The organism is Microbulbifer thermotolerans, from assembly GCF_001617625.1.
Classification (GTDB): Bacteria; Pseudomonadota; Gammaproteobacteria; order Pseudomonadales; family Cellvibrionaceae; genus Microbulbifer; species Microbulbifer thermotolerans.
The window spans coordinates 2,761,201-2,876,543 of the sequence record NZ_CP014864.1 but is presented as its reverse complement, the minus strand read 5'-3'; the positions used below and the strand labels follow the sequence as shown (position 1 = coordinate 2,876,543).

Below are 115,343 nucleotides of genomic sequence, written 5' to 3'. Positions count from 1 at the left end.
TGGCCGTCACCCGAGCAATCCCCCCGATGCCCAATGGCCGACGAGACGGAAGACCAGGAAAAAACAGAAGCGGCCACGCCCCGACGCCTGCAAAAAGCCCGCGAGGAAGGGCAGGTGGCCCGCTCGCGTGAATTGGCCACGGTGATGCTGCTGGGCGCCGGTGTCGGGGGACTCTGGGCCCTTGGGCCTCACCTGTTTAGCCGGGTGGGCCTGGTTATGGAACAGTCGTTTCTATTCGAGCGCCGGGAAGCTTTCGACAGTACCGCTATGATCGCCAGCGCCGCCGATTTGGGGGCGCGCATGCTCACCGGACTGTTGCCCTTGTTCGTGTTGCTGGCTGCCGTCGCCTTGGCGGCTCCCAACCTGCTGGGTGGATTTCTCATTTCCGCAAAATCCCTAAAGCCGCAGTTTTCGAAACTGAATCCGATCAAAGGTCTCAAGCGGCAGTTCTCCTCCCAGGCGCTGGCGGAACTGGCCAAGGCAATCGCCAAGTCGCTCTTGGTGGGCAGTGTGGTCGCCGCCTTTCTGATGACCCGCCGCGGCGAGTTTATGGCGCTTATGGACATGCCGAGGGAGCAGGCCTTGGCTGCCGCGCTGCGGCTTGCGGCCCAGGCCTGCGGCCTGATGGTGTTGTCGCTGATCGTGGTGATACTGATCGACGTGCCCTACCAACTGTGGAGCCACGCCAAAAAACTGCGTATGAGCAAGGAGGAAATCCGCCGGGAGCACAAGGAAACCGAGGGGGACCCGCAGCTCAAGGCCCGCATCCGCCAGCAACAGCAGGCCATGGCCCGCAGCCGAATGATGAGCAAGGTGCCGGAAGCGGATGTGATTGTCACCAACCCGACCCACTACGCCGTCGCGCTGCGTTACGACGAAACCCGCATGGCGGCACCGCGGGTGGTGGCCAAGGGGGTGGACGCGGTGGCCGCGCGCATTCGCGAACTGGGGGCGGAACACGACGTGCCCTTGCTCGAGGCTCCGCCACTGGCGCGTGCCCTTTACCGCCATGTGGACCTGGACCGGGAAATTCCCGGTCAGCTCTATACCGCTGTCGCGGAAGTATTGGTGTGGGCTATACGCCTGCGCCGCGCCCGCAACGGTGATGGTGAATTCCCCGAGACGCCGGCCGATTTGCCGGTTCCTGAAGAGATGGAGGTTACCCCGTGAATCCGATGAGCCGGTATCTGGGTATGGAGGGGCTCGGCAGCCCCGGCGGCAAACTGCTGGCGGGGCCGGTGCTGATCCTGTTGATCATGGCAATGCTGATACTGCCGTTGCCACCCTTTGCCCTGGACCTGTTCTTCACTTTCAATATCGCGCTGTCACTGATGGTGCTGCTGGTGAGCATGTTTACACTGCGGGCGCTGGACTTTGCCGCCTTCCCGGCAGTGCTGCTGTTTACCACCCTGTTGCGTCTGGCCCTGAACGTCGCCTCCACCCGTGTCGTTTTGATGGAAGGACACCAGGGGGGCGCCGCTGCGGGCAAGGTGATCGAAGCCTTCGGCCAGTTCCTTGTGGGGGGCAACTTCGCCGTGGGGCTGGTGGTCTTCCTGATTCTGGTGGTCATCAATTTCATGGTGATTACCAAGGGGGCCGGCCGCATCGCCGAGGTGGGGGCGCGCTTTATGCTCGACGCCATGCCCGGTAAGCAGATGGCGATAGACGCCGACCTCAACGCGGGTCTGATCGGTGAGGAAGAAGCCCGCGCGCGCCGCGCCGAGGTGGCGCGGGAAGCGGATTTCTACGGTTCCATGGACGGCGCCAGTAAATTCGTGCGCGGCGACGCTGTCGCGGGTCTGGTGATCATGGCCGTGAACATTATCGGTGGCTTGCTGATCGGCACCATGCAGCACGATATGTCCTTTGCCGATGCCGCGCGCACCTATACCCTGCTGACGATCGGCGACGGTCTGGTGGCACAGATTCCGGCCCTGGTGATCTCCACCGCCGCTGGTGTCACCGTGTCCCGCGTCAATACCGACCAGGACGTGGGGCAGCAGATGATCGACCAGCTGCTCACCAATCCCAAAGTACTTTTTCTTGCCGCTGGCGTCATGGGGCTGTTGGGGCTGGTGCCGGGCATGCCGAATTTTGTTTTCCTGCTGTTCACCGTCTTGCTTGCCGGCATGGCATGGATGATTGGCCGCAGGCGGGACGACCGCCTGGCGGAAGAGCAGATGCAGGCGGAAGCGCCGCAGCAGCAGGAGCCTCCCGAGGCGAGCTGGGACGACGTGGAACTGATCGATACCCTGGGCCTGGAAGTGGGGCACCGCCTGATTCCCCTGGTGGACCAGCGCCAGAAAGGCGAGCTGCTGGGACGGATTAAAAGCGTGCGCAAGAAATTCGCCCGCGAGGTGGGCTTCCTGCCGCCGGTTGTGCATATCCGCGACAACCTGGAACTGGGACCCAACACCTATGTGGTTACCCTCAAGGGGGCCGAAGTGGGCCGCGGGGAGTCTTTCCCCGGGAAGTGGCTAGCCATCAACCCCGGCCAGGTTACCGGCGAGCTGGCGGGCACCCCTACCGAAGACCCGGCGTTTGGCCTGCCGGCGGTGTGGATCGACGACGATCAGCGCGAGCACGCCCAGGTATATGGCTACACAGTGGTGGACGCCGGCACCGTGGTGGCGACCCATTTCAATCACTTGCTGCACCGCCACGCTGCCGAGATGCTCGGCCGACAGGAGGTGCAGCAACTGCTCGACAAGCTCGCGGGCGAAAACAAGAGTCTGGTGGAGGAAGTGGTGCCCAAGGTGGTGTCCCTGACAGTTCTGCAGCGCATCTTGCAGAACTTGTTGGACGAGGATGTCCCCATCCGCGATCTGCGCAGCATCCTCGATACCTTGGCGGATTGCGAGGGGCAGCAGCAGGACCCCATGGGTCTCACCGCACGGGTCCGCCTGGCCTTGGGGCGGGCCATTATCCACCACTGGTTCCCGGGGCGGGATGAGCTGCGGGTGATCGGCCTGGACAGTCGCCTGGAGCAGGTACTGACCCAGGCACTAGAAGGAGGCGGTGCCCTGGAACCGGGACTGGCGGATACCCTGATGGCACAGGCCGCGGCGGCGCTGGAGCGCCAGGAGACCGCCGGCGAGCCGCCGGTGTTGGTGGTGCCCCACGGGCTGCGCCCGCTGCTGGCGCATTTCCTGCGCCGGCGCCTGCGCCACCTGACGGTGATATCCCAGGCGGAGATCCCCGACGACCGCCACCTGCGCGTGACCAACCTGATTGGCGGCGCGGCCTAAGATGCCGCGCCCTCCCGCGCTTCGCCCCGCGGCAAGGTTGAGATCTCCACTGTGGGCGAGAGTGACCGCCAGCGGGTGAACTTTCAAATAGCCAGCAACAATTCCCTCTATTCCCCGCATAGAAATTGTCACCGACTGCAAATAATGGTTCCTCTCCCGCCTGTTTCAGCCGGGCGCAGAGGCAGTTAGAGGAGACAGTAGCACAAGCCGGGGAATCGCATGTATACGGCACAGGGAAAAATAAAACGAGACACATTGCTGGAAGAACACCTGCCCATGATCCGGCGCCAGGCGTTGGCTTTGCAGGTAAAACTGCCCTCGGGGATAGATCTGGATGACCTGATCCAGGCTGGTACCCTGGGCTTGCTCGACGCGCTGCAGCGTTTCGATCCCAGTGCCGGGGCCAGCTTCTCCACTTTCGCCAGCCAGCGCGTCCGCGGCGCGATGATCGACGAACTCCGTACCCGAGACTGGTTGCCGCGCAGTGTGCGCCGCAATGCTCGGGCAGTCGAGCAACAGTTGTACAAACTCGAGCAGCGTCTTGGCCGCCCCGCCAGCGAGCGGGAGATTGCCGCGGAAATGGGTATGAGCCTGCAGGAGTATCGCCAGTTGCTCAGCGATACCAACAACGGTCATTTGCTCCCCTATGAGGAGTTGGTGGCGGAGAATGGTGAACCGGAAGCCGGTCCGGAAGGGCCCATGTCTCCCTTTGCCGCTCTGCTGGACAGGGAGCAGCGCGAGCTTCTGATAACTGCGATAGATGCGCTGCCTGAGCGGGAAAAGCTGCTGATGGCCCTCTACTACCAGGAAGAATTGAATTTGAAGGAAATTGGCGCCATTCTCGGTGTCACTGAATCCCGTGTCTGCCAGTTGCACAGTCAGGCAATCAAACGTTTGCGCGCTCGGCTGGCAGCCTTGTAGGGCGGTGACGGGCGGTCTGCCCGTCCCGGCTAGATCCTCTCACAGGATGGAAGGAGGAAGGACGGCCGCTGCGCGGGTCATGCTCTACCGCGCAGCGACCGCTCCAATCCCCTGTTTTTGATTACAGATCCACCCCGAACTCCAGTGCCGCACCCAGGGTATCGTCCGAAGACTTGATTGCGGCCAGATGCAGATGTAGCACGTCGAAGGGGGAAAAGCCGATGCCGGCGCTGATGGTATCGTCGACTGTACCCTCCAGGTCGTGGCGATAGCCCAGGCGCAGTTGCGCCCAGTCCGCCATATCCAGTTCGACCCCCGCTCGAGCGAACCGGGCCTCCTCGCCTCCGGGCAGTCGGCTGGCGGTGAAGTCCAGATCAAACAGAGCGGTCAGGATGTCGCCGTTGTAACCGATGCCGCCGCTGACCAGGGTTTCCAGCGGGACAGGATTGCCGCCGACAGTTTCGTAGTCCTTCTCCACCAGATTGCGCGCTGAGAGGCCGAAGCGTGTTTTGTGCCAGGTCAGGGTAGCGCCCAGGTCCAGGTTTAAGTCACTGTCCTCGGTGGTATAGGTGTCCGCATCCAGCTCATCGATATCGTAGTCCGCGGCCGTGGCCGTGTACTCGATAGTCTCTATTGTCTGGTGCTTGGGGGTTATTCCCAGGGACAACTGCCAGTCGGGGTTGCCGATGGGAATGGTGCGCGCCAGGACAAGCCCCAGTTCGCGAACCGCATAGCCGCTGGCGGTGGCGGATGATGTCAGGTTGTCCTCCAGAAAGGGCTCAAGCTGCAGGTTATCCAGGTAATTGCGGTCCTCGTCGCTGTAGTCAAAAGTGGCGGAGAGCAGCAGGTTCTGCCGCGCGTAGAGCACGGCGCTGACCAGCTCGTTGGGGATCGCCACACTGAATTGCGCGCCGAATTCGCCGCTGAGCGCGCCTTCTGACAATTCGGAGAGCAGCGCTGAAACACCCTGTGCGTCTTCGACAGTCACCAAAGCGCCATCCAACTGATCGAGACGCTCCTGCAGTTCATCGCCCACATCCAGAAAGTCATTGCGCTCGTCGGCGATGGCGCCAAAGTTCAGAAAAGTGCCGAAGTCGTCGCCGTCGCGGAAATGGATCGCGTTGGCCGGATTGAGGATAGCGCTGGTAGTGTAGTCACCCCCAGCTACGCCGGCACCACCCATGGCGCTGGCGCGGCCGCTGAAGATCTCGGCACTGGCGGTGCCCGATACAAGAAACAGGGCACCGGACAGTGTGGCCAGTTTTTTTGTCATCATTTCCTCGCTCCGATCAGCTGGAAAGTTTGAAGTTGATGGGTACGACAAACTCATAGCTGTCGATTCCCAGCTCAGCCGGGATGGCAGGGTAAGGGTTGGCGCTCTCAACACTGCGCAAGGCCGCCCGGTTCAGGCTGGAGTAGTTGGATTCTTTTAGTACCTGGATGTTTTGCACCTGACCTTGGGCGTCGATAGTGACCTGCAGCTGTACCACGCCCTCCCATTTGCGCTCCTGCGCGCGCCGGGGATAACGGACGTGCTGGGCGGTGTGCTTCTTCAATTGGGTTGCGTATTGGTTGAGCGCGTCGTTGGCGCTTGCAGTGTTCGATGCCGCGGCGGTTACTGCCAGGACAAATAGGAGTTTGAGCAGTTTCATGGCTTGATTCCCCGGTGAAAGTGTTTCGGACTTGAGTCTTAGGAGATGTGAAATTGCGGCGCCAAGCGACGCCGGTGGGCCGAAACGGTCCACACTTTCACTATCGGCGGAATAAAAGCGGGCTTTAGTAGAGAATTGGGGCGCAGCCGATAATTCGCTTAGGGAACCTCTGATTAATTCGCGCGAACACTATGGTAGCTTCCGGGGCGCTCAGGCAATAGGATAGCCATTTCGAGAACGCATGAGTACTTTCCTGAGGCTCCGACGGATACATCCCTGTATCCGACGGTTTCGAAATGGCCAGCCTACACCTGAGCTTCTCTTCTGGCTTCAAAGAGTTTTTACCGTCAGGAAGTGAATTAATCAGAGGTTCTTTAGGGAAGTCAAAACACTGCGCCCTGAACCTGTCTGGAACCGTCAGAGCGCTCGTGGGCTCCGCAGTGGCTGCTCACCGGGGCGGAGCCGGGAGGCTATGTGTCAGTCCGCGGAGCTCATCGCTTTCTGAACCTGTTGCGCCCAGCCAATGGCGTGGCGGTAGGCGGCCTCGTAGAACCGGGTATCTTTCAGCAGGGTGAGTTCATCGAAGAGGCCCTGCTCGTAGCGTTCCACCTCACCGAGGACTTCACCCAAGCTGCCGCCGCGCGCCAACAGGGCGCTTTTGACTTCTTTGCTCAGGGGTACCTGCTCCATCAGTTCCGGCATGGAAATATCCATCAGTGCATCCAGCTGCGACAGCAGGCCGACAATAAAATAGTTAACAGTGTCGCTGTGCCCGGCAATTTCCGCCAGAACCTCGCACATGCGGCCGCGCACCAGCATACTGCGGGTGAGTGCTTCCGGCTTGTTGTGCTCACCGGATACCAGGAATAAGTTGGCCCAGCGCTTGATCTCTTCAAGGCCTACAAGTGCGATGGCATGGGATAAGGAGCGTACTTCACGGCGCAGACCCATGGCGGCGGAGTTGACGACCTTCAATATGCGGTAGGTGAGGTTGGCGTCCTTGAGCGCAATTTGCTCCAGACGCATTGGCGATGCTTCCGGGCTGTGTAGCTCTGACAACAGTTGCAGTAGCAGTACCTTGTTACCGCTGATCTTCTTGCCCTTGATTGGGGTGGGGGCGCTGAGAAAATTGCCTTGGTAGTAGTCGAACCCCAGATCCGCACAGCGCTCGAACTGCTCGCGGTTGTCGACCTTGTCCGCCAGAATCTTTACGCCATTTGCCCGCAGTTTGCGTACCGCCCGGTCGAGGGCAGCGTCGTTTAATTGCCGGGTGTCCACCTTGACGATATGCACTAGCTCCACCAGTACATCCAGTTCGACGTCGTCGGGGTCGTAACCCGCCATTGCGAGGCGGTAACCGCGCTGAGCCAGGAGTTTAAGCTGTTCTACACGCTCGGAAGTGAGCAGCATACCTTCCGGCACTTCCAGAATATATTGATCCTTGGGCAGGTCCGGAAGCTCGGGGGCCAGGATCACTTCATCGGTGACTTTGAGGAAGCCGGGTACCCGTTGCATGCGGCCGTCCTGGAACAGCTGGGTATAGGTGCCGAGAATGACTGCACTGCTGGCTTCTATATCCGATAGCGTCGCCCCGAGGGATGGCTGCTCTCCCTGCACCAGCAGGTCAAGGGCGACAACCTCCTGGCCGCGGTTATACACGGGCCGGCAGGCCAGACTCACTTCCAGCAGATCATCATCAATAACATCTGGTAATCGTGTCACGCTGTCGACTCTCCTGGCGCTGACATAAAGAGTAAATCGGGGAAGGGGGCCAAGCCGGCCTTATGCCCGCGAGTTGATGCGCCCGGATTGGGCCTGGGCCCGGCCGTCCGGGCCGTAGAGATCTTTACCCGCTGCTGCCTGAAGGAAATCCAGCAGGCGGCGGTTGTGTTCCGCTCGAAGATCGATCAGGGCGCCGTTGCCCCGGTTGAGTTCCGCCACCTCGGCGGCGCATTCGCAAATGGCGCGCCATAGCGGCAGGCAGCCGGCGTCGTTGGCGGCGCGCTCGTCCCCCTCGCGATTGTCGCTGTAACCCAGGCGGAGCAGAGCCTGGCGGCGATGGCGTTCAAAATCTTCCACTGCCCCGAGCTGCGCCTGCTTTCGCTCCGCCAGCTGTGACAGCCTAGTGCCGTCCACTCGGCCTTCCAGCAGCACGCCGCGCTCTTCCCGCAACAGTTCCAACAGCTGTTGCAAGCGGGTCATCTGTTGTTCCAGGTGGTCCGCCAGTGCCATGGCGTCACGTTTCCACCAGTTCGCGAAGGCTTTGAATCAGGCCGTCGGCAATCTTGTCCGCGCGGATTTCCAGGCGTCCTTCGGCAATGGCCTGGCGCAACTCTTCCACCCGCACGGTGTCGATATCTTGACTGTTGTCGGCGCTCGCCTGACGCAGGCGGCTGACATCGGCGGAGGCTTCCGCCGCTTCGGTTTTGGGCGCCGGTGCTGTTTCGTTGCGTCCGCCCTCGTGCGGAGCCTTGGCGGCGGTCAACTGGGCGATATTGTCGATTTTCAAGGGGGAATCTCCATCATGTTTCGTTGGCTATATCGGCCCGTTTTAACGCTTCTTTAACTGACAGCTGTGGCGTTTGTCGCAAATCCGGCGTGATCTGGCGCTAAAAATTGACCTGTGCCTGCCCCGGGCCACTTACCACTGCAAATATTTGTCTTCTGTCCGCCAGACGCACCCGTATTTTTTCACCGAGTGCACCCTCCTCCAGGGCGATCCCTTCGCGGGCGATGCGGAATCCCTGGCCGCGCGCCTCGACGGTTACCGGTTGGCGCCGCAGCACCAGGGGAACAGGCTTTAGCTGCTGTTCTTGCAGCACCGTACCGGCATTCAATGGACGGCTCGCGATTTGCCCGACTATCTGCTCCCGCTCCAGCACTGCGCCCCGGGGCAGGTTGCTCAGATCACCTCTGGTTCTGCGCAGCATGTCCGCGTCGATCCGGGTGCCGGCCTCTATCCGCCGGGCGCTCACCCAGTAGTCACCGATGATCGATATCTTTGCCTGCAGGTAGCGGACTCTGCCGTCGGCGCCGCAGCGCACGCCGACGGTGACCAGGCCGCGTAGCTGTTGCCCCTTGCCAGGCAGGAAAGGCCTTGGATTTTCACAGTGCGGCAGTCGCGCGGGTGCCGGTTGTACTTCAATCTGCACTTCCCGGCCCGGTTGTGTGGCCTGCCGGCTGAGAAATTTGCGCACGGCATCTGTCGCCGGGTCCGTTGTCGCGGCGGCACAGAGGGACTGCGCGAACAATAGCAGTGCGATCAGCGGACCGCGGAGTTCGTTCATCTAATTGGCTGCTTATCAGTTTGGGCAGATTGTAAGTGGCGGAGGCTGGGATGAAGAGCGGAAATGGGGGCAAAACCCCGGCTTGTTTTTCCCTTTGGCTTTGCTTTCTCGGCGGTAGCCTCGAATGTGACCAAGTAAGACTCTGGGAGTTACGGCATGATCGATCGACTCGCCGCCACCCTGAATTTCGATCGGGAGGCGCTCAATCTGCGCCACGAGCGCCAGAAGGTGCTGGCCGGCAATATCGCCAATGCGGATACGCCCACCTACAAGGCCCGGGATTTTGATTTTTCCCGGGAGCTGGCGCGCGCTGTAGAGCGGGGAGGCGCGGAAGGGGGCCTGACGGCGCGTACCACCTCGCCGCGACATCTGTCCGCAAGCTCATCATCGACGACATCCCTGGATTTGCTGTACCGGGTTCCCGATCAACCGAGCCTCGATGGCAACACGGTCAATATGGATGTGGAGCGGAGCTACTTTGCGGACAACTCGGTCCGTTATCAGGCCGCGCTGACCATCCTCAACGGCCGTATCCAGGGGCTGAAGTCCGCCATGCAGTCGGAATAAAAGGGGTAGGAGAGGCCAATGTCAATGTTTTCGATTTTTGAGATTTCCGGTTCGGCCATGACCGCCCAGGCCCAACGCATGAATGTGACCGCCAGTAACCTGGCCAATGCGGACAGCGTGGCCGGTCCGGATGGCCAGCCCTACCGCGCCAAACAATTGATATTTGAAGCGCGCGGCCGCGAAGGTATGGGTGGCGTGTCGGTGCGTGGCCTGGTTGAGGATCCGTCGCCGCTGCGGCTCGAATACCGCCCGGATCACCCGTTGGCAGACGACGATGGCTATGTGCAGATGCCGAATGTGGATCCGGTTGGCGAGATGGTCAACATGATTTCCGCTTCCCGTTCATACCAGGCCAATGTGGAGGTAATGAACACCAGTAAGCAATTGATGCTGAAAACCCTGACCCTGGGAGAAAACTGATGGCTGTCACTAATGTGATCGACAGCGCGGTGCGCGACGCGCTCAACACCACCGCAGGCGCTTCGACCCAAAACGCCGGGCTGGAGCTGCAGGAGAGTTTTATGACGTTGCTGGTGGCCCAGCTGCAAAACCAGGATCCGATGAATCCGATGGAAAACGCGGAGATGACCTCCCAGCTGGCACAGATCAATACCGTCACTGGTATCCAGAATTTGAACGACACGCTGGAGGGCATCACCGGGCAGCTGGATGCCAGCCAGTTGATGCAGGCCACCAGCCTGATCGGCAAAGGCGTACTGGTACCCGGTGACCGGGTGTTGGTGGGAGAGGAGGGTGTTACCACGCCCTTCGGTATAGAGCTGCCGGCAGGCGCCGATGATGTGCGTATCACCATCCGCGACGGCAACGGGGAGGTGGTGCGCAGTTTCGAACCCTTCTCCCTTTCTGCCGGTACCGAATCCTTTACCTGGGATGGTACTACCGATGAGGGCACCCTTGTCGCGGAGGGCGCCTATACGGTTTCCGTGCAAGCCTACGCCAATGGTGAGCCGGTGGATGCAACTGTACTCAACTATGCCCTGGTCAATGGCGTCAGCCTGGACGACCAGGGCGCGCCGCTGCTGGATCTGGGCGGTGTTTCCGAACCTGTCGATCTGAGCGACATACGTCAAATTCTCTGATAAACATTTCAAGGAGCAAACCATGGGATTTTCGCAGGCGCTGAGCGGCCTTAACGCCGCCGCCACCAACCTGGATGTGGTGGGAAACAATATCGCCAACTCGGCAACGGTCGGCTTTAAGAGCTCCAGTGTGCAATTCGCCGATGTCTACACCGGCGCCCTTGCCGGGCAGGGCACCCGGGTTTCCGCGGTGTTGCAGGACTTCTCTAACGGCACCTTGGAATCCACGGGTCGTAACCTGGATCTGGGGATCAACGGTAGTGGCTTCTTCCGCTTCACTCAGGGTGGAGAGGTGCTCTATTCGCGCAACGGCCAGCTGATTCTGACCAGCGACGGTTATCTGGAAAATGCCCAGGGGGCGCGCCTGACCGGCTTCCCCGCAGGCGTTGGCACTGGCGGCCAGCCGGAAGAGCTGCAAGTCCCCGCGGGGGCAATGCCGGCTTCAGCCACAACGGAGGTGGAGGCATCGTTTAACCTCGACGCGACCGTCAGCATTATCGATCGCGCAATCACCCCATTTAGTGTGGCGGACGCTGACAGTTACTCCTACGCCAACACCGGGACCGCCTATGACTCACTGGGTGTGCAACACACCATGACAACCTATTTCACCAAGACGGCGGACAATACCTGGGAAGTGCGCGTGGCGGTGGACGGTGTCGATGATACCGTCAACGTGGGGCAGCTGATTTTCACCAGTAACGGTACCCTGGATGTCGCTTCGAGCACCTTCCCCACATACAGCTTCACCCCGGCTGGTGGCGCTGATCCACTTAATTTCACCATCGCCTTCGATGGCACCACGCAGTTTGGCAACGATTTCTCCCTGGATTCCCTGAGTCAGAACGGCTACACGTCCGGCGCTCTGGTGGGCATCAGCTTCGATGAAGACGGCAATATCATCGGTAACTACGCCAACGAGCAGAGTCAGGTGCTGGGTACCGTGGCGCTGGCCAATTTCCGCAACGAAGAGGGGTTGACCCCGGCAGGCGACAACGTCTGGGTGGAATCCGGCAGCTCCGGTCAGCCGCTCTTGGGGCTGGCCGGAACCGGGCAGTTCGGCACCCTGGAGCCGGGAACGGTGGAAGTGTCCAACGTGGACCTCACCCGGGAGTTGGTGGACCTGATCGTGGCCCAGCGCAATTACCAGGCCAATACCCAGACCATCAAGATACAGGACGAGGTGCTGCAGAGCGCGGTGAACCTGCGCTAACGGCAGTTCGTTCTGGTGCCCGGGCCGATGCAGTAACGCGAATCGGCCCGGGCGCAATTGCCTGAAAGAACGAGAGCACAGTTATGGATCGCATTCTCTACACCGCCATGAGCGGCGCCCGTCAGAGCATGGAACAACAGGCGGTGGTCAGCAACAACCTGGCCAATGTTTCCACCTCGGGCTTTCGCGCCCAGCTGCACGCGCTGCGCGCCGTACCGGTGCAGGGGGATGGCCAACTGCCCACGCGAGTTTCGGTTATGGCCTCCACTCCCGGCGCCGACTTCAGCGCCGGACCGGTGAACGCCACTGGCCGCGACCTGGACGTTGCCCTGCAGGGCAATGCCTGGCTGGCGGTGCAGGCTGCCGACGGCAGTGAGGCCTATACCCGCCGCGGCGACCTGCAAGTGGACGCCAACGGCATGCTCACCACTGCCGGCCGCCCGGTGATCGGGCAGGGCGGGCCCATCGTAGTGCCCTTGGGTGCGTCTCTGTCCATGGGTGCGGACGGCACCCTGAGCGCGATTGGCGCCGGTGAGGACCCCGAGGCTCTGGCGCAAGTGGGCCGCCTCAAGTTGGTCGATCCGGGCGAGACGCGCCTAGTGCGCGGCGAGGACGGCCTCTTCCGCGCTCCCCCGGATGCCGCCGGCAACAGTGCTCCGCTGCCCGCGGATGAAAACGCGCGCCTGATCAGCGGCGCGCTCGAGGGCAGTAACGTCAACGCGGTGGAATCTATGGTCGCCATGATCGACAACGCCCGGCGCTACGAAATGCAAATCAAAGTGATCGAGAGCGCTGACGAAAATGCCCGGCGGGCGGACAACCTTTTATCCATTGAATAAACAACCAAGGGGAAGGCTGCCCGGCCAAAGCCTGTGGCCGCCTGCTGCCGGTGGGTGCCTTGCGGACACGCCGTGAATATGTCCATGTCGGCTTGCCTGCGAGCCCCCTCTCGCAGACAGTCCCGCAAGGCAACCACCGGCAGCATTCTTCGCATCGTTTTGTGGCGCCAACCCGCCCTGAGAGGAAAAGAAAATGATCAAATCACTGTGGACAGCCAAGACCGGCCTCGAGTCACAGCAAGTAAAAATGGATGTGATTGCCAACAACCTGGCCAACGTCAGCACCAACGGCTTCAAGAAATCCCGCGCTGTATTCGAGGACCTTCTTTACCAGAACCTGCGCCAGCCCGGTGCGCAAAACGATATGCAGAACACCCTGCCATCGGGCATGCAGGTGGGCAGTGGTGTGCGCCCGGTGGCCACCGAGCGGCTCCACACCCAGGGCGGCCTGGAGCAAACCGGCAACTCCCGCGACCTGGCCATCAACGGCAAGGGATTCTTTCAGGTACTTCTGCCTGACGGCACCACCGCCTATACCCGTGACGGCAGCTTCCAGCTGGACGAGAACGGCCAGATGGTGACTTCCAGCGGTTACCCCCTGGAACCGGCGGTGATTATTCCGGAAAACGCCCTGTCAGTGACCATCGGCAAGGATGGCGTGGTATCGGTAACCGAGCCGGGTTCCAGTGAGAGTGTGGAAGTGGGCCAGATTACTCTATCCACTTTCGTCAATCCGGGGGGCCTGCAAAGCATCGGTGAAAACCTCTACCTGGAAACTTCCGCCTCCGGTATGCGCACCGAAAGCATGCCCGGCTTGAACGGCGCTGGCAGCCTCTACCAGTCCTACGTGGAGACCTCCAACGTCAACGTGGTGGAAGAGATGGTCAGTATGATCCAGACCCAGCGCGCCTACGAGATCAACAGCAAGGCGGTGCAGGCATCCGATGAAATGCTCTCCCGCCTGGCCCAGTTATAAGCGGATCGGGACCATGCTGTCTGTAGTTAAGAAGATCACCGTCGCGGCCCTGATCATGCTCAACGCTGGTTGTGCGTATCTGCCGCGTTCCTCGGTGGTGAGTCAGGAAGAGTGGGTGTCGGTGCCCGTGCCGCCACCGGCGAAACCCAACGGTGCGATTTATCAGGCGGACCGGGGCTACCGGCCGCTGTTCGAGGACCGCCGCCCGCGCATGGCGGGAGACCTGCTTACCGTGGTGTTCAACGAACAAGTGAGTGCCTCCAAGAGCGCGGAGAGCAACGCCAACCGGTCCGGCACTGGATCGCTCACTTCGACGGTGGTTCCGGATGGCCTCGAAAGCCTGACGGATTACGGCTTTGATATCGAGGGCAGCAACGACTTTGAAGGCGGTGGTGGCGCAAGCGCGGAAAACACCTTCACCGGCACCATGGCGGTGACCGTGCTGGAGGTGCTTCCCAACGGCAACCTGCGCGTACGCGGTGAAAAGCAGATAGTGATCAACCAGGGCACTGAGTACATCCGGTTTTCCGGCATTATCGATCCGCGTGAGATTTCCAGCGCCAACACCGTGCTCTCCACCCAGGTGGCCGAAGCGCGCATTGAATACGTCGGCGACGGCTATATCGACGAAGCGCAGCACATGGGCTGGCTGCAGCGTCTGTTCCTGAACCTCTCCCCCTTCTGACGGCAGCGACGATGAGATTCCCATTCCCGAACTGGATACTGTTGTCACTGGCGCTCGCCGCTGTCGCGGCGCGCGCTGAACCTTTGCGTGAACTGGCGGATTTCGCCGGTGTGCGCGACAACCACTTGGTGGGCTACGGCCTGGTAGTGGGGCTGGACGGCACCGGCGACCAGACGATGCAGACGCCCTTTACCACACAGAGCCTGATCAACATGTTCTCGCAGCTGGGAATTACCATTCCCGAGGGCACCAATATGCAGTTGCGCAATGTGGCCGGGGTGATGGTCACCGCGGAGCTGCCGCCATTCGCGCGGCCCGGCCAGCGCGTCGATGTGGTGGTGTCATCCATCGGTAATGCCCGCAGCCTACGCGGGGGAACGCTGCTGATGACCCCTCTGAAGGGGGTGGACGGCCTCACCTATGCCGTTGCCCAGGGCAACCTTCTGGTGGGCGGGGCCGGTGCCGAGTCCGGTGGTTCCAGCGTACAGATCAACCAGCAGGCGGGCGGCCGTATCGCAGGTGGTGCCCTGGTGGAGCGCGAAGTGTCCCTGGATCTGGGGGCCAGCGCGTTGGAGCTGCATCTGCGCGAGGCGGACTTCGGCACGGCGCAGCGCGCGGTGCGCGCCATCAACGCCGAATTCGGTCGCCCGGTGGCGGAGGCGGTGGATGCCCGCGTTATCCGCCTGCAAGGCCCCGGGCGCCCCAATGAGCGGGTCAACTTTATGGCGCGGGTAGAAAGTGTCCAAGTTATGCCGGTGGAGCCGCCAGCGCGGGTGGTGCTCAATGCCCGCAGTGGCTCGGTGGTATTGAACGGCCGCGTCACCCTGGGCCCCGCCGCCGTGGCCCACGGCAACCTGTCGGTGGTAATCAACACCGATTTCGGCGTCAGTCAGCCAGCGCCCTTCGGAGAGGGGCAGACGACGGTCGTGCCGAGCAGCGATATCACTGTCCGCCAGCAGATGGGCTCCCTGCAGTTTGTCGAGGGCGCGGATCTGATGGAAGTGGTGGATGCGCTCAATGCCCTCGGCGCCACGCCCCAGGATCTGATGTCGATTTTGGAAGCCCTCAAGGCGGCGGGTTCGCTGCGCGCGGAACTGGAGATTATCTGATGGATAACGCGTTGGTGAGCGGACACTTCGCTCTGGATGTACAGGGGCTGGAACGGCTGAAAAACGAAGCGGCGGAGGACCCGCAGAAAAACCTGCGGGCGGCCGCGGAACAGTTCGAGGCGCTCTTCCTGCAGCAGTTGATGAAGAGCATGCGCGAGGCCACCCCCCGCTCCGGGCTGATCGACAACACCGGCATCCGGTTTTACGAATCCCTGTACGACCAGCAGCTGTCCCAGCACTTGGCCGGACGGGGCCTTGGATTGGCCGAGCAGCTGGTCGAGCAGTTGTCCAGCCGCACAGGCAGCGGTGGCAAATAAAAGTAGTGGCCAAGACTCAAGCCGGGGCGCTTACCGGCCGATAACTGATATAGGTCTTGTGATTATTAAAGCCGGCACGGGCGTATGCCCCAGCTGCTGCTTTCCCCTCTCCGCGGCAGCTGTGCCTTCGCGGAGCAGCTGAAAAGGAAAGACTAACAATGAGTATGTTTTCGATTGGCTTGAGCGGCCTCAACGCCGCCCAGATCGCACTCAACACCACCAGCAACAACATCAGCAATGTCTATACCGAGGGCTACAACCGGGAACTCACTCTGCTCGGCGAGCGCAGTGGCGGCCTCGGTGTGCAGGTCAACGACGTGCAGCGCCAGTTCGACGACTTCGTGGCCAACCAGCTCAATGGAGTTAGCAGTACGGCAAGTGCGCTGGCCAGTTACGAAGTGCAAGTGTCCCAGATCGACGATCTACTCGCCGATAGCGATGCGGGCCTGGCCCCTCTGATACAGAATTTCTTCTCCTCAATCGAAGATCTTACAGCCGCCCCCTCCGACCCGGCTGCACGCCAGGGAGTAATCGGAGCGGCGGATACGCTGAGCGCCCAGTTCCGCGCCTTTGACGACTACCTGCAGGATATGCGCGAGGGCGTCAACGATCAGATTGCCGATGAGATCACCCAGATCAACAACACTGCCGAGCAGATTGCCAGCCTCAACCGCGAGATAGCTCTGGCCAAGGCCAAACACGGAGAGGCGCCCAACAGCCTGCTCAACCAGCGCGATCAGCTGGTGGCGGATCTTAGCGAACGCATTGATGTGCAGCTGACGGTGCAGGAAAGCGGCACCTACAACCTGTCCATCGGCAATGGGCAGCCCATAGTGGCGGGGTCCCAGACCTTTAGCCTGGAGGCGATAGACTCCGCCGCTGACCCCAGCCGTACAGTGGTCGGCTACCACGACTCCGCCGGCAACCTGATCGAACTCAAGGAAGGCATGATTTCCGGCGGTTCCCTGGGCGGATTGTTGACCTTCCGCAGCGAAACGCTGGACAAAACCCAGAATCAGCTCGGTCAGCTGGCTGTCTCCCTCGCACTGGGCGTGAACCAGCAACACAACGCTGGGGTGGACCAGTACGGCAATCCGGGCACGGATATGTTCGCTATCGGCCAGCCGCGCACTTTCAGCAATGCGGACAACAGCGGCACCGCCACGATCAGTGCGGTTTTTGACGATATTACACAGCTCACCGCCAGCGATTTTGAACTCACGGTGACCGATGCCGCCACCGGTCAGTTCGAGATCACCCGCCTGGATACTGGTGACACCTTCACCGCCACCCTCGATGCCAGCGACCAGCTGACCTTCGGTGGCGTAGTCGTCACTGTCACTGGCGCAGCGAGCCTGGTGGACGGCGACAGTTTCCAATTACAGCCGGTGCGCAATGTCGCCAGCGGTATGGAAAATCTGATCCAGGACGGGGCGGAAATTGCCGCGGGGCTCGGCGGCGGCAGTGGTGACAACGAAAACGCACTCGCACTACAACAGCTGCAGAACGCACAGTTGGTTGGCGGCTCGGCCACCCTGAACGGCGCTTATGCGGCCATGGTCAGTGATGTGGGTAACCGCACCAATATCGTCCAGGTAAACCTGGAGGCACAGGAGGGGCTCACTGAGCAGTTGCGCGCGCTGCAGTTATCGGACTCCGGCGTGAATCTGGATGAAGAGGCCGCCAACCTGATTCGTTATCAGCAGTATTACCAGGCCAATGCCCAAGTGATCCAGACGGCTGCGACCGTGATGGACGCCATCCTGGGCCTGAGATAAGGAGATTCGGACGCCATGCGTATCAGCACTGTTACCGTTTATGAACAGAGTATGAGCTCCATGAACCGCCAGCAGGGCGAGTTCCTCAAGGTGGGGCAGCAGATCGCCTCGGGCCGCCGTGTGGTCAACCCTTCCGACGACCCCCAGGCCGCCTCGCAAGCCGTACAGGTGTCCCAGTCCCTGGCGATCACCGAGCAGTACACCGACGCCCGTGTCAGCGCCCGCAATGCACTTTCCCAGGAAGAGAGCATTCTCAATGGCGTCAGCGATGCCATCGCCAGTGCCAAGACCCTGATCGTGCAGGCGGCCAGCGACACTTTGAGTGACGAGGACCGCGTTTCGGTAGCGAGCGAACTGCGGGGTATCTACGAGACACTGATCGGCCAGGCCAACGCCACCGACGGCAATGGCCGCTACCTTTTTGGCGGCTATCAGGATGACAGCGCGCCTTTTGTCCGCAGTGGCACGGGGAACGTAATTTACGTCGCCGATAACAATAGCCGCGAAGTACGCATCGACGCCTCCCGTTTAATGCCGGTGGCGGACAATGGTATCGAGGTATTCCAAAGTGTAACCGCCAGCGCCGGCTATGTGGCCGAGGCGGATTCCGCCAATACCGGCAGTGTCACCTTCAAAGGGCCCAATGTGGTGGACGAGACGGACCCCGGCTACGGCGGTGCCTTCGATATCACCTTCTCTGTGGTGTCCGGAACCGCTACCTACTCCATTAACGGCGGTGCGCCGCAACCCTACGCGTCGGGGCAGGCACTCAGCTTTGGCGGCCTGACCATGATTCTTGAAGGCGAGCCCGCCGACGGTGACCGAATTACTGTCGACCTGGCGCAAAACATGAACACGGATCTGTTCGCCACTTTCGAAAAGGCTCTGTCAATTCTGGAACAGCCGGCCAGCACAGACAGCGAAAAGGCCGCGCGCGCGAATACCTTGAACACCGTGATGCGGGAGTTCGACAACAGCCTCGATAATGTGCTCACCGTCCGCGCCTCTGTTGGGGCCCGCTTGAATGAGCTGGATGTAGTGGACTCGGTGGCAGCAAACCGGACCCTCAACTACCAGCAGGAATTGTCGGATCTGGTGGACCTGGACTACGTGGAGGCCATTGCTGAATACAGTCTGCGCCAGGTCGGCCTGCAGGCAGCACAACAGGCTTTTGTCGATATCAAAAGTTTGAGCCTGTTCGACCGTCTCTGATTGCCTTCCGCTCGCTGGGCGGCGGGAAGCCGCCCAGATCAACCTCGCCACCTCCTTAACAAACCACCTGGGAATTGACTTCTGGACTGTGAAAAGACTCTGGAAGCCAGGCCCGCTACAGCGGTGCCAGCGTCTCCACCAGCTGCTGCAGAAAAAGCAGTCCGCCACCAAACAACTGTTGTAGAAAGCGGCCGAAGTCGGTCATCAATACGGTCAGTAACAAGAGTCCCAGTGTCAGAGAGGTGGGGAAACCCACGGAAAAGACCGTCAGCTGTGGCGCCGAGCGGTTGAGAATACCGAGGGACAGGTTAATGATCAGCAGCGCGGCCACTAGGGGCAGTGCCAGCAGCAGGCCAGAGGCAAAGATAGTGCCGCCGTAGCGCACCAGAAGTTCCATACCGCCGGGATTGAGGCCGGTATAGCCGATGGGCAGGGTGTGGAAGCTGGAGGCGAGGATGTCGATAACAATCAGGTGGCCGTTTACCGCCAAAAACATCATCAAGGTGATGGTGTTGAAAATGCGCGACAGCACCACTGTGTTGACCCCATCTGGAGTGAGGAAGGTGGCGAACGCCAACCCCATCTGCAGGCCGATATATTCCCCCGCCGCTTGCACCACGCTGAACATGACCCGCAGTGCGAGTCCCATGGCCGCGCCTATCAGCGTTTGTTCAACAATGATGCCGAGCCCCGCCCAGGACCACACCGGCGCCTCGGGCATGGGGGGGAGACCGGGTGCCACGGCCGCGGCGAGCAAGGCCGACAACCCAACTTTCACCCGCGCAGGCACCGCCGAGTGGCCGAGCAGCGGCGCGGCCATCAGGAATGCGGAAATACGCATAAATGGCCACAGAAAGGCCACCAGCCAGGCGTGCAGTTGCGCGTAGGTGAGCTCAACCACTCAGGAGACCAGAAAAGGGATACTTTGGAAAAGTGTGCGGGTGTAGTCGGTAATCAACGAGAGCAGCCAGGGGCCGGCGATTACCAGCACCGCGAACACCGCCAGAATTTTTGGAATGAATGACAGGGTCATTTCGTTAATCTGAGTCGCCGCCTGGAAAAGGCTGACCAGCAGCCCCACTAGCAGGGCGGTAAGCAGCATGGGCGCGCCCATATAGAGCGTGGTCATCATCGCCTTGTAGGCGATGCTCATAACAGTTTCCGGACTCATACGAAGAAGCTCTGCGCCAGTGAGCCAATCAATAGTTGCCAGCCGTCCACCAATACAAACAGCATCAGCTTGAAGGGTAGGGAGATGGTGGCGGGGGGCACCATCATCATCCCCAGGGACATCAGCACGCTGGCCACCACCAGGTCGATAATCAAAAAGGGAATAAATATCGTAAAGCCGATTTGGAAGGCGGTTTTCAGTTCGCTGGTGACAAACGCCGGGAGCAGTACCCGCAGTGGGGTATCTTCCGGGCTCTGCAGCGGCCCGGCTTCGGCCAGGCGCGCGAACAGGGCGATATCCGGTTCGCGGGTCTGGGCCAGCATAAACTGTCGCAGTGGCTGAATGCCGCGCTCCAGTGCCTGTTCGAAACTGATTTCATCGGCGCTGAGCGGCTGCCAGGCCACGGTGTAGATTTCCTGCAGCACCGGCGACATCACGAAGAAAGTCAGAAAGAGCGCCAGACCCAGAAGCACCTGGTTGGGCGGAGTTGCCTGGGTACCCATGGCGGTACGCAACAGTCCCAGCACGATGATGATGCGGGTAAAGCAGGTCATCATCAGCAACACCGCCGGGATAAAGGCCAGACTGGTGAGCAGCAGCAGTGTTTGCAGTTTGATGGACCACTGCTGACCGCCGTCCGCTGTGGGTTGACTGGTAATGCCGGGCAGGCCGGTCTGCGCCCAGGCGCCGTCGGCGAAGGCGAGACTGGCCAGCAATGGCAGCGCCAGCAAAAACACTTTCAGTACCGGCTTCACGGTTTGCTCCTCCGCCCGTTGAGGTTTTGGCCCAGGGCACGGGCGAAGCGCTGGGCAAAGCCCTCGCCGTCTTCCTGTGTGCCCCGAGGGACTTGCGGCGGTGCCGGTAGCTGGTGCAGTTTGCTGACGCTGCCGCCACCGACGCCCAGTACGAGCCAGGTGTCCTCTATTTCCACTACTACAACCCGCTCGCGCGGGCCTACCGGGCGGCTGGCGATAATGTTAAGGGCTGGATTGGCGCCGCTTTGGCCTGTGGTTCCGAGTCGTCGCAACAGCCAGCCGCACAGAACGATCAGACCGATCAGCGCGACCAGCACCAGGGCGGTTTTGCCCAAGAGGGCCATACCGCTGACGGCCTCGCTGGCGTTGGCGCTCGCGGGGTTCATCGGTTCAGTTTCTGCACGCGTTCCTGTGGGGTAATGATCTCGGTGATTCGGATACCGTATTTGTCATCCACTACCACCACTTCGCCCTGGGCGATCAGGTAGCCATTGATCAGTATGTCCATGGGTTCGCCCGCCAGGCCGTCTAACTCGATGACCGAACCCTGGGCCAGTTCCAGCAGTTGTTTGATGGTGATGCGGGTGCGGCCCAGTTCCACGCTGAGTTTCACCGGTATGTCCATCACCATTTCCAGATCGCGGGCAGCGGTGCTGCCATCGCCCTGTTCCAGCGGCTTGAAAATCTGCTCGCCCACACTGCGCGCGGCGGTGTCGGCGCTCGCTGCGGAGGCCCCCTGTTCGGCCAGGGCTTCAGACCAGGGGTCGGCATCGCTCAGCTGTTCAGTCATGGCTGCAGCCCAGCTGTCTTCGGTGGTGTTTTCTTTTACGGTTATTTCTTCAGCGTTGTTCTCTGCGGTTTTTTCGGCGTCGCTCATTGCTCGCTCTCCTCGCTCTTGGGCATTGCCCCTTCAATGAAATTGCCGGCACCGAGCAGCGTTCGTCCGCCGCTGCGCTCTATCAGCCGGGTGACGCGCAGGGCACGCTGGCCGTTACGGCAGCCGTATTCACATTCCAGTACAGGTACACCGTCCACCCGCGCGGTCACGGTTTCCGGCAGCTCCAGTGGCAGGATGTCACCCTGCTGCAGTTTCATCACCGCGCCGATACGGCTCGGCAGGCTGGCGAATTCCGCCACCAGTTCAATTTTTGACTGGCGTATTTCACCTGCCATGCGCTGGTTCCAGCTTTTATCGCGCGCGCTGCGCGCATCCAAAACGGGATTAGTCAGCAGATCGCGCAGTGGCTCGATCATCGAATAGGGCATACAGATCTGGAAACGGTCGGACAGATTGCCCACATCCAGATTAAAGGTGGTGTTGACGATGACTTCGTTGGGTGAATTGGTGATATTGGCGAAGCGCGCCTGCAACTCCGAACGCAGGTAGCTGATATCCAGTTCGTACACGGACTGCCAGGAGTCTTGATAGGCGCCGATGGCAAGGCGCAGTATGCGCTGGATTACCCGCTGTTCCGTATTGGTGAATTCGCGACCCTCCAGGCGGGTTAGGAAACGTCCGTCACCACCGAACAGACTGTCCACCACCATAAACACCATGCTGGGCGGAAAGACCATCAGGCCGGTGCCGCGCAGGGGCTTCATGGAAATCAGGTTCAGATTGGTGGGCACCGGCAGGTTGCGGGCGAAGTCCTTGAAGCTCTGGTAACGGACCGATTCCACGGTGATATCGGCGCTGCGCCGTATCAGGTTAAACAGGCTGACGCGGAAATGCCGCGCGAAGCGCTCATTGATGATGTCCATCCCGTGCAGCCGCTCCCGGATCACCCGCTGCTGGGTGGCGGGATCGTAGGGTCGCATATGGGGGACATCGCTGTTGCTGTCGGCACTGTCGGTATCGCCGGGGCCGTGCAGCAGGGCGTCGATTTCTTCCTGGGAGAGTAGGTCGTCCTGAGCCATGGTCCGACCTCCGTTATTGCACGATGAATTCGGTGAAAAGTACGTCGTCGATGTGCAGCTGCGGCTGGGACTCGGCCATAGGCTCGGCCAGCGCGGCGAGAATAGCGGCGGTTAATTCGCGCTTGCCCTCGGCCGTGGCCAGTTTCTGTGGGTTCTGGGCTGAATGCAAAACCAGCAGGCGGCTGCGCACCTGGGGCATGTGTTTGAGGAGGAACTCCTCGGTATCTTTATCAGCCACTTGCAATGACAGGCCCACATACAGCAGGCGACCGTAGAAATCGTCCTGCAGGTTTACAGTGAAGGGGTCTATTTTGACGAAAATCGGGTCGGATGGACGCTTGGCTTTCGTAAGCGTTACAGCGGAGGTGGGTTTGCCGCCGCTCTCGATTTTCATCAGCAGTACCACGTTTATCGCTACTACCGCGGCGAGCAGTACTGCTGCTATTACCGCCAGCCACACCAAACCGCGGGATTTGCCAGATGTATCAGCCATTCACTTGCGCCTTATAACGAAAACTTCCCAATGGATGCCAAAGGAGTATGCCGGTGGCACAGATTTGGGAATTTGAAGAAAAGGGCGGCGTATTGGGCTTATCTCGGCGTTTAGGGAATTTCTGATTCATTCACTGCCTGCCCGTGCGGATACTGCGCGCCCAGGTAATGGAATTGATATATCGACACCGCCGGACACAGGGAGGTAACCGGCGGGACGAAAGGGAAAGTTTTTGCGTCTGCGAAGGGGCGCTCCCATTATCTGCGGGCCCTGAGGTCACGCATATAAATCCACGCCTCCGGTGCGGCTGGTGGGTACCTTGATGTCTGCAGCCGCGGACGCGATTTCGGGTGCAGTTTCACTGCCGCCAATGTCACCTTCCCGGTAATTGCGTTCCGGGGATTGCTGTTGGTTCTGTTGTTGTTCGCCCACCGTGGCTTCTCCCAGTGCGATGCCCTGTTGCGCCAGGGCATCCCGCAGTTGCGGAATCGCCTGTTCCACCGCAGTGCGCACCGAAGCCTGGGCGGCGAGGAACTGCACCTTGGCACCTTGGTCGTCCAGGGTCAGGTTGACCGACAGCGGGCCCAACTCGCGCGGGTTCAACTGCAGCTCAATCGTCTTGTCGCCCCGCTGAGCGATTCCTACGAGCTGCTGTTCCAGCTCGCGCCCCCAGGCATCGCTCGCCAGGGGGGATTGCAAAGTCAGGGGTGCACTGCTTGGACCGACTTGTGCCGCAGCCGGTGAATTGGTGGTTAAGGCCGGGGCTGCGGCTGGATGAGTGGCATTGCCCGCGTCCGCCGCGGACATCAGCCCCGACACCGCACTCTCCGAGGATGCCAGCACGGATGGAACCGCTCTTTCCTGTACTGTATCGGCGCCGGCAGTGGTTACTTGCGCAGGGGGGGCATTTGTGGGTTGTGTGCCGGCGCTGACTGCAGCCATAGCCGCGGCTGTATCTGACGGGCCAGCCGCGGAGGAAATTTGGGCGGAGACTTCTTGTATTGCCGCACTTGTGGCTGGATGCTGGCCGGGTTGCAGACCACTTATAGTCGGCGTTGCGGCGGCGTTCTGCATGATTGCCGAGGGGGCCTTCCCGGTGTCTGTGGCCGGGGCAGTGGAGGCCGTCTTCGCGTCGGGCGCCGCAGTGGAGGACACAGTGAGGGGCGCGGCCAGCGCGGAAGCCAGGAGTTCGTCATCTGCGACCTCTTGTGCGACTGTTTCCGCATCAGTTTTCAGCGCGGCGGTTGCCGTTGCGGAATCCAGTGTGAGCGCCGTGAATTTTTCCCGCGCCGGGGCTGGAAGGATTTCGGACAATAGTTCTGCGCTTACGCCTTCCGGTTCGCGGACAGCTGCCGCAAGTGCCTGGGCGAAGGAAGCACCATCTTCGCCGCCAGCGGTATTCGCAAAACCCTTGTCGGTATTGGCGGACAGCGCGGTGAGTAGTGCGGTGATATCCATTTTCTCTCTCCTAGACGAGGCTGGGCTCTTCCGCGGACTGGCGCCGCGCGAGGATATTCTGGGTGATTTCGTCGGACTGCAGGCGTTCGCGCCGCTGCTCCTGTTGGCGCTCCCGCTCGGTGCGGCGCGCTACCAGTGTGTTGTAGGACGACAACTGCCGCTGGCGTTGGCGCCAGTGATCGCGGCTGGCGGCAATCCTTTCCTGCTGCTGATCCAGGGCCGCCTGGGCGCGGGCGATGGCGCCGTCGAGCGAGCGGATAAAGCGGTTGTAATCGTCCAGGGCGGCGGAGCTGATACCGCGCGCCATCGCCTCCTGTAAACGCTGGCAGTATTCCCGGCGGTACTCTTGCAGAGTCTTCAGCTGGGCAGCGGTGGTTTCGCCGCCGCGCTGCTCTTCTGCCAGCAGGCGCCCTGCGGCGTCGCGGGCCTTGCGGCTCTGATCGATCAGTGTGTTCAGTGGATCGGATGCCTTCATGGTTCACCCCCTATTGAGTGTCACCGAGTAAAGCGGTCATGGCCTGCCGGGCGTCGTCGATATTCGCGCGCTCGCCGATGCTTTGGCGCAGGAAAGATTCCATACGCGGATATAACTGCACGGCCTCATCCAACAGGGGATCCTGACCGGGGCTGTAGGCGCCGACACTGATCAGGTCCCGGTTGCGCTGGTAACAGGAGAACAGCTGCTTGAAGCGCTGTGCATTGCGCTGCTGGCCGGTGTCGGTAATCGCGGTCATGGCGCGGCTGATAGAAGCCTCGATATCGATGGCCGGGTAGTGGCCGGCTTCCGCCAGGGTGCGCGACAGCACGATATGGCCGTCGAGGATGGCGCGCGCTGCGTCGGCGATGGGATCCTGCTGGTCGTCACCTTCCGTCAGCACCGTGTAAAAAGCGGTGATAGAGCCGCCGTTCTCGCCGTTACCGGCCCGTTCCACCAGTCCGGGCAGCTTGGCGAATACCGAAGGTGGATAGCCCTTGGTGGCCGGTGGCTCGCCGATGGCGAGGGCGATTTCGCGCTGGGCCATGGCGTAGCGGGTCAGTGAATCCATGATCAGTAGTACGCTCTTGCCCTGGTCGCGGAAGTACTCCGCCACGCGGGTGGCATAGGCGGCACCCTGCAGACGTTGCAGCGCCGTGGTGTCCGCCGGGGCTGCCACCACGACCGAGCGGCGCAGGCCCTCTTCACCGAGGATATTGTCGATAAAGTCTTTGACCTCGCGGCCGCGCTCGCCGATCAAACCCACCACGATGACGTCGGCGCGGGTGTATCGGGCCATCATGCCGAGCAGCACGGATTTACCCACGCCGGAGCCGGCGAAGAGCCCCAGGCGCTGGCCCCGGCCCACGCACAGGAGGCTGTTGATCGCGCGTATGCCCACATCGATCTGTTCGTGGATGGGCGTGCGCGCCAGGGGGTTCAGGGGCGCGGCGGCGAGGGTATCGAGTTGGTCTTCCGGCAGCGGAAGGCCACCGTCGAGGGGGTGGCCGCTGCCGTCCACAATCCGGCCCAGCAGGGCATCGCCCAGGGGAAAACGGCGCGCGCCACTGCCACCCAAAGTAAACACACGGGCACCGGGAGTGAGGCCGCCAATCTCTTCCAGCGGCATTAAAAACACTCTGTCACCGGCGAAGCCCACCACTTCCGCTTCGGCGAAAGCGGCTTCCGCCCCAGCCGCCCGCGGGCACAGTTCGATGCGGCAACCACTGCCCAGGGGGACCTGCAGCCCCACGGCTTCCAGCACCAATCCCGTTGCGCGCACGATCCGGCCACTGGCCCGGTAGGTGGAAAACTGCTCCACCCGCTCGGTGCAGTCGCCTAGGGCGCGGCGCCAGCGCTCGCTGTGGGGATTGGCGACGGCGGTCATTGCGGTGTTTCTCCGCGATCGGCGGTGCCGCGCAGGCGCTTGTATACCCCTTCCTGCAGCTGTTGCCAGCGGGTTTCGAGGCTGGCGTCCAGCTCACCGGAGGGGCCAGTCACCCGGCAGCCGCCACGGCTCAGGCGCGGGTCGGGCCGCGTTTGCCAGCCACTGGCGGCGAGTTCGCGTTCCAGCTCCGCCTCCACCAACGGCAGGTCTTGCGGATGTAGCCACAGGCGTGAGCCGCCGTTGAACAGCGGTTCCTCGCGCATCAGATGGCGCACCACTTCGACCACTTGCTGCGGGCGGGCCTCCAGTGCTTCGCTGGCCAGCTGCCGTCCCACGGCAAGGGCCATTGCCGCCAGATCAGCCGCAATCTCCTCGTCGTGGCGGGCCAGGGCATCGCTAAACGCCTGCGCCAGTCCGGCGAGAGGTTGCAGTAGTTCCCTGCGCTGGCGTTCGCTCTCCGCTTCGCCGGCGCGGCGGCCTTCCTCCAGCCCTTTGGCCAGCCCTTCCTTGTGCCCGGCGTCGAATCCGGCCTGCCAGCCTTCGCGGCGGGCCTGCTCGCGCGCCGTCTCCAGCCGTGCACGCAGTTCGGCGCGGCGCTCGGCGGCACGGCGCCGCTCGGCCTCGCCGTCGAGTTCGCCCATGCGCCAGGCGCGCCAGGAGAGGGCATCAGACATAGACTTCGTCCCCGCTGGTCAAAACAATTTCGCCGCTGTCGGCGAGGCGTCGCACCACCTGCAAAATAGTTTTCTGCTCCCGCTCCACCTGGGAGCGGCGCATGGGGCCTGCGGTCTCCATTTCTTCGCGCAGCAATGTGCCGGCGCGGCTGGACATATTGCGCAGGAATTTCTCCAGCAGGTCGTCGTCGGCGCCCTTAAGGGCGACAACCAAGGATTTGGTGTCGATTTCCTTGAGCAGCAGTTGTATCGAGCGGTCGTCGAGTTCGATAAGGTTTTCGAACAGGAACATCTCGTCGATGATCTTCTGCGCCAGGTCCTCGCTGTGGGCGCGTACACGCTCTATGACGGTTTCCTCGGCGCTGGAGCTCATCAGGTTGAGGATTTCCGCAGCAGTGCGCACGCCGCCCATCTTGGCGCGTTTGAGATTCTGTCCATCGAGCATACTGGTCAGCACTTCGGTGAGCTCTTGCAGTGCCGCCGGTTGCACGCCATTGAAAGTGGCGATACGCAGTACCACGTCATTGCGCAGCCGGTCGTCGAACTGTTCCAGGACGGCGGCGGCCTGACGTCGCTCCAGATGCACCAGAATGGTGGCGATAATCTGTGGGTGCTCGTCGCGGATCATTTCCGCCACCGTGTTGGCCTCCATCAGATTCAGCGCGTCTATACCGGTTTCGGCAGCGTGCTGCTCGAAGATATCCTCAAGCAGGCTGGAGGCGCGCTCATCCCCCAGAGCCTTGGTCAGCACCGCGCGGATGCGGTCGCTGGAATAGAGGTTCAGGGCGCTGTACTCTTCGGTCTCGTCGTAAAAGTCCTGCAACACCTGGCGCATTTCCTCGTGGGAAACGGTGGTCAGGGAGGCCATTTCCTGGCTGAGTTCTTGCACTTCACGCGTGGAGAGGTGTTTGAACACCTCGGCGGCGCTATCTTCGTCCAGGGCCAGCAGCAATATGGCACTGCGGCGCAGGTTGCTCATTGTGCTTTGATCAGTCATTCCGGTTCATCCAGCTGCGCACGATCATGGCTACCATCGCGGGGTCTTCTTTGGCCATTTCCTGCAGCTCTTTCAGGTTCTGCTCGTAGGCTGAGGAGCGGCGCTTGCGGCGCGGCGGTGGGATCTCTTCCTCAGCTTCAGCTTCTTCAGGTCGTTCAGCGTTATTGGTGTTCTGCACGGTGGCGCTCTGGGGTACAGCCGTCGGAGCGGGTGGTGCAATTGCTTCGGCGTTCAGTCGTGCGTACCTGTCTACCAAGGGACGCAGCACCAAGCGGTACACCATCAGGACTGCCAGTGCCGCAAGCAGATAGCGGGCCAGGCTGAGCAGTGCTCTTTGCCAGAAGGGATCCTTGTACCAGGGAATATCCTCCGGCAGCGCTTCTCCAACTGGTGCGAAGGGACTGTTGACGATCTGCAGACTGTCGCCGCGGTCTTCGGAGTAGCCCATGGCTTGGCGCACCAGGTTTTCCACGCGCTCCAATTCGGCATCGGAAAGTGGAACCTGCTCAGTAGCGCCCTCTTCTGTGACAGCCTCGCGATAATTGACAACGACTGCCGCTGACAAGCGCAGTATCCGTCCTCGCTGTCGTTGAATATGGGTGATATTGCGGTCCAGCTCGTAGTTGACCAGCTGCTCTCTGCGCAGGCGGCCTCTGTTGTTTTCTTCGCTGTCTGTCTGTTCGGCTTCGTCGTTATTGTTGTCTCCGTTTAAATCAATCGGAGACGCGGCGGCCCCGGGCGGGGTGTTGGTGAGTGCGCCGGGAATACCGCCGATGGCTTCCGGGTCGCCGTCGAAGTCTGTATTGCGGTGTTCACTGCGCACGGCCGCGGGGAGGCCGTCCTGGTTGGGGGTGTAGCGTTCGCTGGTTTCCTCGCGCTGGTCAAAATCGATTTCCGCCGCCACCTGCGCGCGGATATTGCCATTGCCGAATATAGGAGCGAGGATATTTTCGATTCGTTGGCGGTAGTGTTGTTCTATATCGCGCACGTATTCCAGTCGGCTGCCATCCAGGCCGAGGTTGCCGCCGGGACGGGACAACAGGCGGCCGTTCTGATCCACCACGGTGACATTTTCCATCGTGAGGTCCGGCACGCTGCTGGACACCAGGTGCACTATGGCATTGACCTGCCCGTCGCCGAGACTGCGACCCGGTGCCAGAGTGAGTACTACCGAGGCTTTGGCTGGTTCGCGTTCGCGGATAAATACCGAGGGCTTGGCCATGGACAGGTGCACCCGCGCCCGGGATACAGGGCCCAGGGATTCGATGGAACTGGCCAGCTCACCTTGCAGACCGCGCTGGAAATTCACCTGCTCGGCAAACTGGCTGACACCGAAGGCCTGGTTGTCCATGATTTCGAAGCCGGCGTTGGCCCCTTGGGGTAGCCCCTGCTCGGCCAGCTGCAGGCGCAGCTTGTAAACTTGGTCGCCGGGTACCAGCAGGGTGCGGCCGCCCTGTGTGAATTCATAGGGGACAGCACGGCTCTCCAGTTCGCTGATAATGCGGCCGCCGTCCTCTTCACTGAGATTGCTGTAGAGCACCCGGTATTCCGGTGCGCCTGCCCACATCCACAGCGCGACCAACAGGGCCACGGCAGCGCTGCCTGCAACGAGCAGCGGTATCAGGGGATTGGTAAAGAGCCGGGCGGACAACTGGCTGAGTGCCGGTGTCGCGGAACCGGGGTTGGTTTGGATTGCGCCGCTCATACCACTTCCCTCCGGGGCTGGATACGGCTGGGCGCGGGGTTTAATGGTGACAAAATAGAAGGCATTGCTGCTCTAGTCGATCCTGGCGGCTAATAACTCCTCGCTGATTATGGCGGGGGGCATCGCGGACAAAGGAAAGAAAAGCCCGTTTTTTTGCCCCTAATTGGCCGCTTGGTACCGGGCGGCACGCTGTTACCTTTGCCCTGAAAGGTAAATGAGATAGCCATAATGACCAGCCCAGTAATCGACGGCGTATTGGAGCAGATGCGTGGCCTCGCTGCAGAGGCCCGGGGTGGCAGCGAACGAATCGACCTCAAAGTGGGCGGCGGCTTCGCCGATGCTCTGCACGACAGTTTGAAGAAAATCAACCGGTTGCAGAACGCCAGCGGTGAGATAAGTCGCGCCTTTCAGTCCGGTGAACCCGGTGTGGCTCTGCATGACGTAATGATTGCCAGCCAGAAAGCGAGTATCGCCTTTGAAATGGGGGTGCAAGTGCGAAATCGGCTGGTGACTGCATACAAAGACATCATGAATATGCAAATCTGACCGGCTGGTGCGGTTGTAGCGGATTTACCCTCAAGCGTGCCGGCAGTCTATCTTGGCCAGCGTACCGTATCAGACTTGAAGGCTCAGTAGGCGCCCTCGCACTTCCTCTAAACGCTGGGCGGCATTGAGCGCCTCTTCCGTTGGAATCTGCCGAATTACTTCCCCGCTTTCCCGGTCCACCAAACGGATAATGATGCGGTCACTGTCCTCGCTGGCCTCGAATTCCACACCATAGCTTCTTAATACTTCGTTAACTTGTTGCACCGCTTTGACTAACTCTTGCTCTGAAACCGCGTAAGAGTCCGATGTGCTTTTCTCTCCATCCGGCGCCGCAGAAAATTGTGCGAGAACCTTTTCCACCCGCTGGCGGGCGGCCAGATAGGAAAGTTGAGCGGGAGTATTATTGTCTACAGGAGAGGGCATGGTAATAATCCTTCCGTTTTACTGATGATACTTTGTACAGGTTATCGACAGAAGGATAAGAAACTTTATTTAGCGCTGGTGTTCACAGCAGGTAAAAAAAAGCCCCCGGGAGGGGGCGAAGCACGGTCCGAATTTGGGGGAGTATGGAGAGGGAACCGCGCAGTGAAAGAAGGCCCAGGGTTAGCCAACTTTCAGTATCTTGACTTCCTGCTAACAAGTATCGGCAGTGATCGCGGTAACTTTAGAGGGGTGGTGATAAATTTTATTGGGGAACCTCTGATTAATTCGCGAGAACACTACGGTAGCTTCCGGGGCGTTCAGGCAATAGGACGGATATTCGAAAACGCACGAATACATCCCTGTATCCGACGGTTTCGAATATCCGTCCTATCACCTGAGTTTCACATCCGCTCCCGAAGAACCTCTGCCACCAGAAAGTGAATTAATCAGGGGTTACTTAGTATTTTAGATTGATCAGAGCGTGGGCAAGAGAAAAAATCTGCGTAAATGGGTGCTTACACATCCGTGTGCTGCAGTTCGAAACTTCCGCCTATTCGACTGAGTGCTTTTTTAGGGCTGGATCAGTACCTTTCAAGAGCGAATTGGAAAGTCGTTCTTCATCCCTGGAACGAATTAATCAGGAATGTGAGTTCCATGAAGTGAATTCAGTTTTTTGTCGATCAGGATTGTCAGATAAATGCGTTTTTAGTTTCTTCCTCGATAAAGGGTGATGCGATGGCTCTGTCAACAAATAAGGGGTCAAAAAATGCCACCCTATTTAGGACGTCGGCTTCTTCATCCTGGAATGCAATGGATTCGCTATTGCGCACCCGAGATTTGTTCGGGTTATGATGCACGGAAATAATTTCATGATGTTGTTTTATGGCGCGATCTTTGTCGGAAATATTCAGGCCAAAGAAATTGCCAATATCAACAACTTTATCGAAATCTTGAAAGTCTTTGGTTGTCACCCAATAGAATTTCCCGTTTTCATTTTTATAGATGCTTTCCGCTTGCATCTGCCTGGCGTAGGAGTCCAGGACGCCCCAATAACAAAGTTGGTAGTCCGTCAAACTCTCAGGCTCGTGGATCGGTAGGCTGCCAGGGACGCGGGGATCGGCGGAATAGTGAATGCCTCTCTGTGTTCGCATTGGGGTGCTTCCCCGTTCGTAAAGGCTCGATGCGGTTTTTCTGAAGTTTCTATTCAAAAACAGTAGTCCAGGCATTACTCCCAGTCGAAGCAGTGGAATTAAAAATCCTTTGCCAAAAACATTGCTCGTTTCCACATAATTCTTTTCCGGGTATTCGTTGATAACGGCGATTTTGCTTTGCAGGAAAGCAATGGCCTTCTCCGGTGTTTGTTTGACGGTAGGAAATAGATTGGCGTAGTTCGGTTCCGGCTCGTGCAGAGACCGTATGTCATCGAATATCTTAAATACTTCTGTCAAAAAGGTGGTGCCAGTTCTTCCATGAGTTACAGTGAAAATCAGATTTTTGTTAGTTGAAATCATAGCGGCTCCCCGGTGATTTTCTTAACGGGTTTGGCCGGGTGGCCGGCGACAATCGTATTGGCAGGGACATCGCCGATAACCAAGCTTCCTGCTGCAATAACGGCGTTTTCACCGATGACGGCCGGTCCCAAAACGGTGACGCCAGATCCCATCCATACTCCCTTTTTGACATGGATATCACGGCCGCTATCTGGCACTGCCGTGAGGCGTTCATGGCCTGTCTTTTTGTAGTCATGAGTTCCGGTAAGCAACATGCACCGGTGGCCAAAAAAACAATCCTCCTCGATGGTCACCTGTCCGGAGCGGGTGTTGATTAATAAGTCGTTGACGGAAATTGTCGCTCTATTCAGGTTAACCCTGTTCTTGTCGCCCCAGACCCGTATTTGTCTCAATTCGTAGTCCGCAATATAGGGCATCAAGAGTTGCGCAAGAACAGCAAGCTCTTTCTTCTTTACTGTTCTGAGAAGTTTGAGAAACTCACTGTCTTCACTGCTCGATGTATTGGTGTTGTTTTTCGGTGGCAGGCTGCGTTTGACCTTTTCGGTTTTGGTGTCGATGACAGGTATCATGATCCGTGCTCAAAGTCTGTTATTAGTGAATACTCATCAACCGGTCGATATCCTGGCTGATTGTGTCTTCCGTGTTATCTGCCGGTGGAGCCAGATTGTGAGGGGTTTGTTTTTCCAATGATTCGCCCATTGAGGCCTTGGTTGGAACCATACCTTCGGCGATCAGATATAGTTCCGCTTTTTCGGGGTCCACATCTGCCAATAGGGAATAAGTGAGGTCTTGCACGCCGTAAACGGTGTGCAGTAGAAATGCCAGCTTTATTTTTTGCCCGGCACTCAGCTGCGCCATGCGTTTGTGACTGGGCAGGAAAAGCGCGTCGGCACTTTCCAGCTCAGTTGCCTGGTGTTGCAGCCAGTCATCCCTGTCTGGCAGGTGGCTCTTGTGGTGAAAATCGTTTAAGCGGTAGAAGCGGAAGCCGTTCCGGCACATCCAGTGGCTGATCTCGCTGAGATTGGGCTGCCGTTCGTGGGTTGGATGGAAAGCAACCCGCACCTGCACCATCAGTGTATCCCGCAGCGCTTTTTCACCGTGTTCCAGAATTTTGGTGGCATCGCTGAGATCGTCCAGAATCAGCCAGTCCAGACTTTGCAGTCCTTGGATGCTGTCGAGCGCAATGGTATTGATGGGGAGCGAGGTCAGCACTTGTGCCCCCTGACGTCTTTCCGCAGGGAGTTGCTCCGGTGGTAATGGTTTCAGGGTGCTGCTCATCTCCGGAGCCAGGCATGCGTGGAGGGTTGCTGGTTGGCCATCGCCAAGCAGGGCGTGGGGGAAAAGCTGCAAGTTTTCGTGGTCTTTGAATTGATCCGGATTTTTCACACGGCTGCCGGGATCAAAGGCGATGACAGCAAAGGTGTTGAGATCCAGCAGTTTTTCGAAACCGGTTTCCCGCACGAGCTTGGTGGTGTTGTCGATGGCAATAATTTTCCCCTGGAGTTGCCAGTCGAAGTCAACGGCGGCTTTGGCGGCGGCGGATTGCGGCTGTGATTCGGTGGATGCAATTTTCGGAATCTTGACATTGACAGGCTCGCTTTCCCCTTCGAACCAAGCCCGCCCGTCTTTGTTAAATGTCAGTGCCGCAGGCATTTTGTCTTCACAATACCTCTGCCAGATGGCGCGTAGGGCGATGCCAAGATGCTTGGCAAATCGCTTGTAGTCACACACGGGCGAACGCTTGATTTGCCTGCGCAGGCTGCGCCGGATAGTGGTCAGGCTGGCGGGATCGGAAGCCAGTTCTACGGCCAGTGCCTCATAGCGCTCCCAGCTGTCGACGACCAGCTCGGGCAGACCGGCGTTGGTCAGGTGGGTGGCGGAATGGCGCCCGGCAAAGCTGGGGCCCGGCAGTGTAATCACCGGCACTCCCATCAGCAGTGCCTCGCAAGTGGTGAGACCGCCGGAGTAGGGCCAGGGGTCCAGTGCGATATCTACCCGATTATAGGCTTGCAACAACTCGCGGTGTTTCGAGTGGCCCTCCAGAATCAGGCGGTGGCGTTCTATACCCAGCCGCTCCATCGTTTGACAAGTCCGCTCGGCAAACTCATCGCTGTCAAATTGCATTCCCTTGAGGAACAGACGGCTGTCCGGAACCCGGTGCAGTATCGATGCCCATTTGCCGAGGATAACTTCGTTCAATTTGGATGGATTATTAAAACAGCCAAAGGTGACGTAGCCGTTATCCAGAGCAGGCAGCGCCGACGGTTCAGGTGCATCCCCGCGGGGCATATAACAGATATAGTCGTCCGGAAGGCGGATCAGTTTTTCCGTATACAGGTGATCCACGCCGGGAGGCGTCTCCACCGCATCGGATATCAGGTAGTCCATGGCCTGCAGGCCGGTGGTATTGATCAGCCCACCCACCCATTTCACCTGTAATGGCGCGGGTTCGAGGGCTACGGCCCGGAGCCGGTTTCCCTCCGTGTGGCCACAGAGATCCAGCAAGATATCGATACGGTCGCTGCGTAGTTTGTCGGCTAGTTGAGGTTCAGTGAGATGAGTGACAGACATCCAGTGATCCGCCCGCTGTTGCATGCGCTTAGTCAGGGGATCGACCATGTCGTTCATGGTATAAGCGAATATTTCAAAGTCTTCCCGCGGTAATGCCTCGAGCGCGGAGGTGATCATTTGCCCCACTGGATGAATGCGGAAGCCCGCTGAAATCATGCCGATGCGCAGGCGGCGGTCACTGGACAGATCGGCCGGGCGGGGTCGGGGCTTGCGTTCTTTCGGTTGGAAGCGGGTATCCCACTCGAGGTGCGCTTTAAACAGGTCCTCCGCGGAATATGCTGGGTTGTAATGCATCGACATCAGGAGATTGGAAAAGGTTTTGTCCTGATCGGGCGCCAGTTCCAGGGCTTTGCGATAGTAGGCTTCCGCTTCTTCAAAGCGCCCGACATTGCGGTAGGCACTGGCCAGATTGGACAGGTGGGCGGGATCGTCGGGATATTTGGCCACAATTGTTTCGTGGATGCGGATTCCCTCGCCAAAGCGGGTCAGCTGGATCAAGGCATGTGCTTTGCGGGAAAGTAGGGTGTCATCGTCGGCAAAATCGCGCTCTGCAATTGCGATGTGCTCCAACGCTTTTTCAAATTCCCCGGCGTCGTTGTGCAATTTGATCAACATCAATCTCGCCTGTTTGAAGGCGGGCTTGATCTCCAGCGCTTTTTCAAGGTGGGCGACAGCCTCGCTGGCATGCCCCAGACGGTACATGGCCTGGGCCATGGTGTTGTGAAGTTCCGGGTCATCCGGGGCCAGAGTCAATGCCTTTTCCAAGACGTCGAGGGAAGAATGCCGCTGTCCCGATTCCAGCAGTACCGAGCCCAGGGATTTCCAGGCGAAAGGATCGAAGGGGTGCTTGCTGGTCATTTCACGGGCCAGTGCTTCTGCCTTATCCCATTGCCTTGCCTGGTAGAGCGCGATGAGTTTTTGTTGCTGTTTTGGTGCCACGGCATGACGGGTTTGATGCCGTGTCTGGCTGATGCGTGCGTGCTGGCGAATTTTGCTCATGGGCGAGATTGTCCGACTGCTAGAGAGTGCTAGAGAATCTGGGTAAAGGACAGGATGCCCGAAGCAAAACAGGCAATAACCAAAGAAAAGGGGGCCCGAAGGCCCCCTTTTCTCTGTATCGGACCGGAGGAATTCCGGTCACTCTGTTGGCAATTAGCCCAGCAGGGACAGCACGTTCTGCGGTACCTGGTTGGCTTGAGCCAGAACGGAAGTGCCGGCTTGCTGCAGGATCTGCGCGCGGGTCATGTTGGAGACTTCGACAGCGTAGTCGGCGTCTTCAATACGTGAGCGGGCAGCGGAGAGGTTAGTCTCGTTGGTCTGCAGGTTAGTGATGGCGGACTCGAAGCGGTTCTGGATAGCACCCAGGTCAGAGCGCAGCTCGTCGACGGTTTCCAGGGCGCTGTCCAGGGCAGCCAGACCGTTGGAAGTGCGGCCGGTGGTCAGGTCGGACAGGCTGATGCTGGCGGTGTCGATGCTGAACGCGGCAGTTGTCGGGCTGGTGGTAACGTCGGCGTCGCTCGGTTCCAGCGCAATGTAGAAAGTTCCGCTGGCACCGTTGTCCAGGTCGAAGCCCAGTGCTTTCAGGGAGTTGGACTCGGCAGTTGAGTTGGCAGTGATGGTGACTTCGGCGTACCAGTTGCCGGCTTCATCGGTCTGTGCAGTGCCAGTGAATACAACGCTACCGGCAGTGACACCCAGGCGAGCGGCCAGGTCGCCGGCATTGCTTTCGCTAATGCTGGAGTCGGCGATCATGGTGGTGGTGCCAAAGGCATCCTTCATCGCAGCGGTGGTGCCGCCAGATTGAGCAGTCATTGCGCCTTGCGGGCCGTTGACGTTGAAGCTTGCGAGCCCCAGGGTGCTGGCGGTGATTTCCTTCAAGCTGATGCTGATGGTCTCGCCGTCGTTGGCGCCAACTTGGATGGAGAGAGTTTGGTCGTCGGCCAGTACTTTAACGCCGTTGAAGTCGGTCTGTTCAGAGATGCGGTTGATCTCGGTCAGGCGCTGATCGATTTCCGCTTGGATAGATTTCAGGTCGTCGGGAGAGTTGGTGCCGTTTTGAGATTGAACGGTCAGCTCGCGGATGCGCTGCAGGTTTTCGTTTACCTGGTTCAATGCACCTTCCGCAGTCTGGGCCACGGAGATGCCGTCGTTGGCATTGCGCTGAGCCTGGGACAGGCCAGTGATCTGAGCGCTCATACGGTTGGCGATGGCTTGGCCGGCGGCGTCGTCTTTGGCGCTGTTGATGCGCAGACCGGAAGACAGGCGCTCCATAGAAGTTTGCAGGGCGCTTTGAGATTTGGAGAGGTTTTGTTGGCCAATCAAAGCCGTAATGTTTGTATTGATTACTGACATATCGATGTCCTTTGGTGTTTCACCGTTTGGTTTTCTAAAGCAACGGCGCAGGCCGTTACTCCGTTTTTCGGCAGCAGCGCGTCACGCTTTAGGGTGAGATGAAAAAAACTCCGCGCTTATTAAGGAAGAGGGTAAGGGTTCTGGCCGCTTCGAGTGGTTAAAGTCCCTGTTGCCGGTGCCGATATTGAACGGTAGCGGAAAAGCACAGAGGAATAATGATGGCCACTATTTCATCTTTGGGTATAGGTTCGGGGCTCGATTTGAACGGGCTGCTTGAGCAACTCGAATCCGCGGAGCGGCAGCAGCTGACTCCGATCGTGGCACAACAGCAGAGTTACCAGGCGAAGATTTCTGCGTTTGGTCAGCTGGAAAGTGCTCTGGATAGCTTGCGTCAGGCCGCCACGGAATTGAGCGAGGTGGACGGTTTCGCCGACGTAAAAAGCAGTCTGAGTGGGGATGGGCTCTCGGCAACTGTCGGTGATGAGGCCGTGGTGGGCAGCTACGAGATAGACATCACTCAACGAGCCAGAAGTTACAGCATCGCTACATTGGGCGTAGCCGACAAGGAGGGGACCCTCGGAGCGGGAACCATCTCTTTTACCCTCGGCAACGGCGACAGCTTTAGTGTCGCGGTGACGGAGAACGAAAGCTCCCTGGAAGGCATTCGTGATGCAATCAATGCGGCCGATAACGGCGTGGTGGCTTCCATCGTCAACGACGGCAGCGCTCAGCCCTACCGGCTGGTATTGTCCTCGGCGGAGACGGGAACTGAGGCGGCGATCGCGTCTGTGGATTTCGGTACGGGCGGCCTGGGGGATCACCTTTCACTCGATGCGGCTACTGAAGTTTCGGCCCAAAACGCCCAGTTGACTGTCAACGGTATTGATATCACGAGCCAGGGCAATCGTGTGGAGGATGCGATCCAAGGGGTAACCCTGGATCTGGAGGAAACCGGAAGCGTATCGCTGGAAATCACCCGCGATACCTCCGCCATCGAGGGGAAAATCAAAGGCTTTGTTTCCGCCTACAACAACTTGCAGAACACCATATCCAGTCTGACCAGCTACGACCAGGAGAGCGGCACTGCGGGGGTGTTAATTGGCAATTACACAGTGCAAAGCGTGGAGTCGCGTCTGCGGAGTACCTTGACGGATGTGCTGACCAGCAGCGGTGCTTTCAAGTCCCTTTCCGACCTGGGGATTACCCTGGAAGTGGAGGGCACCTTGTCGCTGGACGAAGACGCGCTTGGTGATCTGGTGGCGGAACAGCTGGACGATTTGACGGATTTCTTCGCTGGGGTTGCCGATGAGGACGGTTTGGCGGACCGTCTCGATACAGTGCTTGGCGCTATGCTCGATGACGACGGTACCTTGGATAGCGTCACCTCCGGGCTGGAGAGCAGCATCGAAATGTTGCAGGAACGCTATGAAGATACAGAAGCGCGGATCGACAGCACTATCGAGCGCTACCGCACCCAGTTTGCCGAGCTCGACAGTTTGATCGCGCAGATGAATTCAACCAGTACTTATTTGACACAACAGTTCGAGGCACTCAGCGCGCAGCTAGGCCAGTCGGACTAGAAGAGGAGGGGGTCTATGTATCCTAACCGCGCCGGCGGCGCCGCCGCCTATGCCCGGGTCGGAGTGGAAAGCGATGTGCTCTCCGCCAGCCCTCACCGCCTGATCACACTCCTGTTCGAGGGGGCGGACAAGGCTATCCGGTCAGCCGGGGTACATATGCGCGATGGTAACAAAGCGGAAAAAGGCAAGGCGATTTCCAAGGCGCTGGATATTGTCAACCGGGGCCTTCTGGCCGCGCTGGATCGCGAGCGCGGAGGCGAGTTGGCCGAACGCATGGCATTGCTCTATGACTATATCGCCCGCCTGTTGCTCAAAGCCAACCTCCACGATGATGCTGCAGCGCTGGAAGAGGCCCGGCATTTGCTCGGCGAGTTGGGCTCCGCGTGGCGTGAAATCGACACCGATGGTAAATAGGAGGTGTGATGACGGCGCTCAAACCCTTTGCGGGAAGCTCCCTGAATTCTCCTCAGCGGCTGTTGGCTGCCTATGAGAGCTTGTTGGCACGCTCCACCCGCATGCTCGCCTGCGTGCGTGAGCACAATTGGTTTGAATTGGTGGAGGAGCAGTCCTGTTATGTTGTCGAGGTGGAACTTATCTCCAAGGCAGAGAGCGCAATAAAGCTCAGCGAGGCGGAAAAGGAACACAAGGCCAAGTTGCTGGAAAAAATACTAGAGCAGGATATGGAAATCCGCCAAAGGCTGATTGAGCGACGGAACCAGCTTCAGAAGCAGATGGGCACGGCGCAGCGACGCCGCGATCTCGCACGTTCTTACGGTGTTCGCAAAGGTTTTGATCAAGGGGCTTCGTGAGCGGCATCACCTCGATACTGGATACTCTTTTGCACCAGGTTCTGGGCAAACGGGTGGATACGGCAACGCCGCGGCCGCTGACCGAACCGGTGCGGCCGGCTGTTCCTGCGCAGGCGGTGCAGGCGCTGCGCAGTGAATCCGATCCGCAATCCCGGGCGCCATTGACGGAGCAAGCGCAAGCTGCCGGGCGGAGCCGGGAGAAAGCCAGTGCTTTGCCGGTAAAGGCGAACACCGCTGCGAGTACCTCCGCGCGCACCAGTTTTAGTGTTGCAGCCCGGACCATTGCCGATCTGCTGATGCGTTACCCAGCCCCCCCGTCCGCGATTCGCCCGCCGGCGCCACTACTTCCAGTGAGTAAAGGCGGAGAACCGGAGCCGCTGGCGACACAGCTGCGCGCCAGCGTCGAGCGCAGCGGGCTTTTTTACGAATCGCACCTGGGGCGCTGGTTCCGAGGCGGGGAAAGCGGTGAGCAGCTATCTAGGGAGCCGCAGATGCGCCTTACCCGAGTCTTACCGCAGGTTGCGTCCAGATCGGCGGGCGCCACGCCGCAAGGCACTGTCTCTGCCAATACTTCACTGGGGGCTTCCACACCCGCCGGTGCTGGGGTTGTTACCGCTTCTTCCGTTGGCCTTCCACCCCTGGGGGCTTCAGTGGTGGACGCTACTTCAGATCCCGCGGCCCCTGCGCCTGCAAAAGCCCCCGTGGCGAATTCAGCGGGCAATACCGGCAAGGTGGAAGAGGGTGCTTCAAGTGTCCGGATGCCCGTGGACCGGGCCGCTGCGGACGCCCTACAGGGCTTGCTGCGCCACCAATTGGAAATGCTGGCCGCTCCGGTGCTGCGCTGGGAAGGGGAAGTGTGGCCGGGTGTGGCAATGGCATTTGTATTGCTGCCACCGGAACAGGTGCTGCAAGAGGACGGCGATGACGGCAGAGATGGCGATCAAGGCGATGACGAAGACGCTTGGCAGTCCCGTCTGACATTGAGACTGCCGGAGCTCGGGGAAATTGACGTGCGCCTGGCGCTCTGCGGTGAGCGGCTCAAGTTGGCACTGAGTTCCGCTTCGGAGAAGGCGGCGAAACGTCTCAGGAGCGCCAGTGAGGCGTTGCGCGAGCGGTTCGTCGCGCTCGGCTTCGAAGACATTGTGTTAACGGTGGAATTGCTGCGTGAAGGAAAGTGAAGAGCGCCGCCGTGCGGTGGCTCTGGCCTACCGGGACGGCGATGTATCACCCAGGGTGGTGGCGCGAGGGTACGGTGAATTGGCGGAGCGCATCGTGGCCGAAGCCCGCCGCCAGGGAATCTATGTGCACGACGCTCCGGAGTTGGTGGCACTGCTGATGCAGCTGGATATCGATGAGCGCATCCCTCCGCGTCTCTACCAAGTGATCGCGGAATTGTTGGTATGGGTACGCGGATTGTCCTCGGAGGAATTGCAACGAGAATCATAATTTGTGATTTTGATCACAAATCTGTATTTTGACATAAATCACACGCACAGAATGCCAAAAAAGTTCCAGATTCTTGTGGTAGATTGTGCCAAAAAAGGTGATGCAGATCACTGAAGTTATTTTTTAAAAGTGGTATGGCCTTGGGTTCCGGATCGCAATGCCGGGGCAACGGGAAATATGAGGCGCTGCGCTTTTTGTTGGCTCATTGCGTGATAGGCGGAGATGTTTCGCTGCGCGAGGGCGCGCTTGAGAGGTGCGGCTCGCGGTTGTATTGCGATCGGCTTTGTTTTTTGGGGCGCTAGCGGGATTGCAGCGAAGTGGAATGCGCAGGAATTTTTGCTGTAGGGGGCACTGCTTTTTTTGCAGGTATGGATGGGCGTCACTTTGTGCAAGGTGCAGAGGCAAAAATTTTTCGCAGCATCCCTGGGTGGTAGTTTGTTATACCACCAAAAAACTCGCCATATCATAAATTATTCGCTATGTCTGTGTAGTAGTTGTATAAATTATCTGATACGTTTTGTTTATGACGACAACTATCAAGGCGATTTAATCGCACCACAAAATATGCGGGAAAGGAAATCCGGCAGGCGCAATTGCCAATTTCTGCGCTAAGGAGGTAGGGGAAGGGAATCTCTGAATAACAACAATATATAAGGCACGATGTGACTCCGGGAGCACCTGGTGAGCCCGACTTAGACCGCAGGCAGTTTTGCGGCAGGGTTTCAGGTAATTAGGGCGCGCCCGGCGGCAGCGCCGCTGGGCCTTTGGATACGTTTCGAGTTAGTACGCGGGTCGAGTGATCGACCAGTGTGAAGTACGGGCGTTATTTCTAAATGGGGGGGTGCCCCCAGGGTAAGGTCACCGAAGGAGAAACATAAAATGAAGTTGGATAGTGCCATCGACGAGATTCAGGAAATCAACCTTAGCTACCTGCTGTTGGCCCAGCGTCTACTCAAGGAGGATTACGCTACAGCCCTTTTCAGGCTGAAAATCAAGGAATCGCTGGCCCAGGTTTTGGTTTCTCTGACTGCGAAGCAGCTGACACAGCTTGCGCGGACCAATCAACTGTTGTTTCGGTTGCATTTTGACGACGCGGAGCAGCTCGTCAAGCTTACCAGCAACAAGCGCGCCCAAGGGTTGGGCCATATTCATGCCGCTCTGTTGATGTCCTCCAGCGCGAATTAAGGGCTGAGCCATGTCGGAGAAAAGCTTGGTCAATGAAATGCAGCAGGTACAGCTCGCCATAGAGCTGATCGAGCTGAATGCTCGGCTGCAGGTGCTGGAGTCTGAGACCGATCTCAGCCGGGGGCGTTTGATCCGGCTTTACAAAGAAGTGCGGGGCATGTCCCCGCCCAAGGGGATGCTGCCCTTTTCCACGGACTGGTTTACCACTTGGTTACCCAATATCCACTCGTCACTCTTTTACGGGATTTACCGACGCCTGACTGAGGAGCAGGGGTGTGAGCGCATGGAGGGTTTGGTTAAAGCCTACCGGCTTTATCTCGAGCAGGTGGATCTGGATGGTGAAGAGCCGGTTCTCGGCCTGACCCGGGCATGGACCCTGGTGCGCTTTTTCGAGAGTGGGATGTTCGAGCTCTTCGAGTGCACCAGTTGCCACGGTCAGTTTGTCAATCACGCGCATACACCCTGTCACGATTTTGTCTGTGGTATCTGCCAGCCTCCATCCCGCGCAGGCAAAACCCGCAAGCGAAAATCCGCGCCCGTGGATACTGGCCGGGAGCCGATTAAAGTCAAGGCCTGAGAAATCAACCCGGCAACGGACGAGGTTGCCGGGTTGATGACACTTTTCTTTCATTACCACTCTAAATCCCCCTGTTTGCCCGCCGATAACCAATATGTAAGCACGAGAGGTGTGGGCTATTCGCGACCGCAACGGAAACATCCCGCGCCAATAATTCACGAGGGCCATCAAAAAACCACCGCATTGATAGACTGAAAGAAAGCGGGTGGAAAACCATGGAAGGGTGGTGGCTGAGAGGGAATCAGGGAGCATGCGCCATGAGATTCGGGAAGCTTTCAGTCGGTGTGCTGCTTGCGCTGCTTGCCACCTTTCCTGTTACTACCGGTGGTGCCGATAACGGTGCCACTGCGACGGCATCGGCACGAATTACCCTCCATATCCTTCCCCGGGTGCAGCTGCGCCAGATGGGTGTTCTCGGTACCGACCAACTGTGTCTCAATCGCGTGCCCGCCAATCGTTACTATTTATCCATTCGCGATCTGGGAAGTGAGGCTCGGGAAGAGATGCGCTTGGCTGGTAGGCCGGGCAACTACTGCGTCCCGATGGCTGCCTCTGTTGAGGGGAAAATGGTGGTGATTGTTGCCGAATAGCGGTTTTCCGACCCCGTCGGCAAGGCTAGAATGTGGCTTTCGACGATAAGCCACAGCTGTTTGCCATGAAAAACCTATTCGCCGTCATCCTCCTGTTTTTGTCCCAGCAGGCGCTGGCCGCAATGTCTCTGGACAAGATTATTGTTTACCTGGATGACTCCCCCAATGCCCGCGACGATATCGTGGTGGCCAACCCGGATAAAGAGACGCTTTACCTGCAGACGGAGATCTACCGGGTTGACAACCCCGGGTTGCCCGACGAAAAGCGCGTGCGCGTTGTCGACCCAAAAGATTTCAAGTTATTGGTGAGCCCCTCGAAGGCGGTGCTGGCCCCCGGTGAGCAAAAGCGCTTCCGTATTATGTCCCTGGAGAGAAAGCTGGCGCAGGAAAAAGTTTATAGGGTGACATTTAAGCCGGTGGTGGGGGAAATCAAAGCTGACCGCACGGCCCTCAAGATTCTTGTAGCCTACCAGGCGCTGATTTTTGTGCAGCCGCAGGAGGGGAGCTACAAGCTGACCGTTGGAAAACAGGGTGGAAAGTGGGTGCTGAAAAACAGTGGCAATATAAATGTCGAAATTGCAGAAGTGCAGCATTGTCTGAGTGAGCTGGACTGCCGCCCGCTGGCGCTCAAGGGGCGCCTCTATGCCGGCACCAGTTTGTCGATCGAAGAAAATATCGCAGGAGGTAGTCTGGTTGTGCTGGCCAGGGGGCGAGGGACAGAGAGAGTTCAGCTGCCACTGCTGTAGTGCCTCGAAACAAGCGCCCGCTCACCAAACCGGGGCATCAGCAGGAAACTCATTCAATCTCCACCGTAAGTGTCAAGGTGTCGCTGTACTGACTGTCAGCGGGGTCTACCAGTCCATTGGCGGGAATATGCACATTCAGTAACATATTCTCCCCGTCGGCGCAGTTTTCCCGATTGCTGCCATGCCATAGCCCTCCAGTAGCTGTAACCCCTTCCTGAAGCCAGGTGGTTGCTAGGGGTGGGCTCAGACTTTGCACCTGTAATTCATAGTTGATTGTATCGATGCCTGCTTGTCCACGCAGAACGAAATTTCCGTTTCCGTGCGCGCTTTCCGCGCGAAGATTGAAGCCAACACCACCGGACGTATAGACGCAGAAGCTTTGCTCGGCGTCTATGTCACTGCTGGTGTTGGAGGTGATTATCATATCTTCAAGCCCGCTAATTTGGATCTGCGCCTCTGCACCTATTTGAATGGTAAAAGAAATCGGCGGGTACAGCTCAGTTCTCTCGCTGGTATTATTGCTATCTTTGCATTGAATTGGGTTCCATGGATTGTTCGGATCGCCCCACGGATTGCACTGGTAGAGATAAAAATCAAAAGTTCCCTGATATGTCCCGGCCTGTAGCTGGATGTCTTCGGGGATGGTCACCAGAAATTCTACAGGTGTTTGAACGCCGTTGGCTGCTCCTTCAAAGCGTGTGCTCTCGGTATTGGGACGTAGAGGAGCTGCGCCGCTGGTCGGGTGGCGGAAACTAAATTGCACCGGAATATTTCCGCCAGGGCCAGACAGAAAAAAATAGTCCCCGCTGCCGCTCCCGCGGACTTCTATTGTGTAGCTGCGCGTGTGACGGCAGTATGCTGTAACCCATTCGTTTCCCGTCCAATCTGCCCAGCAGCTGCGTATGCTAAAAGGGATGATTTTGCCCGCATCTGCGGGCAGGCTGTGTACCTGGGTATCGAGATTGCAGATCCCGATGGCTTTTTCGTGTACCGGCATTATGCCGGAGCCGTCCCCACAGGGATGGCTGTTGCTGGATTGCGCATATGCGTTGTTTAGGAAGATAAGCAGCGTCAGATACTTCAGAAGCTTCACTTTGTCACCACTAATGTGGAGGGGGTTGTTGGGGAAACAGCATTGGCAAGTTTGGGGTCACTCGAGTTCCACTGTTAGGGTCAAAGTATCGGTATAGCTGTTGCCTATGGCGCTCTCGAGTTGTTCTTGAGGTACACGAATGGTGATGCGCATATTCTCGTCACTGTAGTTTGCACAGCTTAAATCCCCATGCCCACGCCAACGCGTATTGGACGGCGTGCCTTCCCGTAGATTTTCTGAGAACCCGTCGTCCACGCTGGCTATTTCAATTTCATATTCAAGATCGTTTATTCCGCGCAGGATAAAAGAGCCGTTGCCATTTTGGCTATCGGCGGTCACGCGGAATAGAGATGAGTCATATGTCCAGGTCCACCACAGGAAGGTTTCAAGTGGTGTTCCGTAGACGCAGAACTCCTGGCTTGCCTCTACCGTTCCAAGGCTGCTAGTAGTGGCATCCAGCAGCATATCCTCCAGGCCGGATATTCGTATTTCTGCCTCTTGCCATATTTCTATAGAGAAGTGAATTTCGGCAAGGGTTGTTACAGGGTAATTGCCGTTGCATGGGGGTGGACCACTGTTGTCATTTGAACCGCACTGATCGATAGATAAGGCAAATTCACCGGAATAATACTGCCCGGAGTATGATGCCCCCGGTGCGAGCGAAATCTCGATTGCAGCCGGAGCCAGTTGTCCATTTGCAGAGCTTGGAAATAGATGTGAGCTGCTGCTGAATTGCCCGGGGAGTAGCTCTTCACTCACGCCCAAACTGGTGTATCTAAGGCTAATGGGGAGCCGCTGAGTGCCGAACCAGCTTGATCTTTCCAGTACGAACTGGTTATTTTGGCTGGGTCCAGAGACTCGTACAGAGTAGGGGGCAGCGTGGTCACAGGTTGCGCTGCCAGCGTTTGGTGAGCAGCTTCTAACCCCAAAAGTAATTACCCCTTGTTCAATTGTACTGGGTTTATATTCGATGCGGTTTGATGTGTCGTCCAAATGACAGACGCCGATTAATCGCTCGTCATATCCTGGAGCGGTAGCGCTGTCTGGTGGTCCGGCACCGGTATCACAAGGGCGTGCGTTTGTGGAATTTGCGGAAGCCTGTATCGCTGTACTCAGAATTAAGAATCCTAAGCCAGCGGCCAACATCTTTTTAATACTGTATGTAATGCTTGTGCTCATCGGGGCAAATCCCGTTAGCAAGTTCAATGTCTCCCAAGTTGACCCAATGCTGCCCTGCACTTTGCTCCGGTAGAGGAACCTTACAATCTCCCCAGATTACCGGAGGTACCTGCAGTTTGCGTGGGTTTCCGTACATCTCCAGTTGGAATACCCCGAATTCATCAGTAATCGCAGCGTATTCGCCGATGGTGATTTTTTTATGGGGCACGGGCTTTCCATTATGCATCAAGCGTCCCAACACCAGTATCAGCTGCTTAATTTGATAGCTGGCGCTGGCGACATTGCCCGGGTAAAGGGTGATCTTATCTTGCAGCTCGCGGTAATCGTAAAAGCCTTCGGCCAATGGCCGCAGGGAGATTTCATAGGTCTGGAAGGCCGGAAGGCTGATGGCGGAGCGCTCTCCACCTTTTGCATAGCCCCGCCGTGCACCATTTACCAAAATTTCAAAATCCTGATCTGGACTGCCTTCAATATCTACCAACAGGGCGCTGTCCGCGGTTTTTTCCCCTCCCCAGGCAAAGTGATTGCCATCTGTCATCAGGGTGGTGTTGAAGTTGCCCAGATAGTTGAAGGCGCGTTGGCCGGTTGTGTCTTGCACTCGGTAGTCCAGGGTGGAGCTGATCGCTCCCCGACGTCCGGCCAAGCGGGTGTTGCTGGCCAGGTAGTGGTTGCTCTCCGACACTTCTCCTGAAAATTGTTGTGACAGGTCAAGCGGCAGGCGGTCGCCATCCTGCCAGCTGGAGTTGAAGCCGAGGCGTGTGCCGCCGTATTCCGAGGGATTGCTGTCACCGCGCAGAGTGGCGCTGTGGCTCCAGTTGTCGCCTCGGTAGTAAAAGCGGAAGCTGGCGGCGGTAAGCCGTTCACCGTCCGCATCACTGTGGGAAAGTGTCATCTCCCCCAGCCAGCGGCGGCTACGGAATAAGTCGCGGCGGAATTCAAGTGTCGTCAGACGGGTAGCGGCGGAAATCTCCGGCGCGGTGGGGAGGTCCAACGATGAGACATAGATGCCGCTATCCTGTTTTGAGTAGCGGAGCGAAACCTGTCCGCCGAACAGTGCAGTATTTAGGCTTGCGTCGCGGCTGGAATAGCCTGTTCCAAGTAGTGCGTAATTGTCCGAGTCTCCGTTGGTGGCGTTTTTCGGTGTCAGTTGGGTGTCGCTGGCACTGAGGGTGAAGTATGGCGTCTTAAGCAGCGCGTGTATTCGATGCCCATTGGTGCCGTCACGGGATTTGAGCACAGAAGGGGATAGTTCCAGGTATTCGCTAATCCAGCGGGCGCCCAGTTCAAGCACTAGCTCTTTTTGACTTGTCGCGGTGGTGACAAATAGGCCGGTATCTTCAAAGAGTCGGCGAGAGACGCCCGCTTGTAGGAAGTAGTCGTCCCCTTGCTCCGGCAGCAGATCGGCCTCCACCAGCTGCGCAGGCTGACCTGCCTGCAATGTCCAGCGCCACTCCCCGGGAGCCGGCAGTAATGAGTCTTTGACGAAGAAGCGCCGTTGTTCCGCCAGGGATCTGCCGTTTTCGTCAAAGGTGCGGATTTCCAGTTCATAGGCGCCGCCGGGCAGAGTAGAGGTGTCCAGAAGCTGGTTGCCGGCTTCGAGCATCTGACTGAACAGCAGGCGCCCATCCCGGTGAATTTCAACCCGGCCCCGTACCGGCATATTGATCTCAAGCGATGTGCCCTGCTGGTAACGATTGTCTGTGCGGCTGTTGTTAGAGCTGCGGTACTCCAGTCCGTAAAGGTAGGGGGAGGCCAGAAAATTACTGAAACTGCCTTGGGGTTGTATCAGTCCGACAGACCAGGCGTGGCCGCGATAGTCGCGTGTCCAATTCAGCTGATAGATTTTCCCATTACTCTCGTCGTTGGCCGACCACTGGCTGTGTAAACCGCTCTCGCCGAAGCTGAGCATAGAGATGCCGTACAGAGAAGCACTGTTGCTGTCCGGGCCATTATTCGACTCGACGCCGGACCAGCTTCCGCTAAGGCTCTGCATAAAGGAAACGTCACTGCTGGATTCCGGCAGGTAAGGGTCGTTAATCGCTGCTTGTTGTAACAAAAGGTCCGCGGCAAAAAACAGATCAATGCGGAAGCGGCTTTCATCGTAGATCAGTGCGAAGTCTTCCGGCAGCAGGTAGCCGCAGTTCCGCTGCTGTCTGCTGCGGCAGAGCCTGTGGCTGTTGCGGGGCTGGGGCTTGCGCAGCAGCGCGAGTACCGCCTCCGCGTCTACCGCGGGCGGCAACAGTTCGAGCACTGCCTCGGGATTTTCGAAGCGTACACTCGTGGGGTCGACGGTTACCTGCGCGGCGCCGAGCGGACGGCTGCCGTAGTAGATATCCGCAACTATTTGTTGTGGCTCTGTGAGTTCGGCAAAACCGTCCGGCGCCCCGGTATGGAGTGTGAATGCCGCACTGGCGGCGAGTCCACTGGTAACCGGAGCGCACAGTATCAGCGCGAGCGTGGCCCTCGCTACTATGCGATTCATGAAGGAAAAGCCGGGCCGGGGGCCCGGTTACCGATCGATCAGATCGCTTTCACCATCACAGTCAATGTGTCGGTGAACGCAGTACCTTCGACATCCTGCCAGTCAGCGGCATTAATGCCCACGAACAGAGTGGCGTTCTCAGCACTGCTCAGGCAGCTGGCTGCGGTGGCACCTGCCGCGCGTGCAAAGTTTGTGCTGAGAGAGCCGTCGGTGCTGGTTTCATCCGCGGTACCGGCTGAGGCGGTGTTGGCAAAGCCGACGGAGTAGGGGATGGTTTCAGAAGTGGAGGAGTCCAGTAGCAAAAAAGGATTGCTGGAGTTGGGAGTGTTCACGTCAGCATTGCCATTCAAGCTGCCGAAGGAAACATTGAAGCTGGAAAAGCCGAAGCCGCCAATGCAGATATTGTCTGTCTGCGTTACGTCAGCAGCGGAGGCATTAATGGTCATATCCTCAAGGCCGGTGACGATAATGTGCGGTGTCAGATTGAGAGTGATTGTCAAATCCCCCTGTGACGAGCTGGCACTGGCTGCAGAGGGGTTGGTGGCTGCGGCTGCACTCAAGGAAGCGGCAGCCAGGGATGTGGCGATCAGACTGCGAAAAGCTGTCATTCTCATTGTAAATATTCCGTGGACCGTAGAAAGTGTTGTTTATTTGTAATTAGTAGGTGTGCAGGGACAGCAACCCCTTTAAAACTTGCTTGGGGCTCCATGCAGGGTCGCAAATTATATCTTTTTTCATGATGTGCGTCACAATTTTTTTGTGACTTCTGATGATATTTGGGGAAGATATACCAAAAAGTCAGGTTGTGGCCTCTTGCTGTGCCCGGCGCTCCGCCAGCGCTATAATCCCGCGCCTCAAAGCCTTCATCATTTATTAATCTTCAATCAGGTTTGTCATGACCGTAAGAACCCGAATCGCACCGTCCCCCACCGGTGATCCCCATGTGGGCACAGCCTATATCGCCCTCTTTAACCTGTGCTTTGCCCGAGCCCAGGGCGGACAATTTGTGCTGCGTATTGAGGACACCGACCGGACCCGCAGTACCCCCGAATCCGAAAAGGCCATCCTCGACAGCCTGCGCTGGCTGGGGCTGGATTGGGACGAAGGCCCGGACGTGGGCGGTCCCCACGGCCCCTACCGCCAGAGCGAGCGCGGCGACATCTATAAGAAGTACTGTGACGAATTGGTGGAGAAGGGCTATGCCTTCCATTGCTACCGCACCGCGGAAGAACTGGAGCAGCTGCGGGAACAGTTGCGCGAGGCGGGTCGCACTGCGCTGAAACCCAGTGACCTGGCACTGCCGGAAGACGAAGTGGAGCGCCGCCGCAACGCGGGTCAGCCCTACGTGGTGCGTATGAAGGTGCCGGAGAGCGGAACCTGCGTGGTGGACGACCTGTTGCGCGGCCCCATCGAGATCGACTGGGCCCAAGTGGACGCACAAATACTGCTCAAGTCCGACGGCATGCCCACCTACCACCTGGCCAATGTGGTGGACGACCACCTGATGCAGATCACCCATGTTCTGCGCGGCGAGGAATGGATTAACTCAGCGCCCAAGCACAAGCTGCTGTACGAGTACTTCGGCTGGGAAATACCAGTGCTCTGTCACCTGCCGCTGCTGCGCAACCCGGACAAAACCAAGCTGTCCAAGCGCAAGAACCCTACCTCCATCCTTTATTACCAGCGCGCCGGCTTTATGCCCGAAGCGCTGCTGAACTACCTGGGCCGCATGGGCTGGTCCATGCCTGACGAGCGAGAGAAGTTCTCCCTGGAGGAAATGCTGGAGCACTTCGATATCAAGCGGGTATCCCTCGGTGGCCCCGTGTTTGACGTAGAGAAGCTGTCCTGGCTGAACGGCCTGTGGATTCGCGAGCTGGACAATGAGTCGCTGGCGGACCGCCTGGTTGATTGGCTGTTTAATCGGGAGAATTTGCTCAAAGTCTTACCCCACGCCCGCGAGCGCATGGAAACCTTCGGCGATTTTGCTCCCCTGGTGGGCTTTCTGGCCGCTGGCAAGCTGCCGCTCACGGAGGCGAGCTTCGGCGCCAACAAGCTGGACCTGGATACGCAGAAAAAGGTACTGCAGTTTACTCTGTGGCGCCTGGAAACCCTGCGCAGCTGGGAACGCGACAATATCTTCCAGGCAGTCAAAGCCGTGTCTACCGCTATGGAGATCAAGCTGAAGGACTTCAACGCTCCGCTGTTTGTCGCCATCAGCGGCACTACCGCGTCATTCTCGGTAATGGACGCCATGGTCTTGCTGGGTTCGGATCTCAGCCGCGCCCGCCTGCGCCAGGCCATCGAAGTACTCGGTGGCGCCGGAAAGAAGGTGCTGAAGCGTTGGGAGAAGGAGTACGCGGCTCTGGGTCAGTGAGCCCCGCAGAAACCTGGGCAAGCCGCTCTGTTGTCCGGCTTGCCCGGGCGGTGGACCAAGTTGGACGCCCCAGTCGCTAACTAATTGATTAAAAAGTTATTTTTCTTGTTGACAGACGCCGGGGCGCTGTTAAAATGCGCCCCGCTTCCGACAGAAAGCACTCCAATTTGGGGCTATAGCTCAGCTGGGAGAGCGCGACACTGGCAGTGTCGAGGTCAGCGGTTCGATCCCGCTTAGCTCCACCAATTTCCGAGAGGGCCGTGTTCACGTGAACACGGCCCTTTTTTGTACCGATAGATGAATCATTCTGGGCCCGCGTTCATGGGTTCATGTAATAGCGTGTAATCGTAAATAGGTGAATGTGTCGCCCGCCTTGGATAGAGCCCACTCACTTTGCGCATATACCAGAATGGGCTATCTGTCAAGAATTTACCGGCACGTAATGTAAAATGTAACGCAGTTGGTATAAGTGTCATTTTAATTTGCGGGTCTATGGTTGAGCTTGGATGTTTGCCGAAAGACTTGGCAATCCCAGCCACGCTAAATTTAGCAAGTGCTCAAATGTACATGGAAGTGAAAAGCGGGATTGGCATGGACGTTTCGATTCAACGCACAGCCTAGCAGATGCAGCGGGACGTGATTCATGCACTGCTGGTGTGTGAACTGAAAACCCGCTTCGGCAAGTGGCAGCTGAGCTACGGCTGGATGCTACTGGAGCCGGGATGTATATCCTACAGCTAGAGCTTGTTCACACTAATTATTGTGTAATCGCGTAGTGGAACTCACAGCGCAATAATTCAAAACTATCGAACATTTGCTGCTGGTCCCTCGTGGTAATGTGAAAATATCTAACCTGCGGGTCATAAGTGTCATTCTCTACGTGGCTGAGTATGGCTGTAAGTGGCTAAACAGTTCGGTCGCTGGCATAGTATCTACGTGCGAGAGAATTGATGGCTGAGCAGGATGCACTAAGGCAATAAATAGAGCGTAAACTCAATACGCTTCATCGCAAGATAAAAACTAAGAGCGGGTCTTAAAGTAATAAAAATATTTTCGCTAAGACTTTCGATAATCCCTTTAATGTTTAAATATCCAAATCGTAAAAAGCAAAAAACAATTACTATACCGAAGCAAAAAAATTTGATAGTTTAAAAATCTTGGTTTCAAGTAATAAGTGCAACTTTTTATGCAGCGAGCAAATCGTCTCGCTGCCCCATAAATAACTCATTCGGCGACCGGCCGCCTCTACTTGCTCTTGGTCTACCGTTTAAGCGCTCCATAACAAATTGAACCTCCTCATCTGTCACCCTGGTAAAATCTGTATCTTTCGGAAAGTACTGCCGAATGAGGCCGTTGGTATTTTCGTTGATCCCCCTCTCCCAGGATGCATAGGGGTGAGCAAAATAGATGTCCGCATCTAATCCTTTCGCTATCACACCGTGCTCAGCAAACTCTAGTCCATTGTCAAACGTGATCGTTTTGATCTTATCTTTCAGGTGTATCATGTGATCAACTGCGGCACTGGCTAACAGATCAGCTCTTTTCCCTGTTAAGCGAACAATAACTGTGTAAAGTGTCTTTCTCTCAACCATGGTCAGCAGCGCCCCCTTGCGCCCTTTGCCGATAATGGTATCGCCTTCCCAGTCGCCTACTCTGCCACAGCGCTCTACAATAGAGGGCCGCTCTTCTATGCTTACACGGTTCTTAATCCTTCCACGCCGGTTCCTGCTGCCATAACGCTTACGATAGGGCTTTGAGGCGATTCGCAAGTGAGTGTATAAATCTCCGCCACTGATTTTGTCGGCATAGATCAGCTGATAGATCGTCTCGTGATGCAGAGACACCCCGGTGTGTCTTTCCAGGTAACTCACCACTTGCTGTGGACTCAATTCCTGGCGAATTAACACTTCTATCTGATCCCGCACCTCATCGGTTATCTTTCGAACCTTGCACGCTTCATGCCGCCTGGTTTCGGAAAACCTTTGTGCCTGCCCCGGACGGTATCCTCTCTGCCCAGCGTTACGGCGTAGCTCACGGCTGATTGTGGAAGGATGTCGCCCCAGGTTTTTGGCAATCTCAACTTGAGAGTGCCCGGCTGTTTTCAGGCTGTAGATCTGGTATCGTTCATTCTCGGTCAGCTGGTTGTAGTTCATCAGTGCTTTTCTCTTGGCGGGGAAAGGCGCAACTCTACCAGCTGGCCGTCCTTTTACCAATTGCACTTATTATCCGAAACCGCGAATGATCGATACGCGCCAATCTTAATAAATTTATCAAAAGTATTTTGTACTGCCGTACCGATCATACATCGTTAAGCTTCACTTGCAATCTCAAATCTGTACAAATATGAGGAATGACATGAAGGGAAATATATTGTCACGTACATTTTTGGCGGCCATTTTATTTTTCATCTTTTCCAAAAGTGCTATTTCGGCAGAAATTTATTTTTCAGAAAATAGCGAAACCGATAAATATGTCGTAGTACTAAAGGATAAAAAAAATGGCAATCGTGAGCTAATATCAAAATATGCTGGTCTGAAGCATTCAGAGAAGGCTGCCTTGATGGCATATGAAAATAGGCTCAACATAAGAAGGGTCTACAATGAAGTTATTAACGGATTTGTTGTTGAAGGAGATTTAGATTCAGTTAAGGAATTGAGCAAAAATCCAGAAGTTGAATATATAGAGCAAGTTGGAAAGGTCTCAATCTCTGCTACGCAATATGAAGCGGTATGGAATCTTGATAGAATAGATCAGAGAAATAAAAATTATGATGGAAAATATACCTATGATAGAACCGGTAGTGGCGTAAATGCATACATCATCGATACTGGAATCCGCATCAGTCATAGTGAATTTGAGGGAAGAGCTAAAGCCGGATGGGACTTTGTTCTCAATCAAGTGGGTGACGGCACCGACTGTCATGGCCATGGTACTCATGTAGCGGGTATTGTCGGTGGGAAAACTTACGGCGTGGCCAAAGCTGTAACTCTAACCGCCCTTCGCGTCTTGGCTTGCGATGGGTATGGAAGTAATGACGATGTTATTGCAGCGCTCGAATGGGTTATACAGAATGGCAAAAAGCCGGGCGTGATCAACATGAGCCTAGGAAGTGGCGCCTCATTAGCTGTAGATACTGCTGTTAAAAATGCAATTAATGCAGGCTTTGCTGTAGTCGCGGCCGCAGGAAATGAAGCCCAAGACGCTTGTAACCGGAGTCCTGCAAGAGCGAAGGAAGTCATCACGGTTGGAGCAACGGATCGAAATGACCGCGTTGCCTGGTTCTCAAATTATGGGCAATGTCTCGATGTGTGGGCACCTGGTGTAGATATCATCTCCGCCGATTCCTCCAGTGATAAGGCCTCTATACTCCGAGATGGAACTTCCATGGCCGCTCCACATGTTACCGGTATTGCCGCCTTATATCTTCAAGGCTCACCCAATGCGTCGGCCAATTCTGTTATTAATAATATCATGGGTAAGGTAACTTACGGAAAGCTAGTAAATATTCCTCCTGAGCGTGAGTGCCCAAACCTGCTCGCCTACTCTAAAGGCACATCAAATACCTATACTGCCATTCACAGATACTATAACGGCGAAGTTAAAAATCACTTCTATACAAAAAACTGGTCTGAGTTACAATCTGCTCCGACTCCGACATGGAGATATGAAGGCGTTATCGGCTACGCGTATAGAAAAAATACTGAAAATACCAAGCCTTTCTACCGTTACTATCATTCAGGTGTGAAAGATCATTTTTACACTACAAATTATGGTGAATTAGGCTCAGGACATTCCGGTTGGGTCTACGAAGGTATTGCCGCATACCTACCAACAAGTGGTAACACAAAAGATATTTACCGATATTACAACAGTATGGTAAAAGACCATTTTTACACTACAAGTTGGGGTGAACTTGAAGGTGGAAATTCGAATTGGAAGTATGAGGGTATAGCTGGAAAGATTTTTGCCGGCCCCCAAGACTAAATGGAACTATAGAGATTTTTATAGGAAAAACCCAAAATAGCGCCCATCCTTCATAGATGGTCGTTCGAGCCAGTCTTAAATAAGACTGGCTTTTTACTAGGGGATGTTCACGCCTATTGCGTGTGATCGCGTAATGAGACTACGGTGTAACTAAGCTAGTTTTCAATGCTGCTGTCGGTATCTTTTTAAATTGATCGCGCCAGACATGTAACACCGTGTCAAGACCACGGGAGAAGGCATGTTGGCGCAGGGGGAGCTCAAGGCATGTGAAGGCCGAGGTTGTATTGGCTTAATAAAGGTAGCTTCAGTCCATTCAGGACAATTCCAGGCTTGACAGGAGGTCAACTTTCCCAAAATATATGCACGAATGCGCATATGTGCATGTATTGAGGTTAAACAGGAGATGACTTAATGCAAACGGAGCTCTGGGCGCAGGCCCTGCAGGAATTTATTCATATTGGCGGCTGGTTGTTGCTGATCATTGCGGTGGTGTCGGTACTGACCGGTGTGGTGCGGCACTATATTCCACAGGAAAAGCTGCAAACCAAATTGCAGCAGCACGAGAGCCGGGGGCCGATCATTGGTGGTTTTATGGGCATACTGACGCCTTTCTGCAGTGCCGCCATGATTCCGGTCATGATCGGTATGGTGCAGATGGGTGTGGCGACCGGAACCGTATTCAGCTTTCTGATTTCCGCCCCTCTGACCAACTTTGTCGTGGTTGGGTTGATTATGGCGACCTTCGGCTTCAAAGTTGCGGCAATCTACTTTGTGCTGACGCTGGGCGGCGCCATTGCTGCGGGCTACATCATTGGAGGAACCAGCCTTCGCCACGCGGTCAAACGTGACCTGATTAAATCCGAAACTCCCTCTGCCTGCGCAGGGGCTGCCGCAAACCCGGCCCAGAACCACGAAGTGCAATACATCATGGAGGAGGAAGATCGGGAGCTGGGTGTGGAGACTTCAGGCTGTTCCGCTGCAGCAACAGCCACCGCAACCTGTAGCGGTCCCGCCCTGGCAGCGGTCTCAGTATCTCATCAGGAGCGCCTGCAACGGGCTCTTCAGTTTGCCTGGGCCTTATTCAAAAAGATCACCCCTTATGTGTTAATCGGTGCCGCTATCAGCGCCGTATCCGCCATCTTTCTGCCCGCTGATATCGTGGAAAAATATGTGGGCAATGACAATTGGTTCGCGATCCCCGTGGCTGCGGTAATCAGCGTCCCGCTCTATCTGCGTATCGAAATGGCCTTGCCATTGTTGGATGTGCTGATCTCCAAGGGGATGGGTATGGGCGCTGCTATGTCACTGCTCATCGGCGGTACTGGGGCGAGCTTGCCGGAGATTGCGATTGTATCTACGGTGCTGAAGCCCAGGGCGGTTGTGGCTTTTGTTTCCATAGTGCTTTGTATGGCCATCGCTGGGGGCGTAATATTTAGCTTCGTATTCTGAAGCATGACAGCCGTGATCGGCCCGGAGCAGGTCGCGGCTGCCTCCCCGACTATCGGAACAATAGGAAAGCGATGCTGACAACCTATGTTGATACCCTCAAGGCCCTGGCGGACCCCAACCGACTGCGATTGTTCTGGCTGCTGACGCAGATTGACCAGCGTGTCTGCGTGGCCGAGGCTATGGACGTTCTGGGCGATTCTCATTACAACGTGTCGCGCAATCTGAAGACGCTACTGAAAGCAAATCTCCTAACGGCGAGCCGGGAGGGAAAGTGGGTGTTTTACACGCTCAACAATGACGGCTCCGCGTTCAACCAACAGATACTGGCCGCAGTGCGAGAGATCCCGGCGGAGCGTTTCCAAAAGGAAATCAAACGCTGTCAGCTCCGCCTTGCCATGCGGAAAAACGGCCAATGTGTGGTTGGGCCTAACAGTGAGGAGTGGGAAGCCGCGCTGGCTGCGAGCGATTAGTGCCCCAAGACACGAATTTCACCTTTTGTCTTTAATTCTTTGATGCAAAGGGTTCATGAGCCGCAGGATAACGGCGGGGAATCTTCTTTCCGACACCTTAGGATGTTGACGTCCCGCAATACTGCGAAATGGTAATTTAATGCTTGCGGTAGTGCTTCCTGTGGCCTTTCGTATCTGCCTCTCGACCTTCTGTCTTTCGTCACTATAGTGGTGAGGGCGAGCAGGGCGATTTGGCCTTAGCGGGGGGCTGCTTTTGATTCGCCGGTTTGTTTTATCGGTATCCTGAAATGTCGAGCATCCGCTTGTTCGTTATTCTGCCGATGGTATCCTCGAGTTAAGATGCTGGGCATGACCAGTATCATTATTGAATTGATATTCTCAGAACTTGACCACTGACTAATGAACCCCAAGATTAATCATTCATGGAATCTCACAGAGCTGCAAGCACGCCACTTACAACAAGAACTGGCTGCTAAAGTAACAAGAGAAGATCAGTTCGAGGAGATACAACGTGTCGCAGGTGTCGATGTGGCTTATGACAAGCACAGCGATCAACTAGTGGCAGCAGTGGTTGTTCTGGATGCGAATACGTTAGAGATTGTCGAAACGGTAACTGCCGATGACCATGCCCAGTTTCCCTACATTCCTGGTTTGTTTTCCTTTCGTGAACTACCTCCTCTTATCAAAGCGTTTGCCAAACTCAATCATTCACCGGATTTAATTGTATGCGACGGACAGGGCTATGCGCACCCGCGCCGGTTTGGTTTGGCCTGCCATTTAGGCGTGGTATTTGATATCCCGACAATCGGCTGTGGTAAGACAAAATTGCTTGGTGAGTATCAGGCGCCGGATACAAAAAGAGGCGCAACAGCACCTCTTATCGACAACGGTGAAGTGATTGGTAATGCACTGAGAACACAAACCGGCATTAATCCGATTTATGTCTCTATCGGCCATCGCATTTCATTGGAAACTGCGTGTAAATGGATTTTGAATCTCTCGCCTAAATACCGCTTGCCGGAGACAACGCGGCTGACCTGCTCCCCACTTTCTAGTCCACTTCAATCCTAGTAATGTTCATCACCAATGAGGACGATGAACATGAAGAAACGTTTTACTGAAGAACAGATTATCCCAATCTTGAAGGAAGCTGAGGCCGGTATCCCGGTGAAAGAGCTTTGCCGCAAGTACAGTATTTCGGATGCCACTTTTTACACCTGGCGTAAGAAGTATGGAGGTCTGGAGGTATCTGAGGCCCGGCGGCTCAAGGCCTTGGAACAGGAGAATGCCCGCCTTAAGAAGCTGCTGGCGGAGTCTCTATTGGATCAGGAAGCATTGAAGGCTGCCCTTAAGGGAAAGTACTAACCGTCGGCAACAAGCGCGAGGCCGTACAAATCATGCGGTCGGAAACGACTATCTCAGAACGTAGGGCCTGTTCGCTCGTCGGGTTATCTCGCGCGTCCATGCGATACCAGTCCAAAAAGGCTACAGAGTCTGAACTGGCTGAACGTATCAAGGAAATAGCACTCGAGCGACGGCGATTCGGCTACCGGCGAGTGCACCAGATGCTGCGTCGGGAAGGGCTGAAAGTGAACCATAAGAAGGTCTATCGGTTATATCACGAGGCGGGACTAGCCGTCCGCAAACGTAGGCGTCGCAAGGGCGTTATGGTTGAGCGACAGCCTCTATCGCTACCGGAAACCCCGAACCATACGTGGTCGATGGACTTCGTGATGGATGCTCTGGCCAATGGCCGTCGTATCAAGTGTCTGACCATTGTCGATGATTTCACCAAGGAGTGTCTCGATATTCAGGTAGCCAGCGGGATATCTGGAGAGCAGGTGGTGAGGAGTTTGGATGCCATAGCGGCCTTCCGTGGTTATCCCAAAGCCATCAGGACAGATCAAGGGCCGGAGTTTACCGGCAAAGCGCTTGATCAGTGGGCCTATCGCAACGGGGTTGAGCTAAAGTTGATCCAGCCAGGGAGGCCGACACAAAACGGATATATCGAGAGTTTCAACGGCAAATTTCGGGATGAATGTCTCAATGAGCACTGGTTTCGGGACTTGGCTCATGCTCGGGGGCTGATCAGCCAGTGGCGGCAAGACTACAACGAGCAGCGGCCACACTCATCGCTGGGCTATCAGACACCGGCGGAATTTGCAGCAGCGTTCAGGTCGCACAAAAAAGAATCTATCAACACGAACATTACTAACACGAGGTTGGATTAAAAATTGGGGGCAGGTCACTGCTCTTCTACTTCATCCGGAGCTAACCAAACAGAGTTACACTCATCACACATTATGACTACTTTCTTTCCGTCACTACACCTGAGGAAACCAAGTATTCCATCACCACATATAGGGCAATTTTTTTTAAGGTAATACATACGTTCTCCTATGGTATAACCGGGAAGGGACTAACAACATTGTTACCATTATCTATAACAAGTCTCAGGTGCGTAGCCCGTGGCGGACCATGTGCATTGCGCCACTGCCCACCTACATAACTAACCCTTTGATTTATGGGGAAAAATAAACGTCACTTGCCAGAGCTCTTCCTCTGTCTGGATTGACCTTGTGTATGACACTTGAGTCTCCACTGAGAGATTTCGTCCAAGCCTCATCGGTTAATTGCAGAGCTCCTGTCGACCATCAAATTACACCATCCTCGGCCTAAACATGGAAGGAAAGAAAGAGCTATTGGGATCAAATTGTCTGACCAGGAATGTGCACCCCACTGGCTAAGCGGCCTATATCAATGCTGACTGCGAGCATATTTATGTTTAGACTTCTATCTATCAAATTTGTCGATGTGCATGAAACTAGAATCCCATGAAATTATTCATGAAGCTTTTAGTAAAATTATTAACAAAATTAAATCATTTTAATGGGGCCTGGGTTCAGGTCATGTTTGGCCAAGGGCTGATGTTGGGAACTTATCACCCAATTATAGATGTTATGAGTGAGCACGAACTTACAAGGATTTATCACCAGTATTCTCCGTCTGGTATGCGATACAGTGGCGAATTTTTATCGCCATATGGAATTTATTGAGCACTACCGCAGCTCAAAATCGGAGACAATGTGACGAGGTAGACGATTTCGGTTTCTTGTTTTGCACCATGTTTGAAGGTCCCCCAAAGTGGGACGACATCGGCCGCCCGACTGCCTAGCTTCAAACTCGAGGTGAACTGATACGAGCGTGACGCGCTCGCGCTCAAATATTAACAATTGTGCTGAAGCGAGACTCGACCATGCGTCTATTCACGAAAATACGTGACACTATTCCCGTTTCCGAAATTTCTTTGCTAACTTGTGCTGCCGTTGCTGTGGCTCTCGTGCTGCCCCAGAGCGTTCTGGCGCAGCAAACCAACTTGGCAACGGGGGCAAGTGTTTCTGCCAGTACTGAAGCTCTCCCCGCGAGTAACGCCATTGATGGAGATACCGGGACACGCTGGGCGTCCTTCGGGCAGACAGACCCTTCCTGGATTGCACTGGACCTAGGCCAGCCCTATGACCTCGACCGGGTCGAAATATTCTGGGAGGCTGCCAACCCGGAAACTTATGAAATCTGGGGTTCCAATAACGGCGTGGACTGGGACACATTAAGCGTACAGACAGGTGGTGAGTTTGGACATCGAACCGACATTGTCGATGTCGATGGTGTGTACCAACATGTACGTATTCAGGGGATTAGCCGCAGTGTCGGAAATTATTGGGGTTACTCCATCTGGGAGCTCGGTGTATTTGGCAGCTCGACGAATTGCGATTCAGGCTGTGTGGTAGAGCTGAATGAGAGCACCTTTCAAGCGCGGGTGACTGGTGGTGATATTGTAGATATACACTATTCAATAAACGGCGGCGGGCAGAGAAATGTGCGCATGACCGAAGAAGACGGTCTTTGGACCTACAATATTACCGGGTTGAGCACCGGGGATGTGGTAAATATTTCCTTTACAAAAATTACCGGTGGCGTGGGTGAAAATATCCCAGCCAAACAGTATATATTTTCCGGTCAAGGTGACTCATCTTCATCCTCTTCTTCGTCCTCATCTTCATCTTCTTCGTCTGGCGGCAGCTCCGGTAGCTCTGGTAGCAGCAGCTCCAGCAGCTCTTCGGGAAGCTCGTCTTCCGGCAGCTCTTCTTCCAGTGGCTCCTCCTCTGGTGGCTCCTCCCCTGGTGTAGATCTAGGAACTATCGTTCCGCTCTACGACAGTAACACTGTATTGGAGCCGGCCATTACTTTTGAAACACCGACGGCGCTGGTTACCCGTTTTTCGGATCGCGCGCGGGATCGCCATGCTAGGGAGGATATGTTTCAGGCTTACGATCATTATCTGAGTTTTTACTGGGAGCATCGTACTATATCCGTCGAAATTATTGATGAGGTCGCCAAGGGCGGTGATTCGGTACGTATGAACGTGCGCACCCAGTTCAAACTGAGTGATACCGAAGCAGAAAACCGTTGGTTTTATCGCGGTGTTGGAACGGTTGCTGAGTACTGCGACAACGGTGTGATGGTGGTGGTCGATCAGTACAACTATTACAAAGAGCGGACGTATAACTGCCGTGAGGGCCGCAATATTCAGGTAGGAGACAAACTGGAATTTGAAATCAGTCAGTTCCTGGACCCCAGCGTACCCAACGGACGCGCCAATTATTACGGGACTACCTTTTTATACATTGTGGGTGAAGGATTAGTGCCTTGGGATGTGGGTGGCACAACTCCATTGGGCGGAATCAAAGACTCAGTCAAGATCCCTGAAAGTGCCTGGCTCGGTGGTGACACCACGATACACGCAATGACATCAGGGGAGACAGATAACCACTATATGCAGATGGCCACCAATATCGGCTATGACAATGCGCAGCCGTTTATGCGAGGGCGTCGTATTGTGCACAGTTCCGCCGTAGATGGTGTGCACGATGAAAACCCGGTGGCTAACCCGCCCTTTACGCCGATGATGGGTCTCGCCGGTCCGCACTATATCAACGATAGTTGCGCCAGCTGTCACGAACGCAACGGTCGAGCGGTACCGGCCGCCGTGGGCGAGCCACTGGATAAATGGACATTCAAGGTGGCCGCTGCCGATGGCAGTCCCGATCCGTATCTCGGCTCCACTTTACAGCCAGAAGCCATTAATGGTGCAGCCAGTGAGGGGCAGGTATCAATTGCCAGCTGGAGTGAAGAGAATGGGCTCCGCTCACCGAATTTTGCGTTCACCGGAGTGGTACCGGAGCGATTTTCTGCGCGCATTGCACCGGCGATCGTAGGTATGGGATTGCTGGAGGCTATTGATGAAAGCACAGTAGTTGCGCTGGCGGATCCTGATGATAGTAATGGTGATGGCATTTCCGGGCGCGTAAATCGCGTAATTGACCCGGAAACTGGAGAGACAAGATTGGGTCGCTTCGGCTGGAAGGCCGGTGTGGCCAGTATCCGCCACCAGATAGCTCGTGCACTTAACACCGACATGGGGGTAATGACGTCAGTATACCCTCAGCCTGATTGCGGCAGCAGCCAGACTGACTGCGGTGCGACAGGCGCGGAACTTGATGATAGCCACTTGCAGGATCTGACCAAATACATTGCGCTACTGGGCGTGCGCCCGCAACGGAATTATGATGATCCGTCGGTATTGAATGGCCAACAACTGTTTACTGATATCGGTTGCGCCAGTTGCCATACCCCGACACATCAAACCGGTGAATACCACCCGTTTGCAGAATTGCGCAACCAGACCATCCACCCCTATACAGATCTTTTGTTACACGATATGGGACCGGGTCTTGCGGATAATCTGGGTGAAGGAGAGGCCAGCGGTGCCGAATGGCGGACAGCTCCACTTTGGGGGCTGGGGCTGTCGGCCTGTGTTACCGGTGGGGTGATAAACCCTGAGGGTGGACAGGGCAATGAAGTGTGCTCGCCACAACACGGGTATCTGCATGACGGTCGTGCGCGTACTATCGAAGAAGCGATTCTCTGGCACGGCGGTGAGGGTCAGGCAGCCAACGATGCTTATCAGAGCTTGAATAGCTCACAAAAGCAGGACCTCCTGAACTTTCTGACATCGCTCTAACTTTTTTCGTCGTCCACGAAAATTCAATTCAAAGCGCGGAATTTATTCCGCGCTTTTTTGTTGCTGGGTTTCTGTTTTGCTGTGTCCAGGTTGGGGCTCTGCGAAATGTGAGCAACGGATTTTAATTTTTGCGTTAAAAAGGTGGCGCTTCTTACGGAGTGCAAGTGATAAGAATAAACACATTATGATGAGTCAGCGATGTCTAGATCTCTATTTCTCTGCACCGGGCTTGTAGTGGTCATGGCTGCAACGCAGCCTTGAACGGAACGCTGCGGAACTGTTTAAGCCGGAAGACGAAATTGCCGGGTGTCCAGTTTTTAGCACAATTTTGTTCGTTCGGATGGTTTCGCGCAGCAGTATATTGCCGTCCAAAAAATGTCGATGCGTTTATTACCATCGATTTTGTGTTGAATAGCCAGTCTGATGAGAACGCACGAGGGGCAAGCCTTATTCTATGCGTATCTGTGTGATTGTTTTTCTGGTGCAAATTTTTTAGACGCATTTTAAACATTTAATTAAATAAAAAGTGTATTAGGCTGCAAATTGTATTGAAATAACTTACAGTTCGATTTCCTCGCTTTTACCATGCTCTGGTCTTGTTTTTATAAAATTCATCCAAGAGATAAGAGCGATTCTAAGCTGTTCTAATGTAATTTCTTCAAAATAATCCTCTTCAAATAAAGAATAGATTTTTGCACCATTAATAGTTATCAATGCTCCCCAAGCCTCCCTGTCCCAACTAGCAGATTTAGCCTTACCATTAACGACTGAGTCTATTTTTTCAATACCCTTCTGAATCCAAGGAATAGATTGGATATAAGGGATTCCTCCGTCGTCCATTAGAAGGCAAGATAAAATACTTATATCATCTTTATTAAGATTGTCCGATGTACAATATGGAAAAACAAACTCTTCCGATATTTTCCATGAAAACATAATCTTCATGTTTTAATCCTAAAAATCAGTTTATGGACGCCCATAAAACAAAAAAGCTTTAGATGCCAGCCATATTGCAACATTTTTTTATTTACAGAAATACTGTTTATCCATACAGAAAATTGAATGGCCAAAATAGGAGGCCTGCACAAATCCCTGATTTCTCGCGAAGCTAATCCTTACTACCATTGCGTATCCCGCTGCGTGCGCCACGCTTTCCTGTGTGACCGAGGTGAGCGACTGCCGCCGATTCTCGAACGGCTGCAGATCGACCCCAGGCACTGGCTCTACCTGAACCGTAACGTCGAAAGCCGTTTCAAGCCTCTGATTGGTGCTACTTACTCAGTGCGCAACGTCTGCAAGCGATTTGGAAAGCTCTGGGTTCACGGTATCCGTGATTGCACACGCTATTTCTCTTCTCCACTTATTACTTGAAACCAAGACTATTTCTAAATAAGGATATTCAGTGTAGTTGTTATATTCCCTTATTGGGGGCGGTGACGGCGTGGCTGTAAGCGTAGCGGGTGGTGGGGACTTTTCGATTACAGTTTTATGGGGGTCCCGAAATGTACACCTTTACCGTCCTGGTCCCAGTCGAATTGGTAGCTGTAGGTGGGCTGGCTGTCGATGGGGGCGCCCCATTGGCGCAGGCAGCGGGCGCTGGGGCTTTTCGATTACATTTTATGGGTGTCCCGAAATGCGTTCAGTTGCCGAAGGCGTCGTAGTGGTGGGCGATTTTGGCCTGGCCTTGCCGGTCGGCGATGAGGCTAAGGAGGATATTCTATTTTATGGGTGTCCAGAAATACTGCAGCTGGCGATCCACTTCCCCGAGCGCTTGGAGAAATACATCAGTCTGTGAGGCTATTGGTAGTGTTCAGAATTCTGTGTCATTTCTTTACCATTAACAAAAAAGAGATGACCTATGACCAAACCTACCTTCGATATGGATGCCGCCATCAAGGCACTGCGTGAGGGCAAAGACCTCAGTGGCAAAGACGGTATCCTGACCCCACTGATCAAACAGCTTACCGAAGCGGCCATGCGGGCGGAGCTGGAGGAGCACCTCGCAAGCGAGGACAAGCCCAACCGCAAGAATGGCCATACATCTAAGACCATGAAGAGCTCCGCTGGCAGCTTTGAACTGGATACGCCGCGGGACCGTGCCGGCACCTTCGAACCGCAGATCGTCAAAAAGCATCAGACGCAGCTTACCGACGAACTGGAGCGCAAAGTGATTGCCCTGTTTGCCCTCGGTAACAGCTACCAGGACATCCGCACACACATTGCCGACATCTACGGTATGGAACTCTCCAACGGCACCATTAATGCCGTTACAGACAAGCTGCTGCCCGAGCTTCAGGCCTGGCGTGAGCGCGACCTGGAGCCTATCTACCCTATCATCTGGCTCGACGCTATCCACTATAAAATCAAGGAAAACGGCCGCTATATCAGCAAGGCCATTTACACCATCCTCGGCCTGAACATCGAAGGCAAGAAAGAGCTGCTGGGACTCTACTTGTCCGACCAGGAAGGCGCACACCACTGGCTGAGCGTTCTGACCGACCTATACAACCGCGGGGTCAAAGATATCCTGATCGCCTGTGTGGATGGCCTCCAGGGCTTCCCCGAAGCCATCGAGAGCATCTACCCCCAAACGGAGATCCAGCACTGCGTGATCCACCAGATCCGCAATTCGATGAAGTACGTGGCTTCGAAGAACCAGAAGGCCTTTATGGCAGATCTCAAATGTGTCTACAAGGCGGCAACACTCAATGCTGCCGAGAGCGCACTGGACGAGCTGGAAGCCAAGTGGGGCGACAAATACCCGATGGTGATCAAGTCCTGGCGCAGCAAGTGGCTCACACTATCGGCCTACTTCAAATATCCGGAATACGTACGCAAGCCAATTTACACCACAAACGCCGTTGAAGCCGTGCACAGGCAGTTTCGAAAACTGACCAAAACCAAGGGTGGCTTCGCCAATGAGAACAGCTTACTCAAGCTGCTGTACGCCGGTATACTGAAGGCCTCCGAGCGCTGGACGCACCCAATCCAGAACTGGAACCTGACGCTGTCACAGCTGGCGATCCACTTCCCGGAACGCTTGGAGAAATACATCAGTCTGTGACTATTTGGCTGACACAGAATTTTGAACACCCTCAGGCTATTTGGCTGACACAGAATTTTGAACACCCTCTCCCTCCCAGCCAAAATGTGTAGAGCCACTAGTTACATAGGTTTAGCATTGATGCTCTTACCTATTGCTTGAAGAACAGGAATATCATTCCATGCGGACTTAAATACAAAAACGTTAGTCTTTAAATTTTCCTCTTCAGGCATTAGCTTGAGAATCTTATTCTTGTATTCATTTTGCTCTTCAATTATAAAACTGCCGAGAGTTTCTCCTTCTGCTCCTATCGACTCAAATGCAATAAGCTCATCAATAGAAAGGATCCATTTGTCTTCCCTCCAGTCTTTAAATATGATTTCTAAATATCCAGCAGCGGAAGATATTTTTTCTATTTCTCCATCATTAATAACTAGATCTTTCATTGATTACATTCCTGGATAAGATTCGCCAGGCAAAAAGCCTGTACCGTGGCCGGGCTGGTAATTCTCTGGTTTGATTTTCTGTATCTCACCCCGACGCTTCGCTTGCCCCCAAGTCAAATGACTTGGTTTAGTCTCAACATGGTAATGTTCACCATGATGCCTTGGGTTGAATGGGCCTGAATCACCTGGGTGGCTTTCATAACGGATTCGAGTATTGCTATTGGGTTCCCAAATCATACGAGTTGTGCCGTGTTGAGTTGTGGATACTCTTGGGGCAACCCCTAATTCTTTGGTTAGATCGTTCGGGTTTTCAGGAAAATGGGATTTCGCACTCTTGGTGGCATAAGAGTCCAACGCCTCCTCTTTACACGTCAACCCATACGGATCAACCCAACCCACCGGATTCGGCACATACCGGTAGTTATTAACCCCACCTAAAAGCCCAATCGGATCCTGCTGCGTAAACGCCCCAACCTCCGGATCATAATACCTGAACCGGTTGTAGTGCAGCCCAGTTTCTTCATCGTAGTACTGTCCCTGGAACCGGATCGGTTGTTCGATGCGGTTGCAGTGTTTGATGGCTAGGTTGCCATAGGCTGTGTAGCTGACGCTCCAGGCAATTTCGCCCTGGCTGTCGGTCAGGGTATCTGGGGTGCCCAGGTGGTCCAGGTGGTAGTGGTAGAGTTCGCCGTTTTCGTCCAGGGCGATGGGTTTGAAGGTGCCCGGTTCGAAGTAGTAGGTGCGGGTTTTGGCGGTTTCTCCGCTGTTTGTTTTTTGTACGGTTTCGCGCAGCAGGACGTCGCCGTCCCAGAGGAAGTCGGTGTGTTGGTCGTCGCTGATTTTGGCGATGCGGCGGCCGAGGGGGTCGTATTTGTAGTGGGTTTGGCGTTGTAGTTGTTCCTGGCCGTTGTCGTCGATTTTGAGTTGTTCGACGCGGGTCAGCTGCTGGCGGCTGTTGTAGTGGTAGCGGGTTTGCAGCTTTTGGTTTTTGCCTCTGAGGGCGGCGATGCGGTTGCCGTGGGTGTCGTAGCGGTAGTGGGTGTCGCCGCGGAAGGCGAGGCGGTTGCCAGCGGCGTCGTAGTGGTGGGTGATTTTGGCCTGGCCTTGCCAGTCGGCGATGAAGCTAAGGAGGGGTTTCTATTTTTATGGGTGTCTCGAAATGACCCCGAAATGCTCGTGTCTATGCCTTTGCCAGTGTCGGTGACTGTGCGGTTTTAGGTGTAGCGGGTGGTGGGGACTTTTCAATTACAGTTTTATGGGTATCCCGAAATGTTGTAACCGCTCCCTTACCAATTGCACTTATTATCCGAAACCGCGTTTGATAAAAGCTTACTCAATGAAAGGTAGCCGCTTTTCAATTTGAATGTTTCTCTATATGTAGCCATTTCAGAATCATTTGCGTAATAAATGCGGGGCTTGGGGATACCATGGTGGGCTTATTTCACCATTTTTGTGGGGGTATAAAATCATGGTCTTTGAGACTATTTGGCTGGCATGGAAATTTTAGCCCCTTTAATTTTGTAGAGAGCCAATTTATACACCTGGCTCTCGGGTAAAGCTTTTATTTTAAGATATTAACAAGGGATCTTCATAAGCATTTCTTTTAATTGCTTTATGCCTTCCTCAGATTCTATACATTCGACTGGTTTTTTTCCATTGAGAGCATCGATGTTTGAATGCAGCCACTCTTTGTAATGACTGCCTATGTGGAATTTTATTACGGCTGCAATTTTTTTGTCGCCAACTATATTTTCTAGCTCTTTATTTTCTTCAGAATCCTCGAAATCATCTAGAAATATATTTGCATAGTCTTCCCATTTTTTTTGTATGCTCATTATTAATACCCCTTGAAAGAAATTAAATTTGCACCTGCTGGATTTCTAGCAGATGGGGCTAGTATTCCGTCGAACCCGTTCTCTTTTGCAAATTTACCAATGGCATGAGTGGTGTCATAGCTGTCTCCTGTTATTTCTTCAAGAGTTACGCCTAATTGATCTCTTACTTTTGGATCTGTGATATCAAGTATATTATTCATTTTTACTTCTTTTGAGACTAGCTCGCGACCTGTTAGCGCACCATAGTGAGCTATTTCCGCTTCTGCGGTTTTAGCTGTTGTTCCGCCATAAACACCACTTATTCCAGGTTCTGTATATCTATGGTTTGCTGCTTGATTCCATTTGTGTGCATGCCAAGTGGTGGAGATACGATCTGGCTGTTCATATCGATAAATGGTTCCCTCAAATATTTTTCCTTTAGGTATTGTTTTTGGCTTTATTTCTTTACAAGTCAACCCATACGGATCAACCCAACCCACCGGATTCGGCACATACTGGTAGTTATTAATCCCTCCCAGCAACCCAACCGGATCCTGAGTCGTAAACGCCCCAACCTCCGGATCATAATACCTGAACCGGTTGTAGTGCAGCCCAGTTTCTTCATCGTAGTACTGTCCCTGGAACCGGATCGGTTGTTCGATGCGGTTGCAGTGTTTGATGGCTAGGTTGCCATAGGCTGTGTAGCTGACGCTCCAGGCGATTTCGCCCTGGCTGTCGGTCAGGGTGTCGGGGGTGCCCAGGTGGTCCAGGTGGTAGTGGTAGAGTTCGCCGTTTTCGTCCAGGGCGATGGGTTTGAAGGTGCCCGGTTCGAAGTAGTAGGTGCGGGTTTTGGCGGTTTCTCCACTGTTTGTTTTCTGTACGGTTTCGCGCAGGAGTAGGTCGCCGTCCCAGAGGAAGTCGGTGTGTTGGTCTCTGTCGGTTTTGGCGATGCGGCGGCCTAAGGGGTCGTATTGGTAGTGGGTTTGTTGTTGTAGTTGTTCCTGGCCGTTGTCGTCGATTTTGAGTTGTTCGGCGCGGATCAGCTGCTGGCGGCTGTTGTAGTGGTAGCGGGTTTGCAGCTTTTGGTTTTTGCCTCTGAGGGCGGCGATGCGGTTGCCGTGGGTGTCGTAGCGGTAGTGGGTGTCGCCGCGGAAGGCGAGGCGGTTGCCGCGGATTTGGGTGTTGTCGGCTTGTTGTTTGGCTTCTTCCACGGAGCCGGCGGCGGCGAGGATGTTGTGGGCCGGGTCGTGGATGAAGTGTTCGGGGTTGGGGCCTTCGACCTGGGTGAGGCGGTCGAGGGGGTCGTAGTGGTAGTTGCGGGTGCCGCGCAGGCTGTCTTCGATCTGTGCCAGTTGGCCTGCGGTGTTGTAGCGGTAGCGGCGTTGGTGCAGGGGGTTCTGCACGGGTTTTTCGGTGGTGCCTTGGGCTTTGCCAAGGCGCATTTGTTGCAGCCGGCCCTGGGGGTCGTATTGGTGTTCGGTGGCAAGGCCGTTGCCGTGCTGGCGCTGGATTTCGCGGCCGAGGTCGTCGTGGGCTATCGCGGCGAGTAGTTGTTCCGCTTCGGCGCCGGCGAGTCGGCGGTGGAGGCTTTGGAACTGGCCGGCGGCGTTGTAGGCAAATTTCAGTTGTTCGCCGTCGGGCAGTGTGGTGGCGATGCGGTTGCCGGCGGCGTCGTAGTGGTGGGTGATTTTGGCCTGGCCTTGCCAGTCGGCGGTCACGCGGCCGCAGGGGTCGTATTCCCAGCGCAGTTTGCGGTGGGGGTTTTGGGCTTCGATGAGTTGTCCGAGGCGGTTGTAGCGGAAGCTGGTGGTGCCGTCGGGGGTGATTTCTTGCAGCAGGCGGCCGAAGGGGTCCCGCTCGAAGAGGGTGTCTATGCCTTTGCCGGTGTCGGGGTCGGTGACGGCGCGGCTGCTGATGAGGTGGCCGGCGCGGTTGTAGGCGTAGCGGGTGGTGGGGACTTTTCGATTATAGTTTTATGGGTGTCCCTTAATGTACTGATCGATCCACTACACTGGCTCTACTTGAGCCGCAATTTCGAAAGCTGCTTCAAGTCTCTGGTCGGAGCTACTCACTCGGTGCGCAACGCCTGTGAGCGGCTCGGAAAGCGCTGGGTTCACGGTATCCGTGATTGCACACGCTATTTCTCTCCTCCGCTTAGCACATAAGGCTCTTCCATTTATCAGACAGCATCTTCACGGACTTTCCGTGGGAGCAGCTCTATCTCAAATGGAAAGATTATTAGCCTTGCTCACACTCTATTCTGCGGTAACGAGAATATCTGCGTATTAACGCTGGTTGGAAGCATATTTATGGCTAATTTTCTCTATCTTTCCAATTTATGGATGTCCATGAAATTGCATTATTTATGTGGCAATTTATGGGTGTCCCAAAAATAATTATCCACGATTCCGGAATGGAGAGGCGATAACTGATCAATCAGACGGGGTAGCCGCCTGATCGCATACACCAGATTTGACGATAACTCCGGTCAAATACAGCCCGAGTTGGCCTACCGGGGGCTTTGCTTCATTAAATGAGGCCAGGCAGTGGGTAGAGGGGTTTATGCATTGGTACAACCACGAGCACCTGCATAGCGGCATCAAGTATGTTACTCCTGCGGACAGACATGAGGGAAAGGACGTAGCCATACTATCCGCGCGGGATAAAGTTCAGAAGCAGGCGCGGGAGAGAAATCCAGAGCGCTGGTCCGGAGCGACCAGGGACTGGACGCCAGTTGGCCCAGTGGCGCTGAACCCACAGAAAGAAAAATTGGCAAACAGCGTTGCCGCGTAATGAAAAAAGGCGACAACTATCTTGAAAAACACCGCCACTGGCGCAGGCAGCGGGCGGTGGGCTTTTCGATTACATTTTATGGGTGTCCCGAAATGCTTTCCGAAATGCTTTTGGCTGACACAGAATTTTGAACAGCCTCGCCAGCTTAGTGACGTGTTCTTTGAGTTGTTGTTCGAGGTCTTGATTGTTCATGGTTCTGCTCATGTTATCTTCCGGTTAGGGTATGGGAGCATGAGCAGTTACACAATTTAATTTACAGCCTCTGTGTTATTTATTTCCTTAATTAAGTAGCGCCTACATAAATACTCCCACCCGGAAGTGTAAAAGCCCATGGCTCTACCGTTTCTGTAGAGAACACTTCCAGTCGTCGGCCATCAGACAATTGAAAAGCAGGATCAACATGAATACTTGATCCTTGTGGTTGTACTGCTACAAGACTTAACCCTTTCAATTTATCAACCCTTGTATCAATGTTGTTGTCCCAACAAGCAAAATCTATAGAGGACTCTTTGATTATCCGCCAAGCGCTGGTCGTGGAAAAGCTCCATTCATCTCCTGCAATAATGAATGTATCTCCATCCCATGAAATTTCCTTGATCACTAAAGGTAATAAATCGTTTAAAACATTAATCAAATTCGTAATCATAATTATGGCCCCTGAACTATATGGGATCTTTCACGGACAAATTGTTTGCGCCCTGCCCTAGTCAGTCCGGACGGAGGTTGAGGCGGTTTACCTGTAAATGGGTCAATGGGTCCTCCATTAGCATTTGTAAAAGAAGCTCTTCTTGGGTTGCGCCCGTCGGCAGCCATTGTGCGTACGATATTTCCATTAGGAAGAGTATGGGCTCGGCCTACAACATTGCCACTAGTAGGCGATATTACATCCTGCGAAGGAAATCCCGCATTATCAAATCCCTGACGCATTCTGCTTTGGCTAGTGGACACTGTCGTACCATTAGAGCCAACAATGAAATCAGGTCTGCTTCCCTTCTTAACGGAAGAATTCAGTGTCTCCTCTTTACAAGTCAACCCATACGGATCAACCCATGAAACAGGATTAGGCACATACTGGTAGTTATTAACCCCACCTAAAAGCCCAATCGGATCCTGCTGCGTAAACGCCCCAACCTCCGGATCATAATACCTGAACCGGTTGTAGTGCAGCCCCGTTTCTTCGTCGTAGTACTGTCCCTGGAACCGGATCGGTTGTTCGATGCGGTTGCAGTGTTTGATGGCTAGGTTGCCATAGGCTGTGTAGCTGACGCTCCAGGCGATTTCGCCCTGGCTGTCGGTCAGGGTATCTGGGGTGCCCAGGTGGTCTAGGTGGTAGTGGTAGAGTTCGCCGTTTTCGTCCAGGGCGATGGGTTTGAAGGTGCCCGGTTCGAAGTAGTAGGTGCGGGTTTTGGCGGTTTCTTTGCTGTTTGTTTTCTGTACGGTTTCGCGCAGGAGTAGGTCGCCGTCCCAGAGGAAGTCGGTGTGTTGGTCGTCGTTGATTTTGGCGATGCGGCGGCCTAAGGGGTCGTATTGGTAGTGGGTTTGTTGTTGTAGTTGTTCCTGGCCGTTGTCGTCGATTTTGAGTTGTTCGACGCGGGTCAGCTGCTGGCGGCTGTTGTAGTGGTAGCGGGTTTGCAGCTTTTGGTTTTTGCCTCTGAGGGCGGCGATGCGGTTGCCGTGGGTGTCGTAGCGGTAGTGGGTGTCGCCGCGGAAGGCGAGGCGGTTGCCGCGGATTTGGGTGTTGGCGGCTTGTTGTTTGGCTTCTTCCACGGAGCCGGCGGCGGCGAGGATGTTGTGGGCCGGGTCGTGGATGAAGTGTTCGGGGTTGGGGCCTTCGACCTGGGTGAGGCGGTCGAGGGGGTCGTAGTGGTAGTTGCGGGTGCCGCGCAGGCTGTCTTCGATCTGTGCCAGTTGGCCTGCGGTGTTGTAGCGGTAGCGGCGTTGGTGCAGGGGGTTCTGCACGGGTTTTTCGGTGGTGCCTTGGGCTTTGCCAAGGCGCATTTGTTGCAGCCGGCCCTGGGGGTCGTATTGGTGTTCGGTGGCAAGGCCGTTGCCGTGCTGGCGCTGGATTTCGCGGCCGAGGTCGTCGTGGGCTATCGCGGCGAGTAGCTGTTCCGCTTGGGCGCCGGCGGGTCGGCGGTGGAGGCTTTGGAATTGGTCGGCGGCGTTGTAGGCAAATTTCAGTTGTTCGCCGTCGGGCAGTGTGGTGGCGATGCGGTTGCCGGCGGCGTCGTAGTGGTGGGTGATTTTGGCCTGGCCTTGCCAGTCGGCGGTCACGCGGCCGCAGGGGTCGTATTCCCAGCGCAGTTTGCGGTGAGGGTTTTGGGCTTCGATGAGTTGTCCGAGGCGGTTGTAGCGGAAGCTGGTGGTGCCGTCGGGGGTGATTTCTTGCAGCAGGCGGCCGAAGGGGTCCCGTTCGAAGAGGGTGTCTATGCCTTTGCCGGTGTCGGGGTCGGTGACGGCGCGGCTGCTGATGAGGTGGCCGGCGCGGTTGTAGGCGTAGCGGGTGATGCGGCCGTCGAAGCCGGTTTCTTCGATCAGGCGTTCGGCCAGGTCGTATTTGAGGGTGTAGCGTTCGCCCTTTTCGTTGGTGAGGCCGATGAGGTTGCGCTCGCCGTCGTAGTGGTATTGGAGGCGGCTGCCGTCGGGGTTGGTACGGGCTTTGACTTGGCTTAAGCCGTCGTATTCGTAGCGGGTGCTGCGGCCTTCGGCGTCGATGATTTCCGCTACCAGGCCATGAGGGGTGTAGCGGTATTCGGTGCGGGTACCGTCCGGCGCGATAACGGCGCTGATGCGGTCTTGGGCGTCGTATTCGTAGCGGGTGCTCTGATTGGGTCCGTGTTGTACTTCGATCAGGCGTTGGGCGTTGTCGTAGCGGTAGTGCTGCGAGCGGCCCATGGGGTCGTGCACGGCGGTGAGTTTGCCCTGGGGGTTCCAGAGGTAGCGGGTGGTGTGGCCGAGGGGGTCGGTGACGGCACCCACGAGGCCCAGGGGGTTGTAGCTGTATTGGGTGGCGTTGCCGAGGGGGTCGATGGTTTCGGTGATCTGGCCGCTTTGGTTGTAGCGGCGTTGCCAGCGGTGGCCGGCGGGGTCGGTAATTTTTTCCGGTAGACCTTCGGCGTTGTATTCGATGCGGTGTTCGCCGCCGGTGGCGTCGATTTTTTTGATCAGGCGGTTGTGGCTGTCGTATTCGTAGTGACACCACAAACGCCGTTGAAGCCGTGCACCGGCAGTCTCAAAAACTGACCAAAACCAAGGGTGGCTTAGCCAATGAGAACAGCTTACTCAAGCTGCTGTACGCCGGTATACTGAAAGCCTCTGAGCGCTGGACGCACCCAATCCAGAACTGGAATCTGACGCTGTCACAGCTGGCGGTTCACTTCCCAGAACGCTTGGAGAAATACATCAGTCTGTGAGACTATTTGGTTGACACAGAATTTTGAACACCCTCTATTTGAGAGGATGCTACGCCCTTAGTTAAGTATTAGGTAAGTTATTAAAGAGCTAGAATTGTTTAGTTAAGTGTATAGGGTTATTTTGCTATATCTTTGAAAAGATTTAATAGTCCTCCCTCTAATAACATTTCGTCTGTTAGTTGCTTTTCCTGGTATCCAAATGCACTGTAATCTGGTACTCTGCTTAGGTTTTTCCAGGAGATACCTTTTTGATACTTTTCGCCACAATTCATATCTCTAGATATTTTTAATTGTTCGCCGTCTATTGTATTGGTGATGCTATACTGACCTGAGGGTAGACCTCCATCCTTAGATGAGCGCCATATCTTATTTTCGACCGTATCAATGAACCAAGGAATGGATTTAATTGGATACTCGGTTTGATAAACATCTAGGCCAGGCTCATCTTCTTGATCTGGGGATAATGACGGTGCTTTGGTTATCAAATAAAGGAGCTTGTCAGAGATAACTACAAATAATTCTTGATTGGCGAAACCTAAATTTTGATTTCTATAAATCAATCTGTGATTGTTAGGAAGGTTATCGGTGTTTAGTAGCATTTACTTGCCTTTTATCGGTTTTGCAGGGATTATTTTTGCGGCACCATTTTTTTCCAGCTCTGCTAAGCTTAATGGATCTCTTTCAAATGTAAATGTTTCTACAACTCCATATTCTTGCCCAATTTCTTTGGCATACCTTGATTCTGGAGTGACTTTAGTTAACCCGTTTCCAGAAAATATTGGGTTTGCCCCGAATTCTATTTGAACAATATGTCTAGCTTGCAGGTTTTTTTGCAGGGCCTCATCTGATGTATATTTTTTTGAATATTTGTATACTGACGATTTGTCATAGATGTTGCCTCCCGCGTCAGTATATGATTTGACAAATCTTCTATATTTTTCAGACATTTCTTCGCTCATTAGGTCGTTCATGTCTGCCCCTAAAATTTGTAATTCCTCATGGAGCTCTCTATTTCCAAAGCTTGCCATGTTTTCGTACGTTGGAATAAAGCTCTCCCTCTCTGTTTGGGGTGGCATTTTTTCCATATCTATAATGGCGATACTAAATGGCTGATCGGGATCAAAATCTTTAATGCCAAATAGTCCAGCCAATAACTCGGGGTCAGAATCGGCGTTTTCTGCCATGTCGAATGTAGTTGCCCAATAGGGCGCTCTGCCGGACGGGCGCGTAAACCCAAGTGAGTTGTTTCCTATAGTATCTGCGCTTCCAAAAATGAGCCGAAAGTAAAAGCGATCATTAAGTTCGCCTTTATTCACTATGTCTATAAGGTCAGAATCTGTATATTTCCCACTGTAACCGTTTTTCTTAATGTTTTCTCTAGCTTTTTTTAGCCTGTCTACTGCTTCAGTAAGTGATACGGGTGGGGCGTTTTTTTTCTTGATGTTGTTGGCGCTATCGGTGTTCACTTTGTGCACGGGGGGAGGCACGGGTGCTTGGGGCGCCGGGGCGTCGACGGTTTCCAAGTCGTCGAAGCTGGCACCTTTACCTCGGGCGCCGCGGGTTTTGGCGCGGATCAACTGTTGTTTGCGGCCCTTGGCAAAGTCCATCATCAGTTCGCCCACTACCTTGAAGCGGCTGAGCAGGCGGGTGTTTTTGGCCATATTGGCCACAGCGCCGACACCGCCGGTAAAGGCCGCCAGTAGGATTGTGAGGATGATTTCAAATACGCCGGCACCGGCCAGTTCGGTGATTTCCAGGCTGTGCTGGGCCTTGACATAATCTTTGGCGAACTGGGTGACGGCGCCGCGCAGGGAGGGTTCGTCGTACAGTAGCTGGGCGACCTCGAAGGCCTGTTCCAGCTGTTCGCGGGAAATCTTGCTGGGGTCAAAGCCCAGTACATCGACGATTTCTTTGTGTACCTGGGACAGGTGTTCGCTAATGGACTGGTCCAGGGGTTTGTCGTACAGGAGGTAGTCGTATGAGGCGGTTACCGTTGTAATACTCTGGCGGACGGGGTGAACCAGGGCCACCACTTCCATCACGTCCTTGGCCCATACCGCCAGGTCCCAGGCAGCATTGCCAAGGCCGGTGGCGCCGCGCTCGATATAGGCGCCGACTTTTTCCAGTGTGCTGCGCTTCTCGTGGACTTTCTGAATCCGCGCCGCCTCGGCGCGCTCCTCGGCGATAATCCGCTGCAGGCCGCGACGGATTTGCTCCAGCAGCTGGGATTGCTGTTCCGCCAACTGGTTTTCACCCAGAGGGTTTTCCTCGATGATCAGGCGGTTTTCCCGCAGGGCCAGATACACCTGCCGGTGCCTGTCGCTCAGATGGCTCGGCGCCTCTGCGTGGAGGGTGATGGAAGTGTGGCTTTCTGCGGTATGCAGGCTGCGCGCAGAGGGGTCGGGATATTTTTTGTCGAAGGCGAGGAATTGCTCGTAAATCTGATCGAGTACGTCCGTGTCAAAAGTCTCCAGCAGGAGGTGGACGTCGAGGTTTTGGGGCATCCCGGTGTGGTAAGTCCATCCCGCTCTCACCCGATAGCGAATTCCCCGGCGGTTTTCGACGCTCAAGTACATAGACAATCCCTTGGCCTGTTGTAAAAGCCAAATTTTAAATTAATGGAAAATTTTGGCAAAGGAGGGGGACTGTGATGAGTTACTAAAAATTAGTGAATAAGAGAATGCTTTTTATCAATTTAGCTACATTATTCGATATGTTTTAATTAATGCATGGCTACGACATCCTCTCTGATGGTGGGGGGTGACGGGGCTCTGCCGTTCAATTGTGCGAGACAAGGGCTCTAATTGATTCGCGAGGGAGATGTAGAGGGCTTCGCGGCGCTCCGGCAATGGGATAGGTTTTTCGAAAGGGCATGAATAAATCCTTACAACCCCTGCCACTCTACTATTCGGTGGTTTCGAAATAGTCATCTCTCCACCCGTACTTTTGATCTGGGTGAGGAGTATCTTAGTTAGCAAGGGGAATCAGAGGCCTCTTTGCGCTCCACAGCGGATGTGTAGCGTTGGAAGGTGGGGATTTCAATGAGGCCTCAATTTTCTCATGGCGGTGTGCTGAGTATCGCAATTGCGTTGGGAACTGGCGCGGGGTTTGGCATAATCTGCACTGCTTTTAGATGTGTTTAAAAAATATACTATGCGCCGCTGACCCTGGCACCCAACTCTATGACGCTTTCCCAATTCTTTGTCGCCGCTATTTTCATTCTGGTCATCGGCACCCTGATCTTTACCCGTTTCCGCCCTTCACTCATCTTCGCGTCCGCCGCCGGGGCCTGCTTTCTAACGGGTGTGGTGCCGGTAGAGCTGGCGCTGCAGAAAGGGGCCAACCCAGGGCTGGTGACGCTGGTTGTGTTGCTGCTGGTGTCGGTGGGGCTGGAAAAGGCGCGCTGGCTGAGAACGATATCCGACGGCCTGATCAATGGGTCTCTCAAGGCCAGCTTGGTGCGCCTTACCACGGCGACCGCACTGAGCTCCGCTTTCCTCAACAACACCGCGGTGGTGGCGGCTCTGGCATCCAGCGTCAAGGCGCAGCGGCGCCACCCGGCGGCCAAGCTGCTGCTGCCGCTGTCTTACGCGGCTATTCTCGGCGGCACCCTGACGCTGATCGGTACTTCCACCAACTTGATCGTGAACAGCTTCGTGGTGGACCGCGGGGTGCCGGGGCTGGATTTCTTTGCCTTTCTTCCGGTGGGTGTGGCGGCGGCGCTGGTGGGGCTGTTGGTATTGTTGCTGTGTAACCGCCTGTTGCCGGCGGGGCCGGTCACGGATGAGCCGGTGACAGAGTATTTGCTGGAGGCGGAAGTGGTGGGCGATGCGCCCCTCGACGGCAAAACTGTGGAGCAGAACGGATTGCGGCGCCTGGAGACCCTCTATTTGGTGGAGATTGTGCGCGACGGGCATGTGATCAGCCCGGTGGCGCCCACGGAGGTGATCAAGTCCGGCGACAAGCTCATATTCAGTGGTGATGTGCGCGACCTGGGGCGGTTGCAGGATATCCAGGGGTTGCGGGTGTTCGCCCTGGAGGACAAGGCGCTCGACATCGATTTGACCGAGGTGGTGATTTCGCCCAGCTCCAGCATACTCGGACAGACCCTAAAAAGCTGCCAGTTCCGCACCCGCTTTGATGCCGCCGTGGTGGCCATGCGGCGCGGCGGTGAGCGGTTGTCTGGCAAGCTGGGAGAAATCGAGTTGCGAGCCGGGGATGCCTTGCTGCTGGCAGTGGGGCCGGATTTCAAACACCATCTGAACATCGACAAGAACTTCTATGTGATCAGTGGAAGGGAGGTGCGCCGCGAGCTGTCCCGGCGCGACAACTGGCTGCTGGGGCTGGGTTTTGGCGCTGTAGTGGCAGGTGCGGCGCTGGGCTGGTTTTCTCTGTTAAAGGGGTTGGTGTTACTTCTCGGTGGTATGCTCTGTCTGGGCATTGTTTCCACTGCCGAGTTGCAGCGGCGGTTCCCCTTCCAGATCTGGCTGATTATCGCCTGTGCACTGGTGCTGGCGGAGGCCTTTGCCGGCAGCGGGCTGGCGGATGTACTGGCCGGGGGATTGCGCGATCTGCTGCAGGGCTGGGGTCCGCTGGCAGGCCTGGTGGGGATTTTCCTGCTGACGCTGGCGCTGACCGAGCTGATGACCAACAATGCCGCCGCCGCGCTGGCTTTCCCCCTGGGGTGGAGCCTGGCGGAGAGTTTCGGCGTGAGTTGGATGCCTTTTGCGATGGCGGTGGCCTACGGGGCCAGCGCCAGTTTCCTGACCCCTTTTGGTTATCAGACCAACCTGATGGTGCAGAACCTCGGCGGCTATCACCTGCGCGACTTTATACGGGCGGGATTGCCGCTGACGGTGGCTTATTCCGTGACGGTGCTGGCTTTGTTGCCGCTGGTATTTCCCTTTTGAGAAATAAAAAAGCCGAGCCTGGGCGCCGAAAAGTGTAAAAACTGGCGGTCGGGAGCAGTGCGGGGTTGATGCCAGAAAATGAACGGAGGAGCAGTCTTTTTGCCGGTCGCCAAGCGCTTATTTGTAGTGGAGGAACATAAAAACCCCTCCACCGATTACTTCATCGCGCCTTACCTGCGAGAACTGGGCGTATCCCCCGTGTACTGCGCTTTTTCGCAGGTGCCCCCGCCGGAGCAGCTGCAAGGTGCCGGGGTGATTTTTGTGCGCTATGTACCTGCCAACTGGAGCGCCCTGGTGGAACGCTGCCGGGACAGAATCGCCAGCGTGTACTTCTTTATGGATGATGACCTCTTTGACTGGCGGGCCTTCGCAGCTATGCCGCTGCGCTACCAAATGAAAATCTTGCGGCTCAGCTGGTCGGGTCGCAAGTGGCTGGCGTCGGTTTCTGGCGTTTTTGCAACAAGTGTTTGAAAAAATAATCGCGGTGCGGGAACAGTGGCAGAAGGCGATTCGGGGAATTCCCCGCAGCTATAAATGCAGTGTTTTATATCTATAGTTGGGGGAAGTCAGAGTGCTGGAAACAGTGAGACGGATTATCCGCTTATTTTGACAGTGCCCCTGTGGCTGCTGGAGCTGTTGTCTTGGTGCAAGAGTTTTAAAAACAATTCGATGAACGGCAATTACTGACTGAACCTGTGCAGTTTGTATGCGGCATGGGTTGTGCTGGCGCAAGTGTTGTTTTGTTTCCGCTTACTGTTGTTGGTGTCTTTTGTATTGGCCACGGGCTGGCGGGTAGCGATTATTTCGCCGAGGCTTTAGCCGCGAAATAGATCGGAGCGGGTTGATTTATTGGCAGTCGTATAGGTAGTTACAGGCGATTACACGCAGGGAAAACACGGGATCACCGCTGTGCTTGTGTATGGGGATTGCCGCCTCTACCACCGCCTGGCGCGGCAGGTGTGTAAAGAACTGGGGGTGTTCTTCGGGGTTTTCGAAGAGGGCTATTTGCGCCCGGATTTCGTCACCTTGGAGTGGGGCGGTGTCAACGCTTATTCCGGCACCGACTGGTCTCGCCCGGCTATCGACAGTTATCGTTCGGTTGGGCGCTGCGGCCCCTCCCGCAAAATCGGGCTCACCTTTTGGCAGCGGGCTTGGTTCGTGACTGCCTATTACCTGAGTGCGCGCTTCCATCGCGCCCGTTTTCCCCACTACCAACACCATCGCAACCGGGACTGGAAAGCGGAAACCGGTTGCTGGTTGCTGAGTTTCTGGCGCAAGGGGCTGTACAAAGTGACTCAGCGGCGGATACTGCCGCGGTTAGTCAGTGAATTTTCCGGACGCTTTTTCCTGTTTCCGCTACAGACATGCGACGATTTCCAGATCCGCACTCATTCGGACCTGCTGTCGATCGAGCATTCGATCGATGTGGTTATCACCTCTTTTGCCGCCAATGCGCCACAGGGTGAGTTGCTGGTGATCAAGCACCACCCCATGGACAGAGGCTTCCGCCACTACGGAAAGCTGATTGATACCCTGGCGCGGCAGCGGGGAGTGGGAGACCGCGTTGTCTACTGTCACGATCTGCACCTGCCCAGCCTGTTGAAGCACGCGAGGGGTGTGGTGACTATCAACAGTACCGTGGGCATTTCCGCCCTGTTGCACGGGGTGCCGACCAAAGTGCTGGGCCGCGCCCTTTACGATATGCCCGGCCTCACTCACCAGGGGGACCTGCACGGCTTCTGGCGGCATCCCGATCCCGTGGACCAGGCTCTCTTCCGCCGTTTCCGCACTTATCTGTACGAGCGGACCCAACTGGACGGCAGCTTCTTTAAATACATCGACATCACGGTAGAAGCGGCCTGTCACCAACTGCTGCCGGTAATTGCCGCCAAGCCTGCGGCCGAGGCGATAGTTTCTGAGGCCGCTTACTGACAGAGGCCGGCCGCTATATGGCTGCGGGTGGTTTTGCCCGTTAAGCTGTTGCGGCGTGCCTCCTGTCTATGGAACCACTGGCGCTTGGTCTACCATTATCTGAGCCGGCTAAAATATATGCTGCCGGTTCCGTTAGAACCTGTTAGACTGCGCGGCCTTTTACCCCCGCCGTACCGGCGCCCGGCAGGGCGCACTGGCTCCAAGTGAACTCCGAAATGACCGATACCCCCAACGCTCCCAGCTTTGACCAGTTGGGTCTGCCGACGCAAATACTCAGCGCCCTTGAGAAGCTGGGCTATGAAAGTCCCTCGCCGATTCAGGCTCAGACCATTCCTTCTCTGCTGGAAGGCCGTGATGTGCTGGGGCAGGCGCAGACCGGCACTGGCAAAACCGCCGCTTTTGCGCTGCCCTTGCTGGCACAGCTCGACCTCAGCGAGCGCCGCGTACAGGCGCTGGTGCTGGCGCCGACCCGCGAATTGGCAATCCAGGTGGCGGAGGCCTGCCAGTCCTACGCCGCCAACTTGAAGGGCTTTCATGTGGCGCCGATTTACGGCGGCGCCGACTACCGTGGCCAGATGCAGCAACTGAAACGCGGTGTGCAGCTGGTGGTGGGTACTCCCGGGCGGGTGATGGACCATATGCGCCGCGGTTCCCTGGATCTCTCCGGTTTGAAGACACTGGTTCTGGATGAAGCCGATGAGATGTTGCGCATGGGATTTATCGACGATGTGCAGTGGGTGCTGGAGCAAATCCCGGAAGAGCGCCAGGTGGCGCTTTTCTCCGCCACCATGCCGAAGGAAATTGCGCGCATTGCTCGCGAGCACCTGCGAGAGCCGGTGGAAGTGAAAATCCGCGTAAAGACGGAGACCGCCGAGACCATTCGCCAGCGCTACTGGCCGGTGGGTGGTCTGCACAAGCTGGATGCGCTGACCCGGATTCTCGAGGCGGAACCGGTGGACGGCACCATTATCTTCGTGCGTACCAAAAACAGTACCGTGGAGCTGGCCGATAAGCTCACTGCACGGGGCTTTGCCGTCGCTGCCTTGAATGGCGATATGGCACAGAACCTGCGCGAGGCGGTGATCGACAAGCTGAAAAAAGGTGTACTGGATATTGTGGTGGCCACCGATGTGGCTGCCCGCGGCCTGGATGTGGCGCGTATCAGCCATGTAATCAACTACGACATCCCCTACGATGCCGAGGCCTATATCCACCGTATTGGCCGCACCGGCCGCGCCGGGCGCGAGGGGGATGCGATTCTGTTCGTCGCCCCGCGGGAGCGGCGCATGCTGCGCATTATCGAAAAGGCCACCAAGAAACCGATCGAGCGGTTGGAACTGCCCAGCGCCGCGGCGGTGAATAATGCGCGTATGGAGCGCTTCCGCGGACGCATTACCGAAACCCTTGAAGGGCAGACAGACCTCGCACCCTACCGCCAACTGGTGGAGGAGTACTTGGCCCACAACGAACGGGACCCTTTGGATGTCGCTGCGGCTCTTGCCGCTATGGTTCAGGGTGACCAGCCGCTGTTAATCAAGGAAGAGGAACGCAAGCCGCGCAAGAAAAGAGAGCGTGGCGACGACAACTTCGAGAGCCGCAAAATGGCCCGAAGGGCGGATTCCAAAGACAGGTTCAACAAGGGCGAGTACGAGAAAGATAAGAAGATGCCGCCGCCCGATGAAGGGCTGGAGCGTTTCCGTATCGAAGTGGGACGCGAGCACGGCGTACGCCCGGGCAATATCGTCGGAGCCATCGCCAACGAAGTGGATCTGGACAGCTCCTATATCGGCCGAATTGAGATTTACTCCGAGTACACCACGGTGGACTTGCCGGAAGGTATGCCGAAGGAGGTGTTTCTGCACTTAAAGCAGGTGCGGGTAGCCGGCCGACCGATGAAGATTTCCCGCCTCGGGGAGCGGTCTGGAAGGTCCAAGGCAAAGCCCCGCGGGGGACGCAGGGCAAAGCGCCAGTAAGATCGGGTAGTCGCGGCCTGAGGCCGCGATCAGTGCTTTACCGCTGCGGCAACATGCGGGTCAGTGTGTTGTCCTTCTGCACAAAGTGGTGCCACAGGGCCGCCGCGATATGCAGTCCCACCAGAATCAACAGGGCTGGCCAAAAAACCTCTTTGTGTAAAAAGGCAATTTGTTTACCCAGGTCCGGGTTTTTCTCCAGCAGGCGCGGCAGTGCAAACAAACCGAAGAATTCGGTATCGCGTCCAAATAGCTGGCGCATTGAAATACCGGAAAGCGGCATCACCAGCAGCACCAGATACAGCGCCCCGTGAAGCAGTGAGGACAGGGCGCGCTGCCAGCCCGGCCCTTCGACCTGGGGGCGTTTATGGCGGGCCCGCCAGTACAGGCGCAGCACTAGCAACAGCAGTACAGTGATACCCAGGGAGAAATGCAGCCGTACCAGCCAGCCGCGCATGGGGTCTTCGCGGTCGTAAAATTCGTGCAGCTCTACTGCGCCCCAGACGCACAGCAGCAGTATCACGAACAGCCAGTGCAGGCCCTTAGTTACCGGGTGCCATCCCGAATTCTGATTAGTCATCGACAGTCTCCTCTTAAGCTATTGCAGTCATTCTAACCACATATTGAATACCGCCAAGGGGTAAGTGTTTGGTTTAAATTTCTTTACAGTTTGCCGTTATCCCCTTCAGAGCGTTCAGTAACCCACTACAGGCCAGCTTAATCTGTTACACAGCACGGATATCATTGAGGGTGGCGAAGCAGGTATCCCGCGCGGTTTGCAAAAAGTCTTCAATGAATGCCTGCGTCAGCATTTCTTCCCGCACCGCTGCGTAGAGGGTGCTCCACAAACCCTGCTCCCCCAGGCGGAGCTGGTTGACAAACCCTTTTTGCAGATACTCGTGCAGCGCCCAGTTCGGCAGCGCGCAAACGCCGCGACCACTGGCCGCGAGCTGTACCATCATCACCGTCAGTTCCGCCGTGCGCACATCGGCGGGTTCCACCCCGGCGGGGTCGAGAAAATGTTGGAAGATGTCCAGCCGCTCCCGTTCCACCGGGTAGGTGATTTGTATTTCCCCGGCCAAGTCCTCCGGTGATACCCAGCGCTTTTCCGCCAACGGATGCCTGCGGCTCAGTGCCAGCACCATTTCAAAGCGGAACAGCGGCTGGTAGTGAATCCCCTTCAAGTCCGGGTCTGGATTTGAGGTAACCACCAAATCCAGGTCGCCGCGGACTAGTGCCGGCAGAGGGGCGAAGTGGAAGCCACTGGACAGATCCAGTTCTACCTCCGGCCAGTTGTCCCGGTATTTGTCCAAAGTTGGCATCAGCCACTGGTAGCAACTGTGGCACTCAATGGCGATATTCAGCCGCCCGGCCTGGCCACTGGCCAGCCGGGCCAGATCCCGCTGTGCCAGCGCCACTTGCGGCAGTATTTCGTCCGCCAGTTGCAGCAGGCGCAACCCGGCGCTGGTAAAGCGCAGTGGCCGCGACTTGCGCACAAACAGCGCTTGGCCGTGGCGGTCCTCCAGTTCGCGGAACAGGTGAGACAGGGCTGACTGGGTGAGATGTAAGCGCTCGGAGGCGCGCACCATACTGCCGGTTTCCCGCAAAGTCGTGAGGGCGCGCAAATGCCGCAGTTCAATCATCTTTAGAAATATTCATGTTTCAGGCAAAAAATATGAAATTGATTGAACACCTTTGCACCCGCAGAATCAATCCCGAATTCGCCCCCTCGCTCCCCTTGTTGGAGAGGGATCGCTCCTAATGAACATTGAAAAGACCTGGGAAATTACCGATGGCACTGACACATATCCTCGGCTATCCGCGCATTGGCGCTGGCCGCGAACTGAAAAAGGCACTGGAGGCCTACTGGCGCGGGGATCTCCCGCAGAGAGAACTGCTGGCAGTTGGGGCGGAGATACGCCGCGGCAATTGGCAGGCGCAGAGGGAAGCGGGCCTGGAGCTGGTAACCGTTGGTGATTTCGCCTGGTACGACCAGGTGCTCAATCACACGCTGATGTTCGGCGCTGTGCCGCCGCGCTTTGACGAGGGCGCTGCAGACAACAAACTGGATCAGTATTTCCGCATCGCCCGCGGCCGCGCTCCCTCGGGCAGTCCCGTGGCCGCCAGTGCCATGACCAAGTGGTTTGATACCAATTATCACTACCTGGTACCAGAGTTCAGCGCCGACCAGAATTTCGCCTTGGACAGTGACTGGTTGCTGACCGAGGTGCAGGAAGCCCGGTCACAGGGCCACAACACCAAGGCGGTGGTTATTGGTCCTCTGACTTATCTGTGGCTCGGCCGCGCCGAGGGCGACGCCCTGGCACTGCTGCCGAAGTTGTTGCCCTGTTACACGCAGCTGTTGCGGGAGCTGGCAGAGGCCGGTGTCGAGTGGGTACAGCTGGACGAGCCGATACTCGGGCTGGACTTGCCGGGCGCGTGGCGCGATGCCTTTGCCCCTGCCTACCGGGAACTGAATGCGGCAGTACCTGCGCTGAAACTGCTGCTGGCTACGTATTTCTCCTCTTTACAGGAAAACTTGCCGCTGGCGTTTGCCCTGCCAGTGGACGGGGTGCATATCGATTGTGTGCGCGCGCCCGAGGAACTGTCCACTGCGGTGGAGGCTCTGGGCCCGAATCAAGTGCTGTCCGCTGGCGTTCTGAACGGTCGCAATGTCTGGCGCGGCGACTTGGCCAGCTGGCAGAGCCGCTTAAAGCCAATCGCCGAACAGTTGGGCGATCGCTTGTGGCTGTCTGCCAGTTGCTCTCTTTTGCACTGCCCAGTAGACCTGGAAACAGAAACTGGCCTGCCGGCGGAGCAGAGACAGAAACTCGCCTACAGTCGCCAGAAACTGGAAGAACTGAAGCAGCTGCAAAGCCTGTTGCAACAGGATGCGGCTACGGATGCGTCCGCGAGTGTTGCGGCGGTGTCTTCGAGTACTGCGCTGGAGGAGCTGCAAGATACCTGGCGCCCGCAGTCCTACGCCGAGCGTGCGCCACTGCAGGCCAAACGCTGGCAGCTGCCTTTGTTGCCCACTACCACCATTGGTTCTTTCCCACAGACGGATCTGCTGCGCAAAGTGCGCAAACAGTTCCGCAGCGGAGAAATCAGCGAACAGGATTACCGCGATCATTTGCGCGCAGAAATTGCCGAGGCCATACGCCGCCAGGAAATTCTCGGTCTGGATGTGCTGGTGCACGGCGAGGCGGAGCGCAACGATATGGTGGAGTATTTTGGCGAGCAGCTGGAAGGTTTCGTGCACACCGGCAACGGCTGGGTGCAGAGTTACGGCTCCCGCTGTGTGAAGCCGCCGATTATCTTTGGCGATATTTCGCGGCCGAAACCCATGACGGTGGAGTGGATCAGCTACGCACAGAGCCTGACGAAAAAACCGGTCAAGGGCATGCTCACCGGTCCGGTGACAATATTGAACTGGTCTTTCCCGCGCGAGGATATTCCCCGCGCCGAGAGCTGTCTGCAAATTGCCAAGGCGCTGCGCCAGGAGGTGCTGGATCTGGAAGAAGCCGGTATCGGCATTATCCAGATCGACGAACCGGCCCTGCGCGAAGGGGTGCCTTTGCGGGAGTCGGAACACAAAGCCTACTTCGACTGGGCAGTGGCCTGTTTCCGCTATACCTGCAGTCAAGTAAAGCCGGAAACCCAGATTCACACCCATATGTGCTACAGCAACTTCAACGCGATTATGGATGCGATTGTGGCCCTGGATGCGGATGTAATTACCATTGAGTCCTCCCGTTCGGACCTGCAGTTGCTGCATGCATTCTCTGGCGAGAAAGGCGGTTACCCGAACGAGATTGGCCCGGGCGTCTACGATATCCACTCGCCCAATGTGCCGCAGCGGGAAGAACTGGTGGCACGGCTGAAGAAAATCGCTGAGGTTATTCCCCTGGAAAAACTCTGGGTGAATCCGGACTGCGGCCTTAAGACCCGCAGTTGGGCCGAAGTGGGGTCATCGCTGTTGAATATGGTGGAGGCAGCGCGGACGCTGAGGGCGGAGCTGGCCTGATTCGCGCCCATGCCACTCTTGGGGCATTACTCCTGAACGAATTGCTCAGGCGATGGGGGACATTTCGAAACCACCGGCTGCAGGGAGGTATCCGGTCGAGCTACAGGGAAGTGCTCACGGGTTTTCGAAATGCCCCATTGCTTGAGCACCTAAGGTGCTCAAAGCGAACAAATCTGCGGTTTCTCAGTCCTCCGCGTAGCAATTCCGAGTGATATTCTCGACACCGTCTGCACGTACAATGGCGTTATCCTCGATACGCACACCGCCGAAGGGGCGCAGCGCATCGACCTTGCTCCAATTCACTTCTTTTGCCAGTTCAGAATCTTTCAGTTCCGCCAACAGGCTGTCGATAAAATAGAGACCGGGTTCGATGGTGAAAACCTGGTTTTCTTCAATAGTGCGCGTTGTGCGCAGGAAGGGGTATTGGGCCGGCGGGGGGGTGACGCCGCCTTCCGGACCGGCCTGATGGCCGCCCACATCGTGTACCTGCAGGCCGAGAAAGTGGCCCAGTCCGTGGGGCATAAAAGTGCCGGTAAGGCCGGATTCCACCGCATTGTCGGCGGAGGTTTTGATCACGCCGAAGCGATTCAGTAACTCGCCCACCTTTTGGTGACATTCCCGATGCAGGTCAGGGTAGGGGAGGCCCGGCTTCAGGCCGGCAACCAGCTCTTGTTGTTTTTCGTCCATCGCCGCCACAAGGTCCGCGAATTCGCCGTCGCGGTAAGCGTAAGTGCGGGTGATGTCCGCACAGTAGCCGTTGCAGTCGGCACCCGCGTCGATGAGGAAGGTCCTCCGTTCTGATTCCGGCAGGCGCTGTTCGGAGAGGTGGGTGTAGTGCAGTATGGCCGCGTGCTCGTTCAGGGCAATGATATTGCCGTAGGGCATGCGGTTTTCGCCCTGAGCCGCGGCTTGCAGATAGGCGAGGTTGATCTCAAATTCGCTGGCACCTTCGCGGAAGGCAGCTTCCGCAGCTCTGTGGGCTTTTACCGCTATGCGGTTGGCCTGGCGCAGGCAGGCGAGTTCATAGGGGGTCTTGTAGGCGCGCGCCCAGTGCAGCCGCGCCAGCAGTGCTTCTGGATTGGGGGTGCCGAGCGGCCAGCCATCCAGACCGTCGGCCTCGCCGAGAAAGGCGGCCCCTTCTGCGCTCAGGAATTGTTTGGCATCTGCCGGGCTTGCGATCAGCTCGATATCGTAAAAGTCGCTCCAGTAGGTCTGCGGCGCTGGCGGCACATAGTGCCAAAAGTCCACCGGGCGGTAGAACAGCAGCTTGGGCTTCTGCCCGCGGCGGTAGATCACCCAACTGTGGGGATTGTCGGTTACCGGTACCAGCGCTTTGAACTGGGGATTTACCTTGAAGGGGTAGTAGTTGTCGTCCAGGAACTGCACCTTGGGTGCGCCGCTGAACACGTTGAGTGTGTCGAAGCCGCAGGCTTCGAGAATGTCATCGTAGCGGCGTTGCAGGGTGGCGATATGTTCAGCGTAGAGATTCTTATCCATATTGTTCCCCGGATAGGTGAGCGGGTTTGTGAATCAGTCAATCGGCATAGTGTATAGTCTGGGCCTTGGATATTTGGCCTGAATTTCGAACATGGAAAAGAAGATACTGCTGACCGACTGCCCCGATGCCAAGGGGCTGATCGCGAAGATCACCAATATTTGCTACAAGCACCAGCTCAATATCATCAAGAACGATGAATTCGTCGACCGCGAGCAGGGCCGCTTTTTTATGCGTACCGCACTGGAGGGGATCTTCAACGACCAGACCTTTCTGGAGGATCTGGATCTCACTTTACCGCAGGGGGCAAAGCGGCGTCTGGTGGCCAGTGGGCGCAAACGCCTGGTGCTGATGGTGACCCGCGAATCCCATTGTCTCGGCGATATTCTGATGAAGTGCTACGCCGGTGCCCTGGATGTGGAAATCGCAGCGGTGATCGGCAACCATCCGGACCTGGGCTCGCTGGTGGAGAAATTCGATATCCCCTTCCACCACCTGCCGGCGGATGGTCTGGAGCGGGCGCAACACGAGCAGCAGGTGATGGCTCTGGTCGATGACTACTGTCCGGATTACCTGGTGTTGGCCAAATACATGCGGGTGCTGACACCGGACTTTGTGGCCCACTACCGGGACCGCATTATCAATATCCACCACTCATTCCTGCCCGCATTTATCGGTGCCAGGCCTTACCAGCAGGCCTATGAGCGAGGTGTGAAGTTGATTGGGGCAACGGCGCACTTCGTCACTGATGACTTGGATGAGGGGCCGATTATCGAGCAGGACATTATCCATGTGGATCACGCCTATTCCGCCGCAGCCATGGCTGCGGCCGGGCGGGATGTGGAAAAGCTGGTGTTGACTCGCGCGTTACAGCTGGTGCTGGAGGAGCGGGTGTTTATCCACGGCAACAAGACGGTGGTGTTTAAATAGTTTTTACACTCTGAATTTAGGGAACCTTTGATTAATTCGCGTGAACACTATGGTAGCTTCCGGGGCGCTCAGGCTACAGCATCTATTCAGAATGGCGCTCGAGCCGAGTGGCAAAAGAAAAGGCCGGGAAAATTCCCGGCCTTTTTTGCACACTCTCTTTCCGTGTATCGGTGAGAGGGGTTATTCCGCGTAGCTCTCTACCGGCGGGCAGGAGCAGATGAGGTTGCGGTCGCCGTAGACATTGTCGATGCGGTTGGAGGCCGGCCACACTTTGTGTGACTTCAGCCAGGACGCCGGGCGGCCGGCCACATCGCGGGAGTAGCTGTGTTGCCATTGGTCGGCCATCACGTCATCCAGGGTGTGCGGCGCATTGTGCAGCGGGTTGTCCTCGGCGCTGTACTCACCGTTGATCACCTGCTCGACCTCTTTGCGGATAATTGTCATGGCTTCGATAAAGCGGTCCAGCTCTTCCTTGGATTCGCTCTCGGTGGGTTCGATCATCAGGGTGCCGGCCACCGGGAAGGACATGGTGGGGGCGTGGAAACCGAAGTCCATCAGGCGCTTGGCGATATCTTCCTCGGAGATGCCGCTGGCCTCTTTCAGCGGGCGTAGGTCCACCAGACACTCGTGCGCGACGAAGCCGTTGCTGCCCGTGTAGAGCAGGGTGTAGTGCTCGGACAGGCGCTTGGCTACATAGTTGGCGTTCAGAATCGCCATCTCGGTGGCGCGCTTCATACCCTGTTTACCCATCATGCGGATATACATCCAGCTGATCGGCAGAATACTGGCGGAACCCCAGGGCGCCGCGGAGATGGTGCCGTTGGCGGTGTCGGTGCCCGGTATTTCGGTCACAGGGTGGCCGGCCAGATAGGGCTTGAGGTGCTCGCCGACGGCGATGGGGCCCATGCCCGGGCCGCCGCCGCCGTGGGGAATACAGAAGGTTTTGTGCAGGTTCAGGTGCGAGACGTCGCCGCCGAACTGACCCGGTGCGGCGACGCCGATCAGGGCGTTCATATTGGCGCCGTCGATATACACCTGGCCACCGGCAGCGTGGATCAGATCGCAGATCTCGCGGATGCCTTCCTCAAACACGCCGTGAGTGGACGGGTAGGTGACCATCAGCGCGGCGATGCGCTCACCGTGTTCCTCTACTTTGGCCTTGAGGTTGTCGATGTCCACGTTGCCCTTGCTGTCGCAGGCGACCACAACCACTTTCATGCCCGCCATCATCGCGGAGGCCGGGTTGGTGCCGTGGGCGGAGGCGGGAATCAGGCAGATATCGCGCTGGGTTTCGCCCTTGGCTTCGAAGTATTTTTTGATTGCTACCAGGCCCGCGTACTCGCCCTGGGAGCCGGCGTTGGGCTGCAGGCTCACGGCGTCGTAGCCGGTGCAGGCGGCCAGCATCTGTTGCAGCTGTTCGAACAGCGCCGCGTAGCCCTGGGCCTGATCGGCGGGGACGAAGGGATGCAGTTTGCCGAACTCCGGCCAGGTTACTGGGATCATCTCCGCGGTGGCGTTCAGCTTCATGGTGCAGGAGCCCAGCGGGATCATAGAGTGGTTCAGCGCTATGTCCTTGGACTCCAGGGTCTTCAGGTAACGCAGCATCTCGGTCTCTGAGTGGTAGCTGTTGAAGACCGGATGGGTGAGGAATTCGCTCTCGCGCGCCAGTGCAGCGGGTAGCCCCTGGGGTCCTTTGGCCGCTATCTCGCTGTCCAGTGCGGACAGATCCAGGCCGTGGGCGGCGCCGCAGAAGGCGTCGAGTATGTCGGATACATCCTGCAGGGTCGCGGTTTCGTGCAGGCTGACACCCAGGGCGTCGCCAGCCACTTTGCGCAGGTTGATTTCCGCATCCAGGGCGCGCTGGTAGATCTCGCCCTGCTTGTCGCCGGTGTTGACGGTGAGGGTGTCGAACCAGCTGTCATGGGCCAGCTCGAAGCCCTTCGCCTTGAGGCCTGCGGCGAGGATATCGGTCAGGCGCTGAATGCGCGCGGCGATTGTTTTCAGCCCTTCGGGGCCATGGTAGATGGCGTAGAAGGCACTCATCACCGCCAGCAGTACCTGGGAGGTGCAGATATTGGAGTTGGCCTTTTCGCGGCGGATATGCTGTTCGCGGGTCTGCATGGCCATGCGCAGGGCGCGCTTGCCTTTGCTGTCTACGGACACGCCGATGATGCGGCCGGGTGCTGAGCGCTTGTAGGCCTCGCGGAAGGCGAAGAAGGCGGCGTGGGGGCCACCGTAGCCCATGGGAATCCCGAAGCGCTGGTTGCTGCCAACCACCACATCGGCACCCATTTCACCCGGTGCCTTCAGGGCCACCAGGCTCATCAGATCGGCGGCAACGGTTACCAGAGCGCCCGCTTCGTGGACTCCGGCGATGATATCAGTCAGATCGCGTACCCGGCCGGTGGAGCCGGGGTATTGCAGCAGCGCGCCGAAGAGTTCCGCGGGAATATCTTTTTCCACATCTCCAACGATCACTTCAAAACCGAAGTGCTCGGCGCGGGTTTTGACTACGGCGATGGTTTGCGGGTGGCAGTCGGCGTCTACGAAAAAGACGTTGGACTTGTTGCGCTTCACCTGGCGTTTGCACATGGCCATGGCTTCAGCGGCGGCGGTGCCTTCGTCGAGCATGGAGGCGTTGGCCATTTCCATGCCGGTCAGGTCCATGATCATTTGCTGGAAGTTCAGCAACCCTTCCAGACGGCCCTGGGCGATTTCCGGCTGATAGGGCGTGTAGGCGGTGTACCAGCCGGGATTTTCCAGCACGTTGCGCAGGATGACGTTGGGCGTAATCGTGTCGTGGTAGCCCATGCCGATAAAGGTACGGTAGATCTTGTTGCGGCTCGCCAGCGCCTTCAGTTCTGCCAGGGCCTCTGCTTCGTCCACTGCATCTGACAGGTTCAGTTCGTCAGTTTTGCGGATGGCGGCGGGCACTGTTTTCTCTATCAGCTCGTCCAGACTGGAAACACCGAGGGTGTTCAACATTTCCCGGGTCTGCGCGTCGTCGGGGCCGATATGGCGCTGGATAAAGGCGTCGTGTTGTTCCAACTGCTGAAGAGATGGCTGAGTCATAAACTTCATTCCTGTAATCGCAGGGAAGTGCGGTTAAACATAGCCCCTGTTTCGATCCCGCGGTTCTGGCATTGGTGCCCTGTTGTTTTTTTGCGGGTAAACGTGGGAGAAGCGGGCGCAGCTGCCAGACAGGCGGATTGCGGGGTCTGGGGGCCGGCGAGCCGGCGCGCATCTTAGCAACCGCGGGCAGTGCCGGCAATCTGGTAGTTTTTGGCGGTAAATGTGCTAAATTGTGTCAAAAAATGTGAGATATATCCTGTTATAACGCAGTCGGCGTAATTTTATTCTGCTGGCGCTCAGAACCCTTCCTTGGTTGTCCGGGCTATCAACCATACTCCCTGGAGATTCTGGGCAGGCGATGGAGCCAAGCCGGCTGGCGCCGACTGTTGTGCTTTTGGGATAGGAGTTGATCCCAGTCTTTTCTGTGGGGTAGCAAAGGAAATGCAGTTACACAGTTTGCGGGTAAAGGCCTGCGTCTTTTCACTCTTGCTAATTGTGGCGATGTGCCTGTTCTTTATTCTGCTGGGCAACAGCAGTCTGCAATCGCTGCTGGAAAAGAGTCGCAACGACCGTTACCTCACTTACCAGTACCAGGTGTCCTGGTTGTTGCAGCAGTCGCGGAAGGATCTTCTTCAGCTCGCAGATCTTGTGGCAGTGGGGCGGGAAGGAGATTCCGGCGACGTGGAAACCATGCAGCGGCTGTTCGATCGCCGCTGGGAATATCTGCGAGCCAGCTGGGGCCTGGAATCCCTGAAATTGTACGCGAATGACCGGCGCCCGCCGATGGTTTGGGGAGAGTCCGCCCGCCAATTGGCACCGGAACAGGTCCGCGAAGTGATCATCAGCGGCCAGTCCCTGGAAAGCATCCACTGCGCGCGCATTTGTGTGCAAAGTCTGGCGGTACCGGTGGCAGTGGGGGGCGGCAGGGAATATGTGTTGCAGTTGGACCGCTCGCTTGCCGGGCTGCTGCTCGCTTTCCGGGAGATCACTGGATCGGACATCGGCATTGTTGCCGAAGTCCGCGGCGCTCCCGCTCAGCATCCCGGCGACTATCTGGAAAACTGGGAGCGGGAGGTGATCGCACTTACTTCCCAGGAAATCCTTCTGCCGCTATTGCACCGGGTAGCCGCAGAGCAGGAGGAATTGCCCGGGCTGCAGTACTCAAAAAGCCACCCCTTCGAAGGGCGTCATTTCGATGTGAAAACCATGCCTGTTCCGGGGGACGGCGATCGCGGGGCCCGCTTTGTCATTGTCGATGACGTTTCGGACCAGGTTGAACATATCGGCAATTCCCTCAGGGTGCTGATAGTGTTCTCGGCGCTTGGTGCCGCTATGTTCACGATTGTGGTTACCAGTGTCTTGTGGCGGCCGATACTGCGGCTGCGGCGCCTGGCGGAGGCGCTGCCCTTGCTGAGCGAGGGCAAGTTTGACGCCGCCCGCAGTTTGATACGGCCTGTGGCCAAACACAGTTCCCGGTTTGACGAAATCGATGTGCTGGATTCCACCGGTCTTGCGGTGTGCGACCAGTTGGAAGTGATGAAAGAAATCGTGTCGCAGAATACGGCGGAGCTGGAGCGGATCGCCATGTACGACACTCTGACGGGGCTGGCCAACCGCCACAATATCAGCGAGGAGCTGAATAAATATCTGCACTGTGGCGACTTCATCGAGGGCACCGCCTACCTGTTTTTCGTCGACCTGGACAACTTCAAGCAGGTGAACGATTCCCTCGGCCACCAGGGCGGCGATGACTTGCTGCGGGTGGTGGCCCAGCGGCTGGTGAGTGTGATGCGCTTTGGCGATATTGTCGCGCGTCTGGGTGGGGATGAGTTTTGCGTCTTCGTGCGCTCTCTGCCAGCGGATGGCACCTATCGCACGCTGGCGGAGAAAATGTTGAAAGTGGTTGCCGAGCCGGTGCGCATTGGCGACGAAATGGTACGGGTTACATTGAGTATTGGCGTTGTCGCCATTCCGGAGCACGGCACGACATTGGAGACCATTCTCGAGAAAGCCGATATCGCCATGTATCACGCCAAGTACCGCGGCAAGAACAAATACCAGCTCTACACGGCGGATCTACCGGGCATCGAGCAGTTGGCGGAAGCCTGCGCGGAGCGGCCGATAGGAGAGGTTGTCGCCGCCGACTCCGGCGACTGACCCCGGGAGGTGCGGCTGTACGGGAGTGCCAGGTACAGCCGCGGGGGGATTACATTTGCTCCATCACCTCGATGCCCAGCAGGTCCAGTCCGGTGGCGATGGTGCGCGCTACCAGATTGCACAGCTGCAGGCGGCTCTGTTTCTGTGCTTCACTCACACCTTCTTTCAGTACCGGACAAGCTTCGTAGAAGGCCATATAGGCGCTGGCCAGGTCGTAGAGGTAGGTGCAGAGCACGTGTGGAAAGGTGTCTTTGGCCACCTGATCCAGCACTTCGCCAAACTGGCACAGTTTGATCGCCAGAGTGCGTTCTTCGGCGGTCTCAAGATGTATTTCGCCCTTCAGCTCGCTAGGCTCCACACCGGCGCGGCGGAAGATGCTGCGCACGCGGGTGTAGGCGTACTGCAGGTAGGGAGCCGTGTTGCCCTCGAAGCTGAGCATGGCTTCCCAGCTGAAAACGTAGTCGTTAGTACGGGTCTTGCTCAGATCGGCGTATTTGACCGCGCCTATGCCCACCTTGCGGGCAATTTCCGCACGGGTGGCCGGGTCCAGGTCGGGGTTTTTCTCCGCCACCAGGTTCGATGCGCGCTCTACGGCTTCGTCCAGCAGGGCGGCCAGTTTGACGGTGCCGCCGGTGCGGGTTTTGAAGGGTTTGCCATCGTCGCCCATCATGGTGCCGAAGGCACAGTGCTCCAGAGTGACGTTTTCCGGCAGGAAGGCGGCTTTGCGGGAGGCGGTAAAGGCCTGCTGCAAGTGCAGGGACTGACGTGCGTCAACCACATAGAGGATGCGATCCGCCTGGAGCTTGTTGGCCCGGTAACGGATTGCGGCCAGGTCGGTGGTAGCGTAAAGGTAGCCGCCGCCTTTTTTCTGGATAATCATCGGGCTGGGGTTGCCCTCTTTGTCAGCCATCTCCTCCAGGAAAACGACAATCGCCCCCTGGTCTTCGACTGCGATGCCGCGGTCGAGCAGCTCTTTGACCAGTACCGGCAGGTCGTCGTTGTACTGGCTCTCGCCGTAGACATCGCTGCGCTTTAGAGTAACGTTCAGCTTTTCGTAGATCTCCTCGCTGTGGCTGATGGAGATATCGATAAATTGCTGCCACAGCTTCAGGCATTCGGGGTCGCCGCCCTGCAGTTTCACCACATATTCGCGCGCGCGGTCGGCAAAGCCTTCCTCGTCGTCGAAGCGCACTTTGGCCTCGCGGTAAAAGGCTTCCAGGTCGGCCAGGGCCACTTCTGCGTCGCTGTTCTCCAGCTTGTCAGACAGGTGTGCCAGCAGCATCCCGAACTGGGTTCCCCAGTCGCCCATATGATTCTGACGAATTACCTTGTGGCCTTGGAATTCCAGCAGCCGCGCCAGGGCGTCGCCGATAATGGTGGAGCGCAGGTGGCCGACGTGCATCTCCTTGGCCAGGTTGGGGTGGGAGTAATCAATTACCACCGTCTGAGGTTCCGCCGCTGGGGCGATATTCAGGCGCGGGTCTTTTTCCGCTGCAGCCAGCTGCTCCGCCAGCCACGCTTGGCTCAAATGAATATTGAGAAAACCGGGGCCGGCGATCTCGACCTTTTCGATCATCTCACCTTTGTCCAGGTGCTCGAGGATTTTGCCCGCCAGCTCTCGCGGATTGGTGCCCATACGCTTGGCTGCGGCCATGGCGCCGTTCGCCTGGTAGTCGCCGAAACCCGCCTTTTTTGCAGGGGCCACTACGGGGCCACAGTCTTCGGGGATACCGGCGGAGATCATAGCGGCCTGGAACTTGTCGGAGAGAAGTTGGCGAATATTCATAGATAGGAGCTGCTGCTGTAATTCGTGGAATCGCGGGATTTTAATGGAGGGCGGCGGCTTTGCAACCGGCCGGGGGGCGTGCTCCTCCGGTACTCTTTCCCCACACCGATGCTATGATGCGGCACAAACAGGGGGGAATGTGAGTAATAACACACTTTACTGGCACGATTACGAAACTTGGGGTACGGATCCCGGTGCGGATAAGCCCGCCCAATTCGCCGGTATTCGTACCGACGAGGACCTGAATATTGTCGGCGACCCGCTGATGCTCTATTGCCGCCCGTCCAGCGATTGCCTGCCGCAACCGATGGCCAGCCTTGTCACCGGCATCAGTCCGCAGAAGGCGCTGGCTGAAGGGGTCCCGGAAATTGAATTTATCCAGCGTATCCTCGCCGAATTGGGTGCGCCAGGTACCTGCGGCGTCGGCTACAACAGCCTGCGCTTCGACGACGAGGTGACCCGCCACACCCTCTACCGCAATCTTCTCGATCCCTATGAGCGGGAGTGGCGCTCCGGCAACAGCCGCTGGGATATTATCGATATGGTGCGCCTGACCTATGCCCTGCGCCCCGAAGGTATTGAGTGGCCGCAGCGGGAGCCGGGTGTGCCGTCGTTCCGTTTGGAGGAGCTGACCGCTGCCAACGGTATTGCCCACGAGGGGGCCCACGACGCCCTGTCCGATGTGCGCGCCACCATCGAAATGGCGAAGTTGGTGCGGGCCAAACAGCCGAAGCTCTATGACTATGTATACCGGCTACGGCGCAAGCAGGAGGCGGCGAAACTGATCGACCTTCGCAGCCGCAAGCCGCTGCTGCATATCTCCGGCAGGGTGCCCGCATCTCAGGGCCACCTGACTTACATAGTCCCTCTGACGATGCACCCGGTAAACCGCAACGCGGTCATTGTCGCCAACCTGGCTATGGACCCCGAGCCGTTGTTTAGTCTGGATGCAGAGGCATTGCGCGAACGCCTCTATACCCCCCGCGACCAGCTGGGAGAGGGCGAGCTGCCGGTAGGACTGAAGCTAGTGCATCTGAATAAGTGCCCGGTACTGGCGCCGGCCAATATGCTCGGCGATGGGCGTGCGGGGGAACTCGGTATCGACAAGGCCGCCAGCGAGGCCAACTGGCAGCGACTGCGGACGGCAGATCTCACGGACAAATTACACCGGGTTTTCCTGGATGGCGAATTTCCACCGCGCGACGTAGAAGCCCGGCTCTACGACGGCTTCTTCAGCGACGCCGACCGGGATCTCTGCCGCGAGCTGCACCGGGGCCTTGCCGAGCGCGGCCCCCAAGCTTTGGCGGCAGAGGTGCCATTTGCCGATCAGCGTCTACCGGAATTACTGTTCCGCCTGCGAGCGCGCAACTTTCCCGAGACACTGTCTGCGGAGGAGCAAAGCCGCTGGCAGGAGTGGCGTTACCGCCGCCTTACCGACCCCGCCGCGGGAGCCAGTATCACTTTGGAATCCTATTTCGAACAGATTGCCGAACTGCGCGAGCAGTTTCCCGACAAGGTAGCGCTGTTGGACCAACTGGAGGCCTGGGGCGACAGTCTGCTGGCATAAGTGAAGTGGGGCGTTACCGGTTTAGTGGAGGCTGCGGGATGTGTTCGCGTCTTTTGACACCGTAACTCCGGTGCCGGGCGCGCCAAAATCAGTGACAGCGCTTATGTGAATTCATCAGAGGTTCCCTAGGGAACCTCTGAATAATTCGTGTGAACACAATGGTAGGTTCCGGGGCGCTCAGGTAATAGGACGGATATTTCGAAAACGCACGAGTACTTCCCTGTAGCTCCGACGGATACCTCCCTGTATCCGACGGTTTCGAAATATCCGTCCTATCACCTGGGCTTCATATCCGCCCCAAATGAATTAATCAGAGGTTCCCTAGGCGCTTTACCTGGGGGCGAGTAAAATGCCTGCGCTAAAAACTCGCGCCCCAGGGCGCAACCAACGGAGTAACAATGGACTTTATCGGAGCCAATATCCTATCCGTCAGCCAGTTTGAACGCGGCGATATTGACCGTGTCTTCCAGGTAGCAGACAAAATGACCCCTTATGCACGCCGGGAAAGGGTCACCCGGGTACTGGAGGGGGCTATTCTTGGCAATATGTTTCTGGAGCCGAGTACCCGGACCCGTCTCAGTTTCGGTGCGGCCTTCAACTTGCTCGGCGGCACTGTGCGCGAAACCGTGGGCATCAAGGCCAGCGCCATGGCCAAGGGAGAATCCCTCTACGATACGGCGCGGGTGCTGTCCGGCTATAGTGACGTTATCTGTATGCGCCACCCACAAGAGGGCTCAGTGGCGGAATTCGCCGCCGCCAGCCGTGTGCCCGTAATTAATGGCGGTGACGGTGCCAATGAGCATCCCACTCAGGCGCTGCTGGATCTCTACACCATCCGCAAGGAATTGGAGGCCAACGGCCGCTCCCTTGATGCCTTCCGCATCGCCATGATCGGCGACCTCAAGTACGGGCGCACGGTGCATTCTCTGTGCAAGCTGCTTTGCCTGTTCAGTAATGTGCAGATCATACTGGTGTCGCCGCCGGAGCTGGCAATGCCAGAAGCAGTGGTGGAAAAGCTGCGCAGTGCGGGCCACCAGGTGAAGATTTCCGATCAGCTGGAAAGCGCGATATCTCAGGTAGATATTGTCTACTCCACCCGCATACAGGAAGAGCGCTTCGCCTCCCAGGAAGAGGCCAACCTCTACCGCGGTCGCTTCCGCCTGAACCGGGAAATCTTTACCCGCTACGCGCAGCCGAACACCGTGATTATGCATCCGCTGCCGAGAGATTCCCGCGCGGAGGCCAATGAACTGGACACCGATCTCAACGAGCATCCCAGCCTCGCTATCTTCCGCCAGACGGACAACGGCCTGCTGGTGCGTATGGCGCTCTTCGCCCTGCTGCTGGGGGTGGAGGGCAAGGTCGATCACTACGCTCGCGAAGTGCGCTGGCACAGTCGCCGCAACCCGGAGAGCCTCTGAGCACCAGGGAACCTCTGATTATGAACACAATGGTAGGTTCCGGGGCGCTCAGGCAATAGGGCGGATATTTCGAAAACGCACGAGTACTTCCCTGTAGCTCCGCCGGATACCTTCTTGTATCCGACGGTTTCGAAATATCCGTCCTATCACCTGAGCTTCACATCCGCCCCGGAAGAACCTCTGCCGCCAGGAAATGAATTAATCATAGGTTCCCTAGGTTCGGGTGAGTGCTCCCTGTCAGCTCGCGCGGGCTGGCTAGCTCGCGCCTGCGCTCCCCCGGCGGGGTGGCGTATGTGAAACCGGTTGCGGGGTTTTCTGTTACGCTGTAGCTGTTGCCACTCTCGTATCCGGGAGGGATGCCATGTCGAAATGGATTTCGAAATTGAGTCTCAGTGTCGCCGTGCTGCTGCTTGTGGCTTTTATCGCCGCTGGCGCCGGCGGCCAGCAGCAAGTCCGCCCCCATATTGCTCTGCTTTCCATTGAAGGGCCAATAGGTCCCGCCACTACCGACTATCTGGTGCGGGCAACGGAGGAAGCGGCAGAAGCGGGTGCACAATTGATCGTGATCCAGATGGACACGCCCGGTGGCCTGGACGCCGCCAGCCGCGACATTATTCAGCATATTCTCGCTTCCCCGGTGCCTGTCGCCACCTATGTGCATCCGGCAGGTGCCCGGGCTGCCAGCGCCGGCACCTATATTCTCTATGCCAGTCAAATCGCTGCCATGACACCGGCCACCACCCTGGGCGCCGCCACTCCAGTGCAGATGGGCGGTATGCCCGGGCAGCCCGCTCCCGGCGAGCAGCCCGGCGACCAGTCAGCCGGGAAAGAAGACAAGGAGCGCGAAGAGGGCGCGGCCAGCAACGGGAAAAAGGCGGTACCGGATTCCGGAACCGCCATGCAGCGCAAGATCGTCAATGACTCGGTGGCCTTTATCCGCGGCCTGGCCAAACGCCACGGGCGCAACGCAGACTGGGCGGAAAAAGCGGTGCGGGACGCCGCGACTCTCACCGCGAGCGAGGCCCTGGAAGAGAATGTCATCGATATTGTGGCCAACAATACACAAGACTTGATCAAACAGTCCGCCGGGCGCGAGGTAATTTTGGATGAGGGCTCACTCACCCTGTCTTCGGATCTCGCCGATCTGCCACTGGAGTCTTACCGGCCGGACTGGCGCAACGAATTGCTGGCGCTGATCACCAATCCGCAGATTGCCTATATTTTGTTGCTGATCGGTATCTATGGGTTGATTTTCGAGGGCTATAACCCCGGCGCCCTGGTGCCCGGCATCATCGGCATTATCTGTCTGTTGTTGGCGTTCTATGCATTGCAGGTACTGCCAATCAACTACGCCGGTCTAGCGCTGATTGTCGTCGGTGTGGCGTTGATTGTCGCGGAGGTCTTTGTGCCCAGCTTCGGCGCACTGGGCATAGGCGGCATTATCGCGCTGGTGATCGGCTCGGTGATGCTGATCGACACCGACGTCCCCGGCATGCAAGTATCGCGCGGATTGATTGGCGCTATCGCCGGCGTCAGTGGCCTGGCGATGTTGGGCATATTGTTGGCTGTGGGCAAGAGTCTGCGCAAGCCGCGCCCGGCCATGGATCAGGCGCTGGTGGGAAGCGCCGCGGTGGTCAGCAATATCGAGGACGGCGACGTACTGGTGCACCTCAACGGCGAAATCTGGCGGGCTAGTTGCGCGCAGCCTTTGCGGCAGGGGCAGCGGGTGCGGGTTGTGGCGCAAAAGGGGCTATTGCTGCAGGTCGAACCCGAAGAAAGCGGCTGAGGGGGCCACTGGAACCTCGACAGTGAATGGATCGGAGGTTCTCTAAAGGAGCCTCTGATTAATTCATTTGGGGCGGATATGAAGCTCAGGTGATAGGACGGATATTTCGAAACCGTCGGATACAGGGAGGTATCCGTCGGAGCTACAGGGAAGTACTCGTGCGTTTTTGAAATATCCGTCCTATTACCTGAGCGCCCCGGAACCTACCATTGTGTCCACACGAATTATTCAGAGGTTCCCTAAAGCAAGGAAGGAGAAAAAGGATGTTCAGTTATTTTTTGGGGCTGTTGATTGCAGCGGTAGTGCTGCTGGTGATGTATGCCGTGCGCATCATGCGCGAATACGAGCGGGCGGTGGTGTTTTTTCTCGGGCGCTTTCAGGCGGTCAAAGGGCCGGGGCTGATCATCATTATCCCGGTTATCCAAACAATGGAGCGAGTGGATCTGCGGGTAGTGGTGATGGATGTACCCACTCAGGATGTCATCAGCCGCGACAATGTCTCGGTCAAGGTCAATGCGGTGGTTTACTACCGGGTGGTCGATCCGGAGAGGGCGATTATTAATGTGGAGAATTTCCACGAAGCGGTGAGCCAATTGTCACAGACCACTCTGCGTTCGGTGCTGGGCAAACACGAGTTGGACGAAATGCTTTCCGAGCGGGACAAGCTTAACGTGGATATTCAGAAGATCCTCGATGAGCAGACCGATATTTGGGGAGTGAAGGTCACTAACGTGGAGATCAAGCACATTGATTTGGACGAGAGTATGATCCGAGCCATCGCCCGACAGGCGGAAGCGGAGCGTATGCGTCGATCCAAAGTGATCCACGCGGAAGGTGAGTATCAGGCCGCGCAGAAACTCACCTTGGCTGCGGAGCAGCTGGCAAAAAGTCCCAATGCAATCACTCTGCGCTACATGCAGACACTGATTGATATTGCCGGAGAGCAGAACTCTACTATCGTCTTCCCCCTACCACTGGATCTGGTGCAACCGCTGGTGAAACTGGCAGAGAAAAATTCCTGACAGCGGCAGCGCTGCTCTGGGATTTAGCACCATCAAATCCGCTGGAGAATCCCTAAGGAGCCTCTGATTAATTCATTTCCTGGTGGCAGAGGCTCTTCGCGGGCGGATGTGAAGCTCAGGTGATAGGACGGATATTTCGAAACCGTCGGATACAGGGATGTATCCGTCGGAGCTACAGGGAAGTACTCGTGCGTTTTCGAAATTTCCGCCCTATTGCCTGAGCGCCCCAAAACCAGCTACAGCACGCACATGAATTCATCAGGGTTCTCTGGGTCAATTCAGGCGATAGTTGTGACTCGCCACGGGGGGAGGCAGGGGGTGTTCTCCAAGGGTTTGCAGGCATTCTCTTTCCAGAGTACGGGTCAGCGCATTCAAGGCAAGGCCGTTGTCGTTAATGGCAAAGGGTTGCTCCAGATCGCAGCTGAGCTCGTCCAGACCAAAAAACGCGTAGGCCACGATTGCTGTAAGCAGTGGTGTCGCCAGACCGCTGTCGGCCACCAATCCGAACGGGAGTAGAAAACAGTAGATATAGCAGACCCTGTGTACCAGCAACATGTAAGCAAAGGGTATTGGTGTATTGAAGATGCGTTCACAGCCGGCCTGAACCGCACTTAGCGCCACCAGCCGTTGCTCGAAATTGCGCGCAGTGACCGAGTCTATGGCACCTTTGCTGACTTCTAGCGCAATTTGCTCGCCAATTAGCTGGAGAATTCGATCAGGGCGATTAACCGCTTGATCGACTGTTGCGCAGTCAGCCGCGGATAGCCATCGACGGACTTTCGGCATAGGGTCCTGATTGCGCAATTGATCGCGCAGGCAATCGGTAAACGCCATCAGACACTGGACTATGTGGCGATGGAGTGCGGATTGCCCCCCTCCATAACTGAGACCGAGGCGAAGTAAGCTGCGACCTTCGAAAAGTAACTGCCCCCAGAGCCTACGCCCTTCCCACCAGCGGTCGTAGCAGGCGTTGTTGCGAAACCCCAGGTACAGAGACAAAGCGATACCAATAAATCCGAACGAAGCCGTGTTTAGTTGCGGAAACAGGGAAGGAAATTTTAGATGCACCCAGACCACTACCGACGACAGTAACGCTACCAGCAGAATTTGCGGTATCACACGGGGAATGATCGAGCCGTGGTAGACAAAGAAAAGTGCCAGGAAACCCGGCTTGCCGCGCACAATCACAGATGACCTCGAGCAGTGAATTACGTGGAGAGAAGGGGGGCTCTAAATCCTGTAGCCCTCTACAGAAACGGCCCGGCATTATCGGCCGTCGATGGTGTAGGGTATTTATGATTAATTCGTGCGAGCGCGGTAGCTAACTCTGGGCGTCCAGAAATTAACTACAGCGCTCACATGAATTAATCAGAGGTTCCTTAGAAAAGTTTTTCCAACAGGGTTTGCGTCGAGCTGTCCCAGTCTTCCGGTGCTGTTTTGCCGATCGCTTCGTGGATACGTGCCCCGAGCAGTTTGCCCAGTTCGACACCCCACTGATCGAAGGGATTGATGCCCAGCAGACAGCCGTGCGTGAATACTTTGTGCTCGTAGAGCGCCAGCAGTGCGCCCAGGTGGTGTGGGTCCAGGCGCTCGATAATCAGGGTGTTGCTCGGGCGATTACCTGGTACCACTTTATGCGGCGCCAAGGCCTGGGCCTCGCGATGGGTGTGGCCCTGTTCTTCCAGTTCCTGTCGGGCTTCGTGCAGGCTTTTGCCGCGCAGCAGTGCCTGGCTCTGGCTGATACAGCAGGACAGTAGCCATTGGTGTTGTTCGCGCAGCTCCGAAGTGGGTTCCTTGACTGCGATAAAGTCCGCCGGAATCAGATCGGTGCCCTGGTGCAGCAGCTGGTGGAAAGAGTGCTGGCCGTTGCTGCCTTCAGTGCCCCAGATAACACTGCCACTCGGGTAGGACAGAAACTGTCCCTCTCGGGTGACTCCCTTGCCCAGGCTCTCCATATCCAACTGCTGCATCCAGGCGGGAAATTGTGCCAGTCGGCGGGCGTAGGGGAGTATCACCTGACTGCCGGCACCCCAGCACTGGCGATACCAGAAGTGGATCAGTGCGAGTAGTACCGGCAGGTTTTCGCCCAGGGGCGCACTGGCAAAATGCGTATCCATTGCGTGGGCGCCGGTCAACAGCGCCTCAAAAGTTTCGTAGCCGCAGGCCAGTGCGATCGGGAGTCCAATAGCGGACCACAGGGAGTAGCGGCCGCCCACCCAATCCCACATGGGGAAGATATTTTCCGCGGCTATGCCGAAGTCCTGGGCGGCGACAATATTGCTGCTCACCGCGACAAAATGCTTTGCCAGGTCGCTCTCGGGGCAGCCGGCATCTAGTATCCACCGGCGTGCGGACAGGGCATTTTGGCGGGTTTCCAGGGTGGAGAAGGACTTGGAGGCAACGATAAACAGAGTGTTTTCCGCTGGCAGTTTGGCAATGGTGTCACTCAGATCGGCGCCGTCGATATTGGCCACGAAGTGTACGGAGATATCGTCTTTCTGCCAGGGGCGCAGTGCTTCAACTACCATGCGCGGCCCCAGATCGGAGCCGCCAATGCCGATATTGACAATGTGCTCAATGCGCTTGCCCGTGAAGCCGCGCCAGTTGCCACTGTGAATCTGTTCAGTGAATTTCCGCATCTGCTCGCGGCAATCCGCCACTGCTTGTTCGTGCTCTGTCTGGGGCTCTCCTTGAAAGCGCAGGGCACTGTGTAGGGCGGGCCGGTGTTCCGTGTTGTTGATCGCGGCTCCGCTGAGCAGGGCCTGGATTTGTTCCGGTAAATCTATCTGCTCGGCGTAATTCAGCAGTAGCTGGAGGGTGTCGTCGCGCAGGTGGTTTTTGCTGTAGTCCAGATAGATGCCGGCTGCCTCGGCGCTGAAGCGTTGGGCCCGCTGGTTGTCGCTGGCGAACAGGTCCCGCAGAGACCATTTGTGCTGTTGCTGGTGGGAATTGAGGTGCGCAATGGCAGTGGTGTGACTAGAGGTTAGGGCTTCGCTTGTCATGGTGTTTTTGAGGTTACTACATCTAGGAGGCGGTTGTCCGTCACGGACGAAGGGGCCAATCCTAACGGGATTTTATGCGGTGGGCCAGATGTGATGCGGGGCTGTTGAGGAGGGTTTAGAGTGCAAATATCGCTTCTAAAAGTGGTGATTTGTGTGGTGATTCATACGAAATGAGGCTTGCGATCCTTTTAGGCAAGCCTCATTTAGTATGAATCACCACACTGGTCCTGCTCGAAAATAGTCTTATTTGACCACTTTCATGCAGCGCACGGTGTCGGAAGCCATCCAACAATCCGCGTCCGCGGGGCAGGCCATGGACATTGGAATTTGCTCAGAGCCCGGAGGGCAGGCTGCCGGTGGCACAGGCGCCGCACAGCAGCCCGCCAGAATCAGTGCACTGATAATTCCCATTAAGTACTTGGCTGGAGTGAAATTCATCCCCTAACTCCTTTCCGTTGATGATTAGCTATTAGCATAGCCAACAAAACGTCACCTGTTTGGTCTGCTTTGTAAAAGTCTTTTCTACAAAGGTACCGCCCAATGGAGTGTAATAGGCGCACGGTTTAAATAGCTGCCAGTGGTGAAGTCTGGATAAATCTTGTGCCAGTTTGTCGCACGGCATTACCTAGATTTAGCGACTCTTCTGCCAATTCAATCGCAGGGCTATTGCGGGGCAGCAGATTTTTTTCGCGGCAAAATAAAAATATCCGGCCGCGGTTGAAGGGACTGCGCCGATTGCCCAGGGTGGCCTCTGATTAATTCGTCTTGAAGCCTATGGAGCCTCCGATTAATTCGCTTCCCGGTGGTAAAGATACTTCGAGGCCAGATGAGAAGCTCAGATGATAGGCTGAGCGGCTCGGAACTAATTGCAGCACTTCCATGAATTAATCAGAGGTTCCTTATCGGGAACTCTAAAGCTGGGTGGAAAGCTCCAGAAAGCGGGTGGGCCAGTCTAAATATAAGGTGCGGGGGCTTTCTTCATCGCTATGCCATTTGCGACAAGGTTACACGTGTAACTTTTCTTGTGCTTGGTGGGCTTATCGAGTTTGCACGATAGTACTTTTGTTTGCTGGCCCTTTAGGGATGGAATAAAATGCTCGATTTAGTCGAATTTACTCCAATATAAGGCTGGCGATTTATGGCTTTTGAATACGGGGCTCAGAAACTCAACATCCGCAATCCCTTCCGCTTTGAGGGGATGATTCGATCTGCGCGGGGGCTTGTGCTAGTTGGCGTTGGTGTCTACCTGCTGTTGGGCATTCAGTCTGTGCTTTCTGAAAATAAGTTGCATGCTTGGGTGAACCTGGTGATCGGTGCACTCTTTGTCGCAGGTGGCTTGAAGGCGCTGGGTGGTGGTTTGTTTCAAGTCATGCGTTTCTTCGTTGGCCGGGCGGCGCCAGCTTCACTGGCCCGCAATGTGGCCCGGGAAGCGGTCAATGAAAATGAACCGACACTCTATTCTGCTCGCTCTCTGCACAATATGTTGATGAGCAAAAGCAATCCCACTTTCGTAGAACCTGTGGGCTGGTTCGGTCGGGCCGTTCATTCTATTTTCCCAAACCTGATTGTTACTCCTTGGCCGATGCGCAACATGGCTCAGAATCTGGCCCTGAAAGTCGCCAAGAGCCTGGTGGCCTTGGTCGCCTTCGCGGTAGCCAGCTTAGTACTCACCATGGTCTTCAGCAGTCAGGAAACGGGAGAGACAGGTAGTGTCGTAGTTTCCCTGATGCTGCAGTTTGTGTTGTTGGTGTATCTCGGTTTGGTGTGGGCAAGGCTCGGCAATCCGCTGGCGCCAGAGAATCTGGGGAAGCTGCACGGCACCAATAGAAAAGGGCTGACGATGATGGTTATCGGTGCCATCGTGGTGCCTATCTTGCTGGCTCAGCTTTGGAACGGCGTATCTTGGGGGGTTAAGGCTGAACTCGCGCAATTCTTGCCACAGCTGGAGGCGATGTTTCATACCGGTTCACTGCTGGTGTTGACAGTGATAGGGGCTCTCGCCGTCGCAGTTATTACCGTTTTATTGATCCGGGCCCGGATTGGAATGGTTGCCATCGATACCGCCAGCTCGGAGCGCAATGCGAGCTGGCGCTACGATCTGCATCCGCGCCAGATTTTCACGACCCTGAGAGACTTGGTGCTGATGGACAAGCGCCAGCAGGAGCTTCCAAATCGCATTTATCAGGACAGCAACGACACCGGCCAGGCAAACCGGGAGAACGAGCAGTTCAATGGAGACCTGTTGGTGGAAATCCAGCCGGTGGCGGAAGAATTGAAAGAGCCGGGTTCTCTGCGCTGGGCCCGGATTACTGGCACTGTGCTGGCGCAGGTGTTTCTGTTGATCGGGGCGTTGATCTTCTTGTGGGTAGCGAACCGGGGGCTGGACCACGCCGCGCTTCTGGGGATGGAAAACAGCCCTCTTACGAATCCGCAAGCGCACATTGAGCTGTTTTTGATCCCAGTGGGCGGCACTGTGGCTCTGCTGCTTGCCAGTTTGCTGTTGTTGGGTTTCGGCCGCACTCTGGCCCGCATCTGTCACTTGTTCTGGGCGGAGGTATTCTTTAAGTCCAACCTGATCGACTTCCATTGTGAAGGAACCGTGATGCACACCACGCATTTCCGGGGTGCAGACCGACACAGTGCTTCCAGTGAGCAGGATGTATTCAGTTTCGATGCCACCTATTTTGCGCTGGCCGCTGAGGCCGTGAGCTCGACCTTTGCGGTGTCGGGTCAAAATAATCTGGAACAGCCCCGTTACTTGCTGTCCCTCAATGCCTGTGATGGTTTTATTAATAGCGTGATAGGCGATCTGGAAAATGCCTTCCGCCAGCGCCACGAGGAGATTCAGAGTGACAAGCAGATAGATCAGGAGCAGCGGCTGGATTACATCCGCCGGGAGCAGGAAGCGCGCCGCGCCGGCGATATGGCGGCGCAGGGGCTGGTCGCGCCCCAGCAGCCGACCGCATTGGAGGCCGACCCGGTTCAGGATCCAAAGCGGGAGCAAATCAGCCGCTGGGAGGGCGAGTCCAACGAGTGAGGTAGGGCAGTCTGGCAGTACACACAATGAGGGCCGCGTCGCGGCCTTCATTATTTTAAGGGTCACCTGGAGCAGTGCCGATAGAGGAGCTTCGATTCCTATGTCTCCGGCGGCTCAGGCTTTTCCCCAATCTCTTTTCACCGTTGTGAAGTTGCTGGAGAGAGCGGCATCTGCTTGAAATGGAACCAGCCGTAGGTGATCGCCAACAGCGGGCAGATTAGATTGAACAGGGCGTAGGGCGCATAGGCAAAGGTGGCCACACCCAGTGTCGCGCTCATATAGGCGCCGCAGGTGTTCCAGGGGATCAGCACGGAAGTGATGGTGCCCGAGTCTTCCAACGTGCGCGACAGGTTCAGTCCGTGCAGCCCCTTGTCGGCGAAAGCATCGCGGAACATGCGCCCGGGAATAATGATGGCCATGTATTGGTCTCCCGCAGCGGCGTTCATGCCGAAGCAGGTAAATACTGTCGCAGTCACCAGACCGCCGACGGTTTTTACCCGTGACAGAGTCCAGTCGACGATCACCTGCAGGAAGCCGGCGCGCTCCATGGCGCCGCCAAAGGCCATGGCGGAGATGATCAGCCATACCGTGTTGAGCATGCTGCTCATCCCCCCCTTGGAGAGCAGTTCAGCGACGTTTTCGTTGCTTGAGGTGGATTTGTAACCGTCGAAAAGGCTGTACCAGGCGCCCTTGATGGCTGCGAGGAAGCTGTCCCCACCGCCTAGGCGGCGCGCGGTTTCCGGCTCAAAGATCAGTCCGATGGCGCAGCCCACCAGGGAGCCGATGATCAGTGTCGGGTAGGCGGGAATCTTGCGCCAGGCCATTATCAGCAGCAGCGCCAGCGGAATTAGGCTGACAAGGGATATATTGAACTCCTCCCGCAGCGCCGCCAGCAGCTGTTCAATGTCGGTCGCTGATACGCTGCCGGTATCGGCGGTGAAGCCGAAAACGGAGAAGATAATCAGGGCGGCGAGAAATGCCGGCATGGTGGTCCACAGCATGTGGCGGATGTGCAGGAACAGGTCGTTGGAAGTGACCGCCGCGGCCACATTGGTAGTGTCGGACAGGGGCGACATCTTGTCGCCGAAGTAGGCGCCGGAGATCACTGCACCTGCGGTAATGGCCGGGTTCAGGCCGAGGGCGCCGGAGATACCCATGAGCGCCACGCCGAGGGTGCCGGCGGTGGTCCAGCTGGAACCGATGCTGAGGCCGACGATGGCGCAGATAAGGCAGCTGGCGGCGTAAAACCACTGCGGCGAGAGAATCTGCACTCCGAAGTAGATCATCGAAGGCACAGTGCCCGCCAGGATCCAACTGCCGATCAGCGCGCCCACGGCGAGCAGTATCAGGATGGCGCCGAACACCAGTCCGATGCCGTGCAACATGCCCCCTTCCATATCACTCCAGCTGTGGCCGTTTTTCATGCCCATCAGTGCCACCACGCCGGCACTGAGCAACAGGGCGATCTGATTGGGGCCGTAGGAGGAGTCGGCACCGTAGAAGTACACCGACAGAGAAAGTAGGGCGATCAGCAGGCCCAGGGGAACCAGGGCATCAGTGAGGCTGGCTTTGCGAATGTCGGGGTTGGAACTGGTCTGACTCAAGGTGAACTCCAGGTCTACAGCTGTTCATTATCGTTCTTGTTGCCGTCGGCGACGGGGGAAAGCGGTCTATTCTCCCGGCTGATGTGCCGCGTGTCTACACCGGCTGGTCGAGCGCGGCGCTGGCAGTTCGCCCGCGCTTCCGGTATGTTCTGCGCCGGCCGAGCCCGACCGGGCAAGAGGTCATGTCCACAATAAGCAAGAATGAGTCCGGGCCCCGCGCTGCGGTCCGGCGGGTAGTGATTTCATGAGAGCAAGCGAGTTGGATCCCGCTCAATTCGAAGATATTCGTCCTTACCGGGACGATGAGGTGCGCCAGGTGCTGGACCGGCTGATCGCCGACCCGGAGATGTCCCACGCAGTAGCCCACCTGCTGCTGCCCAAACTGGCCAGGCTGGAAGGTCCCGTGGCCTGGCTGGTGCGCCAGTTTTTGCGTTTCGAGTTCCGCAAGGCACGGGATGTGCGCGGCGTGCAGGAAGTGGTGGAAAAATACATGGATTTGGTGGTGCGCCGCACCACCTCCGAATTCACTATTTCCGGCCTGCATAATCTGCCGCGCGACCGCGCCTGTCTGTTTGTGAGCAACCACCGGGACATCGCCATGGATCCGGCGCTATCCATTGTCGCCATGTTCAAGGAGGGGCATGAAACGGCGCGTATCGCCATTGGCGACAACCTGCTCACCAAGCAGTTTGCCACCGACATCATGAAGCTGAACAAGTGCTTCACCGTCAAGCGCAAGGCAGGCACACGCCGTGAGAAGCTGCAGGCCGCCACCCAGCTGTCCAATTACATTTACCACTCCATCGTCAATGACAACGAGCACGTGTGGATCGCACAGCGCTCCGGGCGTGCCAAGGACGGTCTGGACCGCACCAATCCGGCACTGGCGGCCATGTTTGCCATGTCCAAGGACAAGCAGACCTCCTTTGCGGACTTCTGGCGCCAGCTGCATATCGTGCCTCTGACCATTTCCTATGAGTGGGACCCCTGTGACGCGCAGAAAGCGAGGGAGCTTTATTTCACTGAGCGCAAGGAAGAATACCGCAAGGGCAAGCACGAGGACCTGGGCTCCATCGCCAAGGGCGTGGTGGGGCAGAAGGGGCATGTGCACGCCGCATTCGGCACACCGATTGAAGATGATTTTCACGATGTCACCGCGCTGGCGGAGGAGATAGACCGGCAGATTATCGGCAACTACGTGTTGCACCCGACCAATCTCATCGCTTATCAGATGGTTTACGGTGAAGCGCCGGACTTGCCGGTGGGCTATCCGGCCACCCCCTGGAATCCCCGCGAGCACGAAGAGACGCGGCGCAAGTTTGAAGAGCGCATGGAAAACATCGACGAGCGCTGGCGCGACAAGGCGATCCAGGGCTATGCGAATCCAGTGGTTTCCCGCCTCGCATACGAATAGTGTGGAGAATAGGCGCCAACGGGAGAGTAGCCGGCGCGTTTTCGGTTACAATCCCGCGCCTATTACTTCGCACTCAGTCAGATTTCCCCTTTGCTAAGCGACCAACACAAAAAAGCCATTCAATCCGCCTACAGTCAGTTTCTCGCCAGCCGCGGCCTCAGGGCCCGCTACGGGCAGAAGCTGATGGTGGCGGCGATCGCGCGTACCCTGGGCGCAATCCGCCAGAATGCGAGCGGCGAGCGGGACAGTGGCCAGAGCGACGGCGATCATATCTGTGTGGTCGAAGCGGGCACTGGCACCGGCAAGACGGTGGCGTATTTGCTGGCTTCCATTCCCCTGGCCCAGGCGCGGGGTAAAACTCTGGTGGTATCCACCGCAACGGTGGCGCTCCAGGAGCAGATCATCAACAAAGATTTGCCCGAGGTGGCGCGCCACAGCGGCCTGGAGTTCGATTTCATTCTGGCCAAGGGGCGCGGGCGGTACTTGTGTCTGTCCAAACTGGACCAACTGCTTTCCGGTTTCAGTGCCAGTGGCACAGGTGTGACTCTCAGCCTCTACGGTGACGAGCAGCCGCTGTTGGGAGAAGACACTGTGCTTCTCTACCGGGAAATGGCCGACAAACTCGCCACTGGTACCTGGGACGGCGACCGCGATAACTGGCCCGAGACCCTGGATGCGGAAGATTGGAGCCGCATCACCACCGATCATCGCCAATGCAGCGGCCGCCGCTGCCCCCACGTGGGCAATTGCAGTTTCTTCCGCGCCCGCGACAGCCTTGGCAAGGCGCAGGTGATCGTGGCTAACCACGACCTGTTGCTGGCGGATCTGGCTTTGGGCGGCGGCGCCATACTGCCGCCTCCGGAAGAGACGATTTATGTGCTTGACGAGGCCCACCACCTGCCGGACAAGGCGTTAAACCACTTCTCCCACCACAGTCGCGTCGGCGCCTCCAGTGGCTGGCTGGAACAGGCCAACAAAAGCCTGGGACAGATGCTCGGTGAGATAGGTGATGGCGGTGATATAGACCGCTGTGGTGAGCAGCTGCCGGCGGTGCTTACGTCCGCCAAGCAGGGGCTGGAGCAGATGTGGCCGCTGATCGAGGACTTGTGCGAGTTTGAAGCCGATGGCGGCAGCAGTTATTCCGGCGCCAGTGCCCGGCACCGTTTCGAGGGTGGTGTGGTGCCGGAACCCATGATGCAGCTGGCGGAAAAGCTGCGTGAAGATTTCGATGAACTGGAATCCCTGTTGGGCAAAATGTTGCAGGCGGCGCAAAAACTGCTGGAGGATCCGCACTCGCCAGTGCCCGCGGTTGACCTGGAGCGCTGGTATCCGCAGCTGGGCAGTTGGTACGGGCGGGCGGAGGCCAACCTGCAATTGTGGGCCAACTACGCGAGGCCGGACGCGGATGGCGCACTGCCCCAGGCGCGCTGGGTGACCCTGGTGGATTGGGGCGGGTCGCACGATTTTGAAGTGTGTAGCTCCCCCATACTGGCCGCGCGCACACTGGAGTACAGTTTGTGGCGGCGCTGCTATGGCGCCGTGCTGACCTCTGCGACCCTGACAGCGCTCGGTAAGTTCGACCGCCTGAAGTTGCGCGCCGGTACGCCGGACAATGCCAGCTACCAAGTGGTGCCCAGCCCCTTTGATTTTTCCCGCGCGGTGCTGAGGGTGCCCGCTTGCGCGGTGGATGCCGGCGATGCTGACGCGCATACAAACGCGGTGATCGACACCCTGCCGGATCTGCTGCAGGGAGACGGCGGCGCGCTGGTGCTTTTTTCCTCTCGGCGGCAGATGGAGACCGTCTATGAGGCGCTGCCCGGTACCTGGCGCAACCGCATTCTCATGCAGGGGCAGAGATCGCGCCAACAGCTGTTGGAAACACACAGGGACATTGTCGACGGTGGCGGCAGCAGCGTGCTTTTCGGTCTGGCCAGCTTCGCCGAGGGGCTGGATCTGCCCGGGGACTACTGCCGCCACGTGGTGATTGCCAAGTTGCCCTTCGCGGTGCCCGACGACCCCATTGAGGCGGCCCTGGCGGAGTGGATAGAAGCGCGTGGCGGCAATCCGTTTATGCAGATCACCGTGCCGGACGCGGCGCTGAAACTGGTGCAGGCCTGCGGCCGTCTGCTGCGCACAGAGGCCGATAGCGGTACTGTCACATTGCTGGACAGGCGCGTCGTCACCCGCCGTTACGGCCGCGCGATATTGGACTCCCTGCCGCCGTTTACGCGGCGCATAGAGTAATCCAGAGTGCGCGTGGCCGTTTTTCGTTAGTGCGGCTGTCCGCACCTACAATGAACGCACATCGAGTATTGGTTATGGAACGCATTTACAGCGAAGTCGCCGAGCAGCTGTTGCTGATTGAGGCGGAAATGCGCCGTCTGGACCTCTGGGCCGCGCAGCCGCCCTCCGCGGAAGCGCTGGCGAGCACAGAGCCTTTTTGTGTGGATACCCTCACCCTGCCGCAGTGGCTGCAATTCATATTCCTGCCGCGCATGCGGCAGTTGATAGAGCGGGAGCTGCCGCTGCCCCGTCAGTGCGGTATTGCCCCCATGGCTGAAGAGTACTTTCGCGGCGACGCGGGGGGGAAACTGGTCGAGCGACTGGCCGAACTCGACGGCCGGCTGCAGCGGGGCTGAGCGCAATGGAATCAGTTGGCGGTCCGCTCTGTTGAATCGGTCACAGTTTTGTTTCTGTCATGAAGATAAGGTCCCGCCTCCCGTCCACAAGCGGACATCGAGCGGTATCTGGGGCCGTCGCTGTTCAGTGACCGGAGGGATGCGTTAATATCCCGCATTTGCACGCCGCGGGGGCGGGACTCTCCGGGTGACAAAAATACGGACAACCGGAATACCCAGGGGCGGCTGCAAAGCCACAAGGTAGTAACAAGAATGCGGACTTTTTCCCTCTTATGCGTGTTGCTGGCAACCCAGTTGCTGGCCGGTTGCGAGTCGTTGCAGTTTCCGTGGCTGGGTAAGCCGCCGGAGACGGAGCCCGCTGAAGCGGCTGCTGTCCCCGCCGCTGAAGAGGCCCTTCAGTGCCCCGAGCCTGTCGAAGTGGTCTGCGCCGAGCCTGAGGTCAAGGTAGTCGAAAGGGTCATCGAACGGCACTTCGAGAAAGTGGTCGAAGTACCTGTGGCCAAGGACAAGCTGGTACTCGGCACCGTCGAGACGGTTTCCATAGAGCCCGGTGGCCTCTCTTTGGACTCGGTGATTGATACCGGCTCGTCCACCTCCTCCCTGAACGCCAGGGATCTGACCCCTTTCGAGCGCGACGGCAAGGAGTGGGTGCGGTTTAAGCTGATCCCCTCCGACAGC

101 protein-coding genes, 1 tRNA gene and 1 pseudogene (1 of these 103 running past the window's edge) are annotated in these 115,343 nt (G+C 56.8%); 56 read left to right on the top strand and 47 right to left on the bottom strand.

Annotation, left to right across the window (positions count from 1 at the left end; translation table 11 throughout):
* Positions 1–33: 33 nt before the first annotated feature.
* The 3 genes from flhB (at position 34) to A3224_RS11970 (ending at position 4,169) form a co-directional block, all read left to right on the top strand.
* The gene (gene flhB, locus A3224_RS11980; protein ID WP_067154928.1) at positions 34–1,170 is read left to right on the top strand and encodes a flagellar biosynthesis protein FlhB; all 1,137 of its coding nucleotides are present in this window, start codon (positions 34–36) and stop codon (positions 1,168–1,170) included.
* A 5-nt stretch (positions 1,171–1,175) separates the two neighbouring features.
* Complete coding sequence (flhA, locus tag A3224_RS11975) at positions 1,176–3,248, top strand: flagellar biosynthesis protein FlhA (protein WP_067154926.1); 2,073 nt, start codon at positions 1,176–1,178, stop codon at positions 3,246–3,248.
* 219 nt (positions 3,249–3,467) lie between these two features.
* On the top strand, positions 3,468–4,169 hold the full coding sequence (locus A3224_RS11970) for an RNA polymerase sigma factor FliA (protein WP_067154923.1): 702 nt from the start codon (positions 3,468–3,470) through the stop codon (positions 4,167–4,169).
* Between the two features lie 121 nt (positions 4,170–4,290).
* Here the strand turns inward: A3224_RS11970 and traF are convergent, their stop codons facing one another.
* From traF to flgA, 6 genes are all read right to left on the bottom strand, one after another.
* Positions 4,291–5,445, bottom strand: a complete 1,155-nt coding sequence (traF, locus tag A3224_RS11965) for a conjugal transfer protein TraF (protein WP_067154920.1) — start codon at positions 5,443–5,445, stop codon at positions 4,291–4,293.
* A 13-nt stretch (positions 5,446–5,458) separates the two neighbouring features.
* A complete protein-coding gene (locus A3224_RS11960; RefSeq protein WP_067154917.1) occupies positions 5,459–5,821 on the bottom strand; it encodes an energy transducer TonB in 363 nt (120 codons plus the stop codon).
* Between the two features lie 477 nt (positions 5,822–6,298).
* Positions 6,299–7,543 carry an EAL and HDOD domain-containing protein gene (locus A3224_RS11955; RefSeq protein ID WP_067154914.1) on the bottom strand — a complete coding sequence of 415 codons (1,245 nt, stop codon included), beginning with the start codon at positions 7,541–7,543 and terminating at the stop codon, positions 6,299–6,301.
* A 60-nt stretch (positions 7,544–7,603) separates the two neighbouring features.
* Complete coding sequence (locus A3224_RS11950) at positions 7,604–8,053, bottom strand: flagella synthesis protein FlgN (protein WP_067154911.1); 450 nt, start codon at positions 8,051–8,053, stop codon at positions 7,604–7,606.
* A 4-nt stretch (positions 8,054–8,057) separates the two neighbouring features.
* Positions 8,058–8,330 carry a flagellar biosynthesis anti-sigma factor FlgM gene (gene flgM, locus A3224_RS11945; RefSeq protein ID WP_067154908.1) on the bottom strand — a complete coding sequence of 91 codons (273 nt, stop codon included), beginning with the start codon at positions 8,328–8,330 and terminating at the stop codon, positions 8,058–8,060.
* 100 nt (positions 8,331–8,430) lie between these two features.
* Complete coding sequence (flgA, locus tag A3224_RS11940; RefSeq protein WP_067154905.1) at positions 8,431–9,108, bottom strand: flagellar basal body P-ring formation chaperone FlgA; 678 nt, start codon at positions 9,106–9,108, stop codon at positions 8,431–8,433.
* A 156-nt stretch (positions 9,109–9,264) separates the two neighbouring features.
* On the opposite strand from flgA, the gene flgB reads away from it, so the two are divergent.
* From flgB to flgL, 11 genes are all read left to right on the top strand, one after another.
* Positions 9,265–9,675: a flagellar basal body rod protein FlgB gene (flgB, locus tag A3224_RS11935; RefSeq protein ID WP_067154902.1), complete on the top strand. Its 411-nt coding sequence runs from the start codon at positions 9,265–9,267 to the stop codon at positions 9,673–9,675.
* 18 nt (positions 9,676–9,693) lie between these two features.
* Positions 9,694–10,095 carry a flagellar basal body rod protein FlgC gene (flgC, locus tag A3224_RS11930; protein ID WP_067154900.1) on the top strand — a complete coding sequence of 134 codons (402 nt, stop codon included), beginning with the start codon at positions 9,694–9,696 and terminating at the stop codon, positions 10,093–10,095.
* Positions 10,095–10,775 (top strand): flagellar hook assembly protein FlgD, encoded by a 681-nt coding sequence (flgD, locus tag A3224_RS11925; protein WP_067154897.1) that lies wholly within the window; start codon positions 10,095–10,097, stop codon positions 10,773–10,775. The genes flgC and flgD overlap by 1 nt, the downstream gene beginning before the upstream one ends.
* 22 nt (positions 10,776–10,797) lie before the next feature.
* Positions 10,798–11,988, top strand: coding sequence for a flagellar hook protein FlgE (gene flgE / locus A3224_RS11920; RefSeq protein ID WP_067154894.1), 1,191 nt, complete (start codon positions 10,798–10,800; stop codon positions 11,986–11,988).
* An 83-nt stretch (positions 11,989–12,071) separates the two neighbouring features.
* Positions 12,072–12,827 carry a flagellar basal body rod protein FlgF gene (locus tag A3224_RS11915; RefSeq protein WP_067154891.1) on the top strand — a complete coding sequence of 252 codons (756 nt, stop codon included), beginning with the start codon at positions 12,072–12,074 and terminating at the stop codon, positions 12,825–12,827.
* Positions 12,828–13,020: 193 nt separating this feature from the next.
* Positions 13,021–13,803 carry a flagellar basal-body rod protein FlgG gene (flgG, locus tag A3224_RS11910; RefSeq protein ID WP_067154889.1) on the top strand — a complete coding sequence of 261 codons (783 nt, stop codon included), beginning with the start codon at positions 13,021–13,023 and terminating at the stop codon, positions 13,801–13,803.
* 13 nt (positions 13,804–13,816) lie between these two features.
* Positions 13,817–14,488 carry a flagellar basal body L-ring protein FlgH gene (locus A3224_RS11905; protein WP_067154886.1) on the top strand — a complete coding sequence of 224 codons (672 nt, stop codon included), beginning with the start codon at positions 13,817–13,819 and terminating at the stop codon, positions 14,486–14,488.
* 11 nt (positions 14,489–14,499) lie between these two features.
* Positions 14,500–15,597 carry a flagellar basal body P-ring protein FlgI gene (locus tag A3224_RS11900; protein WP_067154883.1) on the top strand — a complete coding sequence of 366 codons (1,098 nt, stop codon included), beginning with the start codon at positions 14,500–14,502 and terminating at the stop codon, positions 15,595–15,597.
* Positions 15,597–15,914 (top strand): rod-binding protein, encoded by a 318-nt coding sequence (locus tag A3224_RS11895; protein ID WP_067154880.1) that lies wholly within the window; start codon positions 15,597–15,599, stop codon positions 15,912–15,914. Before A3224_RS11900 ends, A3224_RS11895 begins: the two co-directional genes overlap by 1 nt.
* Positions 15,915–16,072: 158 nt before the next feature.
* Positions 16,073–17,692 (top strand): flagellar hook-associated protein FlgK, encoded by a 1,620-nt coding sequence (flgK, locus tag A3224_RS11890; RefSeq protein ID WP_067154876.1) that lies wholly within the window; start codon positions 16,073–16,075, stop codon positions 17,690–17,692.
* Positions 17,693–17,707: 15 nt separating this feature from the next.
* A complete protein-coding gene (gene flgL, locus A3224_RS11885) occupies positions 17,708–18,904 on the top strand; it encodes a flagellar hook-associated protein FlgL (RefSeq protein ID WP_067154873.1) in 1,197 nt (398 codons plus the stop codon).
* A gap of 115 nt (positions 18,905–19,019) precedes the next feature.
* Here flgL and fliR read toward each other — a convergent pair whose 3' ends face one another.
* From fliR to fliF, 13 genes are all read right to left on the bottom strand, one after another.
* Positions 19,020–19,805 carry a flagellar biosynthetic protein FliR gene (fliR, locus tag A3224_RS11880; protein ID WP_067154871.1) on the bottom strand — a complete coding sequence of 262 codons (786 nt, stop codon included), beginning with the start codon at positions 19,803–19,805 and terminating at the stop codon, positions 19,020–19,022.
* Positions 19,806–20,057: a flagellar biosynthesis protein FliQ gene (gene fliQ / locus A3224_RS11875; protein ID WP_367620072.1), complete on the bottom strand. Its 252-nt coding sequence runs from the start codon at positions 20,055–20,057 to the stop codon at positions 19,806–19,808.
* A 14-nt stretch (positions 20,058–20,071) separates the two neighbouring features.
* Positions 20,072–20,812, bottom strand: coding sequence for a flagellar type III secretion system pore protein FliP (gene fliP, locus A3224_RS11870; protein ID WP_175487787.1), 741 nt, complete (start codon positions 20,810–20,812; stop codon positions 20,072–20,074).
* A 14-nt stretch (positions 20,813–20,826) separates the two neighbouring features.
* Positions 20,827–21,216 (bottom strand): flagellar biosynthetic protein FliO, encoded by a 390-nt coding sequence (gene fliO / locus A3224_RS11865; protein ID WP_067154865.1) that lies wholly within the window; start codon positions 21,214–21,216, stop codon positions 20,827–20,829.
* Positions 21,213–21,707, bottom strand: a complete 495-nt coding sequence (gene fliN / locus A3224_RS11860; protein ID WP_067154862.1) for a flagellar motor switch protein FliN — start codon at positions 21,705–21,707, stop codon at positions 21,213–21,215. The genes fliO and fliN overlap by 4 nt, the downstream gene beginning before the upstream one ends.
* Positions 21,704–22,747, bottom strand: a complete 1,044-nt coding sequence (fliM, locus tag A3224_RS11855; RefSeq protein ID WP_067154859.1) for a flagellar motor switch protein FliM — start codon at positions 22,745–22,747, stop codon at positions 21,704–21,706. The genes fliN and fliM overlap by 4 nt, the downstream gene beginning before the upstream one ends.
* A 13-nt stretch (positions 22,748–22,760) precedes the next feature.
* The gene (gene fliL / locus A3224_RS11850; protein ID WP_067154856.1) at positions 22,761–23,240 is read right to left on the bottom strand and encodes a flagellar basal body-associated protein FliL; all 480 of its coding nucleotides are present in this window, start codon (positions 23,238–23,240) and stop codon (positions 22,761–22,763) included.
* A 276-nt stretch (positions 23,241–23,516) separates the two neighbouring features.
* Positions 23,517–24,698, bottom strand: a complete 1,182-nt coding sequence (locus A3224_RS11845) for a flagellar hook-length control protein FliK (protein WP_067154853.1) — start codon at positions 24,696–24,698, stop codon at positions 23,517–23,519.
* Positions 24,699–24,708: 10 nt separating this feature from the next.
* Positions 24,709–25,173 carry a flagellar export protein FliJ gene (gene fliJ / locus A3224_RS11840; RefSeq protein ID WP_067154850.1) on the bottom strand — a complete coding sequence of 155 codons (465 nt, stop codon included), beginning with the start codon at positions 25,171–25,173 and terminating at the stop codon, positions 24,709–24,711.
* Between the two features lie 10 nt (positions 25,174–25,183).
* Positions 25,184–26,560, bottom strand: a complete 1,377-nt coding sequence (gene fliI / locus A3224_RS11835; protein ID WP_067154847.1) for a flagellar protein export ATPase FliI — start codon at positions 26,558–26,560, stop codon at positions 25,184–25,186.
* The gene (locus A3224_RS11830) at positions 26,557–27,234 is read right to left on the bottom strand and encodes a flagellar assembly protein FliH (protein WP_067154844.1); all 678 of its coding nucleotides are present in this window, start codon (positions 27,232–27,234) and stop codon (positions 26,557–26,559) included. Before A3224_RS11830 ends, fliI begins: the two co-directional genes overlap by 4 nt.
* Positions 27,227–28,231, bottom strand: coding sequence for a flagellar motor switch protein FliG (gene fliG / locus A3224_RS11825; protein ID WP_067154841.1), 1,005 nt, complete (start codon positions 28,229–28,231; stop codon positions 27,227–27,229). The genes A3224_RS11830 and fliG overlap by 8 nt, the downstream gene beginning before the upstream one ends.
* A complete protein-coding gene (gene fliF / locus A3224_RS11820; protein WP_067154839.1) occupies positions 28,224–29,936 on the bottom strand; it encodes a flagellar basal-body MS-ring/collar protein FliF in 1,713 nt (570 codons plus the stop codon). Before fliF ends, fliG begins: the two co-directional genes overlap by 8 nt.
* A 228-nt stretch (positions 29,937–30,164) precedes the next feature.
* Between fliF and fliE the strand changes: the two genes are divergently transcribed.
* Complete coding sequence (gene fliE, locus A3224_RS11815) at positions 30,165–30,482, top strand: flagellar hook-basal body complex protein FliE (protein WP_067154836.1); 318 nt, start codon at positions 30,165–30,167, stop codon at positions 30,480–30,482.
* Positions 30,483–30,551: 69 nt separating this feature from the next.
* Here fliE and A3224_RS11810 read toward each other — a convergent pair whose 3' ends face one another.
* The 5 genes from A3224_RS11810 to A3224_RS11790 all read right to left on the bottom strand — a co-directional run bounded on the left by A3224_RS11810 (position 30,552) and on the right by A3224_RS11790 (position 37,339).
* Complete coding sequence (locus tag A3224_RS11810; RefSeq protein WP_067154833.1) at positions 30,552–30,905, bottom strand: flagellar protein FlaG; 354 nt, start codon at positions 30,903–30,905, stop codon at positions 30,552–30,554.
* 689 nt (positions 30,906–31,594) lie between these two features.
* Positions 31,595–32,416: a hypothetical protein gene (locus A3224_RS11805; RefSeq protein WP_067154831.1), complete on the bottom strand. Its 822-nt coding sequence runs from the start codon at positions 32,414–32,416 to the stop codon at positions 31,595–31,597.
* Complete coding sequence (locus A3224_RS11800; protein ID WP_067154829.1) at positions 32,413–32,985, bottom strand: acyltransferase; 573 nt, start codon at positions 32,983–32,985, stop codon at positions 32,413–32,415. Before A3224_RS11800 ends, A3224_RS11805 begins: the two co-directional genes overlap by 4 nt.
* A gap of 22 nt (positions 32,986–33,007) precedes the next feature.
* Complete coding sequence (locus A3224_RS11795) at positions 33,008–35,986, bottom strand: O-linked N-acetylglucosamine transferase, SPINDLY family protein (protein WP_067154826.1); 2,979 nt, start codon at positions 35,984–35,986, stop codon at positions 33,008–33,010.
* 153 nt (positions 35,987–36,139) lie between these two features.
* Positions 36,140–37,339: a FliC/FljB family flagellin gene (locus tag A3224_RS11790; protein ID WP_067154824.1), complete on the bottom strand. Its 1,200-nt coding sequence runs from the start codon at positions 37,337–37,339 to the stop codon at positions 36,140–36,142.
* Between the two features lie 215 nt (positions 37,340–37,554).
* On the opposite strand from A3224_RS11790, the gene fliD reads away from it, so the two are divergent.
* From fliD to A3224_RS11745, 9 genes are all read left to right on the top strand, one after another.
* Positions 37,555–38,919 carry a flagellar filament capping protein FliD gene (gene fliD, locus A3224_RS11785; protein WP_197462984.1) on the top strand — a complete coding sequence of 455 codons (1,365 nt, stop codon included), beginning with the start codon at positions 37,555–37,557 and terminating at the stop codon, positions 38,917–38,919.
* A gap of 15 nt (positions 38,920–38,934) precedes the next feature.
* A complete protein-coding gene (gene fliS, locus A3224_RS11780) occupies positions 38,935–39,333 on the top strand; it encodes a flagellar export chaperone FliS (RefSeq protein WP_067154818.1) in 399 nt (132 codons plus the stop codon).
* A gap of 8 nt (positions 39,334–39,341) precedes the next feature.
* Entirely contained in the window at positions 39,342–39,728 is a 387-nt protein-coding gene (fliT, locus tag A3224_RS11775) for a flagellar protein FliT (protein ID WP_067154815.1), read from the top strand.
* The gene (gene fliK, locus A3224_RS11770) at positions 39,725–40,906 is read left to right on the top strand and encodes a flagellar hook-length control protein FliK (RefSeq protein WP_067154812.1); all 1,182 of its coding nucleotides are present in this window, start codon (positions 39,725–39,727) and stop codon (positions 40,904–40,906) included. Before fliT ends, fliK begins: the two co-directional genes overlap by 4 nt.
* A complete protein-coding gene (locus A3224_RS11765) occupies positions 40,893–41,174 on the top strand; it encodes an EscU/YscU/HrcU family type III secretion system export apparatus switch protein (protein ID WP_067154809.1) in 282 nt (93 codons plus the stop codon). Before fliK ends, A3224_RS11765 begins: the two co-directional genes overlap by 14 nt.
* 879 nt (positions 41,175–42,053) lie before the next feature.
* Positions 42,054–42,359 carry a flagellar transcriptional regulator FlhD gene (flhD, locus tag A3224_RS11760; RefSeq protein WP_067154806.1) on the top strand — a complete coding sequence of 102 codons (306 nt, stop codon included), beginning with the start codon at positions 42,054–42,056 and terminating at the stop codon, positions 42,357–42,359.
* 10 nt (positions 42,360–42,369) lie between these two features.
* A complete protein-coding gene (gene flhC, locus A3224_RS11755) occupies positions 42,370–42,936 on the top strand; it encodes a flagellar transcriptional regulator FlhC (RefSeq protein ID WP_067154803.1) in 567 nt (188 codons plus the stop codon).
* Positions 42,937–43,193: 257 nt separating this feature from the next.
* Positions 43,194–43,526: a hypothetical protein gene (locus A3224_RS11750; protein ID WP_074902962.1), complete on the top strand. Its 333-nt coding sequence runs from the start codon at positions 43,194–43,196 to the stop codon at positions 43,524–43,526.
* 65 nt (positions 43,527–43,591) lie between these two features.
* Complete coding sequence (locus tag A3224_RS11745; RefSeq protein ID WP_067157913.1) at positions 43,592–44,272, top strand: fimbrial biogenesis chaperone; 681 nt, start codon at positions 43,592–43,594, stop codon at positions 44,270–44,272.
* A 49-nt stretch (positions 44,273–44,321) separates the two neighbouring features.
* Here A3224_RS11745 and A3224_RS11740 read toward each other — a convergent pair whose 3' ends face one another.
* Genes A3224_RS11740 through A3224_RS11725 form a run of 4 tightly spaced genes read right to left on the bottom strand, consistent with a single transcriptional unit; the run spans position 44,322 to position 49,640 of the window.
* Positions 44,322–45,365 (bottom strand): hypothetical protein, encoded by a 1,044-nt coding sequence (locus tag A3224_RS11740; RefSeq protein ID WP_067154797.1) that lies wholly within the window; start codon positions 45,363–45,365, stop codon positions 44,322–44,324.
* 57 nt (positions 45,366–45,422) lie between these two features.
* On the bottom strand, positions 45,423–46,544 hold the full coding sequence (locus tag A3224_RS16935) for a hypothetical protein (RefSeq protein ID WP_156481476.1): 1,122 nt from the start codon (positions 46,542–46,544) through the stop codon (positions 45,423–45,425).
* Positions 46,516–49,026, bottom strand: a complete 2,511-nt coding sequence (locus A3224_RS11730; RefSeq protein ID WP_231902373.1) for a TcfC E-set like domain-containing protein — start codon at positions 49,024–49,026, stop codon at positions 46,516–46,518. The genes A3224_RS16935 and A3224_RS11730 overlap by 29 nt, the downstream gene beginning before the upstream one ends.
* Before the next feature lie 38 nt (positions 49,027–49,064).
* Entirely contained in the window at positions 49,065–49,640 is a 576-nt protein-coding gene (locus A3224_RS11725) for a hypothetical protein (protein ID WP_139223220.1), read from the bottom strand.
* A gap of 281 nt (positions 49,641–49,921) precedes the next feature.
* On the opposite strand from A3224_RS11725, the gene gltX reads away from it, so the two are divergent.
* Both gltX and A3224_RS11715 read left to right on the top strand, forming a co-directional pair.
* Positions 49,922–51,400 (top strand): glutamate--tRNA ligase, encoded by a 1,479-nt coding sequence (gltX, locus tag A3224_RS11720; protein ID WP_067154788.1) that lies wholly within the window; start codon positions 49,922–49,924, stop codon positions 51,398–51,400.
* Between the two features lie 169 nt (positions 51,401–51,569).
* A tRNA-Ala gene (locus A3224_RS11715) sits at positions 51,570–51,645 on the top strand.
* A gap of 939 nt (positions 51,646–52,584) precedes the next feature.
* On the opposite strand, the gene A3224_RS11710 is transcribed toward A3224_RS11715, so the two are convergent.
* Positions 52,585–53,553 carry an IS30 family transposase gene (locus A3224_RS11710; protein WP_067154785.1) on the bottom strand — a complete coding sequence of 323 codons (969 nt, stop codon included), beginning with the start codon at positions 53,551–53,553 and terminating at the stop codon, positions 52,585–52,587.
* 202 nt (positions 53,554–53,755) lie between these two features.
* Here A3224_RS11710 and A3224_RS11705 point away from each other — a divergent pair, with 202 nt between their 5' ends.
* The 6 genes from A3224_RS11705 (at position 53,756) to A3224_RS11675 (ending at position 63,385) form a co-directional block, all read left to right on the top strand.
* Entirely contained in the window at positions 53,756–55,384 is a 1,629-nt protein-coding gene (locus A3224_RS11705) for a S8 family serine peptidase (protein ID WP_067154782.1), read from the top strand.
* 411 nt (positions 55,385–55,795) lie between these two features.
* Entirely contained in the window at positions 55,796–56,833 is a 1,038-nt protein-coding gene (locus A3224_RS11700) for a permease (RefSeq protein ID WP_067154779.1), read from the top strand.
* Positions 56,834–56,904: 71 nt separating this feature from the next.
* Entirely contained in the window at positions 56,905–57,303 is a 399-nt protein-coding gene (locus A3224_RS11695) for an ArsR/SmtB family transcription factor (protein ID WP_067154776.1), read from the top strand.
* 399 nt (positions 57,304–57,702) lie between these two features.
* Entirely contained in the window at positions 57,703–58,374 is a 672-nt protein-coding gene (nfi, locus tag A3224_RS11690; RefSeq protein ID WP_067154773.1) for a deoxyribonuclease V, read from the top strand.
* A gap of 30 nt (positions 58,375–58,404) precedes the next feature.
* A protein-coding gene (locus tag A3224_RS11680) for an IS3 family transposase (RefSeq protein WP_407939252.1) occupies positions 58,405–59,534 on the top strand; the annotation gives its coding sequence in 2 pieces (ribosomal slippage) (positions 58,405–58,663 and positions 58,663–59,534; 1,131 coding nt in all).
* A gap of 1,100 nt (positions 59,535–60,634) precedes the next feature.
* Positions 60,635–63,385 carry a di-heme oxidoredictase family protein gene (locus A3224_RS11675; RefSeq protein WP_231902372.1) on the top strand — a complete coding sequence of 917 codons (2,751 nt, stop codon included), beginning with the start codon at positions 60,635–60,637 and terminating at the stop codon, positions 63,383–63,385.
* A 558-nt stretch (positions 63,386–63,943) separates the two neighbouring features.
* Here the strand turns inward: A3224_RS11675 and A3224_RS11670 are convergent.
* Complete coding sequence (locus A3224_RS11670) at positions 63,944–64,330, bottom strand: hypothetical protein (protein WP_067154770.1); 387 nt, start codon at positions 64,328–64,330, stop codon at positions 63,944–63,946.
* Between the two features lie 117 nt (positions 64,331–64,447).
* Between A3224_RS11670 and A3224_RS11665 the strand changes: the two genes are divergently transcribed.
* The 3 genes from A3224_RS11665 (at position 64,448) to A3224_RS11660 (ending at position 66,449) form a co-directional block, all read left to right on the top strand.
* Positions 64,448–64,756 carry a hypothetical protein gene (locus A3224_RS11665; protein ID WP_067154767.1) on the top strand — a complete coding sequence of 103 codons (309 nt, stop codon included), beginning with the start codon at positions 64,448–64,450 and terminating at the stop codon, positions 64,754–64,756.
* A 262-nt stretch (positions 64,757–65,018) separates the two neighbouring features.
* On the top strand, positions 65,019–65,180 hold the full coding sequence (locus A3224_RS16930) for a hypothetical protein (RefSeq protein WP_156481475.1): 162 nt from the start codon (positions 65,019–65,021) through the stop codon (positions 65,178–65,180).
* A gap of 63 nt (positions 65,181–65,243) precedes the next feature.
* Positions 65,244–66,449, top strand: a complete 1,206-nt coding sequence (locus A3224_RS11660; RefSeq protein WP_067154764.1) for an IS256 family transposase — start codon at positions 65,244–65,246, stop codon at positions 66,447–66,449.
* 101 nt (positions 66,450–66,550) lie between these two features.
* Here the strand turns inward: A3224_RS11660 and A3224_RS11655 are convergent, their stop codons facing one another.
* Both A3224_RS11655 and A3224_RS17305 read right to left on the bottom strand, forming a co-directional pair.
* Positions 66,551–66,874 carry a hypothetical protein gene (locus tag A3224_RS11655; RefSeq protein WP_067154761.1) on the bottom strand — a complete coding sequence of 108 codons (324 nt, stop codon included), beginning with the start codon at positions 66,872–66,874 and terminating at the stop codon, positions 66,551–66,553.
* Positions 66,875–66,877: 3 nt separating this feature from the next.
* A complete protein-coding gene (locus A3224_RS17305; protein WP_231902526.1) occupies positions 66,878–67,516 on the bottom strand; it encodes an RHS repeat-associated core domain-containing protein in 639 nt (212 codons plus the stop codon).
* 18 nt (positions 67,517–67,534) lie between these two features.
* Here A3224_RS17305 and A3224_RS17300 point away from each other — a divergent pair, with 18 nt between their 5' ends.
* Positions 67,535–67,768, top strand: a complete 234-nt coding sequence (locus A3224_RS17300; RefSeq protein WP_067154758.1) for a hypothetical protein — start codon at positions 67,535–67,537, stop codon at positions 67,766–67,768.
* Positions 67,769–68,092, top strand: coding sequence for a hypothetical protein (locus A3224_RS17295; RefSeq protein WP_067154756.1), 324 nt, complete (start codon positions 67,769–67,771; stop codon positions 68,090–68,092). It abuts the gene before it with no gap.
* A 356-nt stretch (positions 68,093–68,448) separates the two neighbouring features.
* Here the strand turns inward: A3224_RS17295 and A3224_RS11640 are convergent, their stop codons facing one another.
* Together A3224_RS11640 and A3224_RS11635 are read right to left on the bottom strand one after the other, a co-directional pair.
* A complete protein-coding gene (locus A3224_RS11640) occupies positions 68,449–68,709 on the bottom strand; it encodes an MbcA/ParS/Xre antitoxin family protein (RefSeq protein ID WP_067154753.1) in 261 nt (86 codons plus the stop codon).
* Between the two features lie 2 nt (positions 68,710–68,711).
* The gene (locus tag A3224_RS11635) at positions 68,712–70,406 is read right to left on the bottom strand and encodes an RHS repeat-associated core domain-containing protein (RefSeq protein ID WP_067154750.1); all 1,695 of its coding nucleotides are present in this window, start codon (positions 70,404–70,406) and stop codon (positions 68,712–68,714) included.
* On the opposite strand from A3224_RS11635, the gene A3224_RS17670 reads away from it, so the two are divergent.
* Both A3224_RS17670 and A3224_RS11625 read left to right on the top strand, forming a co-directional pair.
* On the top strand, positions 70,368–70,853 hold the full coding sequence (locus A3224_RS17670) for a hypothetical protein (RefSeq protein ID WP_407939251.1): 486 nt from the start codon (positions 70,368–70,370) through the stop codon (positions 70,851–70,853). The two genes, A3224_RS11635 and A3224_RS17670, sit on opposite strands and share 39 nt — an antisense overlap.
* Before the next feature lie 397 nt (positions 70,854–71,250).
* Entirely contained in the window at positions 71,251–71,481 is a 231-nt protein-coding gene (locus tag A3224_RS11625; protein ID WP_067154744.1) for a hypothetical protein, read from the top strand.
* Positions 71,482–71,764: 283 nt separating this feature from the next.
* Here A3224_RS11625 and A3224_RS16925 read toward each other — a convergent pair whose 3' ends face one another.
* Together A3224_RS16925 and A3224_RS17665 are read right to left on the bottom strand one after the other, a co-directional pair.
* Entirely contained in the window at positions 71,765–72,127 is a 363-nt protein-coding gene (locus A3224_RS16925) for a hypothetical protein (RefSeq protein ID WP_139223321.1), read from the bottom strand.
* Positions 72,128–72,129: 2 nt separating this feature from the next.
* On the bottom strand, positions 72,130–73,479 hold the full coding sequence (locus A3224_RS17665) for an RHS repeat domain-containing protein (protein ID WP_407939296.1): 1,350 nt from the start codon (positions 73,477–73,479) through the stop codon (positions 72,130–72,132).
* 1,199 nt (positions 73,480–74,678) lie between these two features.
* Here A3224_RS17665 and A3224_RS11615 point away from each other — a divergent pair.
* Positions 74,679–74,894 (top strand): annotated as a pseudogene (locus A3224_RS11615) (IS256 family transposase); the annotation flags it as partial.
* 116 nt (positions 74,895–75,010) lie between these two features.
* Here A3224_RS11615 and A3224_RS11610 read toward each other — a convergent pair.
* Positions 75,011–75,493: a hypothetical protein gene (locus A3224_RS11610; RefSeq protein WP_067154738.1), complete on the bottom strand. Its 483-nt coding sequence runs from the start codon at positions 75,491–75,493 to the stop codon at positions 75,011–75,013.
* Entirely contained in the window at positions 75,494–77,464 is a 1,971-nt protein-coding gene (locus tag A3224_RS11605) for a hypothetical protein (protein ID WP_231902371.1), read from the bottom strand. It lies immediately after the preceding gene.
* 612 nt (positions 77,465–78,076) lie between these two features.
* Here A3224_RS11605 and A3224_RS11600 point away from each other — a divergent pair.
* From A3224_RS11600 to A3224_RS11585, 4 genes are all read left to right on the top strand, one after another.
* Positions 78,077–79,804 (top strand): SLC13 family permease, encoded by a 1,728-nt coding sequence (locus A3224_RS11600; protein ID WP_067154732.1) that lies wholly within the window; start codon positions 78,077–78,079, stop codon positions 79,802–79,804.
* Between the two features lie 99 nt (positions 79,805–79,903).
* Positions 79,904–80,275: a hypothetical protein gene (locus A3224_RS11595; protein ID WP_156481473.1), complete on the top strand. Its 372-nt coding sequence runs from the start codon at positions 79,904–79,906 to the stop codon at positions 80,273–80,275.
* A gap of 438 nt (positions 80,276–80,713) precedes the next feature.
* Positions 80,714–81,736, top strand: a complete 1,023-nt coding sequence (locus A3224_RS11590; protein WP_197462982.1) for a capsular biosynthesis protein — start codon at positions 80,714–80,716, stop codon at positions 81,734–81,736.
* A gap of 215 nt (positions 81,737–81,951) precedes the next feature.
* Positions 81,952–83,709: a DEAD/DEAH box helicase gene (locus A3224_RS11585; protein ID WP_067154723.1), complete on the top strand. Its 1,758-nt coding sequence runs from the start codon at positions 81,952–81,954 to the stop codon at positions 83,707–83,709.
* A 37-nt stretch (positions 83,710–83,746) separates the two neighbouring features.
* Here A3224_RS11585 and A3224_RS11580 read toward each other — a convergent pair whose 3' ends face one another.
* Together A3224_RS11580 and A3224_RS11575 are read right to left on the bottom strand one after the other, a co-directional pair.
* The gene (locus tag A3224_RS11580) at positions 83,747–84,286 is read right to left on the bottom strand and encodes a cytochrome b (protein WP_067154720.1); all 540 of its coding nucleotides are present in this window, start codon (positions 84,284–84,286) and stop codon (positions 83,747–83,749) included.
* A gap of 145 nt (positions 84,287–84,431) precedes the next feature.
* Entirely contained in the window at positions 84,432–85,349 is a 918-nt protein-coding gene (locus A3224_RS11575) for a LysR family transcriptional regulator (RefSeq protein WP_067154717.1), read from the bottom strand.
* A 149-nt stretch (positions 85,350–85,498) separates the two neighbouring features.
* On the opposite strand from A3224_RS11575, the gene metE reads away from it, so the two are divergent.
* A complete protein-coding gene (gene metE / locus A3224_RS11570) occupies positions 85,499–87,733 on the top strand; it encodes a 5-methyltetrahydropteroyltriglutamate--homocysteine S-methyltransferase (RefSeq protein ID WP_067154714.1) in 2,235 nt (744 codons plus the stop codon).
* Positions 87,734–87,916: 183 nt separating this feature from the next.
* On the opposite strand, the gene pepQ is transcribed toward metE, so the two are convergent.
* A complete protein-coding gene (gene pepQ, locus A3224_RS11565) occupies positions 87,917–89,230 on the bottom strand; it encodes a Xaa-Pro dipeptidase (RefSeq protein ID WP_067154711.1) in 1,314 nt (437 codons plus the stop codon).
* A 91-nt stretch (positions 89,231–89,321) separates the two neighbouring features.
* On the opposite strand from pepQ, the gene purU reads away from it, so the two are divergent.
* A complete protein-coding gene (purU, locus tag A3224_RS11560; protein WP_067154709.1) occupies positions 89,322–90,158 on the top strand; it encodes a formyltetrahydrofolate deformylase in 837 nt (278 codons plus the stop codon).
* Between the two features lie 180 nt (positions 90,159–90,338).
* On the opposite strand, the gene gcvP is transcribed toward purU, so the two are convergent.
* A complete protein-coding gene (gene gcvP, locus A3224_RS11555) occupies positions 90,339–93,230 on the bottom strand; it encodes an aminomethyl-transferring glycine dehydrogenase (RefSeq protein ID WP_067154707.1) in 2,892 nt (963 codons plus the stop codon).
* Between the two features lie 441 nt (positions 93,231–93,671).
* Here gcvP and A3224_RS11550 point away from each other — a divergent pair, with 441 nt between their 5' ends.
* The gene (locus A3224_RS11550; RefSeq protein WP_067154704.1) at positions 93,672–95,387 is read left to right on the top strand and encodes a diguanylate cyclase; all 1,716 of its coding nucleotides are present in this window, start codon (positions 93,672–93,674) and stop codon (positions 95,385–95,387) included.
* A gap of 49 nt (positions 95,388–95,436) precedes the next feature.
* On the opposite strand, the gene argS is transcribed toward A3224_RS11550, so the two are convergent.
* Entirely contained in the window at positions 95,437–97,173 is a 1,737-nt protein-coding gene (argS, locus tag A3224_RS11545) for an arginine--tRNA ligase (RefSeq protein ID WP_067154702.1), read from the bottom strand.
* A 139-nt stretch (positions 97,174–97,312) separates the two neighbouring features.
* Here argS and sbcB point away from each other — a divergent pair, with 139 nt between their 5' ends.
* From sbcB to A3224_RS11525, 4 genes are all read left to right on the top strand, one after another.
* Complete coding sequence (gene sbcB, locus A3224_RS11540; protein WP_067154698.1) at positions 97,313–98,740, top strand: exodeoxyribonuclease I; 1,428 nt, start codon at positions 97,313–97,315, stop codon at positions 98,738–98,740.
* Positions 98,741–99,138: 398 nt separating this feature from the next.
* Positions 99,139–100,161: an aspartate carbamoyltransferase gene (locus A3224_RS11535; RefSeq protein WP_067154696.1), complete on the top strand. Its 1,023-nt coding sequence runs from the start codon at positions 99,139–99,141 to the stop codon at positions 100,159–100,161.
* 361 nt (positions 100,162–100,522) lie between these two features.
* Positions 100,523–101,947 carry an NfeD family protein gene (locus A3224_RS11530; protein WP_067154693.1) on the top strand — a complete coding sequence of 475 codons (1,425 nt, stop codon included), beginning with the start codon at positions 100,523–100,525 and terminating at the stop codon, positions 101,945–101,947.
* A 263-nt stretch (positions 101,948–102,210) separates the two neighbouring features.
* Entirely contained in the window at positions 102,211–102,969 is a 759-nt protein-coding gene (locus A3224_RS11525) for a slipin family protein (protein WP_067154690.1), read from the top strand.
* 273 nt (positions 102,970–103,242) lie between these two features.
* Here the strand turns inward: A3224_RS11525 and A3224_RS11520 are convergent, their stop codons facing one another.
* From A3224_RS11520 to A3224_RS11510, 3 genes are all read right to left on the bottom strand, one after another.
* The gene (locus A3224_RS11520; RefSeq protein WP_231902370.1) at positions 103,243–104,151 is read right to left on the bottom strand and encodes a bestrophin family protein; all 909 of its coding nucleotides are present in this window, start codon (positions 104,149–104,151) and stop codon (positions 103,243–103,245) included.
* 197 nt (positions 104,152–104,348) lie between these two features.
* Positions 104,349–105,971, bottom strand: a complete 1,623-nt coding sequence (pgi, locus tag A3224_RS11515) for a glucose-6-phosphate isomerase (protein ID WP_067154684.1) — start codon at positions 105,969–105,971, stop codon at positions 104,349–104,351.
* A 243-nt stretch (positions 105,972–106,214) separates the two neighbouring features.
* On the bottom strand, positions 106,215–106,409 hold the full coding sequence (locus A3224_RS11510) for a hypothetical protein (RefSeq protein WP_067154681.1): 195 nt from the start codon (positions 106,407–106,409) through the stop codon (positions 106,215–106,217).
* Positions 106,410–107,109: 700 nt separating this feature from the next.
* Between A3224_RS11510 and A3224_RS11505 the strand changes: the two genes are divergently transcribed.
* Positions 107,110–109,008: a hypothetical protein gene (locus tag A3224_RS11505; protein WP_067154678.1), complete on the top strand. Its 1,899-nt coding sequence runs from the start codon at positions 107,110–107,112 to the stop codon at positions 109,006–109,008.
* Positions 109,009–109,145: 137 nt separating this feature from the next.
* Here A3224_RS11505 and nhaC read toward each other — a convergent pair whose 3' ends face one another.
* Positions 109,146–110,612 carry a Na+/H+ antiporter NhaC gene (nhaC, locus tag A3224_RS11500; RefSeq protein WP_067154675.1) on the bottom strand — a complete coding sequence of 489 codons (1,467 nt, stop codon included), beginning with the start codon at positions 110,610–110,612 and terminating at the stop codon, positions 109,146–109,148.
* Between the two features lie 244 nt (positions 110,613–110,856).
* Between nhaC and A3224_RS11495 the strand changes: the two genes are divergently transcribed.
* The 4 genes from A3224_RS11495 to A3224_RS11480 form a co-directional block, all read left to right on the top strand.
* The gene (locus tag A3224_RS11495; protein WP_067154672.1) at positions 110,857–112,026 is read left to right on the top strand and encodes a 1-acyl-sn-glycerol-3-phosphate acyltransferase; all 1,170 of its coding nucleotides are present in this window, start codon (positions 110,857–110,859) and stop codon (positions 112,024–112,026) included.
* A 90-nt stretch (positions 112,027–112,116) separates the two neighbouring features.
* A complete protein-coding gene (dinG, locus tag A3224_RS11490; protein ID WP_067154670.1) occupies positions 112,117–114,270 on the top strand; it encodes an ATP-dependent DNA helicase DinG in 2,154 nt (717 codons plus the stop codon).
* Between the two features lie 74 nt (positions 114,271–114,344).
* The gene (locus tag A3224_RS11485; RefSeq protein WP_067154666.1) at positions 114,345–114,665 is read left to right on the top strand and encodes a YqcC family protein; all 321 of its coding nucleotides are present in this window, start codon (positions 114,345–114,347) and stop codon (positions 114,663–114,665) included.
* 252 nt (positions 114,666–114,917) lie between these two features.
* Positions 114,918–115,343, top strand: partial view of an ATP-dependent zinc protease family protein gene (locus A3224_RS11480; RefSeq protein ID WP_082817505.1) — the 5' portion only. It continues 270 nt past the right edge of the window; 426 of the gene's 696 nt are visible here — the first part of the coding sequence; it begins with the start codon at positions 114,918–114,920; the stop codon falls past the right edge of the window.

Coding starts and splice junctions, on each gene's coding strand:
- flhB (WP_067154928.1), top strand. CDS start 34: ATGGCCGACGAGACGGAAGACCAGGAAAAAACAGAAGCGGCCACGCCC.
- flhA (WP_067154926.1), top strand. CDS start 1,176: ATGAGCCGGTATCTGGGTATGGAGGGGCTCGGCAGCCCCGGCGGCAAA.
- A3224_RS11970 (WP_067154923.1), top strand. CDS start 3,468: ATGTATACGGCACAGGGAAAAATAAAACGAGACACATTGCTGGAAGAA.
- traF (WP_067154920.1), bottom strand. CDS start 5,445: ATGATGACAAAAAAACTGGCCACACTGTCCGGTGCCCTGTTTCTTGTA.
- A3224_RS11960 (WP_067154917.1), bottom strand. CDS start 5,821: ATGAAACTGCTCAAACTCCTATTTGTCCTGGCAGTAACCGCCGCGGCA.
- A3224_RS11950 (WP_067154911.1), bottom strand. CDS start 8,053: ATGGCACTGGCGGACCACCTGGAACAACAGATGACCCGCTTGCAACAG.
- flgA (WP_067154905.1), bottom strand. CDS start 9,108: ATGAACGAACTCCGCGGTCCGCTGATCGCACTGCTATTGTTCGCGCAG.
- flgB (WP_067154902.1), top strand. CDS start 9,265: ATGATCGATCGACTCGCCGCCACCCTGAATTTCGATCGGGAGGCGCTC.
- flgC (WP_067154900.1), top strand. CDS start 9,694: ATGTCAATGTTTTCGATTTTTGAGATTTCCGGTTCGGCCATGACCGCC.
- flgD (WP_067154897.1), top strand. CDS start 10,095: ATGGCTGTCACTAATGTGATCGACAGCGCGGTGCGCGACGCGCTCAAC.
- flgE (WP_067154894.1), top strand. CDS start 10,798: ATGGGATTTTCGCAGGCGCTGAGCGGCCTTAACGCCGCCGCCACCAAC.
- A3224_RS11915 (WP_067154891.1), top strand. CDS start 12,072: ATGGATCGCATTCTCTACACCGCCATGAGCGGCGCCCGTCAGAGCATG.
- flgG (WP_067154889.1), top strand. CDS start 13,021: ATGATCAAATCACTGTGGACAGCCAAGACCGGCCTCGAGTCACAGCAA.
- A3224_RS11905 (WP_067154886.1), top strand. CDS start 13,817: ATGCTGTCTGTAGTTAAGAAGATCACCGTCGCGGCCCTGATCATGCTC.
- A3224_RS11900 (WP_067154883.1), top strand. CDS start 14,500: ATGAGATTCCCATTCCCGAACTGGATACTGTTGTCACTGGCGCTCGCC.
- A3224_RS11895 (WP_067154880.1), top strand. CDS start 15,597: ATGGATAACGCGTTGGTGAGCGGACACTTCGCTCTGGATGTACAGGGG.
- flgK (WP_067154876.1), top strand. CDS start 16,073: ATGAGTATGTTTTCGATTGGCTTGAGCGGCCTCAACGCCGCCCAGATC.
- flgL (WP_067154873.1), top strand. CDS start 17,708: ATGCGTATCAGCACTGTTACCGTTTATGAACAGAGTATGAGCTCCATG.
- fliQ (WP_367620072.1), bottom strand. CDS start 20,057: ATGAGCATCGCCTACAAGGCGATGATGACCACGCTCTATATGGGCGCG.
- fliO (WP_067154865.1), bottom strand. CDS start 21,216: ATGAACCCCGCGAGCGCCAACGCCAGCGAGGCCGTCAGCGGTATGGCC.
- fliN (WP_067154862.1), bottom strand. CDS start 21,707: ATGAGCGACGCCGAAAAAACCGCAGAGAACAACGCTGAAGAAATAACC.
- fliM (WP_067154859.1), bottom strand. CDS start 22,747: ATGGCTCAGGACGACCTACTCTCCCAGGAAGAAATCGACGCCCTGCTG.
- fliL (WP_067154856.1), bottom strand. CDS start 23,240: ATGGCTGATACATCTGGCAAATCCCGCGGTTTGGTGTGGCTGGCGGTA.
- A3224_RS11845 (WP_067154853.1), bottom strand. CDS start 24,698: ATGGATATCACCGCACTACTCACCGCGCTGTCCGCCAATACCGACAAG.
- fliJ (WP_067154850.1), bottom strand. CDS start 25,173: ATGAAGGCATCCGATCCACTGAACACACTGATCGATCAGAGCCGCAAG.
- fliI (WP_067154847.1), bottom strand. CDS start 26,560: ATGACCGCCGTCGCCAATCCCCACAGCGAGCGCTGGCGCCGCGCCCTA.
- A3224_RS11830 (WP_067154844.1), bottom strand. CDS start 27,234: ATGTCTGATGCCCTCTCCTGGCGCGCCTGGCGCATGGGCGAACTCGAC.
- fliG (WP_067154841.1), bottom strand. CDS start 28,231: ATGACTGATCAAAGCACAATGAGCAACCTGCGCCGCAGTGCCATATTG.
- fliF (WP_067154839.1), bottom strand. CDS start 29,936: ATGAGCGGCGCAATCCAAACCAACCCCGGTTCCGCGACACCGGCACTC.
- fliE (WP_067154836.1), top strand. CDS start 30,165: ATGACCAGCCCAGTAATCGACGGCGTATTGGAGCAGATGCGTGGCCTC.
- A3224_RS11810 (WP_067154833.1), bottom strand. CDS start 30,905: ATGCCCTCTCCTGTAGACAATAATACTCCCGCTCAACTTTCCTATCTG.
- A3224_RS11805 (WP_067154831.1), bottom strand. CDS start 32,416: ATGATTTCAACTAACAAAAATCTGATTTTCACTGTAACTCATGGAAGA.
- A3224_RS11800 (WP_067154829.1), bottom strand. CDS start 32,985: ATGATACCTGTCATCGACACCAAAACCGAAAAGGTCAAACGCAGCCTG.
- A3224_RS11795 (WP_067154826.1), bottom strand. CDS start 35,986: ATGAGCAAAATTCGCCAGCACGCACGCATCAGCCAGACACGGCATCAA.
- A3224_RS11790 (WP_067154824.1), bottom strand. CDS start 37,339: ATGTCAGTAATCAATACAAACATTACGGCTTTGATTGGCCAACAAAAC.
- fliD (WP_197462984.1), top strand. CDS start 37,555: ATGATGGCCACTATTTCATCTTTGGGTATAGGTTCGGGGCTCGATTTG.
- fliS (WP_067154818.1), top strand. CDS start 38,935: ATGTATCCTAACCGCGCCGGCGGCGCCGCCGCCTATGCCCGGGTCGGA.
- fliT (WP_067154815.1), top strand. CDS start 39,342: ATGACGGCGCTCAAACCCTTTGCGGGAAGCTCCCTGAATTCTCCTCAG.
- flhD (WP_067154806.1), top strand. CDS start 42,054: ATGAAGTTGGATAGTGCCATCGACGAGATTCAGGAAATCAACCTTAGC.
- flhC (WP_067154803.1), top strand. CDS start 42,370: ATGTCGGAGAAAAGCTTGGTCAATGAAATGCAGCAGGTACAGCTCGCC.
- A3224_RS11750 (WP_074902962.1), top strand. CDS start 43,194: ATGAGATTCGGGAAGCTTTCAGTCGGTGTGCTGCTTGCGCTGCTTGCC.
- A3224_RS11745 (WP_067157913.1), top strand. CDS start 43,592: ATGAAAAACCTATTCGCCGTCATCCTCCTGTTTTTGTCCCAGCAGGCG.
- A3224_RS16935 (WP_156481476.1), bottom strand. CDS start 46,544: ATGAGCACAAGCATTACATACAGTATTAAAAAGATGTTGGCCGCTGGC.
- A3224_RS11730 (WP_231902373.1), bottom strand. CDS start 49,026: ATGAATCGCATAGTAGCGAGGGCCACGCTCGCGCTGATACTGTGCGCT.
- A3224_RS11725 (WP_139223220.1), bottom strand. CDS start 49,640: ATGAGAATGACAGCTTTTCGCAGTCTGATCGCCACATCCCTGGCTGCC.
- gltX (WP_067154788.1), top strand. CDS start 49,922: ATGACCGTAAGAACCCGAATCGCACCGTCCCCCACCGGTGATCCCCAT.
- A3224_RS11710 (WP_067154785.1), bottom strand. CDS start 53,553: ATGAACTACAACCAGCTGACCGAGAATGAACGATACCAGATCTACAGC.
- A3224_RS11705 (WP_067154782.1), top strand. CDS start 53,756: ATGAAGGGAAATATATTGTCACGTACATTTTTGGCGGCCATTTTATTT.
- A3224_RS11700 (WP_067154779.1), top strand. CDS start 55,796: ATGCAAACGGAGCTCTGGGCGCAGGCCCTGCAGGAATTTATTCATATT.
- A3224_RS11695 (WP_067154776.1), top strand. CDS start 56,905: ATGCTGACAACCTATGTTGATACCCTCAAGGCCCTGGCGGACCCCAAC.
- nfi (WP_067154773.1), top strand. CDS start 57,703: ATGAACCCCAAGATTAATCATTCATGGAATCTCACAGAGCTGCAAGCA.
- A3224_RS11670 (WP_067154770.1), bottom strand. CDS start 64,330: ATGAAGATTATGTTTTCATGGAAAATATCGGAAGAGTTTGTTTTTCCA.
- A3224_RS11665 (WP_067154767.1), top strand. CDS start 64,448: ATGGCCAAAATAGGAGGCCTGCACAAATCCCTGATTTCTCGCGAAGCT.
- A3224_RS16930 (WP_156481475.1), top strand. CDS start 65,019: ATGCGTTCAGTTGCCGAAGGCGTCGTAGTGGTGGGCGATTTTGGCCTG.
- A3224_RS11660 (WP_067154764.1), top strand. CDS start 65,244: ATGACCAAACCTACCTTCGATATGGATGCCGCCATCAAGGCACTGCGT.
- A3224_RS11655 (WP_067154761.1), bottom strand. CDS start 66,874: ATGAAAGATCTAGTTATTAATGATGGAGAAATAGAAAAAATATCTTCC.
- A3224_RS11640 (WP_067154753.1), bottom strand. CDS start 68,709: ATGAGCATACAAAAAAAATGGGAAGACTATGCAAATATATTTCTAGAT.
- A3224_RS11625 (WP_067154744.1), top strand. CDS start 71,251: ATGCATTGGTACAACCACGAGCACCTGCATAGCGGCATCAAGTATGTT.
- A3224_RS16925 (WP_139223321.1), bottom strand. CDS start 72,127: ATGATTACGAATTTGATTAATGTTTTAAACGATTTATTACCTTTAGTG.
- A3224_RS17665 (WP_407939296.1), bottom strand. CDS start 73,479: ATGCGCCTTGGCAAAGCCCAAGGCACCACCGAAAAACCCGTGCAGAAC.
- A3224_RS11610 (WP_067154738.1), bottom strand. CDS start 75,493: ATGCTACTAAACACCGATAACCTTCCTAACAATCACAGATTGATTTAT.
- A3224_RS11600 (WP_067154732.1), top strand. CDS start 78,077: ATGACGCTTTCCCAATTCTTTGTCGCCGCTATTTTCATTCTGGTCATC.
- A3224_RS11585 (WP_067154723.1), top strand. CDS start 81,952: ATGACCGATACCCCCAACGCTCCCAGCTTTGACCAGTTGGGTCTGCCG.
- A3224_RS11580 (WP_067154720.1), bottom strand. CDS start 84,286: ATGACTAATCAGAATTCGGGATGGCACCCGGTAACTAAGGGCCTGCAC.
- A3224_RS11575 (WP_067154717.1), bottom strand. CDS start 85,349: ATGATTGAACTGCGGCATTTGCGCGCCCTCACGACTTTGCGGGAAACC.
- metE (WP_067154714.1), top strand. CDS start 85,499: ATGGCACTGACACATATCCTCGGCTATCCGCGCATTGGCGCTGGCCGC.
- pepQ (WP_067154711.1), bottom strand. CDS start 89,230: ATGGATAAGAATCTCTACGCTGAACATATCGCCACCCTGCAACGCCGC.
- purU (WP_067154709.1), top strand. CDS start 89,322: ATGGAAAAGAAGATACTGCTGACCGACTGCCCCGATGCCAAGGGGCTG.
- gcvP (WP_067154707.1), bottom strand. CDS start 93,230: ATGACTCAGCCATCTCTTCAGCAGTTGGAACAACACGACGCCTTTATC.
- A3224_RS11550 (WP_067154704.1), top strand. CDS start 93,672: ATGCAGTTACACAGTTTGCGGGTAAAGGCCTGCGTCTTTTCACTCTTG.
- argS (WP_067154702.1), bottom strand. CDS start 97,173: ATGAATATTCGCCAACTTCTCTCCGACAAGTTCCAGGCCGCTATGATC.
- A3224_RS11535 (WP_067154696.1), top strand. CDS start 99,139: ATGGACTTTATCGGAGCCAATATCCTATCCGTCAGCCAGTTTGAACGC.
- A3224_RS11530 (WP_067154693.1), top strand. CDS start 100,523: ATGTCGAAATGGATTTCGAAATTGAGTCTCAGTGTCGCCGTGCTGCTG.
- A3224_RS11525 (WP_067154690.1), top strand. CDS start 102,211: ATGTTCAGTTATTTTTTGGGGCTGTTGATTGCAGCGGTAGTGCTGCTG.
- pgi (WP_067154684.1), bottom strand. CDS start 105,971: ATGACAAGCGAAGCCCTAACCTCTAGTCACACCACTGCCATTGCGCAC.
- A3224_RS11510 (WP_067154681.1), bottom strand. CDS start 106,409: ATGAATTTCACTCCAGCCAAGTACTTAATGGGAATTATCAGTGCACTG.
- A3224_RS11505 (WP_067154678.1), top strand. CDS start 107,110: ATGGCTTTTGAATACGGGGCTCAGAAACTCAACATCCGCAATCCCTTC.
- A3224_RS11495 (WP_067154672.1), top strand. CDS start 110,857: ATGAGAGCAAGCGAGTTGGATCCCGCTCAATTCGAAGATATTCGTCCT.
- A3224_RS11485 (WP_067154666.1), top strand. CDS start 114,345: ATGGAACGCATTTACAGCGAAGTCGCCGAGCAGCTGTTGCTGATTGAG.